Annotated in this window: 107 protein-coding genes, 3 pseudogenes and 1 riboswitch (1 of these 111 cut by a window edge); of the genes and pseudogenes, 51 read left to right on the forward strand and 59 right to left on the reverse strand. The window is 67.7% G+C overall.

Annotated features, from left to right (window positions below; all coding sequences use genetic code 11):
- The 5 genes from BLT03_RS11165 to BLT03_RS11185 all read right to left on the reverse strand — a co-directional run.
- A partial coding sequence (locus BLT03_RS11165) for a transposase (RefSeq protein WP_491907765.1) occupies positions 1 to 222 on the reverse strand: 222 nt, incomplete at its 3' end.
- Positions 223 to 378: 156 nt separating this feature from the next.
- Complete coding sequence (locus BLT03_RS11170; RefSeq protein WP_092743612.1) at positions 379 to 696, reverse strand: helix-turn-helix domain-containing protein; 318 nt, start codon at positions 694 to 696, stop codon at positions 379 to 381.
- A 12-nt stretch (positions 697 to 708) separates the two neighbouring features.
- Entirely contained in the window at positions 709 to 1029 is a 321-nt protein-coding gene (locus BLT03_RS11175; RefSeq protein WP_139160375.1) for a hypothetical protein, read from the reverse strand.
- 91 nt (positions 1030 to 1120) lie between these two features.
- Positions 1121 to 2410 carry a M20/M25/M40 family metallo-hydrolase gene (locus BLT03_RS11180; RefSeq protein ID WP_092743616.1) on the reverse strand — a complete coding sequence of 430 codons (1290 nt, stop codon included), beginning with the start codon at positions 2408 to 2410 and terminating at the stop codon, positions 1121 to 1123.
- A gap of 89 nt (positions 2411 to 2499) precedes the next feature.
- On the reverse strand, positions 2500 to 3387 hold the full coding sequence (locus tag BLT03_RS11185) for a LysR family transcriptional regulator (protein ID WP_092743618.1): 888 nt from the start codon (positions 3385 to 3387) through the stop codon (positions 2500 to 2502).
- 101 nt (positions 3388 to 3488) lie between these two features.
- Here BLT03_RS11185 and BLT03_RS11190 point away from each other — a divergent pair, with 101 nt between their 5' ends.
- On the forward strand, positions 3489 to 3914 hold the full coding sequence (locus tag BLT03_RS11190; protein ID WP_092743620.1) for a nuclear transport factor 2 family protein: 426 nt from the start codon (positions 3489 to 3491) through the stop codon (positions 3912 to 3914).
- 16 nt (positions 3915 to 3930) lie between these two features.
- Here BLT03_RS11190 and BLT03_RS11195 read toward each other — a convergent pair whose 3' ends face one another.
- Positions 3931 to 4857: a LysR family transcriptional regulator gene (locus tag BLT03_RS11195; protein WP_092743622.1), complete on the reverse strand. Its 927-nt coding sequence runs from the start codon at positions 4855 to 4857 to the stop codon at positions 3931 to 3933.
- Positions 4858 to 4976: 119 nt separating this feature from the next.
- On the opposite strand from BLT03_RS11195, the gene metE reads away from it, so the two are divergent.
- Positions 4977 to 7361: a 5-methyltetrahydropteroyltriglutamate--homocysteine S-methyltransferase gene (gene metE, locus BLT03_RS11200; RefSeq protein WP_092743624.1), complete on the forward strand. Its 2385-nt coding sequence runs from the start codon at positions 4977 to 4979 to the stop codon at positions 7359 to 7361.
- Positions 7362 to 7377: 16 nt separating this feature from the next.
- Here metE and BLT03_RS11205 read toward each other — a convergent pair whose 3' ends face one another.
- The gene (locus BLT03_RS11205; RefSeq protein ID WP_139160376.1) at positions 7378 to 8337 is read right to left on the reverse strand and encodes a hypothetical protein; all 960 of its coding nucleotides are present in this window, start codon (positions 8335 to 8337) and stop codon (positions 7378 to 7380) included.
- A gap of 218 nt (positions 8338 to 8555) precedes the next feature.
- On the opposite strand from BLT03_RS11205, the gene BLT03_RS11210 reads away from it, so the two are divergent.
- From BLT03_RS11210 to BLT03_RS11225, 5 genes and pseudogenes are all read left to right on the forward strand, one after another.
- Positions 8556 to 8714 carry a DUF3309 family protein gene (locus tag BLT03_RS11210; protein ID WP_092743628.1) on the forward strand — a complete coding sequence of 53 codons (159 nt, stop codon included), beginning with the start codon at positions 8556 to 8558 and terminating at the stop codon, positions 8712 to 8714.
- Positions 8715 to 8861: 147 nt separating this feature from the next.
- Positions 8862 to 9467, forward strand: a complete 606-nt coding sequence (locus BLT03_RS11215) for a TetR/AcrR family transcriptional regulator (RefSeq protein ID WP_092743630.1) — start codon at positions 8862 to 8864, stop codon at positions 9465 to 9467.
- Positions 9468 to 9638: 171 nt separating this feature from the next.
- Positions 9639 to 10630, forward strand: a pseudogene (locus BLT03_RS11220) (NADP-dependent oxidoreductase).
- Positions 10631 to 10698: 68 nt separating this feature from the next.
- A pseudogene (locus BLT03_RS24820) lies at positions 10699 to 10821 on the forward strand (short-chain dehydrogenase); the annotation flags it as partial.
- 95 nt (positions 10822 to 10916) lie between these two features.
- The gene (locus tag BLT03_RS11225; RefSeq protein WP_245711336.1) at positions 10917 to 11843 is read left to right on the forward strand and encodes an alpha/beta fold hydrolase; all 927 of its coding nucleotides are present in this window, start codon (positions 10917 to 10919) and stop codon (positions 11841 to 11843) included.
- A 62-nt stretch (positions 11844 to 11905) separates the two neighbouring features.
- Here BLT03_RS11225 and BLT03_RS11230 read toward each other — a convergent pair whose 3' ends face one another.
- From BLT03_RS11230 to BLT03_RS11240, 3 genes are all read right to left on the reverse strand, one after another.
- Positions 11906 to 12169: a hypothetical protein gene (locus BLT03_RS11230; protein ID WP_092743634.1), complete on the reverse strand. Its 264-nt coding sequence runs from the start codon at positions 12167 to 12169 to the stop codon at positions 11906 to 11908.
- A 72-nt stretch (positions 12170 to 12241) separates the two neighbouring features.
- Positions 12242 to 12772, reverse strand: coding sequence for an EF-hand domain-containing protein (locus BLT03_RS11235; protein WP_092743637.1), 531 nt, complete (start codon positions 12770 to 12772; stop codon positions 12242 to 12244).
- A gap of 202 nt (positions 12773 to 12974) precedes the next feature.
- Positions 12975 to 13898 carry a LysR family transcriptional regulator gene (locus BLT03_RS11240; RefSeq protein ID WP_092743639.1) on the reverse strand — a complete coding sequence of 308 codons (924 nt, stop codon included), beginning with the start codon at positions 13896 to 13898 and terminating at the stop codon, positions 12975 to 12977.
- A gap of 280 nt (positions 13899 to 14178) precedes the next feature.
- Between BLT03_RS11240 and BLT03_RS11245 the strand changes: the two genes are divergently transcribed.
- The 4 genes from BLT03_RS11245 to mmsB all read left to right on the forward strand — a co-directional run bounded on the left by BLT03_RS11245 (position 14179) and on the right by mmsB (position 18472).
- A complete protein-coding gene (locus BLT03_RS11245; RefSeq protein WP_092743641.1) occupies positions 14179 to 15708 on the forward strand; it encodes a CoA-acylating methylmalonate-semialdehyde dehydrogenase in 1530 nt (509 codons plus the stop codon).
- A gap of 87 nt (positions 15709 to 15795) precedes the next feature.
- Positions 15796 to 16245 carry a lysozyme inhibitor LprI family protein gene (locus BLT03_RS11250; RefSeq protein WP_092743643.1) on the forward strand — a complete coding sequence of 150 codons (450 nt, stop codon included), beginning with the start codon at positions 15796 to 15798 and terminating at the stop codon, positions 16243 to 16245.
- Between the two features lie 73 nt (positions 16246 to 16318).
- Entirely contained in the window at positions 16319 to 17485 is a 1167-nt protein-coding gene (locus BLT03_RS11255) for an acyl-CoA dehydrogenase family protein (protein ID WP_092743645.1), read from the forward strand.
- A gap of 90 nt (positions 17486 to 17575) precedes the next feature.
- Positions 17576 to 18472 carry a 3-hydroxyisobutyrate dehydrogenase gene (gene mmsB / locus BLT03_RS11260; RefSeq protein WP_092743647.1) on the forward strand — a complete coding sequence of 299 codons (897 nt, stop codon included), beginning with the start codon at positions 17576 to 17578 and terminating at the stop codon, positions 18470 to 18472.
- Between the two features lie 53 nt (positions 18473 to 18525).
- Here mmsB and BLT03_RS11265 read toward each other — a convergent pair whose 3' ends face one another.
- Complete coding sequence (locus tag BLT03_RS11265; protein WP_092743649.1) at positions 18526 to 19119, reverse strand: retropepsin-like aspartic protease family protein; 594 nt, start codon at positions 19117 to 19119, stop codon at positions 18526 to 18528.
- A gap of 362 nt (positions 19120 to 19481) precedes the next feature.
- Here BLT03_RS11265 and BLT03_RS11270 point away from each other — a divergent pair, with 362 nt between their 5' ends.
- Positions 19482 to 20195 carry a superoxide dismutase family protein gene (locus tag BLT03_RS11270; protein ID WP_092743651.1) on the forward strand — a complete coding sequence of 238 codons (714 nt, stop codon included), beginning with the start codon at positions 19482 to 19484 and terminating at the stop codon, positions 20193 to 20195.
- A gap of 104 nt (positions 20196 to 20299) precedes the next feature.
- Entirely contained in the window at positions 20300 to 22414 is a 2115-nt protein-coding gene (locus BLT03_RS11275; protein WP_092743653.1) for a TonB-dependent receptor family protein, read from the forward strand.
- Positions 22415 to 22480: 66 nt separating this feature from the next.
- Here the strand turns inward: BLT03_RS11275 and BLT03_RS11280 are convergent, their stop codons facing one another.
- Positions 22481 to 23323: a fumarylacetoacetate hydrolase family protein gene (locus BLT03_RS11280; RefSeq protein WP_092743655.1), complete on the reverse strand. Its 843-nt coding sequence runs from the start codon at positions 23321 to 23323 to the stop codon at positions 22481 to 22483.
- 297 nt (positions 23324 to 23620) lie between these two features.
- Between BLT03_RS11280 and BLT03_RS11285 the strand changes: the two genes are divergently transcribed.
- The 3 genes from BLT03_RS11285 (at position 23621) to BLT03_RS11295 (ending at position 26007) form a co-directional block, all read left to right on the forward strand.
- Complete coding sequence (locus tag BLT03_RS11285; protein ID WP_092743657.1) at positions 23621 to 24229, forward strand: chromate transporter; 609 nt, start codon at positions 23621 to 23623, stop codon at positions 24227 to 24229.
- Complete coding sequence (locus BLT03_RS11290) at positions 24226 to 24825, forward strand: chromate transporter (RefSeq protein ID WP_092743659.1); 600 nt, start codon at positions 24226 to 24228, stop codon at positions 24823 to 24825. The genes BLT03_RS11285 and BLT03_RS11290 overlap by 4 nt, the downstream gene beginning before the upstream one ends.
- Positions 24826 to 25041: 216 nt before the next feature.
- A complete protein-coding gene (locus BLT03_RS11295) occupies positions 25042 to 26007 on the forward strand; it encodes an aldo/keto reductase (protein ID WP_092743660.1) in 966 nt (321 codons plus the stop codon).
- Positions 26008 to 26064: 57 nt separating this feature from the next.
- On the opposite strand, the gene ribB is transcribed toward BLT03_RS11295, so the two are convergent.
- From ribB to BLT03_RS11315, 4 genes are all read right to left on the reverse strand, one after another.
- Positions 26065 to 26820 carry a 3,4-dihydroxy-2-butanone-4-phosphate synthase gene (ribB, locus tag BLT03_RS11300; protein WP_092743662.1) on the reverse strand — a complete coding sequence of 252 codons (756 nt, stop codon included), beginning with the start codon at positions 26818 to 26820 and terminating at the stop codon, positions 26065 to 26067.
- Positions 26821 to 26932: 112 nt separating this feature from the next.
- Positions 26933 to 27134, reverse strand: a riboswitch (FMN riboswitch).
- Between the two features lie 3 nt (positions 27135 to 27137).
- On the reverse strand, positions 27138 to 27986 hold the full coding sequence (locus BLT03_RS11305; protein WP_092743664.1) for an SIR2 family NAD-dependent protein deacylase: 849 nt from the start codon (positions 27984 to 27986) through the stop codon (positions 27138 to 27140).
- Between the two features lie 6 nt (positions 27987 to 27992).
- Entirely contained in the window at positions 27993 to 28742 is a 750-nt protein-coding gene (gene rlmB, locus BLT03_RS11310; protein ID WP_092743666.1) for a 23S rRNA (guanosine(2251)-2'-O)-methyltransferase RlmB, read from the reverse strand.
- A 132-nt stretch (positions 28743 to 28874) separates the two neighbouring features.
- A complete protein-coding gene (locus tag BLT03_RS11315) occupies positions 28875 to 29573 on the reverse strand; it encodes an ABC transporter ATP-binding protein (protein WP_092743668.1) in 699 nt (232 codons plus the stop codon).
- Positions 29574 to 29588: 15 nt separating this feature from the next.
- On the opposite strand from BLT03_RS11315, the gene BLT03_RS11320 reads away from it, so the two are divergent.
- Entirely contained in the window at positions 29589 to 30248 is a 660-nt protein-coding gene (locus BLT03_RS11320; RefSeq protein ID WP_434802350.1) for an arylesterase, read from the forward strand.
- 116 nt (positions 30249 to 30364) lie between these two features.
- Here BLT03_RS11320 and BLT03_RS11325 read toward each other — a convergent pair whose 3' ends face one another.
- From BLT03_RS11325 to BLT03_RS11335, 3 genes are all read right to left on the reverse strand, one after another.
- On the reverse strand, positions 30365 to 30550 hold the full coding sequence (locus BLT03_RS11325; protein ID WP_092743672.1) for a hypothetical protein: 186 nt from the start codon (positions 30548 to 30550) through the stop codon (positions 30365 to 30367).
- 108 nt (positions 30551 to 30658) lie between these two features.
- Positions 30659 to 31882 (reverse strand): PLP-dependent transferase, encoded by a 1224-nt coding sequence (locus BLT03_RS11330; protein WP_092743674.1) that lies wholly within the window; start codon positions 31880 to 31882, stop codon positions 30659 to 30661.
- A 91-nt stretch (positions 31883 to 31973) separates the two neighbouring features.
- On the reverse strand, positions 31974 to 32432 hold the full coding sequence (locus tag BLT03_RS11335; protein WP_092743676.1) for a BON domain-containing protein: 459 nt from the start codon (positions 32430 to 32432) through the stop codon (positions 31974 to 31976).
- A gap of 145 nt (positions 32433 to 32577) precedes the next feature.
- Between BLT03_RS11335 and BLT03_RS11340 the strand changes: the two genes are divergently transcribed.
- From BLT03_RS11340 to BLT03_RS11355, 4 genes are read left to right on the forward strand one after another with little or no spacing between them, the layout of a single operon-like run.
- Complete coding sequence (locus BLT03_RS11340; protein WP_092743678.1) at positions 32578 to 34248, forward strand: SulP family inorganic anion transporter; 1671 nt, start codon at positions 32578 to 32580, stop codon at positions 34246 to 34248.
- A 54-nt stretch (positions 34249 to 34302) separates the two neighbouring features.
- Positions 34303 to 35085: a GGDEF domain-containing protein gene (locus BLT03_RS11345; protein ID WP_289623715.1), complete on the forward strand. Its 783-nt coding sequence runs from the start codon at positions 34303 to 34305 to the stop codon at positions 35083 to 35085.
- Between the two features lie 10 nt (positions 35086 to 35095).
- Positions 35096 to 35950: a MinD/ParA family protein gene (locus BLT03_RS11350; protein WP_092743682.1), complete on the forward strand. Its 855-nt coding sequence runs from the start codon at positions 35096 to 35098 to the stop codon at positions 35948 to 35950.
- A gap of 44 nt (positions 35951 to 35994) precedes the next feature.
- A complete protein-coding gene (locus BLT03_RS11355; protein WP_092743684.1) occupies positions 35995 to 36768 on the forward strand; it encodes a sulfurtransferase in 774 nt (257 codons plus the stop codon).
- A 57-nt stretch (positions 36769 to 36825) separates the two neighbouring features.
- On the opposite strand, the gene BLT03_RS11360 is transcribed toward BLT03_RS11355, so the two are convergent.
- From BLT03_RS11360 to BLT03_RS11375, 4 genes are all read right to left on the reverse strand, one after another.
- The gene (locus tag BLT03_RS11360) at positions 36826 to 37710 is read right to left on the reverse strand and encodes a pirin family protein (RefSeq protein ID WP_092743686.1); all 885 of its coding nucleotides are present in this window, start codon (positions 37708 to 37710) and stop codon (positions 36826 to 36828) included.
- On the reverse strand, positions 37707 to 38114 hold the full coding sequence (locus tag BLT03_RS11365) for an OsmC family protein (protein ID WP_092743688.1): 408 nt from the start codon (positions 38112 to 38114) through the stop codon (positions 37707 to 37709). Before BLT03_RS11365 ends, BLT03_RS11360 begins: the two co-directional genes overlap by 4 nt.
- Before the next feature lie 51 nt (positions 38115 to 38165).
- Positions 38166 to 38720: a flavodoxin family protein gene (locus BLT03_RS11370; protein ID WP_092743690.1), complete on the reverse strand. Its 555-nt coding sequence runs from the start codon at positions 38718 to 38720 to the stop codon at positions 38166 to 38168.
- A gap of 79 nt (positions 38721 to 38799) precedes the next feature.
- A complete protein-coding gene (locus tag BLT03_RS11375) occupies positions 38800 to 39501 on the reverse strand; it encodes a pirin family protein (RefSeq protein WP_092743692.1) in 702 nt (233 codons plus the stop codon).
- A gap of 106 nt (positions 39502 to 39607) precedes the next feature.
- On the opposite strand from BLT03_RS11375, the gene BLT03_RS11380 reads away from it, so the two are divergent.
- The 5 genes from BLT03_RS11380 (at position 39608) to BLT03_RS11400 (ending at position 44600) form a co-directional block, all read left to right on the forward strand.
- Entirely contained in the window at positions 39608 to 40546 is a 939-nt protein-coding gene (locus tag BLT03_RS11380) for a LysR family transcriptional regulator (RefSeq protein ID WP_092743984.1), read from the forward strand.
- 87 nt (positions 40547 to 40633) lie between these two features.
- Positions 40634 to 41770 (forward strand): NAD(P)/FAD-dependent oxidoreductase, encoded by a 1137-nt coding sequence (locus BLT03_RS11385; RefSeq protein ID WP_092743694.1) that lies wholly within the window; start codon positions 40634 to 40636, stop codon positions 41768 to 41770.
- On the forward strand, positions 41767 to 42750 hold the full coding sequence (gluQRS, locus tag BLT03_RS11390; protein ID WP_092743696.1) for a tRNA glutamyl-Q(34) synthetase GluQRS: 984 nt from the start codon (positions 41767 to 41769) through the stop codon (positions 42748 to 42750). The genes BLT03_RS11385 and gluQRS overlap by 4 nt, the downstream gene beginning before the upstream one ends.
- Positions 42751 to 42767: 17 nt before the next feature.
- On the forward strand, positions 42768 to 43514 hold the full coding sequence (gene trmB / locus BLT03_RS11395) for a tRNA (guanosine(46)-N7)-methyltransferase TrmB (protein WP_092743986.1): 747 nt from the start codon (positions 42768 to 42770) through the stop codon (positions 43512 to 43514).
- Between the two features lie 36 nt (positions 43515 to 43550).
- Positions 43551 to 44600 (forward strand): GGDEF domain-containing protein, encoded by a 1050-nt coding sequence (locus BLT03_RS11400; protein ID WP_092743698.1) that lies wholly within the window; start codon positions 43551 to 43553, stop codon positions 44598 to 44600.
- A 145-nt stretch (positions 44601 to 44745) separates the two neighbouring features.
- On the opposite strand, the gene alaS is transcribed toward BLT03_RS11400, so the two are convergent.
- The 4 genes from alaS to BLT03_RS11420 all read right to left on the reverse strand — a co-directional run bounded on the left by alaS (position 44746) and on the right by BLT03_RS11420 (position 51186).
- Positions 44746 to 47370 carry an alanine--tRNA ligase gene (gene alaS / locus BLT03_RS11405; protein WP_092743700.1) on the reverse strand — a complete coding sequence of 875 codons (2625 nt, stop codon included), beginning with the start codon at positions 47368 to 47370 and terminating at the stop codon, positions 44746 to 44748.
- A gap of 233 nt (positions 47371 to 47603) precedes the next feature.
- Entirely contained in the window at positions 47604 to 48710 is a 1107-nt protein-coding gene (locus BLT03_RS11410) for an ROK family protein (protein ID WP_092743702.1), read from the reverse strand.
- 223 nt (positions 48711 to 48933) lie between these two features.
- Positions 48934 to 50160 (reverse strand): YeeE/YedE family protein, encoded by a 1227-nt coding sequence (locus tag BLT03_RS11415; protein ID WP_092743704.1) that lies wholly within the window; start codon positions 50158 to 50160, stop codon positions 48934 to 48936.
- A 108-nt stretch (positions 50161 to 50268) separates the two neighbouring features.
- Positions 50269 to 51186 carry a sulfurtransferase gene (locus tag BLT03_RS11420; RefSeq protein WP_175537736.1) on the reverse strand — a complete coding sequence of 306 codons (918 nt, stop codon included), beginning with the start codon at positions 51184 to 51186 and terminating at the stop codon, positions 50269 to 50271.
- Between the two features lie 231 nt (positions 51187 to 51417).
- On the opposite strand from BLT03_RS11420, the gene BLT03_RS11425 reads away from it, so the two are divergent.
- Complete coding sequence (locus BLT03_RS11425) at positions 51418 to 51843, forward strand: c-type cytochrome (RefSeq protein WP_139160377.1); 426 nt, start codon at positions 51418 to 51420, stop codon at positions 51841 to 51843.
- 39 nt (positions 51844 to 51882) lie between these two features.
- On the opposite strand, the gene BLT03_RS11430 is transcribed toward BLT03_RS11425, so the two are convergent.
- From BLT03_RS11430 to BLT03_RS11500, 16 genes and pseudogenes are all read right to left on the reverse strand, one after another.
- Positions 51883 to 52809, reverse strand: coding sequence for a CysB family HTH-type transcriptional regulator (locus BLT03_RS11430; protein ID WP_092743706.1), 927 nt, complete (start codon positions 52807 to 52809; stop codon positions 51883 to 51885).
- A 220-nt stretch (positions 52810 to 53029) separates the two neighbouring features.
- Complete coding sequence (locus BLT03_RS11435; protein ID WP_245711337.1) at positions 53030 to 54100, reverse strand: FecCD family ABC transporter permease; 1071 nt, start codon at positions 54098 to 54100, stop codon at positions 53030 to 53032.
- Entirely contained in the window at positions 54097 to 55113 is a 1017-nt protein-coding gene (locus BLT03_RS11440; protein WP_245711338.1) for an ABC transporter substrate-binding protein, read from the reverse strand. The genes BLT03_RS11435 and BLT03_RS11440 overlap by 4 nt, the downstream gene beginning before the upstream one ends.
- A 250-nt stretch (positions 55114 to 55363) precedes the next feature.
- A pseudogene (locus BLT03_RS11445) lies at positions 55364 to 55976 on the reverse strand (ABC transporter ATP-binding protein); the annotation flags it as partial.
- Complete coding sequence (locus tag BLT03_RS11450) at positions 55888 to 58086, reverse strand: TonB-dependent receptor (protein ID WP_092743996.1); 2199 nt, start codon at positions 58084 to 58086, stop codon at positions 55888 to 55890. The pseudogene BLT03_RS11445 and the gene BLT03_RS11450, both read right to left, overlap by 89 nt.
- 560 nt (positions 58087 to 58646) lie before the next feature.
- A complete protein-coding gene (locus tag BLT03_RS11455; protein WP_245711339.1) occupies positions 58647 to 58898 on the reverse strand; it encodes a hypothetical protein in 252 nt (83 codons plus the stop codon).
- A gap of 209 nt (positions 58899 to 59107) precedes the next feature.
- Positions 59108 to 59323, reverse strand: a complete 216-nt coding sequence (locus BLT03_RS11460; protein ID WP_092743710.1) for a TOBE domain-containing protein — start codon at positions 59321 to 59323, stop codon at positions 59108 to 59110.
- A 48-nt stretch (positions 59324 to 59371) separates the two neighbouring features.
- Positions 59372 to 60214, reverse strand: a complete 843-nt coding sequence (locus BLT03_RS11465; protein WP_092743712.1) for an ATP-binding cassette domain-containing protein — start codon at positions 60212 to 60214, stop codon at positions 59372 to 59374.
- 3 nt (positions 60215 to 60217) lie between these two features.
- Positions 60218 to 61192: an aliphatic sulfonate ABC transporter substrate-binding protein gene (locus BLT03_RS11470; protein ID WP_092743714.1), complete on the reverse strand. Its 975-nt coding sequence runs from the start codon at positions 61190 to 61192 to the stop codon at positions 60218 to 60220.
- A 50-nt stretch (positions 61193 to 61242) separates the two neighbouring features.
- Positions 61243 to 62106, reverse strand: a complete 864-nt coding sequence (ssuC, locus tag BLT03_RS11475) for an aliphatic sulfonate ABC transporter permease SsuC (protein WP_092743716.1) — start codon at positions 62104 to 62106, stop codon at positions 61243 to 61245.
- Positions 62103 to 62477 (reverse strand): VOC family protein, encoded by a 375-nt coding sequence (locus BLT03_RS11480; RefSeq protein ID WP_092743718.1) that lies wholly within the window; start codon positions 62475 to 62477, stop codon positions 62103 to 62105. Before BLT03_RS11480 ends, ssuC begins: the two co-directional genes overlap by 4 nt.
- 19 nt (positions 62478 to 62496) lie before the next feature.
- Positions 62497 to 63660, reverse strand: coding sequence for an FMNH2-dependent alkanesulfonate monooxygenase (gene ssuD / locus BLT03_RS11485; RefSeq protein WP_092743720.1), 1164 nt, complete (start codon positions 63658 to 63660; stop codon positions 62497 to 62499).
- A gap of 19 nt (positions 63661 to 63679) precedes the next feature.
- Positions 63680 to 63865, reverse strand: a complete 186-nt coding sequence (locus tag BLT03_RS23900) for a hypothetical protein (protein ID WP_139160378.1) — start codon at positions 63863 to 63865, stop codon at positions 63680 to 63682.
- Between the two features lie 10 nt (positions 63866 to 63875).
- On the reverse strand, positions 63876 to 64838 hold the full coding sequence (locus BLT03_RS11490; RefSeq protein WP_092743722.1) for a sulfonate ABC transporter substrate-binding protein: 963 nt from the start codon (positions 64836 to 64838) through the stop codon (positions 63876 to 63878).
- Between the two features lie 145 nt (positions 64839 to 64983).
- Positions 64984 to 65574 (reverse strand): NADPH-dependent FMN reductase, encoded by a 591-nt coding sequence (gene ssuE, locus BLT03_RS11495; RefSeq protein ID WP_092743724.1) that lies wholly within the window; start codon positions 65572 to 65574, stop codon positions 64984 to 64986.
- Positions 65575 to 65638: 64 nt separating this feature from the next.
- Positions 65639 to 66661, reverse strand: coding sequence for a sulfate ABC transporter substrate-binding protein (locus BLT03_RS11500; protein WP_092743726.1), 1023 nt, complete (start codon positions 66659 to 66661; stop codon positions 65639 to 65641).
- A gap of 145 nt (positions 66662 to 66806) precedes the next feature.
- On the opposite strand from BLT03_RS11500, the gene BLT03_RS11505 reads away from it, so the two are divergent.
- The 10 genes from BLT03_RS11505 (at position 66807) to BLT03_RS11550 (ending at position 77630) form a co-directional block, all read left to right on the forward strand.
- Complete coding sequence (locus BLT03_RS11505) at positions 66807 to 67079, forward strand: oxidative damage protection protein (RefSeq protein ID WP_092743728.1); 273 nt, start codon at positions 66807 to 66809, stop codon at positions 67077 to 67079.
- A gap of 14 nt (positions 67080 to 67093) precedes the next feature.
- Positions 67094 to 69034, forward strand: a complete 1941-nt coding sequence (mnmC, locus tag BLT03_RS11510; protein ID WP_092743730.1) for a bifunctional tRNA (5-methylaminomethyl-2-thiouridine)(34)-methyltransferase MnmC2/FAD-dependent 5-carboxymethylaminomethyl-2-thiouridine(34) oxidoreductase MnmC1 — start codon at positions 67094 to 67096, stop codon at positions 69032 to 69034.
- Positions 69035 to 69155: 121 nt separating this feature from the next.
- The gene (locus BLT03_RS11515) at positions 69156 to 69959 is read left to right on the forward strand and encodes a sulfite exporter TauE/SafE family protein (protein WP_092743732.1); all 804 of its coding nucleotides are present in this window, start codon (positions 69156 to 69158) and stop codon (positions 69957 to 69959) included.
- Positions 69960 to 69969: 10 nt separating this feature from the next.
- Entirely contained in the window at positions 69970 to 71808 is a 1839-nt protein-coding gene (locus BLT03_RS11520; RefSeq protein WP_092743734.1) for a nitrite/sulfite reductase, read from the forward strand.
- 33 nt (positions 71809 to 71841) lie between these two features.
- Positions 71842 to 72222, forward strand: coding sequence for a DUF934 domain-containing protein (locus tag BLT03_RS11525; RefSeq protein WP_092743736.1), 381 nt, complete (start codon positions 71842 to 71844; stop codon positions 72220 to 72222).
- Positions 72223 to 72285: 63 nt separating this feature from the next.
- Positions 72286 to 73218 (forward strand): sulfate adenylyltransferase subunit CysD, encoded by a 933-nt coding sequence (gene cysD, locus BLT03_RS11530; RefSeq protein ID WP_092744000.1) that lies wholly within the window; start codon positions 72286 to 72288, stop codon positions 73216 to 73218.
- Positions 73218 to 74597 carry a sulfate adenylyltransferase subunit 1 gene (locus BLT03_RS11535; protein WP_092743738.1) on the forward strand — a complete coding sequence of 460 codons (1380 nt, stop codon included), beginning with the start codon at positions 73218 to 73220 and terminating at the stop codon, positions 74595 to 74597. Before cysD ends, BLT03_RS11535 begins: the two co-directional genes overlap by 1 nt.
- Before the next feature lie 101 nt (positions 74598 to 74698).
- The gene (gene fdxA / locus BLT03_RS11540) at positions 74699 to 75022 is read left to right on the forward strand and encodes a ferredoxin FdxA (RefSeq protein ID WP_092743740.1); all 324 of its coding nucleotides are present in this window, start codon (positions 74699 to 74701) and stop codon (positions 75020 to 75022) included.
- Between the two features lie 47 nt (positions 75023 to 75069).
- Complete coding sequence (locus BLT03_RS11545; protein ID WP_092743742.1) at positions 75070 to 76137, forward strand: NAD(P)/FAD-dependent oxidoreductase; 1068 nt, start codon at positions 75070 to 75072, stop codon at positions 76135 to 76137.
- 188 nt (positions 76138 to 76325) lie between these two features.
- A complete protein-coding gene (locus BLT03_RS11550) occupies positions 76326 to 77630 on the forward strand; it encodes a purine-cytosine permease family protein (RefSeq protein ID WP_092743744.1) in 1305 nt (434 codons plus the stop codon).
- A gap of 182 nt (positions 77631 to 77812) precedes the next feature.
- On the opposite strand, the gene thiD is transcribed toward BLT03_RS11550, so the two are convergent.
- Positions 77813 to 78667: a bifunctional hydroxymethylpyrimidine kinase/phosphomethylpyrimidine kinase gene (gene thiD, locus BLT03_RS11555; RefSeq protein WP_092743746.1), complete on the reverse strand. Its 855-nt coding sequence runs from the start codon at positions 78665 to 78667 to the stop codon at positions 77813 to 77815.
- A 246-nt stretch (positions 78668 to 78913) separates the two neighbouring features.
- Here thiD and BLT03_RS11560 point away from each other — a divergent pair, with 246 nt between their 5' ends.
- Genes BLT03_RS11560 through thiE form a run of 4 tightly spaced genes read left to right on the forward strand, consistent with a single transcriptional unit; the run spans position 78914 to position 81981 of the window.
- The gene (locus tag BLT03_RS11560) at positions 78914 to 80038 is read left to right on the forward strand and encodes an FAD-dependent oxidoreductase (protein ID WP_092743748.1); all 1125 of its coding nucleotides are present in this window, start codon (positions 78914 to 78916) and stop codon (positions 80036 to 80038) included.
- Complete coding sequence (gene thiS, locus BLT03_RS11565; protein ID WP_092743750.1) at positions 80035 to 80232, forward strand: sulfur carrier protein ThiS; 198 nt, start codon at positions 80035 to 80037, stop codon at positions 80230 to 80232. Before BLT03_RS11560 ends, thiS begins: the two co-directional genes overlap by 4 nt.
- Positions 80233 to 80237: 5 nt before the next feature.
- Positions 80238 to 81065 (forward strand): thiazole synthase, encoded by an 828-nt coding sequence (locus BLT03_RS11570; protein ID WP_092743752.1) that lies wholly within the window; start codon positions 80238 to 80240, stop codon positions 81063 to 81065.
- A complete protein-coding gene (gene thiE, locus BLT03_RS11575; protein WP_245711340.1) occupies positions 81058 to 81981 on the forward strand; it encodes a thiamine phosphate synthase in 924 nt (307 codons plus the stop codon). Before BLT03_RS11570 ends, thiE begins: the two co-directional genes overlap by 8 nt.
- 159 nt (positions 81982 to 82140) lie before the next feature.
- Here the strand turns inward: thiE and BLT03_RS24460 are convergent, their stop codons facing one another.
- The gene (locus BLT03_RS24460) at positions 82141 to 83760 is read right to left on the reverse strand and encodes a hypothetical protein (RefSeq protein ID WP_245711341.1); all 1620 of its coding nucleotides are present in this window, start codon (positions 83758 to 83760) and stop codon (positions 82141 to 82143) included.
- Between the two features lie 751 nt (positions 83761 to 84511).
- Between BLT03_RS24460 and BLT03_RS11585 the strand changes: the two genes are divergently transcribed.
- The 5 genes from BLT03_RS11585 (at position 84512) to BLT03_RS11605 (ending at position 90275) form a co-directional block, all read left to right on the forward strand.
- Positions 84512 to 86035: a 3-hydroxyacyl-CoA dehydrogenase gene (locus BLT03_RS11585; protein WP_092743758.1), complete on the forward strand. Its 1524-nt coding sequence runs from the start codon at positions 84512 to 84514 to the stop codon at positions 86033 to 86035.
- 87 nt (positions 86036 to 86122) lie between these two features.
- A complete protein-coding gene (locus BLT03_RS11590; protein ID WP_092743760.1) occupies positions 86123 to 86902 on the forward strand; it encodes an oxepin-CoA hydrolase, alternative type in 780 nt (259 codons plus the stop codon).
- 199 nt (positions 86903 to 87101) lie between these two features.
- The gene (locus tag BLT03_RS11595; RefSeq protein ID WP_092743762.1) at positions 87102 to 87821 is read left to right on the forward strand and encodes a Crp/Fnr family transcriptional regulator; all 720 of its coding nucleotides are present in this window, start codon (positions 87102 to 87104) and stop codon (positions 87819 to 87821) included.
- A 31-nt stretch (positions 87822 to 87852) separates the two neighbouring features.
- Positions 87853 to 88938: a phosphotransferase gene (locus BLT03_RS11600; RefSeq protein WP_092743764.1), complete on the forward strand. Its 1086-nt coding sequence runs from the start codon at positions 87853 to 87855 to the stop codon at positions 88936 to 88938.
- Positions 88939 to 89000: 62 nt separating this feature from the next.
- Positions 89001 to 90275 carry an acyl-CoA dehydrogenase family protein gene (locus tag BLT03_RS11605; protein ID WP_092743766.1) on the forward strand — a complete coding sequence of 425 codons (1275 nt, stop codon included), beginning with the start codon at positions 89001 to 89003 and terminating at the stop codon, positions 90273 to 90275.
- A 139-nt stretch (positions 90276 to 90414) separates the two neighbouring features.
- On the opposite strand, the gene BLT03_RS11610 is transcribed toward BLT03_RS11605, so the two are convergent.
- Complete coding sequence (locus tag BLT03_RS11610; protein ID WP_092743768.1) at positions 90415 to 91140, reverse strand: hypothetical protein; 726 nt, start codon at positions 91138 to 91140, stop codon at positions 90415 to 90417.
- Positions 91141 to 91271: 131 nt separating this feature from the next.
- Between BLT03_RS11610 and BLT03_RS11615 the strand changes: the two genes are divergently transcribed.
- Positions 91272 to 91934, forward strand: a complete 663-nt coding sequence (locus BLT03_RS11615) for a hypothetical protein (RefSeq protein WP_245711342.1) — start codon at positions 91272 to 91274, stop codon at positions 91932 to 91934.
- Between the two features lie 21 nt (positions 91935 to 91955).
- On the opposite strand, the gene BLT03_RS11620 is transcribed toward BLT03_RS11615, so the two are convergent.
- The 6 genes from BLT03_RS11620 to BLT03_RS11645 all read right to left on the reverse strand — a co-directional run bounded on the left by BLT03_RS11620 (position 91956) and on the right by BLT03_RS11645 (position 98353).
- Positions 91956 to 92972, reverse strand: a complete 1017-nt coding sequence (locus tag BLT03_RS11620) for an asparaginase (RefSeq protein WP_092743770.1) — start codon at positions 92970 to 92972, stop codon at positions 91956 to 91958.
- 70 nt (positions 92973 to 93042) lie between these two features.
- Positions 93043 to 93984: an adenylate/guanylate cyclase domain-containing protein gene (locus BLT03_RS11625; RefSeq protein WP_092743772.1), complete on the reverse strand. Its 942-nt coding sequence runs from the start codon at positions 93982 to 93984 to the stop codon at positions 93043 to 93045.
- A gap of 217 nt (positions 93985 to 94201) precedes the next feature.
- Positions 94202 to 95185 (reverse strand): LD-carboxypeptidase, encoded by a 984-nt coding sequence (locus BLT03_RS11630; protein WP_092743774.1) that lies wholly within the window; start codon positions 95183 to 95185, stop codon positions 94202 to 94204.
- 65 nt (positions 95186 to 95250) lie between these two features.
- A complete protein-coding gene (gene tadA / locus BLT03_RS11635) occupies positions 95251 to 96660 on the reverse strand; it encodes a tRNA adenosine(34) deaminase TadA (protein WP_092743776.1) in 1410 nt (469 codons plus the stop codon).
- 55 nt (positions 96661 to 96715) lie between these two features.
- A complete protein-coding gene (locus tag BLT03_RS11640; protein ID WP_092743778.1) occupies positions 96716 to 96967 on the reverse strand; it encodes a hypothetical protein in 252 nt (83 codons plus the stop codon).
- A 312-nt stretch (positions 96968 to 97279) separates the two neighbouring features.
- A complete protein-coding gene (locus BLT03_RS11645; protein WP_434802388.1) occupies positions 97280 to 98353 on the reverse strand; it encodes a branched-chain amino acid ABC transporter substrate-binding protein in 1074 nt (357 codons plus the stop codon).
- A gap of 291 nt (positions 98354 to 98644) precedes the next feature.
- On the opposite strand from BLT03_RS11645, the gene BLT03_RS11650 reads away from it, so the two are divergent.
- The gene (locus tag BLT03_RS11650; protein ID WP_092743780.1) at positions 98645 to 100651 is read left to right on the forward strand and encodes a peptidase U32 family protein; all 2007 of its coding nucleotides are present in this window, start codon (positions 98645 to 98647) and stop codon (positions 100649 to 100651) included.
- A gap of 117 nt (positions 100652 to 100768) precedes the next feature.
- Here BLT03_RS11650 and BLT03_RS11655 read toward each other — a convergent pair whose 3' ends face one another.
- Together BLT03_RS11655 and BLT03_RS11660 are read right to left on the reverse strand one after the other, a co-directional pair.
- Positions 100769 to 101509 (reverse strand): ferritin-like domain-containing protein, encoded by a 741-nt coding sequence (locus BLT03_RS11655; protein WP_092743782.1) that lies wholly within the window; start codon positions 101507 to 101509, stop codon positions 100769 to 100771.
- A gap of 55 nt (positions 101510 to 101564) precedes the next feature.
- Positions 101565 to 101807, reverse strand: coding sequence for a hypothetical protein (locus tag BLT03_RS11660; protein ID WP_092743784.1), 243 nt, complete (start codon positions 101805 to 101807; stop codon positions 101565 to 101567).
- A 401-nt stretch (positions 101808 to 102208) separates the two neighbouring features.
- Between BLT03_RS11660 and BLT03_RS11665 the strand changes: the two genes are divergently transcribed.
- A complete protein-coding gene (locus BLT03_RS11665) occupies positions 102209 to 103492 on the forward strand; it encodes an O-acetylhomoserine aminocarboxypropyltransferase/cysteine synthase family protein (RefSeq protein ID WP_092743786.1) in 1284 nt (427 codons plus the stop codon).
- A 144-nt stretch (positions 103493 to 103636) separates the two neighbouring features.
- Here the strand turns inward: BLT03_RS11665 and egtB are convergent, their stop codons facing one another.
- Positions 103637 to 104944, reverse strand: a complete 1308-nt coding sequence (gene egtB, locus BLT03_RS11670) for an ergothioneine biosynthesis protein EgtB (protein WP_092743788.1) — start codon at positions 104942 to 104944, stop codon at positions 103637 to 103639.
- Complete coding sequence (egtD, locus tag BLT03_RS11675; protein WP_092743790.1) at positions 104941 to 105858, reverse strand: L-histidine N(alpha)-methyltransferase; 918 nt, start codon at positions 105856 to 105858, stop codon at positions 104941 to 104943. The genes egtB and egtD overlap by 4 nt, the downstream gene beginning before the upstream one ends.
- Before the next feature lie 323 nt (positions 105859 to 106181).
- On the opposite strand from egtD, the gene BLT03_RS11680 reads away from it, so the two are divergent.
- A complete protein-coding gene (locus BLT03_RS11680) occupies positions 106182 to 107225 on the forward strand; it encodes a metal-dependent hydrolase (RefSeq protein WP_092743792.1) in 1044 nt (347 codons plus the stop codon).
- Between the two features lie 132 nt (positions 107226 to 107357).
- On the opposite strand, the gene BLT03_RS11685 is transcribed toward BLT03_RS11680, so the two are convergent.
- Both BLT03_RS11685 and BLT03_RS11690 read right to left on the reverse strand, forming a co-directional pair.
- A complete protein-coding gene (locus BLT03_RS11685) occupies positions 107358 to 107954 on the reverse strand; it encodes an OmpW/AlkL family protein (RefSeq protein WP_092743794.1) in 597 nt (198 codons plus the stop codon).
- Between the two features lie 135 nt (positions 107955 to 108089).
- Entirely contained in the window at positions 108090 to 109082 is a 993-nt protein-coding gene (locus BLT03_RS11690) for a DUF808 domain-containing protein (RefSeq protein WP_092743796.1), read from the reverse strand.
- A 204-nt stretch (positions 109083 to 109286) separates the two neighbouring features.
- On the opposite strand from BLT03_RS11690, the gene BLT03_RS11695 reads away from it, so the two are divergent.
- Entirely contained in the window at positions 109287 to 110042 is a 756-nt protein-coding gene (locus BLT03_RS11695; protein WP_092743798.1) for a class I SAM-dependent methyltransferase, read from the forward strand.
- A 97-nt stretch (positions 110043 to 110139) separates the two neighbouring features.
- Here the strand turns inward: BLT03_RS11695 and purL are convergent, their stop codons facing one another.
- Positions 110140 to 111535, reverse strand: partial view of a phosphoribosylformylglycinamidine synthase gene (purL, locus tag BLT03_RS11700; RefSeq protein ID WP_271466376.1) — the 3' end only. It continues 2627 nt past the right edge of the window; the window shows 1396 of its 4023 coding nt (coding positions 2628-4023); the start codon falls outside the window, past its right edge — the gene reads right to left on this strand; its stop codon occupies positions 110140 to 110142.

Below are 111535 nucleotides of genomic sequence, written 5' to 3' on the forward strand. Positions count from 1 at the left end.
GGCATCGAAGGTGTGCTGCAGGTACAGCAACCCGGCGATCAGACGAGGTGGCAATGCGGGCCGGCCCCGCCAGGAAGTGAACGAGACCACGAACGTGCGCTCGATCTCGGCCCAGTCGATCAGCGCAGCCAAACGGACCAGCGGGTGCTTCATGTTGAGCTGCTCGTCCAGCCGTGGGCGAAACAACTCACCGGACTGAGGCAGCGAAGGCTTCGGACCCATGGAACTCCTCGGAGAAATTTGCAAGAAAACAGGTACTGGAACAACCATACCTTGCAAATCCTGCGCCCATCCATCAGCAGAACTACGTGTCAGATCAAGGGCTTGCAGATTGTTCAGGGCGGACTAAATAGCATCCGCATCTTCCCCACCGCCATGCTATTGCTCTGGCGAGGCACCTACCCCATCGTCCGCCACGGGCGCACGCACCACGCCCAGCCGCAGGCCGAGCACGCCCAGGACGCGGTTCATGGTCTGCACCGTGCCGGGGCTTCTGCCTTGCTCGATGTCTTGCAACGCCCGGTGCGAGATGCCCGCCAGGCGCGCCAGTTCGGCCGACGTCAGGCGCAGCGTGCTGCGCAGGTGGCGGATCGATTCGCGCAGCGTCCACTCCGGGTGGTCCAGCAAATCCTGCACGGCCTGGCGGCGCAGCAGCAGCTGCTGCGCCAGCGGGAGGGGGGTGTAGCGCTTGTCCATGGCGGTGTGCGATCAGAGGGCCTGCAGTGCCTGCAGCTGTGCGGTGATGGCGGGTTGCAGGAAGCGGTGAACGTCGTCTTCCAGGCCGAAGCCGCCGCCGTCGCGCAATACGTCTTCCATGGGAGCGATCAGCGCCTGCAAGCCCGCGGCGAGCCGGGCGCGGGGCAGTCCGCCCTCGGCGGCAACGGCGTCGACCACCCGGCGCCAGCCAGCATCTGCATCATCCTGCAGCGTGACGCTGGCAGCGTCATGCCATTGGCCGTTCGCATGGATCTGAGGCGTGGGTTGCGGCTGCATATGCACAGATATATATCGATATTGCAGGCTCACCATCGTGCAATCTGTATATTTTTCCGTGCTTATGGAAGGTGTGACAACCTCAGGTCGCGTTGCCACCCTTTGCCACTTGAACGCCGCGTCGGACTTACTTCAGCACACCGCGCGAGATGTCCATGACCATGCGCGTGGCCAGGTACAGCCGGGGCACGATGGTGTCGATCTGCACGTATTCGGCATTGTTGGAATGCGCCCCGTAGCCCGACAGCCCCATGCCTTCCACGACAGCGCCGCGCGTCTTGAGCGCCGCGAAGGCGGCGTCGGTGCCGCCGCCCGTGGCCTTGTCGACCACGTTGAGCGGCAGGCCCAGTTCCTGATAGATCACCTTGCCGTAGCCGGCCACGCGGCGCGATGCCTCGGTGGCTTCCAGCGGAGGGCGGCGCACTTCGAACTTCATCGACACCTTGGAGTCGGGCAGCAGCTTGGTCTGCACCTTCTCCTGCAGGTCTTTTTCCAGCGCCTCGAAATCGGCCACGCGCAGGGCGCGGGCATCCGCCTGGGCCGTGGCCTCGGCGGGAATCACGTTGCGGTTGGTGCCTGCCTGGGACACGGTCCAGTTCAGCTTCAGGCCCTGCTCGGGCTTGGACAGGTCTTTGAGTTGCAGCAACTGATGCGACAGCTCGTAAAGCGCATTCGCGCCCTTCTCGGGTGCCGCTCCAGCATGCGAAGCCCGGCCCTGCACCGTGAGGTACGCCGCGCCGATGCCGCTGGTGGCCAGCCGCAGGCTGCCGTCGGTGCCGCCGCCTTCGAACGAGAACACCGCGTCCTGATCGGCCGCGATGCGGGTTATGGTGCTGCGTGCGCCGGGCGAGCTGATTTCTTCGTCGCCGTTGATCAGCACGGTGAGCGTGCCGTATTCCTTGAAGCCCAGTTTCTGCAGCATGCCGACGGTGTGAAGAATGGTCGCCACGCCCTGCTTGTCGTCCGCGATGCCGAGGCCATACGCCTTGCCGCCGTCGATGCGAAACGGCTGATCTTTCAGCATGCCCTTCAGGTAGACGGTGTCCATGTGGGCGATGAAAAGGATCTTTTTGGTGCCGGTGCCTTTGAACTCGGCATGCACCACCGGCCCGACCTTCACGGGGGTGTCGTCCAGGCGATAGATCTCGGTGGGCTGCAGGATTTGGACTTGGCCGCCCTGCGCCTTCAACTGCTGGGCGATCCGCTCGGCGATCTGGTTCAAGCCTTCGATGTCCTTGCTGCCCGACTCGATGTGCACCAGATCACGCAATGTATCGAGCAACGGTTGCTGCTCCTTCTGCGCCAGGGCGTGGACATCGGCCACCGGTGCGGCCTGGGCCAGCGTGGCGGCGAAAACCAAAGACAGGGATGCGATCAAAGGACGCACGAAAGACGGAGCGGTCTGCGAAGAATGCATGGTGAAGCGAGTGGCTAGGAAGATGGAAAAAGCATTATGGGCTGCTGCAACGGCGATTTCAAACGCCGCGATTTTCTGCAATGTCTGAATCATCCGAGGGCCTGCTCCAACGATGGATCCCGAGCAATCCAGTTCAGATCGATGCGAGATCGGTGGCTGCGCAGTTCGAAAAACGACATGCCATAACGCGGCAAGGCCTCGGCCAATCGAAGGTCTGTGACGTGTGCCGCCGCCGCGCCGAGCAAGGCCGGATGGGGCACGACGGCCAGCAGATCGGATTGGCCCACCAGATGGAGCATGCTGGCGAAATCAGGACAGCGCACCGCGATCCGGGGCAGCGGCATGCGGCGCACGCGATGCGCCTCGGTCAGCACATCGACCGGGCCTTTGACACTGGGCCCGACGCAAGTCCACGCGGCGCCTTCCAGTTCTGCCAGCGTGCGGGCTCGTTCAAGGGGGTGGCCTCGGCGGGCATAGATTTGCGGCTGAAGTTCGTAAAGCAGGCGCTCGACCACGTCGGGGTGCGTGAATTTGCGCGGCCTGGGTGCGATGACGGCATCGAACCGCCCTTGCAGCAGTCCCGTGAGCAGCGTGCCTTCGTCCGCCGTCGCCATGTCGAGACTGCGCCCTGGATTCGGCAGGCACCAGTGCGCATACAGCGCCGGACCCCAGACCAACGCCGCGGAGGGTGTCAGGCCGATCCGCAGCAATTTGCGGTTCGGCGGGCGTGGGGTCTTCAAAGCCAGTGCGTCCATGCGCTCGCCCAGCGAAGACGACTGCGCCGCCACCGATCGCGCCAGTTCGGTGGGCACGTACCGGCGCCCCACACGGGTCATCAGAGGCGCGGCGAAGTGCAGTTGCAACGATTTCATGCCCTGGCTGATCGCGGGCTGCGAGACGCCACAGGCCCGCGCCGCAAGGGCGAAAGACCCGTGCTCTATGACCGATTGAAGGTATAGCAGATGCCGTAGATACATAAGCCGCCTTTATGTATGGGCAGCCATTGTCGCTTGCCGGACTGCGCCGGTGCCTCCAAGCTAGGGGCAATTCCTGAACCGCTCCTAGCTGAGGACATTGCATGACCACGCGCCCACTCGACACCGTCAAAACCTACCTGCGCCACCTTCACGCCAGCGATACCGAGGGGTTGATCGCCTGCTTCGAAGACGACGGACTCGTGCATTCGCCGTTTCTCGGAACCATGGTGGCCCGCGACTTTTTCAAGAAGCTCTCGCAAGCGTCGAACGGCAGCGTGATCACGGTGCTGGACCTTTTCACTTCGGTCGCCCCGGGAGGCAGCGACACGACGCGCGTCGCAGCCTATTTCCGGTACGACTGGACCTTGAGCGATGGCCGGGAAGTGACCTTCACCTGCGTCGACGTGTTCAGCTTCGACCCAGGCAGCGCCCGCATCCGGGACATGCACATCGTTTACGACACGCACCCGCTGCGAGAACAGGTGGGCGACAAATACGCACCGACTCCCGTCGCACCCACCGCGTAGCCGCTGCAATCCTTCCTTAGAGCAGCGTGACCGCCTTGAGGCTCACGAAGCTCGTCTCCCGCACCACGCCGACGAAGTCGCGCAAATACGGCCTGCCCGACAGCGCGGGCACGCAGGCGGCATGCAACTGGCCCGCCAGCCCCTGGGGGCCGATGGGCCGCGCCGTGACATAACCGCGATCCAGATAACCCTGCACGGCCCAGAGCGGCAGGGCCGCCACGCCCCGGCCGCTGGCCACCAGTTGCAGCATGGCCACGGTGAGCTCGGTGGTGCGCCGGGGCGGCTGGATGCCAGCCGGCTGCAGCACCTGGCGCACGATGTCCAGCATTTCGTCGGGCACCGGGTAGGTGATGAGGGTCTGGTCGGCAAAGTCCTGCGCGCTCAGCCAGGGCTTGCCGGTCAGCGGGTGCCCGTTGGCCAGGAGCGCACGAATTTCAAAGCCGAAGAGCGCGTGGTAATCCACACCGGCTTCGTCCGCATCGACCTCGGACACGATGGCCAGGTCCGCGCGGTCCTGGTGCAACAGGCCCACCGGATCGGCATGAAAGCCGCTGACGATGTCCATTTCCACCTCGGGCCAACGGCTTCGGAAAGCGTCCATTGCGGGCATGAGCCAATCGAAACAGGTGTGGCATTCCACTGCGATGCGCAACTGGCCGGCGGAACCCATGGCCAGACGCGCCACGTCGCGCTCGGCGGCCTCGACCTGGGGCAGCAACGCATCGGCCAGCGCCAGAAGCCGCGTGCCGGTGGCGCTGAACTGCGGCGGCACCGATTTGCGTTCGAACAAAGGAGCGTCGTAACGGTCTTCCAGCAGCTTGATCTGGTGGGACAGCGCCGACTGCGTGAGATTCAGCAGCTGCGCGGCACGCACCAGGCTGCCGCTGTCGCGCAACGCGGCCAGGGTGCGCAGATGGCGAATCTCCAGAATCGATTGGTTCATTAAAAATTCTCAAGATGAATTCATAAAACTTTCGTTTGAATAATAAAGGCAATCCCCGGACCATGGCGCCCTGCCCTTGAAGGCACCACAACACCTATCGCTCAAAGAGGATTTGCACCATGGCCCGACTTCCTGTCTCCACCCACACGCTCGGGTTCCCACGCATGGGTGCCCACCGTGAACTCAAGACCGCGCTGGAAAGGCATTGGCGCGGCGAACTCGACGCCACCGCGCTGGAGGCCGTGGGCGCCGAACTGCGTGCCCGCCACTGGCAGGCCCAGCGTGACGCGGGCCTGGCCGTCGTGACGGTGGGCGACTTCGCCTACTACGACCACGTGGCGAACCACATCCAGCTGCTGGGCGCGGAGCCCGCGCGGTTTGGCTTTAGCGGCGACGAGGCCGAGTTGGCCCGCTATTTCAAGATGGCGCGCGGTCAGTCCGGCGCTGTCCCACACGCCGGCCACTGCGGCGCTGACCCCGCCCCGCAGGCCAGCGCTGGCAGCCATTCCAGCCAGTTCGCGCTGGAGATGACGAAGTGGTTCGACACCAATTACCACTACTTGGTACCCGAGTTCACCCCCTCCACCACCTTTCAGCTCGGCAGCGAGCGCCTGCTCAACGAAGTTGCCGAAGCACAGGCTCTGGGCCATCCCGTCAAGGCGGTGCTGCTGGGCCCGTTGAGCTTTCTGTACCTGGGCAAGGAGAAGGCCGAGGGCTTCGACCGCCTGTCGCTGTTGCCCGCATTGCTGGACGTTTATGAACAGATCCTTGCACGGCTCAAACGCCAAGGTTTGGCGTGGGTGCAGATCGACGAACCCATCCTGGGCCTGGACCTGCCCGACGCCTGGCGGCACGCCTTCGAGCCCGCTTACTGGCAATTGAACCGGGCCGGCGCGCAGACGCTGCTCGCTACGTATTTCTCGCCCTTGCAAGAGAACACGCGGCTGGCGTGCCAACTGCCGGTGGCCGGACTGCACGTGGATGCGGTGCGCGCCCCGGAAGATCTGGTGGCGGTCACCGACTGGCTGCCCAGCCACAAGGTGCTGTCGGTCGGCATCGTCGATGGCCGCAACATCTGGCGCACGGACCTGGACGACGCACTGGAGCGCCTGGCCGCCATCGCTGCGAAGCACCAGGGGCCGCTGTGGATCGCGCCCTCGTGCTCGCTGCTGCACGTGCCCATCCGCCTTGAAGCGGAAACCACGCTGGATGCCGAGGTGAAATCCTGGCTGGCCTTCGCCCTCGAAAAGCTTGTCGAACTGCAGACATTGCAAGGCGCGCTCAACGGCCAGCCCGATGCCAGCGCGCTGGCTGCAACGCGCGCCGCCATCGCGAGCCGCCGCGCCAGTCCGCGCGTGCACAGCCCTGCCGTCGCACAGCGCCTGGCCGAAGCCCCGGCCCATGCCGACCGGCGTGCGGCGCCCTTCCCCATCCGGCAAGCGGCGCAGCGCGCGCGGCTGCAACTGCCCCTGCTGCCAACGACCACCATCGGCTCATTTCCGCAGACGCCGGAAATCCGCGCCGCACGAGCTGCCTTCAAGCGGGGCCAAGGCTGTGGCGACACCTACCGCGCCGCCATGCAAGCGGAAATCGAACGCGCCGTTCGTGCACAGGAAGCGCTGGGCCTGGACGTGCTGGTGCACGGCGAAGCCGAGCGCAACGACATGGTCGAATACTTCGGCGAGCAGCTCGACGGATTCGCCTTCACCGCGAACGGCTGGGTGCAAAGCTACGGCTCACGCTGCGTGAAGCCACCCATCCTGTTCGGCGACGTCGCCCGGCCTCGCCCGATGACGGTGGACTGGACCACCTACGCCCAAAGCCTAACGCCACGCCCCATGAAAGGCATGCTGACCGGGCCCATCACGATCTTGCAATGGTCTTTCGTGCGCGACGACCAGCCGCGCAGCCGCACGGCCGAACAGATCGCCTGGGCGATCCGCGACGAGGTGAACGAACTGGAAGGCGCAGGCATCGGCATCATCCAGATCGACGAACCCGCCATCCGCGAAGGCCTGCCGCTTCGCCACGCGGGCTGGAAGCCCTACCTGCACTGGGCAACGCGGGCATTCCGCATCAGCGCGTCCGGCGTGCGGGCCGAAACGCAGATCCACACCCACATGTGCTACAGCGAGTTCAACGACATCCTGCCCGAGATCGCAGCGATGGATGCGGACGTGATCACCATCGAAACCAGCCGGTCCGACATGGAACTGCTGCGGGGGTTCGGCGATTTTCAGTACCCCAATGAAATCGGCCCCGGCGTGTACGACATCCATTCGCCGCGCGTGCCCGGCGTGCAGGAAATGCGCCGGCTTCTGGAAAAAGCCGCGCAAGTGGTGCCGGTGCAAAACCTCTGGGTGAACCCAGATTGCGGCCTGAAGACGCGCGCGTGGCCGGAAACGGAAGCGGCTTTGCGGAACATGGTGGCTGCCACCAGCGCGTTGCGCCGCGAGTGGACCCCCATAAACGCGGCAGAACCCGAAGAGGCCGCCGAAGCCTGAGAAGCTTTTTGCTGGCTTATTTGGGTGCCGCGTCGACCATCGCTTTGGCAGCGGCCTCGATGGTCTTGCGGTTCGCTTCTGCCATTTTCGTAATCACATCGCGAATGGCCGCTTGTTCCTGAATCCTGACATTCAGCTCGGTGAGCGCATTCGAGTTGGCCTCCTGCTGTTCTTGCATTCGGATCAGCCGCTGCGTCTTCTCGTCAGCCTGGAGTTCTTCATGGACGCCATGATTTCCTCCTGGTCCGCCATGGATGTGCACGTCGACATCCAAGTCGCGCTCGTTGTCGGAACCGCTCTCCGAAGGAGGCGGCCCATCCATGTACACCTCGATTTGTTCTTGAATGCCGTGATCTGCTGGTGCGATGTTGATGTGCGCATCGATATCCAGTTCGAGCTCGGCATCGCTATCGGAATCCGAAAGAGGCGGCGCGTCCACGTCCGACTTGATGACTTCCTGGGAGGTCTTGCCAGGCTTGAAAGGCAACGGTGGCGGCGGAGGAGGTGTCGGTGGACCGTTCGGAGGCACCTCTTTTCCCTCGGTAGGAAGCTGTTCTCCGGAAGGGGGCGCAGTCGTAATGATCGCGTCTTCGTTGCCGCTGTTTGTCTCCTTCATTTTGTTGAACAGCGGGCTGCCGTTGAGCGCGTTCAGGAAAGACGTTTTTTCCTCGGCCGAAACTTTTCCATCCCGCGACCTGGTGCTGTTGTTACGTGCAGCTGCCGCTTCGGCAGTTTGCTCCTGCTTGTGCTGTTTGATCAGCGCGTTCTTTCGCAGGTCATTGATGTTGGAGCGCGGACGAAGGCTTCCGTCCAACTGCTGTTTCGATTGGCTGTTCCCCTGCAGGCCATCAGGTCCGCTCAGGCTCTTCTGCGAGTCTGACCTTTTAAGGGCCGGCTCCTTGACGGGCCCGGTATCCGTTTTAAGAGGAATTCCTCCCAGCTTATTGGAAGAGAGGTTGTTGACAGAGGTAGTCATGGCAGGCGCCTGGGCGTGGATCGTTGGTGTCCAAAGTGTGCACAGCGTGGCCCTTTCATTCATGGACAGCGGCGAAGACATCGCTGTGAAACCGAACAGAGTTTGCGCAGGCCCATCGGAGCCCTCCTACGTGGGCTGGGGTTGCGGTCCTGCCGGAACGGCTCTGTCAGCCTCCAACAATCAACCCATCTTTTACCAACGCTAACAAAGGACGCCAAATGTCTATCTCGCTCATTCTGCTCATCATCCTGATCCTGATCTTGGTCGGCGTGCTTCCTACCTGGGGCCACAGCCGGTCGTGGGGATATGGACCCAGCGGCGGTATCGGGCTGGTGGTCGTCATCTTGCTCGTCCTGTTGCTGATGGGACGGATTTAGTCCCACCAGTGATCGATGCCCCCGATTGACGGTTGACATCGATCCAGGAAAGCGGCCTTTCGAGGCCGCTTTTTTTCGCCTGCGATAGTCCAAACCATCGAACTCTCATAGCCATTGAACAGCTTGGCCCGCTTCTCTCAGATGGATATGATGCGCATCATGCGAAAAACGCAACCCAGTCTCAGAAGCGCGGCCAAGGAGGCCTCCCATGAACGTATCGTCAGCGCGGCAGCCCGCGCGATACGGCGCAGCGGATATGCCGGCACGGGCGTAGCCGACATCATGAAAGAAGCAGGCCTCACCCACGGCGCCTTCTACGCCCACTTCGAGTCGCGCGAGGCCATGCTGGCCGAAGCCGCAGACCGAGCAGGCGCGGAATCCAACGCGGCGGCAGCGAACGTGATTGCCGCCGTACCGCCCGAGCAGGCACTCAACGCCCTCATACAGACTTACTTGTCCAAGCTTCACCTCGACAGCGTCGAACTGGGCTGTCCCATCTCCGCGCTGGGTTCCGAGATGCCGCGCCAGTCTCCCGAGGTGCGCCGTGCAGCCACGCGCCGGATCAAGGAAATGATCGACCTCATCGCCCGCCAGTCGCCGGACTGGGGGCAGCCGAGTGCGCATGAACGCGCGCTGGTCATGGCAGCCACCATGGTCGGCACGCTGATATTGGCCCGCGCCGTGGACGACCCGGCACTGTCGGATGCGCTGCGCGAAGCGGCAATCGCCGACCTCACCGCTGCGCAGTCCTGAACGCCAAGGGTCATCTTTTCGTTTTTTGCTCGCCAAAAAATATGATGAACGTCATACGAAAATGAAGCAACAAATGAGTTGCCGCTGGTCGCAGAGACGTATTAATTTTTTATCAGAAGCTTTTTAATCACCCGCCAACCGATCTCACAAGATCAACCCCAAGGAAAAATCATGAAGGCATATGTCGTCGAACGCTATGGCAAAAAAGAAAAGCTGAATCTCAGGGAAATTCCTGAGCCAGACATCAACGACGATGAAGTCTTGGTGCAGGTGCATGCCACCGCTGTCAACCTTTTGGATTCAAAGATCAAAGGGGGCGAATTCAAAATCCTGCTGCCCTATAAAACACCTTTCGTTTTAGGACACGATGTAGCTGGCACCGTCGTGCGGGTGGGCTCGAAAGTCCGCCAGTTCAAACCGGGTGATGCGGTCTATTCAAGACCGGATGATTTTCGAATCGGCACGTTCGCAGAATACGTGGCCGTCAAAGAAGCTTCCCTTGCCATCAAGCCCGACAACATCACCATGGAAGAAGCGGCCTCCCTCCCGCTGGTGGGGCTGACCGCCTGGCAAGCGCTGGTAGAAAAGGCAAAGCTGAAGAAAGGCCAGAAGGTCTTCATCCAAGCGGGTTCGGGAGGCGTCGGAACCTTTGCCATCCAGTTGGCCAAGCATCTGGGGGGCACGGTGGCCACCACCACCAGTGCGACCAACACTGCGATGGTGAAAAGCTTGGGCGCCGACGTCGTCATCGACTACAAAAAGGATGATTTCGAGAAGGCCATTCGCGATTACGACGTCGTCTTGAACAGCCAGGATGCGGCCACCCTGAAAATGTGCTCAGGCCCCAGGGAAGGCTCATTTCCATTTCAGGTCCACCCGACCCTGCTTTTGCCGCGGAGATCAAGGCGCCTTGGATCGTGAAACAGATCATTCGCGCGCTCAGCTTCAGCACGAGAAAAGCCGCAACGCGGATGAATATCGATTACGCCTTTTTGTTCATGAAGGCCAGCGGAAACCAACTGCGCCAGATTACCGCCTTGGTCGAATCGGGTGCCATTCTTCCGGTCGTCGACAAGATCTTTCCGTTCGATCAAACCAACGAAGCCTTGGCTTATGTGGAAAGCGGGCGAGCAAAAGGCAAGGTCGTCATCAAGGTGCGCTGAGTCCACTGAGATTCAGCGTCTTTTTTTAACCCTTCATATGACGAACATCATATTCATCAACCTGAAATCAGCGTGCACTCGATGGCCTGGAAGCGGGCGAGGACGAAGTGCTGGCCGACGCGCTGACCCAGCAAGTCTGGCAAGGGCTGACGGCGCCCCGCCCGGTTTACCTGCCCCCGATGGCGCAATGAGCGAACACTGCTCCAGCCTGAAAGACCCCATGCATTTCCCCCGTCCTCCCGCGCCCATGCGCGGTGCCTTGCGATCCACCCTCTTCTCACTCATCATGTCCATCGCACTCCATTCGACAGCGACGGTTGCAGCAGAAACACCCGTGGCGACCGCGGCCCAAAGCCCAACTGCCTCCGCGCAAAACCTGCAGCATTCCTGGAAAACGGTGCCGACCCAGACCATCGAAGCGACCGGCGTGACGTTTGCCTACCGCGAATTGGGCCAGCACCAGGGCGGCACGCCCGTGGTGTTCCTTACCCACCTGGCGGCGGTGCTGGACAACTGGGACCCGCGGGTCGTGGAGGGTATTGCCGCCAAGCACCGCGTCATCACCTTCGACAACCGCGGCGTCGGCGCCTCGACCGGATCCCCTTCCAATTCGATCGAACAGATGGCGGACGATGCCATCGCCTTCATCAGGGCCATGGGATTCGAGCAGGTCGATCTCGTGGGCTTTTCCATGGGCGGAATGATTGCCCAGGAGATCGTCCTCAAGGAGCCGCAGCTGGTCCGCAAGATGGTGCTCGCGGGCACCGGGCCGGCAGGCGGGGAAGGCATCAGCAAGGTGGCGGGGGTCGCCAATTACGACCTGCTGCGCGGCCTGTTGACCCATCAGGACCCGAAGCAGTTCCTGTTCTTCACGCGCACGCCAGCGGGGATCGAAGCGGGCAAGGCCTTCCTGGAACGGCTCAAGGAGCGATCGGAAAACCGTGACGAGGAAATTTCCATGGCGGCCTACATGGCGCAGTTGTGGGCGCTGTACGCCTGGGGAAATAAAAAGCCTGCCGATCTATCGGTCGTCCAGCAGCCGGTGCTGGTCGTGAACGGCGACGACGACCGGATGGTCCCGACGGTCAACACCTATGACCTGGCGCGGCGGCTGCCCCACAGCGAAATCGTCATCTACCCGGACGCGGGCCATGCCGCGGCGTTTCAGTTCCATGACGACTTCGTCTTGAAATCGTTGGCTTTCCTGCAGTAAAGGCGCGCAGTGCGGCGGTGCCGACCTCGGCGCCGAAGCGGAATGGCGCCGCTGCAGCGCAATCAGGCAAGGTGCCAAAGCAAGGCAAGCGCGATCAGGGCATAAAACGAAATGCCGGCAACCAGCAGTCCGTTGAAAGTGATGACGCGCTGCCCGTCCCGCTTGAAAGAAAACGCCCCCGCAGGACCATGCACCCGGCTTTCTTTGCGGTCCGATTTTTCTCCGCGCCAGCGACCCAGGCTCGCGATGCTGACCACGCACTTGCCGGTGAAAATCAAAACGAGTTCAACGACGCTGTACAGCGCCACACCAAGAATGTCTTCCACACGCAGCCTTCATAAGCGCCCGTGAGCGGTGTGACAGTGTAGGTTCACACGGTGTTCACCAGACCACGCCCATCAGACCGTGCGCTTTTCCTTCGCAACGAAAGCCATCGAGAACTTGGCGAATTCCTTGCCGTCCACCACGCCGTTGGCGTTGCCGCCCTGGTCCATGAGTTGCAGGATGGTCTGGGACAGTTCGCTGCTGCCTTTGGCGCCGGAGGTATCGCCCAACCCCTTCATGAACTCATCCTGAGAGATCTTGCCGTCGTGGTTGGCGTCGAACCCTGCCGTCAGTTGCTCTTTCTGGGCTTCGGTCGCGCCGAACTGGGTGAGCAGTTCTCCGAAATTCTGGGCCGAGACCGAACCGCCGGAACTCGCCAGCGCCGACCGGCCGCCCATCGCCCGCGCCGACGAAGCGCTCACGCTTTGATTCGCGACACCGGACAGCGTCTCGGCTTCTTTGCTCAGGGTGATGAGCGCGGACGGCTCGGGCAGAGCGGATGAACCGCTGCCCCGCCCGGAGGCGGAGGGTTTCGCCGCTCCGGAAGACGACGCGTTGAACAGCAGGGATGCGACCGATGCGAGGCCGGAAATAAGGGGTGTCATCGCCAAAGTACTCCTGTCGATGGCGAAGCAATCCACACAGAAAAACGCCCTTCGCCCGGCCCTTGCAGGGTAGGCCTTGGCAAAAACGGCGATGCGGCGAAAAAGCCTCGATGTCCGTGCCTTTCCCGGCTCTAGCGGGCCTTGGGCAGCGCAAGCACCGTACCGTGGCTCCGAACTGCAGTTGGTTTTTTTGCTTGGGAAATCAGTTCGACACCGAAACTTCCGATGTCGCCATGGCCGGAACGATCTTCAGCGTTTTCTCGGTACCCACGTTTTTCAGCCAAGTCCAGACCGCCTGGATGCGCGCCTGGTGCTTCGCCTCGGCGGGCATGCTCATCCAGAAGGTTCGGGTGAACTGCGCCTGCTCGGGCAGCACCCGGGCCAGCACCGGATCGCGGTCGGCCAGAAACGCCGGGAGCACGGCCAGTCCCGCGCCGGCGCGCACGGCTTCGTACTGCGCGGTGATGCTGGTGCTGCGAAACGCGAAGCGCTCCGGCCGGTGCAGGGCGTCCAGGAACTGGAGTTCCTTGGTGAACAGCAGATCGTCCACGTAGCTGACGAACGCATGGTGGCGCAGATCTTCCCGCGTCGAGATCAACGGCCGGCGTGCCAGGTACTCGCGCTGGCCGTACAGGTGCAGGGTGTAATCCGCCAGCTTGGCGACGATGACCGAGCCGCGCGTGGGGCGCTCCAGGGAGATGACGATGTCGGCCTCGCGGCGGGACAGATGCAGCATGCGCGGCAAGGCCAGCAGGTCGATGGTGAGGCCGGGGTTCTTCTGCGTGAGCCGGGCCAGGTGCGGCGCAAGGATGAGCGTGCCGAACCCTTCCGTGGCACCGACGCGCACCACGCCCGACAGGCCCGCCGCCGCATTCGCCGGAGCAGCGCGCTCCAGACCGAGCACCGCGGTCTCCATGGCCTCGACGGCAGGCAGCAACTGCCGGCCCGCCTCCGTCAGGCGATGGCCGCCCGCTTCCCTGGCGAACAGCGGTGCGCCCATCTGCTTTTCCAGCGACTGGATGCGGCGCGCCACCGTGGTGTGCTCCACGCCCGAGCGGCGCGCGGCGCCGGCCAGCGTGCCGGACCGTGCCAGTTCCAGAAAGTAGCGCAGGTTGTCCCAATCCATGGCGTTCGTTCCCCTCTCGTCCTCTGTGTTTCGACTTCGCAGGCCGGCGGCATGCGCCCCGAAGCAGCCTCAAGCCCGTGCAAATTTGCAAACCCAAGATGCATTTGTGCGCCTTGCCTCCGCAATTTCGCACAGCTAGGATGCGCAAGCCACCGGATTTGCCCCAAGGTGCGGCCCAGCGCCGCCGATGGGAACGGCGCCCTGCCCTCTGTTTGCGACAGTCCAGGCGCCCCGCATTGTTCCGGTGCCACATGACAGAACTCACAGGAGACACAGCACCATGGACGCATCCGTCACCACGCAACAGGCCGTGAAGGCCCCCACCGTCAAGCTGCTCATCGGCGGCCAGTTCGTCGAATCGAAGACCACGCAGTGGCGCGACGTGGTGAACCCCGCCACGCAGGAGGTGCTGGCCCGCGTGCCTTTCGCGACGCCTGAAGAAATCAATGCGGCCGTCGCGTCGGGCAAGGAAGCGTTCAAGACCTGGAAGAAGACGGCCATCGGCGCGCGCGCCCGCATTTTCCTGAAGTACCAGCAACTGATCCGCGAAAACATGGCCGAGCTGGCCGCGATCCTGACGGCCGAGCAAGGCAAGACGCTGCCCGATGCCGAAGGCGACGTGTTCCGCGGCCTGGAAGTGGTCGAACACGCCAGCGCCATCGGCAACCTGCAACTGGGCGAGCTGGCCAACAACGTCGCCGGCGGGGTGGACACCTACACGCTGATGCAGCCGCTGGGCGTGTGCGCGGGCATCACGCCGTTCAACTTCCCGGCCATGATTCCGCTGTGGATGTTCCCCATGGCCATCGCTACGGGCAATACCTTCGTGCTGAAGCCGTCCGAGCAGGATCCCATGGTGACCATGCGCCTTTGCGAACTGGCGCTGGAAGCCGGCGTGCCGCCGGGCGTGCTGAACGTGGTGCACGGCGGCGAAGACGCGGTGAATGCCATCTGCGACCACCCGGACATCAAGGCGATCAGCTTCGTCGGCTCCACCAAGGTGGGCACGCATGTGTACAACCGCGCCAGCCTGAACGGCAAGCGCGTGCAATGCATGATGGGCGCGAAGAACCACGCCATCGTCATGCCCGACGCCAACAAGGAGCAGACGCTCAACGCCCTGGCCGGTGCGGCCTTCGGCGCGGCCGGCCAGCGCTGCATGGCGCTGTCGGTGGTGGTGCTGGTGGGCGAGGCCCAGCAGTGGATTCCCGACCTGGTCGCCAAGGCCAAGACGCTCAAGGTGAGCGGCGGCACCGACAAGGGCACCGACGTGGGCCCGCTGGTCTCGTGCGCCGCGAAGGACCGCGTGGAAAGCCTGATCGAGCGCGGCATTGCCGACGGCGCCAAGCTGGAACTGGACGGCCGCAAGCCGCAGGTGGCCGGCTACGAAAAGGGCAACTTCGTCGGCCCCACGGTGTTCAGCGGCGTAAAGCCCGGCATGAGCATCTACGAGCAGGAAGTCTTCGGCCCCGTGCTGTGCCTGGCCTCGGCGTCGGACATCGACGAAGCCATTGCCTTCATCAACGACAACCCGAACGGCAACGGTACCGCCATCTTCACGCAGTCGGGCGCGGCCGCGCGCAAGTTCCAGGAAGAGATCGACGTGGGCCAGGTCGGCATCAACGTGCCGATTCCCGTGCCGGTGCCGCTGTTCTCGTTCTCGGGCTCGCGCGCTTCCAAGCTGGGCGACCTGGGGCCCTACGGCAAGCAGGTCGTGCTGTTCTACACGCAGACCAAGACGGTCACGGCGCGCTGGTTCGACGACAGCACCATCTCGCACGGCGTGAACACCACCATCAGCCTGAAGTAGCCGCCCGCTGCCGCTGCGCTGCGTCCTGGCTTTTCAGAAAGACGCAGCGCGCGGATCGGTGCAGGCCGCGCAGTGCTACAAGTGGGGATGCAAATTCCGAAGATCACGACGATCGCAAAGATCACATCCCGCACGAATCGATGGGCGGCATTGGCCTGGGGCGGCAGCGTCGCCTGTGCGGCGCTGTTCAGCACTGGCGTCCAGGCCCAGGCGGGCGCTGCGTGCCGGCCCGAAGGCACGGTGGCCGAAACCAATGCCTGCGCCGTGCAGACGTTCCAGGCGGCGGACACGGCCATTTCGATTCTGTACAGCGACGTGATGCGCGCCCTGTCCGCCCATGAGCGGCCGCAACTGCGGCAGGAGCAGACCGCCTGGCAGCGCCAGCGCACGATGCTGTGCAAGCAGGGCACCCAGTCCACCGAAGGCCAGCCCGAATGGCCGCGCCTGTACCACGCCTGCCTGACCGCCGAGACCGAAGCGCGCCGCCAGGGCCTGATGCGCTGGCTCACGCTGGACCACCCGTCCGCCAAACCCTGAGCAGCCCCGGTCCACCGGCCCCGAGAAGCGCACCACGATAACGACAACGACAACCGCCAGCGAGACACGATCCATGGACTTTGAACTGACCGAAGACCAGCGCGCCTTCGCCGAGACCGCCCGCGATTTCGCGCGGGCCGAGCTCGCGCCGCATGCCGCCCACTGGGACGCCGAGGGCATCTTCCCGCGCGAGGCGATCGCCAAGGCCGGCGCCCTCGGCTTTTGCGGGCTGTACGCCCCCGAAAGGGCCGGCGGCCTCGGCCTGCCGCGGCTCGACGCCACCATGGTGTTCGAGGAAATGGCCGCGGTGGACCCTTCCACCACTGCCTTCATCACGATCCACAACATGGCGACCTGGATGCTGGGCACCTGGGCCACCGATGCCGTGCGCGACCACTGGGGGCCGCTGCTGACCAGCGGCGAAAAGCTCGCCTCGTATTGCCTGACCGAACCGGGCGCGGGGTCGGACGCGGCGTCGCTCAAGACCCGGGCCGAGTTCGTGGGCGACGAATACATCATCAACGGCGCCAAGGCCTTCATCAGCGGTGCGGGCAGCACCGACGTGCTGGTGCTCATGGCGCGCACAGGCGATGCCGCATCGGGCGCGGGCGGCATCACCGCCTTTGCCGTGCCGGCCGATGCGCCCGGCATCAGCTACGGCAAGAAGGAAGAAAAGATGGGCTGGAACAGCCAGCCCACCCGCACCATCAGCTTCGACAACGTGCGCATTCCGGCCGACCACCGGCTGGGCGCCGAGGGCGAGGGTTTCAAGATCGCCATGAAAGGGCTGGACGGCGGGCGCATCAACATCGCCACCTGCTCGGTGGGCGCGGCGCAAGGCGCGCTGGCCCAGGCGCAGCAGTACATGCACGACCGCAAGCAGTTCGGCAAGCCCATCGCAAGCTTTCAGGCGCTGCAGTTCAAGCTGGCCGACATGGCGACCGAGCTGGTCGCGGCGCGCCAGATGGTGCGGCTGGCGGCCGCCAAGCTCGACGCCGGAGCCCGCGATGCCAGCACCTATTGCGCCATGGCCAAGCGCTTCGCCACCGACGCGGGCTTCAACGTGTGCAACGAGGCGCTGCAACTGCACGGCGGCTACGGCTACATCCGCGAATACCCGCTGGAGCGGCTGATGCGCGATGCCCGCGTCCACCAGATCCTGGAGGGCACGAACGAGATCATGCGGGTGATCATCGCCCGCCGCATGCTCGAAGGCGACGCGCCCGATGCGATCCGCTGAATCGGCGTTACTATTATTTTCATAGCATAACCCCCTAGTGCTGATTGCGCTGGAGGCCTATTTCATTCAAAACCAACAGGAGACAATTCCATGAAGATCGCATTCATCGGCCTGGGCAACATGGGCGGCCCGATGGCGCTCAACCTGCACAAGGCGGGGCATGACGTCAGCGCGTTCGATCTGTCCCAGCCCGCCCGCGACAAGCTCGCCGAAGGCGGCGTGGCCATTGCCGCCGACGCGGCGGCCTGCGTGCAGGGGGCGGAAGTCGTCATCAGCATGCTGCCGGCCAGCCAGCACGTGGAGTCGCTGTACCTTGGCAACGCGCAGCAGCCCGGCCTGCTGCCGCTGCTGGCGGCGGGCACGCTGGTGATCGACTGCTCGACCATCGCCGCCGCCACGTCGCGCAAGGTGGCCGAGGCCGCACAGGCGCGCGGCATGGCCTTCATCGACGCGCCCGTGTCGGGCGGCACGAACGGCGCCGTGGCCGGCACGTTGACCTTCATGATCGGCGGGAGCACGGCCGACCTGGAGCGCGCCCGTCCACTGCTGGAGAAGATGGGCGCCAACCTGTTCCACGCGGGCGCCGTGGGCGCAGGGCAGACGGCCAAGATCTGCAACAACATGCTGCTCGGCATCCTGATGGCCGGCACCAGCGAAGCCATCGCCCTGGGCGTGGCCAACGGGCTGGACCCGAAGGTGCTGTCCGAAATCATGCGCCGCAGTTCGGGCGGCAACTGGGCGCTGGAAAAGTACAACCCCTACCCCGGCGTGATGGACACCGCGCCGGCTAGCAAAAGCTACGCCGGCGGCTTCGGCACGGATCTGATGCTGAAAGACCTGGGCCTGGCCCAGGAAAACGCCATGGCCGTGAAGGCGGCCACGCCGCTGGGCGGACTGGCACGCAGCCTGTACGCCGCGCACAGCCTGGCCGGCCACGGTGCGCTGGACTTCTCCAGCATCATCCAGGCGGTGCAGAAAAAGGGCTGACCTGGGTTTGTTGGCCTGGCCTGGCCTAGCCTGGCCTTGCCGGCCTGCTTTTTTCAGCCCCGCGGCCGCAGCACCATGCGATCGCGGCCGATCTCCACGTCGAAGTGCTGCAGAAAGTTCTGGCCCAGCAGCGCGTCTTCCTCGTCGTCGCCCGTGTAGCCCGTGCCCACACGCAGGCCCGACACGGCCAGCGACCGCACGGTGACCGAATCGGCCGCTACCACGCGGCCTTCTCGCGTGCCATTGGCGGTGCGAAACTGCGTGCGCTCGCCGCCTGACAGGCCGGCCTTGCTGGCGAGCGCGTCGGTCACGCTGACCAGGCTGGCGCCGGTGTCCACCATGAACATCACCGGCTGGCCGTTCACCGTGCCGGCCACGCGAAAGTGGCCGTCGCGGTGGCGCGGGATGACCAGCGCGCCCTCGGCCGTCACGCTGGCGCCGCGCGGCTTGAGGAAATGGTCCATCGCCACGTAGAGCACGCCCATCACCGCCAGCCAGAACGCCAGAATGCCCCACAGCCCGCGCCGCGCCAACGAGCGCGTGCGCCGCTCGCCGGGCAGGTGCGCGTCTTCCACATCGACGATTTCGCTCGCGCCTTTCACGCCGCTGCGGTGTGCGTGCCCGCGGTCTTCGCTGTCCGATCCCATGGCCTGGCTCCTCTTCGATGGCTGTGCTGGCTGCGTGTCCGAGCGGACGAGTATGGCCCATGCATCCGGCGCATCGCCGCCCTTGTCCTACGCCCGGCGCGAACGCATGAGTCCATCCTCGGGCCTTCGCCCGCGGCGGCCTCGGACCGGCTTTTTTGCCGGCGCTGCCAGCGGCGTTTCGCCGGGGCGAGCGCAGTGCGCCCTCCCACCACGGCAGTCCGGACAAAAGGCAGGCTGGCGATGCCTTCGTACCCCGGCCGGCAACGCTTCACACCGTGTGCCGGCCCCGCTCTTTGTCAGCTTCCGTCCGCTCTTTTTTCATCGTTTTGACCTTGTCCCGTCGCTTCATTTCAGGAGAAACCATGGCCCGTCTTCCCAACACGCTCCGCACCCCTACCCCGCGCCATCGCAGCCGTGCAGGCCTTGCGGCCGGCGGTGCCGCCCTGGCGGCCATGCTGTTCCTCGCAGGTTGCGCGGGCGGCACCAGCAGCGCCGACAACTCCCGCTCCGCCGTGGCGAAAACCCCGGTGCCCGGCCCCGAGCGCGCCATGGCGACGGCCCGGCTGGTCACGCCCCAAAGCGCGCCTGCCGGCAATGCCGTGCTGACCGACACCGCAGCAGGCGTGGAAGTCGCCATCCAGGTGCAGGGCCTGGCACCCGGCCAGCACGGCTTTCACATCCACGCCAACGGCGCCTGCGCCCCCGGGCCGGACGCCGCCACGGGCCAGACGGTCGCCTTCGGCGCGGCAGGCGGGCACTTCGACCCCGGCATGTCCAAGAAGCACGGCCGCCCAGGCCAATCGGCGCACGAGGCGCATGCGGGCGAGCTGCCCAACATTCCGGTGGGCGACGACGGCCGCGGCAGCGTGCGCTACGTGAACTCCAACATCACGCTCACGCCGGGCAAGGCCTCGGTGGTCGGCCGGGCGCTGGTGGTGCATGAAAAGGAAGACGACTACACCACCAACCCCGCCGGCAATTCCGGCGGCCGGCTGCTGTGCGGCGTGATCGAACCTGCGCTCGCCAGCACCGTGGTGGGCGACAAGGCCGCCGTCCCGTCGCTGCTGGTGCGTTGATGGCCGGCGCACAGCCTGCGCCCGATGGGTTCGGCGCAGGCCGGGCAGCATCCTTGGCGATGCGTTCGCTGGGTTCGATCGCACGCCGGCTCGGGCCGGGGCCAATGCCCCCTTTCGCGCGCCGCGTGAGCCCGCAGGCCGCCTTGCTGTGCTGCGCGCTGGCGTCCTTCGGCCCGGCCCTGGCACAGGCCAGTGCCGATACGCCCACTTCCACTTCCGCGCCCACCGCCACCCTGCCCGCGGTGAAGGTCGAAGGCCACGCCGAGGCGCAGCGGCGCTTCGACGCTGCCGCCAGCCACACCAGCGTGGCGGTCGATGCGTTCACCACGCCCAGCCCGCTCGTCAACCTGTCCGAACTGCTCTCGGCTCAGGCAGGCGTCGTGGCGCTGGACCGGCAGAACTACGCGCAGGACCTGCAGATCGCGGTGCGCGGCTTCGGCGCACGCTCCACCTTCGGGGTGCGGGGCGTGCGCATTCTGGTGGACGGCATTCCGGCCACCATGCCGGACGGGCAAGGCCAGGCGGCCACGGCGCAACTGCAGTCGGCCTCGCAGGTCGAGGTGCTGCGCGGGCCGCTGGCGCAGCTGTATGGCAACGCGGCCGGCGGCGTGCTGCAGGTCACCACGCGCGAGCCGCGCGAAGGCGGCGGTGCGGCGGCCTCGGTGGCGGCGGGATCGTTCGGACAGCGGCTGGTGGATGCCTCGCTCGACTTCGGCGACCGCACGCTGGGCGGGTTGGTCGATGTCTCGCACTTCGAGACCGACGGCTGGCGGGACCACAGCGCCGCGCGGCGCACGCACCTGAACGGCAAGCTGGTGGCACGGCCCGACGCCGACACCAAGATCACCGCGCTGCTCAATCTGTATGACCAGCCCTTGGCGCAAGACCCGCTGGGCCTGACACGGGCGCAGGTCAACGCCAATCCGCGGCAGGCGCCGTCGGTGGCGGGCGACTTCGACACGCGCAAATCGGTGGCGCAGAACCAGTTCGGCGTGGTGCTGGAGCGGCAGTTGAACGAGGCGGACAGCGTGCGCGTGCGCGCCTACGGCGGCACACGGTCGCTCACCCAGTTTCTGTCGTTCAGCGGCGCAGCAGCCAACAGCGCTGGCGGCGTGGTGGACCTGGACCGCGACTATTACGGCCTGGGCGTGGCGTGGACGCACACCGTGCGCCGTGCCTCGGGCCTGCCGTTGACCTGGACGCTGGGCCTGGATGCCGACCGGCTCTCCGAGCACCGGCAGGGCTTCGTCAACAACAACGGCACCCCCGGAGCGCTGCGCCGCGATGAGCAGGACCGCGCGGGCAACACCGACCTCTTCGCCCAGGTGGACGCCTGGCTGTCGCCCACGTGGCGGGCGGTGGCCGGCCTGCGGGCCAGCCGCGTGCGCGCCGATGTGGCCGACCGGTTCGTCAACGCCGCCAACCCGGACGACAGCGGCCAGCGCACCTGGCGCCAGACCAGCCCGGTGCTGGGCCTGGTATGGACCGCGACCGACCAGCTCAACCTGTACGCCAACCTGGGCCGCGGTTTCGAAACGCCCACGCTGGCTGAAATGGCCTACAGCCCCGGCAACACCGGCCCCAACTACGGCCTGAATGCCTCGCGCAGCCGGCAGATGGAGATCGGTGCCAAGTGGCAGGGAGCGGTGCACCGCATCGAAACGGCGTGGTTCGACGCCCAAAGTCGCGGCGAGATCGTGCCCGCCGCCACGGTGAACGGCCGCACGGTCTACCAGAACGCCGACCGGGTGCGCCGGCGCGGGCTGGAGGTGGCGTGGAGCGCCCAGGCCGGCGCCTTCAAGCCGCGGGCCGCGTACACGTACCTGGATGCGTTCTTCGACAGCCCGTACGCCGTGGCAGGCGGGGCCACGGTGCCCTCTGGCAACCGGTTGCCCGGCACCGCGCGCCATGTGGTGCAGCTGGCGCTGGACCATGCCCTTTCACCCGCCTGGCAATGGGGCGCGACGCTCGATGTGTCGGGCAAGGTCTACTCCAACGACGTGAACACCGAGGCCGCCAGCGGCTTCGCGGTCGCCGGGCTGCGCGCGGGCTATGCCTTCCGCACGGGCGACACCCGCTGGCAGGCGTGGGCACGGCTCGACAACCTGTTCGACCGACGCTATGCCGGATCGCTCATCGTGAACGACGGCAACGGCCGGTTCTTCGAGCCCGCAGCGGGCCGCCGCATCATGGTGGGGCTGCGCGCGCAGTTCCTTTAAGCGCCTGTGCAGGCAAGGCGCAGCACGAAGGCGGCGCCGTCCCGCGCGTGCGTCGGGCCTGCGCGGTCAGCCGCCCTCGCACACCACGCGCTGCTCGCCCAGGCCGGTCGCGCCCAGGCGCATCACGTCGCCGGGCTGCAGAAAGCGCGGCGGTTTCTGCCCCAGGCCGACGCCGGCGGGCGTGCCGGTGAGCACGATGTCGCCCGGCTCCAGCGTCATGAACTGGCTGATGTACGACAGCACCCTCGGCACCCCGAAGATGAAGTTGCGCGTGTTCCCGTCCTGCATGCGCTGGCCGTTCACCTCCAGCCAGAGGGCGATGGCGTGCGGGTCGGGCACCTCGTCGGCCGTCACCAGCCATGGGCCGATGGGCGCGAAGGTGTCGTAGGCCTTGCCCTTGTCCCACTGCCCGCCCCGCTCCATCTGGTAGCTGCGCTCGGAGACATCGTTGGCCAGCACGTAGCCGGCCACATGCTCCAGCGCCGCCGCTTCGGACACGTGCTGCGCGCGCGTGCCGATGACGATGCCCAGCTCCACCTCCCAGTCGGCCTTCTGCGCGCCGGGCGGGATGCGCACCGGGTCGGTCGGCCCGCTCAGCGCGGTGGTGGCTTTCATGAACAGCACCGGTTCGGCCGGCGCGGGCAGACCGGCCTCGGCGGCGTGGTCGGCGTAGTTCAGCCCCACGCAGACGATCTTGCCCACGCCCGCCACCGGGCAGCCCAGGCGCACCGCACCGGCCACGACCGGCAGGCGGGCGGTGTCCAGCGCCGCGAGTGCGGACAGCGTGCGGGGCGACAACTGCGCCGGGCCGATGTCGGGCAGCAGCATGGACAGGTCGCGCAGCACCCCTTGCGCATCGACCAGCCCGGCACGCTCTGCGCCCGGCTGGCCGTATCGGATCAATTTCATGGCAACTCCTTCGCGGCGCCTGCCGCCAGCGCATCTTAGGGGCAGACATGAATGCTATTATTTTCATAGCGCAACACCGTTGATTTGATTGCGCTGGAGGCCATTTTCATTCAAACCCATCCGTCGGGTTGCGTCACGGCCGCCGCTGCGGCAGGCGATGGTTGCGCACCCGCCGCAGGCTGCGGCCGGGCGTAACATCGGCGCGCTGGCCGTGCCCGCCAGCGGACGGCGGCGCCCGCTGCGCCGTCCGGCGCGGTGGCACGGCGATCGCCCCCTTACGCCCGCCCTGAAGCCGCCATGCCCGAACCCCTGCCGCCCCCTGCCCCCGTCGCCCCGCCCCGTGCTGCCGAAAGCCGGCCGCAGCCGAAGCACCTGACCGATCTCTTCTGGTCGTTCACCCTCCTGGCGCTGCAGGGCTTCGGCGGCGTGCTGGCCGTGGTGCAGCGCGAACTGGTGGAACGCAAGGGCTGGCTCACCAACGAGGAGTTTCTCGAAGACTGGGCCGTGGCGCAGATCCTGCCGGGTCCCAACGTGGTCAACCTGGCCGTGGTGATCGGCGACCGCTACTTCGGCCTGCGGGGCGCGCTGGTGGCGCTGGCCGGCATGCTGCTTTTCCCGCTGCTGCTGGTGCTGGCCCTCGCGGTGGTCTATGCCCGGTTCGCCGAGCATGCCGCGGTGGGCGGCGCCCTGCGCGGCATGGGCGCGGTGGCGGCCGGCCTGGTGGCGGGCGTGGCGCTGCGCATGGCCGGAGCGTTGCGCACCCATCCGCTGGGGCCATGGGTGGGCGCGGTCCTCGTGGCGGCGACCTTCGGCACCATGGCGCTGCTGCGCTGGCCGCTGGCCTGGGTGCTGCCCTTGGTGGGCGGCGCGGCCTGCGCGCTCACCTGGCGAAAGCTGGCGCCATGACGCCCGCCGCCACCATCGCCATGCAGCCGCTGGACTGGCTGAACCTGTTTCTTTACTACCTGTCGATCTCGCTGCTCGCGGTGGGCGGCGCCATCGCCGCGGCGCCCGACATGCACCGCTTTCTGGTCGAACGCCAGGGCTGGATTACCGACCTGCAGTTCAACGCGTCCGTCGCCATCGCGCAGGCCGCGCCGGGGCCCAACGTGCTGTTCGTCGGCCTGCTGGGCTGGAACGTGGGCCTCAACGCCGGCGGCCCGGGGGCCGCCGGCTGGACTGCTGCCACGCTGGGCATGGTGCTCTGCCTGGTCGGCATCATGCTGCCCAGCACCGTGCTGACCTGGCTGGCCACGCGCTGGGGCCACCGCAACAAGCACCGGCGCAGCGTGCGCGCCTTCAAGCAGGGCATGGCGCCGGTGGTGATCGGGCTGCTGCTGGCCACCGCGTGGCTGCTGGGCAGCGCCCACCACGGCGCCGGCACCGACCCGCGCCTGTGGCTGCTGAGCGGGGCCTGCGCGCTGGTGGTTTGGCGCACGCGGCTGCACCTGCTATGGCTGCTCGGCGCGGGCGCGCTGCTGGGGGCCTTGGGCGTGGTTTGACGGGGCGCCGCCCCGCGTGCAGCAAAGCTTGTTTGTCCGACCCGGCCGTGCAGGTTTAGCCGCTGTCTTACCGGGCCGGCCGTCGCGCGCCGCAACAATGGGCCCGGCGCATCCGCATCAGGCGGGGCCGGCCCCCGGCCGGAGCGTCGACATCCGGTTCCTCGCGGCCCGTGCCTTTTCGGCGGGCCTGTCTTGTTCGCAATCCAAGGAGACTCCATGCAATTTCGCCCCCTCGGCCGCTCGGGCCTGCAGGTTTCGCCGCTGTGCTTCGGCGGCAACGTGTTCGGCTGGACGGTGGACGAGCCCACCACGTTCTCCCTGCTCGACGCCTGGGTGGACGCGGGCTTCAACTTCATCGACACGGCGGACGTGTATTCGCGCTGGGCGCCGGGCCACATGGGTGGTGAGTCCGAAGCCATGATCGGCCAGTGGCTCAAACGCAGCGGCAAACGGGATCGCATCGTGCTGGCCACCAAGGTCGGCAAGGACATGGGCGACGGCAAGGTCGGCCTCGGCGGCGACTACATCCGCCGCGCGGTGGACGATTCGCTGCGCCGCCTGCACACCGACGTGATCGACCTGTACCAGTCCCACGACGACGACGCCAGCACGCCGCTGGAAGAAACCCTGGGCACCTATGCCGACCTGATCCGCGAGGGCAAGGTGCGCGCGATCGGGGCCTCCAACCACACCGCGCAGCGCCTGGGCGAAGCCCTGGCCACCAGCGAGCGCCTGGGCCTGCCGCGCTACGAAAGCCTGCAGCCGCTGTACAACCTGTACGACCGTGCGGTGTTCGAGAAAGAGCTGCGCCCGCTGTGCCTGGAAAAGGGCGTGGGCGTGATCAACTTCTACGCCCTGGCTGCCGGCTTCCTCACCGGCAAATACCGCACGGCAGACGACGTGGACAAAAGCCCGCGCGGCGCCAAGGTGGTGCAGACCTACCTGAACGACCGGGGCCTGCGCATCCTGGCCGAATTGGACCAGGTCGCTGAGCGCTATGAGGTGACGCCCGGCCAGGTGGCGATCGCCTGGCAGATGGCGCAGCCCGGCATCACCGCGCCGATCGCCAGCGCGTCGTCGCTGGAGCAACTGCAGGAACTGGTGCAGGCCGCCAGCCTGAAGCTGGACGCGGATGCGCTCGAATCGCTGAGCCAGGCCAGCACGGAACCGGAAACGCTCTGACACCGCGGCCGCCAGCGGCTCTTTAAGTAAGGCCGCCGGCTGCCTGCGATGCCGTTTTCAGGCGGGCTCGCCGAGCGCTTGCGCTGTCGCTGCCTTAGCCACTTCCTGGCGGGCAGAGTCTTCGAGGCCCCGCCGGTGCGCAACCAGCGCCTGCACGGTCGTGCACAGCAGGCCGTGCAGCGCGGCGAACCGCGCCACGTCGGCACCGCGGGCCATGCTGCCGTCCGGATTCATCAACTCGCACAGCACGCCGGCCGGTGCGCGGCCGGCAAGCCGCGCCAGGTCCACGGCCGATTCGGTGTGACCGGTGCGCTCCAGCACGCCGCCAGCGCGCGCCACCAGGGGGAACACATGGCCCGGGCTGACGATCTGCGGCGACTCGCCCGGTGCGGGCACCTGCAGGGCGCAGCGGATGGTCTGCACCCGGTCGGCGGCCGACACGCCGGTGCTGACGCCGTGCGCCGCCTCGATGGACTGGGTGAATGCGGTGGCGAACGACGAGCGGTTCACCTCCACCATGGGCCGCAAGCCCAGCGCGCCCGCATGGCCGGGCGTGAGGCACAGGCACACGATGCCGCTGCCCTCGCGGATCATCAGGGCCATGGTGGCCTCGGTCAGGTTGTCGGCCGCGCAGATGAGGTCGGCCTCGTTCTCGCGGTCGGCATCGTCCATGACCAGCACGGGTCGGCCGGCGGCGATCGCGGCGATCACCTCGGCCATGGGTGCCAGTTGCACGCCGTGATCGACGGCCTGCGGCGCTGGCGCAAGGGATTCGGGAAAAGACGGGGAAACGGAAAAAACAGCGGTGTTCATGAAACGCTCCTGGGGGATAAGGAAACGCCTCAAGGCATGCATGCAAGAAGCACCCGCGCACGGCACCGGCTGACCGGGCGCACGCAGGCACGAGGCCCCGCCTGGCGGAGGGGCCCATCTTCTTTCATCCGGACTGTGACCGTCGGCCCCAGACTGAACGGGCTGAAAACGGTTTGCTTTCGGCCGCGTCGCACTGGGTCTGCTGACCTCCGCATCCCAGAGGGAATGCGGAGCGCTCGCGGGCTCGCAGCGCGGGGAGACCTCCCGCACCGCCTACCGCCGGTGGGGAATTCCACCCCGCCCTGAAGACCGCGCGATTATCGCGGTGCTGCCGCGGCGCCGGTGTCGCCTGCGGACCGATCCCCGTCCAGCAGCAGGGGCAAGATTCGGGCCGAAGGACCGCGCAGCACCGCATGTGCAATGCCATCCAGTTCGCTGGGCGACGGGTTGACCACAACCACCCGCGCCCCCACCCGCCGCGCCATATGCGCCAGGCCTGCGGCCGGGTACACGGCACCCGCCGTGCCCACCACCAGCATGAGATCGCAGGCGCTGGCGGCCTCCTCGGCCTGGGCGAGTACATCCATAGGAAGCGATTCGCCAAACCACACCACGGCAGGACGCACCAGGTTGCCGCACGTGGCGCAGCGCGGTGGCGAGCCGGGCGTGGCCGCGCTCAGATCGCAGCAGGCACGCGACTCGTCCAGCCACTGGTTGCCCTGCAGGTCGCCATGCAGGCACAGCACGCCTTCGCTGCCGGCCAGCCGATGCAGCCCGTCCACGTTCTGCGTGATGAGCGTGAGGCGGCCAGGGTGGCGCCGGGCAAAGTCGGCCAGCGCCCGGTGGCCGGCGTTGGGCTGCACGCCATGGAGCAGCGCGCGGCGGTGTTCATACCAATCCCAGACGCGGCCCGGGTGGGCGCGAAAGCCCGCTTCGTTGGCCATGTCCTCGGGCCGGTATTGCGCCCACAGCCCGGTCTGCGCATCGCGGAACGTGGGCACGCCCGATTCGGCGCTCACCCCTGCACCGGTCAGCACCGCAATGCGCTGCGCAGCGGCGACCCACGCGGTGGCGATCTGGAGGGCGGCCTGCGCCGCCGTGCCCGGCGGCACACTCTGCGGCGCAGGGTTGGGAGCGTCCTTGGGCCTATGCGGATCGCCCGGCATGGTGGTTTAGAGGCTGCGCTGGCGCAATGCCTCGTACAGGCACACGCCGCTGGCCACGGAGACGTTCAGGCTCTCCACCCCGCCCTTCATGGGAATGGACACCAGTTCGTCGCAGGTTTTGCGGGTCAACTGCCGCATGCCGTCGCCTTCGGCGCCCAGCACCAGGGCCACGGGGCCTTTCAGGTCGACCTGGTAGATGGTCTTGGGCGCATCGTCGCTGGTGCCGATGCACCAGATGTTGCGCTCCTTCAATTCGTTCAACGTGCGCGCCAGGTTGGTCACCATGAAGTACGGCACGGTCTCTGCGGCACCGCTGGCCACCTTGGCCACGGTGGCGTTCAGGCCCACGGCATGGTCCTTGGGCGCGATGACGGCTTGTGCGCCGGCACCGTCGGCCACCCGCAGGCAGGCGCCCAGGTTGTGCGGATCGGTCACGCCGTCCAGCACGAGGATCAGAGGCTGGGCGACGCCGGAGGCTTCCAGGTCTTCGAGCAACTCGTCGAGCGACGTGGCAAGGGCGATGGGTTCGACCCGCGCCGCCACACCCTGGTGGCCCTGGCTGCCGGCCAGCTTGGCGATGCGGGCGCTGTCGGCTTCGATGAGGCGCGCGCCGGCGGCGTTGGCGCGGTCGAGAAACTGGCGCATGCGCGCGTCGCGCCGCGTGACCTCGTAATAGATCTCGATGATGGATTGCGGCGCGGTCTTCAGGCGCACGCCCACGGCGTGAAAGCCGAAGAGGACTTTGGGGCTGGACATGCGGGGATTATCGGCGCCCAGCAGCCATCATCGATTTGCTACTAATTCAATAGCAATGAAGGCAATGAATACGGCGGTGCAAGCCTGAAAAGGCATTGAAGCGCCTCCCCGACACTGCCCATCAAGCGTCAGTCAGCCCTCGGAAACGCGCCCCGCGTCGATGGTGATGCGCCGCTCGCACTGGGCAGCGATGCCGCGGTCGTGCGTGACGAGCACGAGCGTGGTGCCCTGCTCGCGGTTCAACTCGAACATCAGTTGCATGATGGTTTCGCCCGTGGCGAAGTCCAGGCTGCCCGTGGGCTCATCGGCCAGCAGCACGGCCGGCTCCACCACGAAGGCCCGCGCCAGCGCCACCCGCTGCTGCTCGCCGCCCGACAGCACTTTGGGGTAATGCGACAGGCGCTGCCCCAGCCCCACGCGCCCCAGCATGTCCGCGGCCAGCTTGCGCGCATCGCGGCGGTTGGCCAGCTCCAGCGGCAGCATCACGTTTTCCAGCGCGGTGAGGTTGCCCATGAGCTGAAAGCTCTGGAACACGAAGCCGACCTTTTGCGCCCGCAGCGCGGCGCGATCGTCTTCATCGATGGCGAAAAGGTCCTGCCCGTCCAGCCGAACGGTGCCGCGCGTGGGGGTGTCCAGCCCGGCGATGATCGACAGCAGCGTGCTCTTGCCCGAGCCCGAAGCACCCACGATGGCGGCGGTTTCCCTGGCGGCCAGGCGGAAATCGATATCCCGCAGAATGTCGAGGGTGCCGGTCGAATCCGTCACCGACTTGTGCACGTGCTCCACGGCGATGATGGTGGGGTGGGCTGGCAGGGAAGAAGTTTCCGACATGAAAGGTGCTTTGCTGTGAATCGAAATCTGTGGGTCCGGCGTGACTTTATCTCGGCCATCGCGGCCGTCGCGGCAGCAGGGCTTTGCGCCCCGGCCGCCATGGCCGCATCGGCCCGCAAGCCGGTCATTCTCGTGGTGGGCGATTCGCTGAGCGCCGAGTACGGCCTGGCCCGCGGCAAGGGCTGGGTGGCGCTGCTGGAAAAACAGCTGGCCGAAGAAAAGATCGACGCTACGGTCGTGAACGCCAGCGTGAGCGGCGACACCACCTCGGGGGGCCGCTCCAGGCTGCCCGCCCTGCTCACTCAGCACAAACCCAGCCATGTCGTGATCGAACTGGGCGGCAACGATGCCCTGCGCGGGCTGCCGTTGAAGAACACGGCCGACAATTTGAAGGCGATGGCACAGGCGGCCAAGCAGTCGGGGGCGAAGGTTTTGATCGTGGGCATGCAGGTGCCCCCCAATTACGGCGCCGACTATTCGAAGCGGTTTGCCGACACTTTCGACAGCGTGGCCAAAGACACCCAATCGGCGCTGGTGCCCTTCCTGCTCAAGGGCGTGGCCGATGTGCCAGACCCTACCGCACTGTTCCAGGCCGACCGCATCCACCCGAAGGCCGAAGCCCACCCGACCATGCTGGCCAACGTGTGGCCCGAACTGCGCAAGCTGCTGCGCTGACGGCTGGCGAAGCGATGGGCCGGCAAGGCCCAAGGCCCTGGCTCGCGGTGCAAGCGGCCTGGGCTGGCAGTGAGGCCTGAGCGGTCTTCCTGGCGAGGGCTTCTAGACCAAAGCGATCAAGCCGCAGGACCGGGGCCGCCGTTGCCGTCGGCTAGGGGAGCGCCGGGCTGGCCGTTGTCCTGGCTGAAGCCTTCCCGCGGGTCGTCCTTGCGGTGCGTCTTGGCTTGTGCCTTTTCTTCCTTTTTCTTCTTCTTGGCGAGCTCGCGCTGGCGCTTTTCGTATCCGTAGTTGGGTGTTGCCAAGGTAGTACCTTCCTGAATTGAAGCGGTCAATGTAACAGCATGCCCCTGCGGCGCACGGTATCCGGGCCAGCGCGCCGAATGGGGCGCGTGGCAGGAACCAGCGAACCGTCAGGCATCGGGAAAGGCATGCGCCAGAGCCTGGGCGAGATCGCGGCGAAGATCGGCTTCGGCTTCCAGCCCGATCGAGAACCGGACGACGGTGCCCGGCACCAGGTGCGGTGTCGCACGGCTGCGCATGCTGGACAGCTCGTAGGGCACCACCAGGCTCATCGGACCGCCCCAGCTGTAGCCCAGCTTGAAATACTGCAGGCGGTCGCAAAACGCATCCACTTGCACCTGCGAGTGGCGCGCGTCGATCACCACGCTGAGCAATCCTGCCGCCGCGCCCTCCCCGCCGTCCGCCGCGCACAGCGCGCGCCAGTGCGCGTGGCCGGGCGATTCGGCCAGCGCCGGGTGCAGCACCTGGGCTACCGCAGGCTGCGTGCCCAGCCACTGCGCCAGCGCACGCGCCGTGACATCGTGCGCGCGGTAGCGCAGTTCGATGCTCGGCAGCGAGCGCAGCACCGATTCGACGTCGTTCGCCCCTACACCCAGGCCCAGCCGCATGTGGCACAGCTTGATGCGCAGGTGCAGGCCCTGGTCGCGCGTGACGATGCTGCCCATCAGCACGTCGCCTCCGCCACTGGGGTACTTGGTGAGGGCATGCACGGAAATGTCCACGCCGCACTGCCCGTCGCCCAGCAAATCGAACGGCTTGAAGGCCAACCCTGCGCCCCAGGTGTTGTCCAGGGCGCAAAGTACGCCCCGGGCACGGCACAGACGCACCTGCTCCACCAGGTCGGGAAACTCCAGCGTCACGGAACCCGGCGCCTCCAGCCACACAAGGCGCGTGGCCGGGGTGATCTTGGCGGCGAGGTCGGCGGGATCCATGGGGTCGTACAGCACATGGCGGATGCCGAACTGCGCCAGTTCGGCCTCGGCCAGCGCCTTGTTGGGGCCATAGGCGTTGTCGGGAATCAGCACCTCATCGCCCGAGCGCAGCACGGCCAGCGCCACGTTGGCGATCGCGGCCAATCCGCTCGGCACCAGCAGGCATTGCTTGCCGCCTTCGAGCTCGCAAAGGCGCTCTTCCAACTGGTAGGTGGTGGGCGTGCCGTGCAGGCCGTAGGTGTAGCTGGTCTTGTCCTTCCACTCGCGCGCGCGCATGGCGGCCACGTTGGGGAAGATCACCGTAGAAGCTTTGTACACCGCCGGCTGCGGTGCGACGAAGCCTGCAGGCGGAGCGTAGTCGTGGTGAACGAGTCGGGTAACGAGATCGGCAGGTGAAGTCATGCCGCCATGGTAGCGCCCGATAGCATCGGCCTGCAGGCCGCGGAGACCGGGCGATTGCGCTCTATCGGGCGATATCGGGCGCTGTCAGGCGTTATCCAGCGCTGGAAACCATAAGCTGGTTGACGACAGAGTTGACGCCCTGCACACCCTGCGCGATCTGCGTGGCGCGCTCGCTGGCCTGCTTGGTCTTGACCGGGCCGTTCAGCGTGACGATGCCGTTGCGGGTGTCCACGTCGATCTTGACGGCGCTGAGTTCAGAATCCTGGGCCAGTCCGGCGGAAACCTTGGCGGTGATGCCGGCATCGTCCATGACCGCAGCGGCGCGCTCGGCTGCCTGGCGGGTGGCGTCGCCGGCTTCGTTCGCGGCGGCTTCCATCTTGCGCTGGGCGTCGGAGGCGACCTGCCCGCTCTTGGCAACGGCGGAGTCGAGCTGCTGACCCACCGTGCGGTCATCGGATTTGTCGCAGGCCGCCAAGCCGAGCGCCAGCACCGTGGCGGAGAGGATGCCCAGCAGGCGATGGGAGGGAGTGGTTGGGTTCAGATCGCTCATGGGGTACCTCCTTGCGGGAATGTGGGATATGAACAGCACTCTAAATTTGCGCTCGCGCGGGCCCGGTGGGAACGCGCCGAAGCTCGCGTAGGACAACGCAGCCGCAAACGCGCTTGCCCTGCCCTCGCCGCGCGACAATCGCGGGATGCGCCTGCAGTCTCTATCCCGATGGTTTCCCTTTTTGGCCTGGCCCCGGCCAGACCGCCATTTGCTCAAGGGGGAGTTCTGGGCAGGGATGACGGTCGGGCTCATGCTGGTTCCGCAAGGCGTCGCCTATGCCGCGCTGGCGGGCATGCCCGTCATCACCGGCATCTACGCCTCGCTGATCCCGGCGCTGATCGCGGTGCTCTGGAGTTCGTCCACGCGCCTGGGCGTCGGGCCGACCGCCTTGACCAGCCTGCTCATCGGCGCCTCGCTCACCGGTCTCGCCGAACCCGGCAGCGCGCACTGGGTGGCGCTGGCCGCCTGGATGGCGCTGCTGTCGGGTTTGCTGCAGATGATGCTGGGGGTCGTTCGCTTCGGCTGGCTGCTCAATCTGGTCACCTCGCCCGTGCTCAATGGATTCACCCAGGCGGCGGCCCTGCTGATCCTGGCGTCGCAATTGCCGGATTTGCTGGGGTTGCGCACCACTTGGAACGCGTTGGCCGTATCGCCGTCGCTGCACCATTTCGACCTGACGGCGGCCGGCTTCGGCCTGGGCAGCCTGGCCCTGCTGATGGCGGCGCGGCGCTGGCGGGCGACCTTTCCGGCGGCCATCGTCATCGTCGGGCTGGCAGCCCTGTTGAGCTGGACCATCGGCTACGCCGATCGCGATGGCGCGGTGGTCGGGCATCTGCCCGCCGGCCTGCCCCAGCCGTACTGGCCCGGCTGGCTGTCGTGGGACGAGTTCGGCGCACTCGTGCTGCCCGTGCTGGTCGTCACCCTGGTGAGCTTTCTAGAGACGGCTTCCAGCGCCAAGGTCGAGCACCAGCAGGGCGGCACGCGCTGGAACGAAAACCAGGACCTCATCGCGCACGGCCTGGCCAAGATGAGTTCCGGCCTGTGCGGCAGCTTCGCCACCAGCGCGTCGTTCTCGCGCTCGGCCATCAACCTCTATGCGGGCGCCAAGAGCGGATGGGCCACCATCTTTGCGCTGGCCCTCGTCCTGGCGGTGCTGCTGTGGCTGACCCCGGCGCTGTACCACGTGCCCCATTCGGTGCTGGCCGCCGTGGTGGTGACGGCCGTCACCAGCCTGATCAAGCCGGGCACGTTGCTGCGGCTGTGGCGCGTGTCGAAGGTCGAGGCGGTGATCGGCGGAGTCACCTTCGCCCTCACCCTGGCGACGGCGCCGCGCATGTACTGGGGCGTGCTGGTTGGCCTGGTGCTAAACCTGGGTCATTTTCTTTACCAGCGGCTGCATCCGCGCATCATCGAAGTCGCCCCGCACCCGGATGGCAGCCTGCGCGACCGCCACCTGTGGCTGCTGCCGCCGATCGCCCCCGGACTGTTCGCGCTGCGCATGGATGCCGAGCTGGACTTCGCCTCGGCCGCGGCGCTGGAGCGCCGCATCGCCGAGCACTGGGCCGCGCACCCGGAGATTCGGCACCTGTGCCTGTTCGCCCAGCCCATCAACCGCATCGACGTGACGGGCGTGGAAACCTTCGCCCGGCTGCGCACGCTGGCGGCCTCGCGCGGAGGCAAGCTGCACGTGAGCGGCATCAAGTTGCCGGTGGAGCAGGTGCTCCGCCGCGCCGGGCTGCTGGAAGAAGGGCCGGACCTTGCGCTGTACCGCACCGACGCGCAAACGCTGGCAGTGTTGCAACAATTAACGGAATGAACCGGATAGCAAGCCTTAAAACCGGCCCCCGCTGCTACACTCGGTGAACACTGTTTGTTGCATTTTGTGACTGAATCTGCGACCCCTCAATTCGTGAACCTGCGCGACCTGCGCCTGACCACGGCGCATGCGCTGGTGGCCCAGGCCGCCGGCTCCGAAGCCGCTTTGCCCTCCGACACGCCGCTGCACTACCTGCAGGGCTTGATCGACGGCCTGTGCGAGCTGTCGCTCAAGGACCCCCTCACCGGGCTGGCCAACCGCCGCCACTTCCGCACTGTGCTGGAGCGCGAGATCGACCGCGTCACCCGCGCCGGCGAAGCTGCGCTGCTGCTCATGCTCGACATCGACAACTTCAAGCGGGTCAACGACACCTACGGCCACCTGGCCGGCGACATCGTGCTGCAGTCGGTGGCGCGCACCCTGAACGGCTGCGTGCGCCCCATGGACACCTTGGCGCGCTACGGCGGCGAAGAGTTCGCGGTGGTGCTTCCGGCCTGCCAAGCGGGCTTCGGCCGCGTGGTGGCGGAGCGCATCCGCCGCGCCATCGAGCGCACGCCGGTGCGCATTTCGCCCTCGGTGGAATTGAACGTCACGGTCAGCGTGGGCGGCGCCTTCGCCCTGCAATGGATCCGCAGCACCACGCTGCTCTGGAGCGAGCGCGCCGACAGCCAGCTCTACAAAGCCAAAATGGCCGGCCGCAACCGCGTCAGCATCGAAGAGCAACCCGACAGCACCGTGAGCGCCGAAGAGAAGAGCCTGCTTTTCGGCCCGCTATACACTCCGTCGGGATGGGGCGATCTGCCCCCGCCCATGGATTCCACAGGCAGCGCCTATTGAAAGCCCAGAGATGACCGACGCGCTGTCCCCGCAACCCACTACTCCCGCCGGCCCGAACATGCCTGCGCGCCCTACCAGTCCGACGCCGCCTGGCGCACGCATCATCGCCATCACCAGCGGCAAAGGCGGCGTGGGCAAGACTTTCGTTTCCGCCAATCTGGCGGCCGCCCTCACCCGCCGCGGCCACCGCGTGCTCGTGCTGGACGCCGACCTGGGCCTGGCCAACCTGGATGTGGTGCTCAACCTGCACCCCAAGGTCACGCTGCACGACGTGTTCACCGGCAAGGCCGACCTGGACGACGCCGTGATCGATGCGCCCGGCGGCTTTTCGGTCGTGCTGGCCGGCTCCGGCATGGTCGAATATTCGCGACTCACCCCCGAGGTGCGCAGCGAATTCCTGAACGTCATCCAGACGCTGGCCCCCCGCTTCGACGTGATCCTGCTCGACACGGGCGCCGGCATTTCCGATGTGGTGCTGTTCTCGGTGTCGCTGGCGTCCGAAGTGCTGATCGTCGCCACGCCGGAACCCACCTCCCTCACCGACGCCTACGCGGCGATCAAGGTGCTGGCCACCCAGCAAAAACGCCAGCACGTGCGCATGGTGGTCAACCAGGCCGCGCGGCCCGGTGACGGCCGCGCCATCACCAGCCAGCTGCAGCAGGTGCTGGACCGCTTCGTGAGCACCGAATCCGGCCGCTCGATGCGGCTGCTGCACATGGGCGACATTCCAGCCGACACGTCGGTGCGCGATGCCGTCATGCGCCGCCAGTTGCTGCTGATGCAGATGCCCGGCTGCCCCGCGGCGCTGGCCATTGCCCAGTTGGCCAACAAGATCGATACCGCGCTGCTCACGCCCGCCAGTTAGCCGAACGCCGGGGCCACACCGCTGGCCAGCCGGCCTGCCACGCCATGCCCGACTCCACCGTGAACGACGTCCTGAACATTTCCTGCTACCTGTTCGTCCCGCTGCCGGACGCCAGCGACCTGCGCGATCTGCTGCACGCGCGCGCCGAGGCCGCGCAGCTCAAAGGCACCATTCTTCTGGCCGAAGAAGGCATCAACCTGTTCCTGGCAGGCCCGGCGCCGGCCGTGCGCGGCTTCATCGCCGAGTTGAAGGCAGACTCGCGATTCGAGGCCCTGACGCCCAAGGAAAGCTGGTCGGCCACGCAGCCGTTTCGCAAGATGCTGGTGAAGGTCAAGCGCGAGATCATCCGCATGGACCACCCCACCATCCGCCCGTCCAGCGGCCGCGCGCCAGCGGTCGATGCGCCCACGCTGCGCCGGTGGCTGGCCCAGGGACACGACGACGCGGGCCGCCCGGTCGTCACGCTCGACACGCGCAACGCCTTCGAGGTGGACGAAGGCACGTTCGACAACGCCATCGACTGGCGCATCGACAAGTTCACCGAATTTCCTCCCGCACTGCGCGAACACAAGGCCGAGCTGGCGGGCAAGACGGTGGTGAGCTTCTGCACCGGCGGCATCCGCTGCGAAAAGGCCGCCATCCTGATGCGTGAGGAAGGCATCGAAAACGTCTACCAGCTGGAAGGCGGCATCCTCAAATACTTCGAGGAAACCGACGGTGCGCATTACCACGGCGGCTGCTTCGTCTTCGACGAGCGCCGGGTGTTGTCCAGCGACCTGGCGACCACACCCATGGCCGCAGACGCTATTAAAAAGTGAGCTGCCAGCGCTTGATTCCCTAGGGCGCAAGGCAGATTTCGCTCAATATCCGGTCTTTCAGGATTTGAAGCGCCGCTCCGGCAGCGGAATCCACTCGGTCTCGCCGGGAACGTGTCCCATGCGCTGGGCTTCCCAAGCGTCGGCCGCCTGCACGATGCGCTCCTTGCGGCTGGAAATAAAGTTCCACCACATGTGGCGCGGTGCATCCAGCACGTCGCCGCCGATCACCATCAGCCGCACCGCCCGGTGCGTCGCGCGCAGCACGGCGCCAGCGCCCGCCTCCAGCGCGGCCAGGGTATGGGCCGCGAATGGTTCGCCATCCAGAAGCAGGTCGCCGTCCACGGCATAGACCGCGATCTCTTGCGCCAGCGCCGGCAGCACCAGCTCCGCGCCCGCTTCCAACTGGACGTCCAGATACAGCGTGGGCGACAGCGTCGCGACCGGCGACGTGTGGCCGAACGCCTCGCCGATCAGCACCCGCACCGTGGCGCCGTCCCGCGAAAACTCGGGAATGTCGGCGGCAGGCGTGTGCACGAAGCTGGGCTCGTCTTCTTCGTGGGCGAGGGGCAATGCTGCCCACAACTGGATGCCGTGGTTGACATAGCTGCGCTCGCGCAGGGTTTCCGGCCGCCGTTCGGAATGCACGATGCCGCGGCCGGACGTCATCCAGTTGATGGCGCCGGGCGCGATCTCTTGCAGCGAACCCAGGCTGTCCCGGTGCAGGATGGCCCCGTCGAACAGGTAGGTGACCGTGGCCAGCCCGATGTGCGGATGTGGCCGCACGTCGTATTCCGAAGCTGGCTCCACCGTCACGGGACCGAAATGGTCGAAGAACAGAAACGGTCCGATCGAGCGCCGCTGCAGCGAGGGCAGCAAACGCCGCACCGTGAACCCGCCGCCCAGGTCCTTGTCGTGGCCTTTGAGGATCAGCAGCCCGCTCATGGCATGCGCTCCACGGCGGTCGTGATTTCGGTGGTGACGCTGGTCATCAGCTTGTGCACCGGGCACTTGGCGGCCACGGCCTCCAGCTCTTCGATCTGCGCGTCGGTGAGGTCGCCGCTCACCTGCAGCCGGGCCGCCAGGCGATAGGTGCCGGCGCGCTCGGCCGAGGCATCGCGGTCGATCACCGTGCGCACGTCGTCCACCGCCATGCCCTTGCGGCGCGCGTACCAGAGCACGGTGAGCGCCTTGCAGGCGCCGAGCGCGGCGTCGTACAGGTCGTGCGGATTGGGGCCGGTGTCGTCCCCGCCTTCGGCAGCCGTTCCATCCACGACCATCTGATGGTCGCGCACCGACAAGGTGTGTGCGAGCGGGGCGCCGGCAATGCGCCGCAGTTCCAGGGTCATGGGGAAGGCTCCAGTCAAAGGGAAGGGGTCAAGGAATGGCCGGCCAATCTATCAGCCGCGCAGGCGCTTCGCAATCTCGGCCACGCGGGCGCCGTACGAACGGCCGGTGTCCAGGTCGCCCTGGAGCATTTCCTGCACGCTGGCATCGGAGGGGGACTGGGCCAGTGCGCCGACCGAGCCACCCAGATTGTTGAGGTCGTTGCGCGTGGCGGCCTTGGAGTTGCTGGGCAGCAGGCCCAGGCTCACCCAGATGCCGCCGTGCTGCGAAGCCAGCGTCTGCAGATAGATCAGCGTGACCTGCTTGTCGCCGTTCAGGCTGGCGCTGTTGGTGAAGCCGCCGAACACCTTGTCCTGCCAGCCGCGGCCGAACCAGGCCTTGGACGAGGCATCGGCGAATTTCTTGAACTGCCAGCTCGGGCCGCCCATGTACGTGGGAGTGCCGAACAGGATGGCATCGGCCTCTTGCAGGGTTTCCCAGCCGCCTTCGGGCAGGTTGCCGTCCGCGTCGATCGCGACGAGCTGGGCGTTGGCGCCTTCGGCCACGGCCTGGGCCAGGCGCTGGGTGTGGCCGTAACCGGAATGAAAGACGACTGCAATTTTGGTCATGGAGAACTCCTCGAGATTCAGGGTTGGACGGAACGAAAAAATGGAAATAACGCCAGGAAAAATGGGGCCGCTAAACCGGTCAGGCCGCCAGATCGAACACCAGCACCTCGGCCTGCGTGCCGCGCTCGAAAGCCAGCAGGGGTTCCTGTTCGGCGAATGCCGCATCGCCCGTGGCCAGCGCGCGGTGATTGACCTCGATGGCGCCCCGCACCACGTGCACATAGGCTTTGCGGTCGGCCGGCAGGGCCAGCGTCGCGGCTTCTGCGCCGTCGAACAGGCCGGCGTAAAGCCGGGCATCCGCATGCACGGTGAGCGAGCCGCACTCGCCGCAGGGCGAAGCCAGCAGCCGCAGCACGCCACGCTTTTCGGATTCGGAAAAAGTCTTCTGCTCGTACTCGGGGGCGATGCCCCGGGTGTCGGGCTGCAGCCAGATCTGCAGGAAGTGCGTGCATTGCCCTTCGGCATGGTTGAACTCGCTGTGCGTCACGCCGGTACCGGCACTCATGCGCTGCACGTCGCCGGGCGGAATGCCCTGCGTGTTGCCCAGGCTGTCCTTGTGCCCCAGTTCGCCAGAGAGCACGTAGCTCAGGATTTCCATGTCGCGATGGCTGTGGGAGCCGAAACCGGTGCCTGGGGCGATGCGGTCTTCGTTGATGACGCGCAGGCTGCCGTAGCCCATGTAGCGGGGGTCGTAATAGCCGGCGAAGGAAAAGCTGTGGTTCGACTGCAGCCAGCCATGGTCGGCATGGCCACGGTCTTGTGATTTACGGACGGTCAGCATGGGGGCTCGCTCCTTCGATGGAAGGACTGTAGAAGCAGTGCTGCGCTTGCGTAGCCAATCCGATTGAAGGCATCATTCAAAACGTTTGAACTCTCAGCCCTTCATCATGCAAAACGCCCGCGATGCGCTCACTCCAGACAGCCTGGACATGCTGCAGGTGATCGCCGACACCGGCAGCTTCGCCGCGGCAGCGCGGCGGCTGGGGCTGGTGCCCAGCGCCCTTACCTACCGGGTGCGCCAGATCGAGGACGCGCTCGACGTACTGCTGTTCGACCGCAGCGCACGCCAGGCGCGCCCGACCGAGGCCGGCTCCGAACTGCTGCGCGAAGGCGCCCGGCTTCTGGAAGAGGTGGACGCCGTGGCGAACCGGGTGCGCCGTGTCGCGACCGGCTGGGAGCCACAGCTGACCCTCAGCGTAGACGGCATCATCTCCCCCACCACCTTGCTCGAACTGACCGAGGCGTTCTACGCACTGCAGCCGCCCACGCGGCTCAAGCTGCGCACCGGCATTCTGTCGGGCACGCTGGAAATGCTCACCTCCGGCCGGGCGGACCTTGCGATCGGCGTGGCCGTGAACGGCTCCAACGTGTCGGGGCTGCAGCAGATCGAGATGGGACACCTGGATTTTCTGTACGCCATCGCGCCCCACCATCCACTGGCCGAAGCGCCAGAGCCCATCACCGATTCCGTGCTGCGCGCGCACCGTGCGGTGGCCGTGGCCGACTCCGCCCAGCGCGGCAGCGTCACCATGGGCCTGCTCGGCGGCCAGGATGTGTTCACTGTGGACAGCATGCAGGCCAAGCTGCAGGCGCAGTTGAGGGGCCTGGGCGGCGGTTTTCTCCCCGAGCCCATGGCGCGCCCGTATCTGGAGGCCGGGCGGCTGGTGACCCGCAAAGTGGCACGGGCCGCGCGCAGCGTGCCGGTGCACTACGTCTGGGGAGGCCCGGGCCACAGCGCACCGGGGCGAGCGCTGCAATGGTGGCTTTCGCAGCTGCAAAGCCCTGCCACCCGCAAGGCACTGCTCGAAAACCATCATCATTTCTAGCCGCTGGAGCCACGCGGCGAACGGCCGCGCGTGTAGAGTGGGCCTTGTTTTCCTGCTCCTGAACTTCGCTTCCGAAAGGCCCGGCCCATGCCATCACCTGCCCAACGATCCAAGCAACGGCTGCGACGCAGCTCCTCCGCCGAAAACCCTTCCCCTGCCCCAGCCCCTCTCCCGCCGCCGTCCACGCGCCGCTTCGCCGTCATCGGCGCCGGCATGGCGGGCATCGTGTGCGCCCGCACCCTGGTCCAGGCGGGCCATGAGGTCACCGTGTTCGAGAAGTCGCCGCATGCCGGCGGGCGCACGACCACGCTGGACACGGCCTTCGGCAGCTTCGATGCCGGCGCCCAATATTTCACGGTGCGCGACGCGCGCTTCACCAAGGCGCTGGAGACCGTGCCCGGCCTGTGCCGGCCGTGGAGCGCCAACACCGTGCGCGTGCTGGACGCCGCAGGCCGCGTGGCCGCTGCAGCGCCCCCGCCGGGCGAGCCGCACTGGGTTGCCAGCCCGGGCATGCAATCGCTGGTGGATGCGTGGGCGCGCCCCCTTTCGCAGGCCGGCCGCCTGCACACCGGCCAGCGCGTCACCCGCATCGAGCGCGACGCCCTGGACGGCAGCCGCTGGCAATTGCGCACCGAATCCTCCGACGGCGGCACGCAAGTGCATGCCGGCTTCGATGCCGTGCTGCTGGCCCAGCCTTCGGTACCCGCGCTGGCGCTGCTGCAAGCTTCGGGCACCGACGCGGCCCCATCGCTGCACAAGCCGCTGGCCGGCGTGACCATCGCGCCCTGCTGGACCCTCATGCTGGCGTTTCCGCAGGCCGTGCGCCCAGGCCTGACCACCTTGGGCCCTCAGTGGAACGCCGCCCGCAGCACGCACCACCGCATCGCCTGGTTGGCGCGCGAATCCTCCAAACCCGGCCGCGGCCCGGTCGAGCGCTGGACGGTGCAGGCCAGCCCAACTTGGTCGCAGGAACATCTGGAAGACGACGAAGCGCGCGTGCAGGCCAAGCTCATGAAGGCGTTCTCCGAAGTGACCGGCATTCGCGCCGAGCCCGCCCACGCGCAGGTCTGCCGCTGGCGTTACGCGCAGACCCTGGCCCCCCTGGGCCGCACGCACCTGTGGGATGCCGCCGCCGGCATCGGCCTGTGCGGCGACTGGTGCCTGGGCCATCGGCTGGAAGACGCCTTCGTGTCCGGACTGGAACTCGCGCTCGCGGTGGCATGACACCTGGCTCGCCGCCCCGCTACGTCGGCCGTTTCGCGCCGTCGCCCACGGGCCCGCTGCATGCGGGCTCGCTGGTCGCGGCGCTGGCCAGCTGGCTGGACGCGCGCTCGGCGCCCGGTGCGAACGGCGGACAGTGGCTGGTGCGCATCGAAGACGTCGATACACCGCGCTGCGCGCCCGGTGCCGACGCGGTGATTCTTTCGCAATTGGCCGATTGCGGCCTGGTGCCGGACGGCGACGTGCAATGGCAGTCGCGGCGCGGGGGGCTGTACCAGCAGGCGCTGGACGGGCTGTTGGCACAGGACCAGGCCTATCCCTGCGCCTGTTCCCGCAGCGATATCGCACAGGCCCAAGCCCGGCTGGGCCATGTGCGCCAACCCAACGTCGAGCTGCCCTACCCCGGCACCTGCCGCGCCGGACTGCAGGGCCGGATGGCCCGATCTTGGCGATTCCGTTCATCGGAAATTCAGAAAAAATTGCCGGCGTGTGGTGCCCCTCGCGCACGTGGCGCAGCCCCTTCGGCATCGCCAGAAGGCGTGGTGTGGGAGGACCGCCGGCTGGGCCTTCAGGCGCAGGACGTAGACCGTGCCGTCGGTGACTTCGTTCTGCGTCGGGCCGACGGTCTGTGGGCCTACCAGCTGGCTGTCGTCGTGGACGATGCAGACCAGGGCGTGACCGACGTGGTACGAGGGGAAGACCTCGCCGACAACACGCCGCGCCAGATCCTGCTGCAGCACGCGCTGGGGGTGCCCACCCCGCGCTACCTGCACACGCCGCTCGTGTACGCGGCCGATGGCGCCAAGCTCTCCAAGCAGCATGGCGCGCCGGCGCTGGACACGCGCGAGCCGGTCAAGGCGCTGGCGGCTGCGGCACACACTCTGGGACTGCCGCCACTGGTGCGGCCAAACGACACCCCCATCGGCGATGCGCTGGCGCTGTGGGCGCAAGCGTGGTCCCGAATCTACAATCGCTCACCGTGACAGAAACGCACTTCCCCCTGGCCGATGCCGGCCCTACGAATCTTCCCGAGCTGCGCGCCGCGCGCACGGGCGGCGGAGCCCCCGCCGACGTTCCCTATCCCAAGACCATCAAGAGCTACGTGCGCCGCGCTGGCCGCACCACCACCGGGCAGGCCAAGGCCTTCGAAGAGCTGGGTCCCCGCTTCGTGCTGGACTACGCACCCCAGCCCATCGACGCCCCTGCCGTGTTCGGCCGCACCGCGCCCCTGGTGCTGGAGATCGGTTTCGGCATGGGCGAAGCGACGGCCCACATCGCCAGCGTGCGCCCCCAGGACGACTTCCTGTGCTGCGAAGTACACGAGCCCGGTGTGGGGGCGCTGCTCAAACGCATCGGCGAGCAGGGTCTGACCAACATCCGCATCCTGCAGCACGACGCGGTCGAGGTGATCGACCACATGGTGCCGCCCGGCACGCTGGACGGCGTGCACATCTTCTTTCCCGATCCCTGGCACAAGACCAAGCACAACAAGCGCCGGCTGATCCAGCCGCCGCTGGTGGCCAAGCTGGCCGCGCGGCTCAAGCCCGGCGGCTACCTGCATTGCGCGACCGACTGGCAGCCCTATGCCGAGCAGATGCTCGAAGTGCTGTCGGCCGAGCCGCAACTGGCCAACACCGCCGACGGCTACGCACCGCAGCCGGAATACCGCCCCCTCACCAAGTTCGAAAACCGCGGCCTGCGCCTGGGGCACGGCGTGTGGGACGTGGTGTTCGTGCGCCGAAGTTGATCGCATTGATCGCATGACCGCAGAACCGACGCCTCCATGAAGCCCATTCTCGACAACCTGGTCGAAATGACCGGCCACCGCGACCACTTGCGTTTGGAGGTGTCGGTGCTCTCCACGCTGCAGAAACTGCCTTCGATCAAGGCGGTGCGCGCGCTGGAAATTTTCAGCGACAACGGCGTGGCTTATGTGCGGCCACGCACCTGGTGCGACCAGGGCCAGATGGTTTCGACCAATTCCGAAGCCGCCGCCGACCCGAGGCGTGAACTCCTCACAGAATATGCCGCGTTGAACGCGTGCATCGTTCAAAAGGAGCGCAGCGCCCTGCAATCGCGACGCAAGGGCGAGCACACGCTGTGGATGCCCGTCTGGATGCACGACGAGGTGCACGCGTGCATCGAAGTCACGCAGACGCGCGCATTCTCGGCCCACAAGCTGGACGTGATCCAGAGCGTTTTCTACGTCTACCAAAATTACCAGAGCCTGCTCGATTACAGCGAGCGCGATGCGCTCACGGGGCTGTTCAACCGCAAGACCTTCGACGAGCAGTTCGCCCGCCGCGCCGGCGTGTCGGGCAGCGTGCGCATCGCCGCTGCGGCCGAGATGCTGGCGGAGGGCGAAAGCGCCGACACGAGCGAGCCGCTGCAGCAGTGGCTGGCGGTGGTGGACATCGACCATTTCAAGCAGGTCAACGACCGGTTCGGGCACCTGTACGGCGACGAAGTGCTGATCCTGATCGCCAACATCCTGCGCTCGTCGTTCCGCAGCCATGACCGCATCTTCCGTTTCGGCGGCGAAGAGTTCGTGGTGCTGCTGCGTTCGACCACCCTTTCCACCGCGCACAAGGTGTTCAACCGGTTCCGCCTGGCCGTGCAGGAATATGACTTTCCCCAGGTGGGCCAGGTGACCGTGAGCCTGGGCTTCGTGTGCACCGAGCGCGGCGCGCCGGTCGAAATCCTGGGCCAGGCCGATCAGGCGCTGTACTTCGCCAAGGAAAACGGCCGCAACCGCGTCTGCTACTACGACGAATTGATTGACCAGGGCCATCTGCACACCAAGGTCGCCAACGACGACGTGGAACTGTTCTAGGCTCCAGTAGCGAGCAATCAGCCAGGCAGGCGGCAGGGTGCAAGCCGGGCTGCTTGTGCGGTAGCAAACAACGCGCGCACCCAACAAAAAGGCCGGTCAACCCCCATGGGCTGACCGGCCTTTCTGCGAACCGGGTGAACTCAGGTCAGAGGCGTTCAGCCACCCACGCTTGCACCGAAGCGAGCGCCACAGGCAGCGCCGCCGCATTGGTGCCGCCGGCCATGGCCATGTCGGCCTTGCCGCCGCCCTTGCCGCCGACCTGCTGGGCCACGAAGTTGACCAGCTCGCCGGCCTTGACCTTGCCTACGCTGTCCGCAGTGACGCCTGCGGCCAATTGCACCTTGTCGCCATCTGCGGCGGCCAGCACGATCACGGCGGACTTGAGCTTGTCCTTGAGCTTGTCCATGGTGTCGCGCAGCGTCTTGGCGTCCGCGCCCGGCAGCTGGGCCGCGAGCAGCTTCACGCCCTTGATGTCCACGGCCTGGGACAGCATTTCGTCGCCCTGCGCGGATGCGAGCTTGCCCTTGAGGGCCGCCACTTCACGCTCCAGCACCTTCACCTGGTCCAGCGCCTGGCCGATGCGGCCGGTCAGCTCGGTCACCGGCGCCTTGAGCACGCTGGCCGCGCGGGTGACGGTGTCTTCCAGTTGCTGCAGGTAGGCCAGCGCATTGCTGCCGGTCACGGCTTCAATGCGGCGCACCCCCGCCGCCACGCCGCCTTCGGCCACGACCTTGAACAGGCCGATGTCGCCGGTGCGCGCCACGTGCGTGCCGCCGCACAGTTCGCGACTGGAGCCGATGTCCAGCACCCGCACGTTTTCGCCGTACTTTTCGCCGAACAGCATCATGGCGCCGGTCTTCTGGGCCGATTCGATGTCCATCACCTTCGCACCGGTCGCGGTGTTGGCGAGGATCTCTTCGTTCACGCGGCGCTCGATCTCGCGGATCTGCGCATCGGTCACCGGGGCGCCATGCGCGAAGTCGAAACGCGTGCGCTCTGCGTTCACCAGCGAGCCCTTTTGCTGCACATGGCTGCCCAGCACTTCGCGCAGGGCCTTGTGCATCAGGTGAGTGACCGAATGGTTGCGCATGGTGGCGGCGCGCAGGGCCGTGTCCACTTCGGCCGTGACGGTATCGCCCACGTTCAGCGTACCGGCGTCCAGACGGCCGTGGTGGCCGTACACGTCGGCCCGGATCTTGAGCGTGTCGTCCACCGCGAAGCGGGCCGAGCCGCTGCTGATCAGGCCCTGATCGCCCACCTGGCCGCCGCTTTCGGCATAGAAAGGCGTGGTGTCCAGCACCACGACGCCTTCTTGCCCCGTGCGCAGGGCTGCGGCGCTCACGCCGTCCACATAGATGGCGGTGATCTTGGCGCTTTCCGCCAGTTGCTCATAGCCGGTGAAGCGGTTCACATCGCCCGTGTAGTCGAGCGCCCGGTCCATCTTGAACTTGCCCGCCGCGCGGGCCTGGGCTTTCTGCTTGTCCATGGCGGCGGCGAAGCCCGCCTCATCGACGGTCACACCGCGCTCTCGGCACACGTCGGCCGAGAGGTCGAGCGGAAAGCCGTAGGTGTCGTGCAGCTTGAAGGCCACGTCGCCGGGCAGCACGGTGGCACCGCCGGACAGGGAGGCATCCAGAATTTCCATGCCGTTGGCCAGCGTCTCGAAGAAGCGCTCTTCCTCGGCTTTCAGCACTTCGGTGATGCGCTGTTCCTGCTCGCGCAGCTTGGGATAGGCGTCGCCCATCTGCTCCGCCAGGTCCTTGACCAGCTTGTGGAAGAACGGCGTCTTCTGGCCCAGCTTGTAGCCGTGGCGGATGGCGCGGCGCACGATGCGGCGCTCGACATAGCCGCGGCCTTCGTTGCTCGGCAGCACGCCATCGACGATCAGGAACGAGGTCGCGCGGATGTGGTCGGCGATCACCTTGAGCGACGGGTTGTTCAGGTCGGCCGTGTGCGTCTCGCGGCCAGCGGCCTTGATGAGGGCATCGAACAGATCGATCTGGTAGTTGCTGTGCACGTGCTGCAGGATGGCGGCCAGCCGCTCCAGGCCCATGCCGGTGTCCACGCACGGTGCAGGCAGCGGCTTGACGGAGCCGTCCTCGGCCATGTCGAACTGCATGAACACGTTGTTCCAGATTTCGATGAACCGGTCGCCGTCCTCGTCCGGGCTGCCGGGCGGGCCGCCCGGGATTTCAGGACCGTGGTCGTAGAAGATTTCGCTGCAGGGGCCGCAGGGGCCGGTATCGGCCATCATCCAGAAGTTGTCGGACTTGTAGCGGCCACCCTTGTTGTCGCCGATGCGGATCACGCGCTCGGGCGGCAGGCCGATTTCCTTGGTCCAGATGTCGTAGGCCTCGTCGTCCTCTTCATAGACGGTGGCCAACAGGCGGTCTGCGGGCAGCTTGTAGACCTCGGTGAGCAGTTCCCAGGCCCACTTCAGCGATTCGCGCTTGAAGTAGTCGCCGAAGCTCCAGTTGCCCAGCATTTCGAAGAACGTGTGGTGGCGTGCGGTGTAGCCCACGTTTTCCAGGTCGTTGTGCTTGCCGCCGGCCCGCAGGCAGGCCTGGACGGAGGTGGCGCGCTGGTAGGGCCGCTTGTCGGTGCCCAGGAACACGTCCTTGAACTGCACCATGCCCGAGTTCGTGAACATCAGCGTCGGGTCGTTGCCCGGCACGAGCGGGCTCGACGGAACGACGGTGTGGCCCTTCGATGCAAAGAAGTCGAGGAAGGTCTTGCGAATGTCTGCGACGCTGGAAGTGGGCTGGCTCATCTTGGGATCTGGTGGGGTGCCGAGGTGCCTCAACGCAAGTGAACGCACGTGAAGGCACGTGTGGGCCGGCGAGGCTGGGGACGTCGATTATAGGTTTCGGGGCATGCCGGGGCGCGGCGTGCGCCATTGGACGGCCCGGCGTCTCCACCGGGGCCGCGCTGCCCGCCCGGCACAGCGCGGTGGCATCTGCCCCTCAACCCGCGAAGTGAGGCCGGCAGGCCCCCACAAGGCCGTCAGGCGCCCTGGCGATTGGTGTAACTGGCGTTGCCGAGGCCCGTGCCCACGGTGAGCACGGCCCAGTGCTTCACGTCGGTGGTGAAAGGCAACTCCGACAGCCCCTGGACCACCGCATCGTTGTGCAGGCAGACCTGCGTGCGGCCCTGGCCGATGTAGGGCAGGCGCTCGCACAGGTCGCGCGGCAGGTGAAAGCGGATGCTCTCCCAGTTGCCCGGCAGGTTCTGCGTGCCGCCCGCCAGCGAGCCGTCTTCGCAGACCAGGCCCGGGCAGGCCACGCCCACGTAGGGTGCGAGGCGGATGTTCTTCTTCTCGGCATAACCGAGCAGGTCTTCCAGCATTTCCGCGATGCCCTCGACCAGTTCGTCGCGCTTCGGGGCGTCGTCGGCATGGCCCCATTTCTCGCGGATCACCACCTCGGCCTTGGACATGTCTGGGGCGCTGTGCAGGTGGGTTTGCACGATGCCGCAGCGCACGTTGGTGCCGCCGATGTCCACTGCCAGGATCGCGTCGTAGCTTTGCAGCAGCGCGGGCGGCGCCAGATGCACCCAGCCGATCAAACCACCCTCGTCCGCATGGTGGTGCAGCGTGCGCAGTTCGATGGATGTCTTTTCTTTCTTGAGGATTTCGGCCGCGCGGGCAATGGCGCGTTCGCCGACCTCGCTCTGGTGGAAGCCCCCGCCGATGATCACGCGCTTCACGCCGCGCCAGGTCTTGTGCTTGAGAAAGCACTGCACCACGTGGGCCAGTTGCAGCGCGTAGTCTTCCGAGGCGGCCTCGATGGCGCGGGCGGCAGAGCCGTCTTTTTCCAGCAGTTCGTCCAGCCGCTGCTTGCTGATTTCGCGCGTGGGCTTGGTGCCCAAAGGGTCCTTGCCCGCCATTTCGGTGAAGAGCTTGCGCCATGCATCGAGCATTTCGCGAAATGCGGTGCGGCTGGCGTTGTCGCCGACGAAACCGTCGCCATCGCGCAGTTCCAGGCTGTAGCCGTCGATGGTGACGGACGCCAGCTCCAGATCGCCATGCGGCCCCAGCACGCACAGCTCGCGCTGCGCCTTTTCTTCCTTCTCACTCACGGCCACGTCGGCGGCTTTGTCTTTGGATGCCATGGGCTCCCTGGTCCTGGTTCGGGCCCGCGGCGCGGGCGACCCAGCGATGGTGGCTCGACCGCAGGCGCGACTCCGTCAGCCAAGACGCTCTCTGGTGTCGGACGGCGCCGCAACGCACCGGTGGCGCTTACCCCGACTCATCGCCACCCTTTCCAGTTTGCTATCAATTTAATAGTCCTCTCCCTAGTGAACATTGCGCTGGCGGCCGAAAAGGCTTGAAAACTCAGCGAACGGCACGGGCAACCCGCCAAGCCTGCAACCTGACCCCCGCCCATACCGCCACAAACACCGCCGCTCCGAACACCCAGCCCGACAACGCCCCGGCCATGCCGCCGGACAGCAGCGTGCCGATGGTGCACCCGAGCCCGGTCATCGCCCCCCATCCCAGCAGCACGCCCCCGCCCAGCCCACGCGCCGCGTCGCGCGCTGTGGGCCAGCGCGGTGCGAACTGCCGGCTGGCCAGCGCCGCGACGAAGGCACCGGCCACCAACCCGGCGATCAGCATCGCGTTCGGCGTGAGCCAGGCCGCCTGCACGGCAGTGGCACAGCCCGCCAGACCGTCCAGCCCATCGAGCCGATCGGGAATCCATCCCTGACCCTGCGCGAGGGAGCGCGCCGCGCTTCCCAACGTGGCCGTCACGCCCAGCGGGCGCATCCGCACGATCACGAAGGCGCCGATGAGCCCCACGGCCAGCCCGCCCGTCCAGTAAGGCCAGCGGCCGGTCCACAGTCGCCGCCATGCCTCGCGCAGGGTCGGAACACCTGGCGGTTTGGCGGCGGCATCGTTCCGCTGGCCAGCGTCTGCGCGTTCGTGGCTTTCGGCGGTCTCGCGCGCGAAGCCGCGCCAGAGCCACGCGGCGATGGCAGCGAGCACGACCAGTTGCAGCGCCAGCGCACCGCCATAGCCCAGGTGCGCGGGCAGCCACACGACCGGCGCGCCGGCCACACTGGCGCTGTAGAGCGGGTTCCAGGTGTGAAAGCCCAGAACGAATCCCAGCGCCGACCCCAGCAGCGCAAACGGCGCTACTGGCGAGCCCTCCGCCAGGCGGTACCAGTGCGCGCTGATGCAAGAGCCCGACACCGCCATCCCGGCGCCGAAGGCCAGGCCTGCCGCCACCAGCGCGCCACTCACCGGGCCGATGTGCATGTCCGCAGGCAACTGGCCCGCGACGGGCACCGGCATCCAGCTGCCCAGCACCACCGTGTAGCCCACGCTGCCAACGGCCAATGCGAGCAGCAGCGCCAGCAGGCCGCGCGGATTGCCACCGGCGAACCAGTCGCGGGCGTGGCAGTAGAAGCAAAAGCGCGAGCGCTGCAGCACCCCGCCGAGCACGCCGCCCACCACCAGCGCAAAACCCAGCGTGCGCCCGCCCGGCTGGGCATGCAGCGCATACGCGCCAGCGCCCAACGCGGCCAGCAGCAGCCATGAAACGATTCCTGCAACAGGCATGGGTCGGCACCTTTCTGGCGTTAGAACATTCCGGACAAAAAAAAGCCCGCACGCGGCGGGCTTGAAAAGAGACCCCCTACTGACAAACTGGCTCGCGTCGGCCCCGCCCTACTTGGCGGCCCACAAGGTGCCGGCCGGATTGGTGATGGGCACGCCCACGGCATTGCCGTATTCGGTCCACGACCCGTCGTAATTGCGCACCTCGTATCCCAAAATCTTGCTCAGCGCGAACCAGGTGTGGCTGGATCGCTCGCCGATGCGGCAGTACGTGATGACCGGCTTGCTGCCGTCGATGCCTGCGGCGGCATAGAGCTTTTTCAGTTCTTCGGCCGGCTTGAAGGTGCCGTCTTCCCGCACGGCCTGCCCCCATGGCACGTTGGCCGCGCCCGGAATGTGGCCGGCGCGCACCGACAGTTCTGGCACGCCTGCCGGCGCGAAAACCTTGCCGCTGTATTCGTCCGCCGAGCGGATGTCCACCAGACGCGCATCGCTGCGCCCTTCCGCCACGGCCAGCGCATCGGTCAAGCGGGCGCGCAGATGCGTGTTGACCGTGCCGACCCGGTAGGCGGTGGCGACCGGCTCGGGCACGCGGTTGTTCAGGGGCCGGTTTTCGGCCTCCCATTTCTTGCGGCCGCCGTCCAGCAGCTTCACATCCTTGACGCCATAGATGTCGAACACCCACGCGCCCCAAGCGGCGAACCAGTTGCTGGTGTCCCCGTAGAGCACCACCGTAGTGTCCGGCGCCACGCCAGCCTTGGACAGCAGCGCTTCGAAAGCCTCCTTGCCCACGATGTCGCGGCGCACCTTGTCGTTCAGGTCCGAGTGCCACGAGAAGTTGACCGCACCCGGCACGTGGCTGCGCTCGTACAGCCCGGGATTCACGCTGACCTCGATCACGCGGACCTTGGCGTTGTCCAGGTTCTGCGCCAGCCAGTCGGTGGACACGAGCGGGCCCTGCGGCACCGGCGTCGCGGCAAAGGCCGTGCCGCACAGCGCGACGGCGGCACCGAGCGCCAGGGCATACAAGCCGTCGCGCCATGTGGGAAGGTGGCGTTGAAATCGCAGTGCTGCAGTGATCCCTCGTCCTTTCGCTGGTTGCCCGCCTCGGTATGCGGTGGGCTTGGGAGTGAATCTATCGGGCGCCGCGGCCCTTCCCAAGCGACAAGAACGCGTTTGGTTATGCGCAAAACGGCACGGCACACCGCACCACAGCCGGTACGGCGTGCCCAGCCATTCGCCGCCGCTATGCTCGGCGGCATGACGAATGCCCCGTTGCCCGACGCCTGCGCCGCCCCCGCCCCCGCCACTTCGCCAGCGCACTGCTCCGCGGGCTCGGCCTCGGGTCGGCCGCCGGTTTGGCGCCGGGCCGCGGCCTGGGCGGTGGGCGCATGGCTGGCGTGCAGCGCGGCAGCAGGCCACGCTGCGGAAGAAATCCATTTGGGAAAAGAGCACGGCTGCATGGCCTGCCACGGCATGGTGCGCAAGCAGGTGGGCCCGGGCTTCGCTCAGATCGCCGAGCGCTACCGCAACGACCCCGAAGCACCAGAAAGACTGGCCGGCAAGATCCGCAACGGCAGCGTGGGCACGTGGGGCCGGGTGATCATGCCGCGCCAAAGCCGCATCACCGAGCCGCAGGCACGCGCCCTGGCGCAGTGGGTGCTTTCGCAGCCCTCTCCGCCCTGAGGCGGCACGGCGCCGGCCACCCGGCGGCGGCCTCTTTTCTTACGCGGCCTTCATGGCGGCTTCCACCACGTCACGCGTGAGGGTCGGCACGAAGCTTTCGATGAAACGGTAGGCATAGCCCCGCATCCAGCTGCCGCGCCGCAGGCCCAGGCGGGTGAGGTTGACCTCGAACAGGTGGCGAGCGTCCAGCATGCGCAGGTGCCTGTCGCGGTCGGGGTCCACCGCGATCGAGGCGACGATGCCCACGCCCATGCCCAGTTCCACATAGGTCTTGATCACATCGGCGTCCATGGCGGTCAGCACCACGTCGGGCTTCAGCCCTTCGCGGGCGAAGGCCTCGTCGATGTGCGCGCGGCCGGTGTAGCCCAGCTCGTAGGTCACGATGGGAAAGCGGGCGAGCTGCTGCAGCGTCACCGGTTCCGTCTGCCCCAACAACGGGTGCTCCGGCGGCACCACGATGCTGTGCGACCACCGATAGCACGGGAGCGTGACCAGGCTGTCGTAGCCGGCCAGCGCCTCGGTCGCCACGCCGATGTCGGCCTCGCCGGACAAGAGCATTTCGGCCACCTGGCGGGGCGAGCCCTGGTGCAGGTGGAGCGACACCTGCGGATACAGCGCCCTAAAGTCGCGCACCACCTGGGGCAGCGCGTAGCGCGCCTGCGAATGCGTGGCGGCCACGGACAGGCGCCCTTCTTCGCTGGCGCTGAAATCCAGGCCCGCACGCTTGAGGTTTTCGGACTCCAGCAGCAGCCGTTCGACGATGGGCAGCAACGTGGCGCCGGGCGGCGTAAGGCCGGTGAGGCGCTTGCCGGCCCGCACGAAAATTTCCAGGCCTAGCTCTTCTTCGAGTTCGCGGATCTGGCGGCTCACGCCGGGCTGCGAGGTGTAGAGCATGGCTGCCACCTCGGTCAGGTTGAAGCCGCATCGTACGGCCTCCCGCACCGAGCGCAATTGCTGAAAGTTCATGCGCCCCACCCTGCTCGCAGCGCTGTGGTGGAGGGAAGGCCGCAGAAAGAATCGAAAGCGAAGGCGATGGCAATGAAGAGCGGTCGGGTCACGGAACACACCTGTCTGGAGGGAAGCTGCCGTGATCTTAGAAACCGTTCTTTAAAACCAGAAAGAATATATTTCCATGACTTAAAGCTGAAACTATATAAGCCGCGTTTACGGGGGTTTACCGACGGACTCATGCGTTCACCGGGCGCCGCAGCAAGGCCATCACGAAGACAGCGCCGATCCCTGCGGTAACGATGCCCACCGGCAGTTCCTGCGAACCCAGCAGCGTGCGCGCCGCCAGGTCGCTCGCCAGCAGCAACGCCCCGCCGAGCACGGCCGCCACCGGCAGGAAAGCGGCATGCAGCGGGCCAGCCAACCGCCGGGCCAAGTGCGGCACCATCAGCCCAACGAAGCCGATCACGCCCGCCAACGCCACGCAGCAGGCCGTGGCCACGGCGGCCACCACGAACGCGCGGGTGCGCAGTTTTTCTGGAGCGATGCCCAGGCTGTGGGCCGTGTCGTCGCCCGCCAGCAAGGCGTCCAGCGCGCGGTGGCTGCGCCACACGAAAACGGCCGGCACGAGCAGGCCCAGGGCCGCCAGCCAAAGGTTGTCCCAGCGGGCCAGGCCCAGCCCGCCGAGGGACCAGAACACCACCGCATGGGCCGCACGCTGGTCCCCCGCGAAGACCAGCCCATGGGTCAGCGCGCCGAACAGGAACGACACCGCCAGCCCCGCCAGCACGGTTTGCGCCGGCCCCTGCCCGCCCGCGCGGCGCACCAGCACTAGCACCGCTGCAGCCGCGACCGCAGCGCCCGAGAACGTGGCGGCCGGCAAGGTCCAGGCGCCCAGCCAGTCGCCGGTCAAGGTGATGACGGCCACGGCCCCGGTGGAAGCGCCGGACGACAGCCCGAACAGAAACGGATCGGCCAGGTCATTGCGCGTGGTGCTCTGCAGCAGTCCGCCCACCAGGGCCAGCGCGGCGCCGACAAGCAGCGCCAGCAGCACGCGCGGCAACCGCAGGTCGAGCACGATCGCGTTGACCATGCTGCTCGAACCCGCGCTGCCCGCGTCGGCAGCCCATGGCGCAGCCAACGCGGCAGCGGCTTCGCGCCACGACACGGGCGCGCTGCCCGCTGTGAGCGAGAGCATGACGAGCAACGCCATCCCCAGCACCAGCGCCATCGGAAGAAGCCGGCGCAAGCCGTGGCGCCGCGAAGCGACTGCCGCTGTGGCGCCTTCGGTCGCTGACTGATTCTTCACGGCGGCTGCCTCAACGCGCGCGCGAGCTTTTCGATCGCCTCGATGTTGGCGGGGCCGGGGGTGAGTTCGGCATAGCGCAGCGTGATGAAGCGGCGGTGGCGCACGGCATCGGTCAGCCGCATTGCGGGGTGCGCCTGCAGGATCTGCTGCAAATGCTCCGGCCCCTGGCCGTTCTGGTAATCCAGCAGCACGATGAACTGCGGGTTGCTGGCCGCCACGGTTTCCCAGGCCGCATTGCCCCAGCTCATGGAAACATCGCCCAGCACATTGCGCCCGCCGGCGGCCTCAATCAAGGCGGTGGGCATGGCGGCGCGGCCGGCGGTGAAAGGCTTGTCTTCGCCCGAGTCATAGACGAACACGCGCGGCGGCACGGGCAACTCGGGCCGGGCTGCGGCACGGACCCGTTCGCGCCACTGGTCGACGAGGCGCTCGGCCTCGGCACGCCGGCCGAACACGGTGCCCAGGCGCAGCAGGTCGCCGTACAGCAGATCCATCGTGGCGCGTGGCTTGTCGCCGAGCGCATGGGCGCAGCTTTCGGTCAGCACCAGCGTCTGAATGCCATGCCGCGCCAGGGTGGCGGGCGTCACGTCGCCGCCGGGCTGCATGCCGTAGTACCAGCCCGCAAAGAACAGGTCCGGCTTGGCAGCCACCAGCGTTTCCAGCGTGGGGTACTTGGGGGCCAGCTCGGGAATGCTGCCCAGCCTGCGCAGAAAAGCGGCGTCGGTCTTGTACCAGCCGGTGATGCCGGTCACGCCCACCATCGAGGGCTGCAGGCCGAGCGCCATCGCCATTTCCACCATGTTCAGGTCATGCACGACCATGCGCTTCGGCGGCGCCGCGATGCGCAGCGTGTCGCCGCAATTGGGCACGGTCACGGGAAAGCCGGGCGGTGCGGCCGGTGCTGCCGCACCTTGGGCCATTGCGGTGCCAGCGCCGATGAACGCCCCCAACGCCAGGCCGATCACCAGGTTGATCGCACCCGCCACCGCCCGCTGCAAAAAAAGCCGATTCACGCTGCCGCCCCGCGCTCGAAAGACCACAGCGTTCCGCCATGGCGGGGATGCTGCGTGTGAACGAGCTCCATTCCAAAAACATCGGCCACGCGCCCGGCGCTCAAGGCTTGGGCGGGCGGGCCATCGGCCACCAGCGCGCCGGCCTGCAGCATCCACACCCGGTCGGCGAACGAAGGCACCAGGCCGAGTTCATGCAGCGCGGCGACCACGGCAATGCCCAGGCCACGCACCAACGCCAGCAAGTCGGCGCGGGCCGCGAGGTCGAGGTGATTGGTGGGCTCGTCCAGCAGCAGCAGCGCGGGCTGCTGGGCCAGGGCGCGCGCCAGGTGGACACGCTGGCGTTCGCCGCCCGACAGCGTGGACAGCGCGCGCTGCCCGAACCCCTCCACCGAGCAGGTCTGCATGGCTTCATCCACCACCCGCGCGTGCTCGGCGCGGCCGGCATGGGCCTGGTGCGGCAACCGGCCCAGCGCTACGTAGTCGCGCACCTTGAAGGCGAGGTCCACGCTTTCGGTCTGCGCCAGCACGGCGATGTGCCGCGCACGCTCCAGGGCGGGCCACCCCGCCAGGTCATGCCCGAGCACGCACACTCTGCCCTGCGTGGGCGCGGCGCGCGCACTCAGCAGTTTCAGCAACGTGCTTTTGCCCGCGCCGTTGGGGCCCACGAGGGCCACGCATTCGCCAGGCGCCACGCAGGCATCCACGCCGCGCACCAGCGGGCGGCCCTGGGGTGTGCTGAATCCCAGGTTTTCAGCCCGCAGCAGCGCCTGCATGTCACAGCACCCAGCGCAGGGCGAGTTCGAAGCTGCGCGGCGCGCCGAGCAGGATCTGGTCCGGGTAGAACGGATCGGCCCAGGCCGCATACACGCGGTTGGTCAGGTTGCGGCCGCGCAGCGTCAACTGCACGCCACGCGCCACGTCCACGGCTATTGCGGCATCGAGCGCGGTGTAAGCCGCAAGCCGCACGGTGTTGGCATCGCTGTGGAACCGCTCACCCACGTGCCGCAGCGAGGCCGATACCTGCACCGGCACGCCGGCGACGAAGCGGTAGCCCACGCCGGCGTTGGCCACCACGCGCGGCGCGTTGGGCGGCGTGTTGCCCGAGAGGGAGCCGCCACCGGCCAGTGCGTAGTCCTGGTAGCGCGCCCGGTTCAGCGCGAGGTTGGACCACACGCTCCAGTGCGCATCGGGCCGCAGCGCCAGCGAGGCCTCGGCCCCGCGCGACTGCAGCGCCCCCGCCACCGCCAGCGATTGCCCGCCTTGCGCGGCATACACATTGCGGCGCTCGCTGTCGTACAGCGCGAAAGTCCACTCGCCGCGGTCTTGCCAGAACGATTGCTTCACGCCCGCTTCCACATTGCGCGTGCGGGTCAGGTCCAGCGGCTGCGTGCCACGCAGCAGGAACAGGTTGTTGGCCGCCACGTCAGCGCCCGTGGCGTACTGGCCGTAAAGGGTGGTGCCCGGCGCCGGCACCCAGGTCACGCCCAGCCGCCCGGTGGTCGGGTGCCAGGTCTTGTCGAAAGGAAAGCCCGTGCGGGACACGCCCGCAGCATCGGTCGAAGTGCGCGACAACTCGATCGATTCATGCCGCAGCCCGCCGATCAGCGCCCAGCCCGGCGCTACCGAAAACCGGTCTTCCAGCGCCAGAACGGTGTTGCGCACGCCGCTCGTCTGCAACTGCCGGGTGAGCGGGCCGTAGGTGCCGCGCTGGGGGTCCACCAGGCTCACGCTGTCGCCCGGAAAGTTGGCGGCGCCCGGGCGGTTCAGGTCGAGATCGCTGGTCTCCAGCGCCGCCACCCAGCGGTTGTCGCGGCCTGCGATCTGCCCGTCCCACTGCAATTCGGTCTTCTGGCCGACCGACGTCTGGTCCTGCGCCACATAGAAGCGCTCGCGGTCCACCAGGCCGGTGCCCGCGTTGAAGGCGGCGATCTCGTTGTTGAACCACGTGCGCGTGGCCGTGTAGCGGTAGATCTGCGTGCGAAGGGTGAAAGCCTTGTCGATTTTCCAGTCCATGCCCGCGCGCAGCCAGGTTTCGCGCGCCTCGTTGCGGTTGTCGAGCACGTTGTAGTTGGTGCGCAGCGTGCGCCGGTCGATGGCGACCGGGCCGAGCGCGCTGCCGTTGAACCCCGACGTGTACGTGCCCGACACCACGCCGCCTTCGGGCTCGATGCCCGGTGCGGCGGCGGACACCAGCGGCGTGCCCCAGTAGCTGCTGCCGCGATCGCGCTTGATCTCCCCGGCCACGAAGAACTTCAGGCCCGGCTGGACATGCCAGTCCAGCCCGCCCGACAGGTGGCGGTTGTGCTGGTTCGTGCCCTGCACGGGGCCATCGCTTTCCGAACCGGTGAGGTCGATGCGGTAATCCAGGTCCTTCCAGGTGGTGGTGCCGCCCGAGCCCAGGCGCAGTCGCCGTTCGCCGAACGAGCCGGCGGCCGTCTCGACCTCGGTTTCCACCGGCCCGCGGTGCGGCGCGCGCGTGACGAAATTCACCGCCCCGCCCGATGCGCCCTCGCCCGACATGAGCGAGGCCGCGCCTTTCAGAAATTCGATCCGCTCCAGGTTGGCCGTGTCCATGACACGCGACGTCATGTTGGGCGGACCGATCTTGATGCCGTTGTAGAGCGTGTTGATCTGGCTGTTGGCAAAGCCGCGCATCGAAAACGCGGCGGGCTCGGCCGGAAAGTCCCCTGCCGTCACGCCCACTGCGGCTTGGGCCGCCTCGGTGACCGTGCGTAGCCCGCGTTCGGACAAGACCTGGCGCGACACCACGTCGATGGAGGCTGGGGTCTCGCGCACCGACAGGCCGAGGCGCGAGGCGCCGTCAGCAGGTTGCTCCAGCGCGCCGGGGACCGACAACTCCTTCACGACCACCGTGGGCAATGCCATCGCACCTTCCTGGGCTTGAACGCCCGGCGCGGAGAGCGCGAGCAGCGGAGTCAACCAAAGGGAAGTAGCGGGGCGAAACGGGTGCATGGTCGAGAAGAAACGGAGGGCGGGAGGAACGGTCGCCATTGGAACAACGGCACCCGTGTAGAACACGAAAACGCGGACCCCGGTGCGATCAGGCAACAAACCGATGGGCCGCCCCCGGGAGGGTGCCGCAGTTTAAAAGGGGAAGGAGACGCGCCGAGGTGAATTTATTTACTACTGCAACTGAGTTGCGATAAAAAATTCTACGCGCAATAACGCAACTCGAATGCGTTATCGAGAGCCCGCGAACTTTGCGGCGACGCCCCGCTCCACCGGCTTTCGACTTTGACTTTCGATTTTCGCCTCGGCAAACACGGCACTGGCCGACTCACCTTTCGACTCACATTTGACCAAGGTGGGATGGGAGGGCTTGGCGACCAATGCCATCGCCGAGCGGGCGGGCGTGAACATCGGCTCGCTGTACTGCTGGGTGACCCGAACTTCGTGCTTGAACGGGTTACCTTGCTGAAGAACTATCTGAGACGGCCCCAGGCTCTAAAGGATGCATCAGGCCCACACAAAGGCGGACGAAACACCCGGCGCCGGGGCCGTTCAGCGACCTGTCACCAGCGCTTGCCGATGGGCAGATACTGCAGAACCCGCGCCAGGCCCTGGCGGCCGCTGGCAGCGCGCATGAGCATGGCGCTGCCCACCGCCGAACCGACGGTGCGCGTATGCGCCGAGGGGCTGCGGCGGGAGGCCAGCAGCAAGGCAACGCCGGCGCCCAGCACCAGCCAGTGCTCGCCCTTGAAACCGGGCCGGTTATCGTCGTATCGCTTGAGTTGCTTGAATGATTCGATCGGGGAAGATGGCATGGGAGTGCTCCTGAAAACAGGGCCTCAAGATACCGAGCACCCGCGCGCGGCTTTGTCGGACAGCGCCCGCACGCACGAAGGTGGAAACGCCAATGCGAAGAAGGCGATCCGGGGATCGCCTTCCGCAATTGCTATTAATTCAATAGCACACTGCCCTAGATACTATTGCGCTGGAGCCATTTTTGGCTTATATCGCGCACGCTTGGCGTTCACAGCTTGGCGATCGACACCTCGGTGGACTTCACGAGGGCGACGACGTCGGAGCCCACGACCAGGCTCAGCTCGTCCACCGAGCGCGTCGTGATGACGGAGGTGACGATGCCCCACGGCGTTTCGACATCGACTTCGGAGACGACGTCTCCGCGGACGATCTCGCGCACTTTGCCCTTGAACTGGTTGCGTACGTTGATGGCTTGGATGGACATGGTTTTCTCCTTGAAAAGTCCGGGAACGAAAAAGCAGAAACGGTGTTGTCAGACGGCCCAGCGCAGGCCGTGCGCGGGAATGCCGGGCCATGCCGGGTCGGCCGGCGGATCGGCCTCGGGCTTATGCAGCACGCGGTCGAGGATGCGTTTTTCGATGGCGGCGAAGGCGGCGTCGCCCTGCGAGCGTGGGCGTGCTAGGTCGATGCGCTCGTCCAGCGCGATGCGGCCGTCTTCGATCAGCACCACGCGGTCGGCCAGGGCCACGGCTTCCTGCACGTCGTGGGTGACGAGCAGCGCGGTGAAGCGGTGGCGCTGCCACAGCCCTTCGATGAGGCGGTGCATTTCGATGCGCGTGAGCGCGTCGAGTGCGCCCAGCGGCTCGTCCAGCAGCAGCAGGCGCGGCTGGTGCACCAGCGCCCGGGCCAGGGCCACGCGCTGGCGCTGGCCGCCGGACAGCCGCGCGGGCCATTCGCCCTCGCGGTCGGCCAGTCCCACCTGCGCCAGCACTTCGCGTCCGCGCGCCTGGGCCGCCTTGGGCAGGCCGATGGTCACGTTGTCGAGCACCCGGCGCCAGGGCAGCAGGCGCGCCTCCTGGAACATGATGCGTGTGTCGTTGTGCAGGCCGGCGACCGCGTGGCCATCGGTGGTGAGCGTGCCGCTGCTGGCGGCCTCCAGCCCGGCCACCAGCCGCAGCAAGGTGCTCTTGCCGCAGCCGCTTCGGCCCACGATGGCGATGAACTCGCCGGGCTCGATCTCCAGTTGCGTATTGCGCAGCACTTCGCGCTGGCCGTAGCGCTTGGACAGGCCGCGGGCGTGCAGGCGCACGCCGCCAGCGCCGGGCTTGGAGGCCGCGGAGGATGCGGAGGACGAAGAGGTTTGGGCTTCAGGCATGGGTCACGCTCCGGGCTTGAACAGGGGAAGGGCCAGGGCATCCACCCGGCGCGGGATCAGTTTTTCGGCGAAGAAGGCATCGGCAATGCGCTGCTGCTCGGCCAGCCCATCGGGCACCACGGGCCGCACGCTGTAGCTGCGGCGGCTGTTGGCCTGCTCGATGACCGCGGCGTCCAGGCCCCAGACCGGCGCCAGCAGCGCGGCGGCCTCCTTCGGGCGGGCCTTGGCCCAGCGGCCAGCCTTCTCCAGTTCGGTGTACAGGGTGAGCAGCACCTCGGGCCGCGCCTGGGCGTACCGGGTGCTGGCCAGGTAATAGCGCTGGTACGACGCGAGGCCCGTTCCGTCCACCAGCACGCGGGCGCCCGACTGCTGCCGCGCGGCGGCCAGGAACGGGTCCCACACCACCCAGGCATCGATGGCGCCGCGTTCGAAGGCGGCCCGGCCATCGGCGGGTGTGAGGTAGGCGGGCTCGATGTCCTTGAACGACAGGCCGGCCTTGTCCAGCGCGGCGATCAGCAGGTAATGCGCGCCGGCCGCCTTGGCGAAGCCGACCTTCTTGCCTTTGAGCTCGGCCACGGTCTTGAGCGGCGAATCCGCCCGCACCAAAATGGCCTGCGCGGTGGGCGAAGGCGCCTCTTGCGCCACGAAGGTGACCTGTGCCCCCGCAGCCTGCGCAAACACCGGCACGGTGTCGGCCACGTCGGCGCTGAAGTCCAGGTTGTCGAGGTTCAGCGCTTCCAGCAGCGGCAGGCCGCTGGTGAATTCGTGCCACGACGGCTGCACGCCCAGCGGTGCCAATTGCTTTTCCAGCGTGCCCTGTGCCTTGAGCAGCACGGTCAGCGTGGACGATTTCTGGTAGCCGATGCGCACCACGGACGGCGCACTGCCCTGCGCTGCGGCCACGCCGGTGCCGGCCAGGGAGGCGCCGGCCAGCGCGGCCAGCACGGTGCGGCGTCGGAGCGAGATTTCAGCGGTCATGGAAGCGGGCCGGCTTGATGAGGTCGATGGCTTTGGCATGGCGAACCCTTTCAAGCCTTGGCCTGGTAGCCGGGGTGCCAGCGCAGCCACCAGTGCTCCAGCCCGCGGGCGAACACGTCGGCCAGTTTGCCCAGCAGCGCATACAGCAGGATGCCGACCAGCACGATGTCGGTCTGCAGGAACTCGCGGGCATTCATGGTCAGGTAGCCGATGCCGGCCTGGGCCGAAATGGTTTCCGCCACGATCAGGATCACCCACATCAGCCCGAGCGAGAACCGCAGGCCCACGAGGATGGACGACAGCGCGCCGGGCAGGATGATTTCGCGATACAGCTGCCAGCGCGACAGGCCGTACGTGCGCCCCATCTCGATCAGGCCCGGGTCCACGTTGCGGATGCCGTGGAAGGTGTTCAGGTAGATCGGAAAGAACACCGACACGCTGATGAGGAACAGCTTGGCCGACTCGTCGATGCCGAACCACAGAATCACCAGCGGAATGAGCGCCAGCGCGGGAATGTTGCGCACCATCTGGATGGTGGAATCGAGCAGCGTTTCGGCCAGCCGCAGCGAGCCCGTCAGCAGCCCCAGCACCAGGCCCAGGCCACCGCCGATCGCGAGGCCCACCAGCGCCCGGCTGGCGCTCACCTTCACGTGGGTCCACAACTCGCCGGACTCGGTGAGCGTCCACGCGGCCTTGATCACGTCGAGCGGCGCGGGCAGCACGCGGGTGGACAGCCAGCCCAGCGCCGATGCCACCTGCCACAGCGCGATCAGCGCCACCGGAACCAGCCAGGGCAGCAGTCGGCGCCACACGGCGGCGGCCAGTTGCACCAGCGGCGGGGCCCACGTGCCGGCGGGGCCATCGGGCGATTCGGGCAGGGGCGAAACCTGCAGTTCTCGGACGGTATCGGTCATGCGTCGTACCTCGGGTCGGTGTCGGGCTCCAGAAACTCCAGCTGGTTGCCCGCCGGGTCCTTCACGTAAAAGCGCAGGTAGCCGGGCAGCGCACGGTTTTCCACCAACGGCAGCTCGGCCTGCAGCAGCCGGCCGCGCAACTCGGGCAGGTTCTCCACCTCGAAGGCCAGGTGGGAGACGGCGGGCACCGGCTGCCAGCGGTCGGTGGGCACCAGCTCGATGCGCTGCGCGCCGGCGGCGAAGCGCAGCGTGTTGCCGGCGGGGTGGACCAGTTCAGGCAGCCCCAGCAGCGTGCTGTAGAAGTTGCGGATCTGTCCCTCGGCACCGGCCGGAAAGGCCAGTTGCACGTGGTTGATGGAATGGATCGCCATGGCGGTGCCCTCCCCTCGCTCAGCTTTGCGACGCGCGCGGCGCGTACTGGTTGCCGACGACTTCGCCGAACGGGCCGCCGGGCGAGCCGCCCGCCAGCTTTTCCTGCACCGCCAGCGGCAGCAGCGGGAACACCAGTTCGGCGAACCGGTAGGCCTCTTCGAGGTGCGGGTAGCCCGACATCACGAAGGTGTCGATGCCCAACGCGGCGTATTCCTTGATGCGTTCGGCCACGGTCTGCGGGTCGCCCACCAGCGCCGTGCCGGCACCGCCGCGCACCAGGCCCACGCCGGCCCACAGGTTGGGGCTGATCTCCAGATCGGCCCGCCCGCGCTTGGCGCCGCCGGCGTGCAGCGCGGCCATGCGGCGCTGCCCTTCGGAATCCATGCGGGCGAACACGGCCTGCGCCTGCACCACGGTCTCGTCCTTCACGCGGCTGATGAGGCTTTCGGCCGCGGCCCAGGCCTCGGCATCGGTCTCGCGGACGATCACGTGCAGGCGGATGCCGAACTTCACTGTACGGCCCAGGCGTGCGGCTTTCTCGCGCACGTCGGCCACCTTCTTGGCGACCTCGGCAGGGGGCTCGCCCCAGGTCAGGTACGCCTCGACCTGTTCGGCCGCCAGGTCGTGCGCCGCGGCCGACGAGCCACCGAAGTACACCGGTGGATACGGCTTTTGCAGCGGCGGGAACAGCAGCTTGGCGCCCTTGACCGACAGATGCTTGCCCTCGTAGTCGAACGTGCCACCGTCGTGGCTGCGGGTGAGGATCTCGCGCCAGATGCGAATGAACTCGGCCGACTGTTCGTAGCGCGCCGCGTGGTCCAGGAACACGCCGTCGCCCTCCAGCTCAACCTGATCGCCGCCGGTGACGAGGTTGATCAGCAGCCGCCCGCCCGAGAGCCGGTCGAACGTGGCCGCCATGCGCGCGGCCAGGCTGGGCTGGTGCAGCCCGGGCCGCACCGCTACGAGAAATTTGAGCCGGCGCGTGACCGCGACCAGGCTGGAGGCGACCACCCACGGGTCTTCGCACGACCGCCCGGTGGGAATCAGCACGCCTTCGTAGCCCAGGCTGTCGGCCGCGACGGCCACCTGCTTCACATAGTCGTGGCTGAGCTGGCGCGCGCCTTCGGTGGTGCCCAGGTAGCGGCTGTCGCCATGGGTGGGAATGAACCAGAAAACTTGCATGCGATGACCTCATCGTCGTTCAGTAGGAGATGGCGAAAAAGGGCGCGCGGGCCATGGCCCTGCGCCGCCGCGGCACCGGGGGCGCGAGCGTGAGCGGCACCACGCGGGCGCTTTCGCGCGGCGCGGCCAGGCCCCAGGCCTGGGCGGTCACGCCCAGCACCCGGCGCACGCGCACCTGCAAATGGGTTGGAAAAGGAGCGGACATGCGCGCCCTTTCAGAGCAGGTCCACCGGAGCGGCGTCCTGCAGGTTGAGCTTGCGGGGGATGAGCTTCAGATCGAAGAAGGTGTCGGCAATCACCTGCTGCTCGGCCAGGATGTCGCGCGACACCAGCGACGTGCCGTAGCCGGCCCGGCCCACGAACAGCTCTGTGACGGAGCGGTCCAGGCCCAGCACGCTGGACAGCTCCACCGCGGCATCGGCCTTGTTCGCCGAGATCCATTTATCGACGTTGTCCACCTCCTGGATGGCGATGCGCAGCACGTCGGCGTTCTTGGCGGAATAGTCGCGCGACGAGAAGTAGTAGGCGCGGTTGTTCGCCACCCCGGTGGCGTCGGCCAGCACGCGCGCCTGCAGCGTCTTCTGCGCCGAGGCGAGGAACGGGTCCCAGATCACCCAGGCGTCCACGGCGCCTTTCTCGAAGGCTGCCCGCGCGTCGGGCGGTGCGAGGAACACCGGCTGCACGTCGCGGTAGTGCAGGCCGTGCTTTTCCAGCACCTTGACCAGCAGGTAATGCACGTTCGAGCCCTTGTTGAGCGCGATGCGCAGGCCTTTCAGCTCGGCCACGCTCCGGATCGTGGAGCCCTTGGGCACGACGACCGCTTCCAGTTGCGGGCGCGGCACGGTGGCACCGACGTACACCAGCGGCGCGCCGGCGGCCTGGGCGAAGATGGGCGGCGCTTCGCCCACATCGCCGAAGTCGATGGAGCCGACGTTCAGCGCCTCCAGCTGCACCGGACCGGCATTGAACTCGGTCCAGGTCACCTTCACGCCCAGCGGGGCCAGGCGCTTTTCGAGCGTGCCGCGCGCCTTGAGCAGCGACAGCCAGCCCTTTTGGTGGCCCACGCGCAGCGTGCGCTCGGGCTTCTGGGCAAAAGCGCTCGGCAGGCCGGTGGCCAGCGCGGCACCGAAGCCGGATGCCACGAGCTTGCGGCGCAGGGAAGAAAAATTCGAGGTCATGCGATCGGTCTTTCTGGCGAGGGCCAGCCGGTGCGGGCAGCAATGCGGCGGCCCACCCCGCGGCTGGCGGGTTCTCAAAACGGGAAGAAGGGAAGGAAATGGGGGGCGGTGCGGCCTGCATCGGCGGCCCCATCACCCGGGTGCGTCAGACGCTACATCGCACCTGAGAGAAATGGACCGGGGCGAACCGCGTGGCCTGGGCGGGTGCGGGCCGCAGGGTTTCGGTGATCAGCACGTTCACGGCATCGTCCAGGCGGTCGGACACGTCGTGCCCCACTTCGTAGGCGCCTTCTGGCGTGAGCGTGACCTGGGCATCGGTGGCGTAGATGCCCGGCAGGATGTGCTTGGCGCCCAGCGACTGCAGCACGGGCCGCAGCGCATAGTCGAGCGCCAGCATGTGGTGGGCGCTGCCGCCGGTCGCCAGCGGCAACACGGTCTTGCCCTTCAGCGCCGTCTGCGGCAGCAGGTCCAGAAAGACCTTCAGCACGCCGCTGTAGGCCGCCTTGTACACCGGCGTGGCGACCACCAGCACGCTGGCTTCGGCCACGCTTTCCACCGCATGGGCGATGGAGCGGTGCCCCGTGTCCGCCAGCAGCAGCGCCTGGGGCGACAGGTCGCGGATGTGCAGGCGCTGCACCAGCGCACCGCGCACCGACAGGCGCTGCGACACGGTGTCCAGCAAGGCGGCGGAGCGGGAACGCTCCGAAGGGCTGCCGGCGATCAGAAGAACGGACATGGAGGGCTTTCTGGCGTGAGCGACAGGGTCTGGCGACAGGATTCAGGCGTCGTCGTCCTGGTCGTCACTTCTTCGTGTAGATCTGGTCGAAGCTGCCGCCATCGGCAAAGTGCGCCTTGTCGGCCTTCGCCCAGCCGCCGAAAGCCTGGTCGATGGTGACCAGCGTGAGCTTGGGGAACTGCTTGTCGTACTTGGCCTTGGCCTTGTCGCCGGTGGGGCGGTAGAAGTTCTTTCCGGCGATGTCCTGGCCTTCGTCGGAGTACAGGTACTTGAGGTATTCCTCCGCCACGGCGCGGGTGCCCTTCTTGTCCACGTTCTTGTCGACCACGGCCACGCTCGGTTCGGCCAGGATGGAAATCGACGGCACGACGATCTCGAACTTCTCTGGACCGAATTCCTTCAGCGCCAGGAAGGCCTCGTTCTCCCACGCCAGCAGCACGTCGCCCACGCCGCGCTGCACGAAGGTGATGGTGGAGCCGCGCGCGCCGGTGTCCAGCACGGGCACGTTGCTGTACAGCTTGGCCACGAAGTCCTTGGCCTGGGCTTCGCCGCCGTATTTGCGCTTGGCGAATTCCCAGGCGGCCAGGTAGTTCCAGCGGGCGCCGCCGGAGGTCTTGGGGTTGGGGGTGATCACCTGCACGCCGGGCTTGGCGAGGTCGTCCCAGTCTTTCAGGCCCTTGGGGTTGCCCTTCTTCACCAGGAACACGATGGTCGAGGTGTAGGGCGCAGAGTTGCGCGGCAGCCGCTTTTGCCAATCGGCCTTGACGAGCCCGCCATGGGTGACCAGCGCGTCGATGTCGCCGCCCAGCGCGAGGGTGGCCACGTCGGCGTCGATGCCGTCGATGATCGAACGCGCCTGCTTGCCCGAGCCGCCATGCGACTGCTTGATGGCCAGGTCCTGCCCGCTCTTGGCCTTCCAGTATTTAGCGAACGCCTGGTTGTACTCGACGTACAGCTCGCGGGTGGGGTCGTACGACACGTTCAGGAACTGCACCGGCTGGGCAAACGACGGCAATGCCGTGAGGGCCAAACCGGCCCACAGGGCGGCAGCCAGAGGAAACTTGATAAAGTCGCGGCGAACGTTCATGAGAGGCTTTCTTGTGTGGATGCGATCCGGTGCGAATCACCGAAGCAACGCATTCTGAAAGTCCCTCTTCAAAACTGGAACTACTGAAATTTCAGTTTTAAATACCTAAAACATCTAACCCAACGATTTCCAGGACCCTTTTCCCATGGCACGTACCGTTCAATGCATCAAGCTCGGCAAAGAAGCCGAGGGCCTCGATTTTCCTCCCTACCCCGGCGATCTGGGCAAGCGCATCTGGGAAAGCGTCAGCAAGGAAGCCTGGGCGGCCTGGCTCAAGCACCAGACGATGCTGGTGAATGAAAACCGCCTGAACCTGGCCGACGCCCGCGCCCGCCAGTACCTGGCCCGCCAGATGGAGCAGCACTTCTTCGGCGAAGGCGCCGACGCCGCCCAAGGCTACGTGCCCCCCAGCGCCTGAGCCCTCCGCGGTCCATGACCGAGCCCATCGACTGGCTGGCCGACGGCACCCCCTACAGCCCGCGATTCGGCGACCGCTACCACAGTGAAAACGGTGGCCTGGACCAGGCCCACCGCGTATTCCTCCACGGCTGCGGCCTGCCACAAGCCTGGGCCGGACAAACCCGCTGGCGAATTCTGGAGACGGGCTTCGGCCTCGGCCTCAACTTCCTCGTGACTTGGGCAGCCTGGCGCGCCGACCCTGACCGCCCCGCCCTGCTGCACTTCGCCTCGTGCGAGGCGTTTCCCGTGGCGGCGGCCGATCTGCTGCGCGCTGGCGTCACCCACCCAGAACTGGCACCGCTCGCGCAGCAGTTGCACGACCAGTTCTGGGGCCTGCTTCCCGGTGTGCACCGCCTGTCGTTCGAACAAGGCCGCGTGCTGCTCACGCTCTATGTGGGCGACGCGCAGGCCATGCTGCGCCAGCAGATGCCCGTGGCCGACTCGGTGTACCTGGACGGATTCAGCCCGCAGCGCAACCCCGAAATCTGGAATGAACACACCCTGAAGGCTGTGGCGCGCTGCTGCCGCCGCGGTACGCGCCTGGCCACTTGGACGATCGCGCGGGCGGTGCGCGACACCCTGGCCCAGTGCGGCTTTTTGGTGGCGAAGGTGCCCGGCGTGCCGCCCAAGCGCGACAACCTGCAGGCCACGTTCGACCCCGCGTGGGAGCCGCGCGCCGCACGCAACGCCCCGCCACCCGTCGAAGTGGCTGCGCCTTCCGAATGCCTGGTGATCGGCGCGGGCCTGGCAGGCGCTTCGGTGGCCGCCAGCCTGGCGCGGCGCGGGTGGAAGGTGCGGGTGCTGGACCGCGCGGCTGCCCCAGCCAGCGGCGCTTCCGGCCTGCCCGCCGGCCTGTTCGCTCCCCACGTCTCGCCCGACGACAGCGTGCTTTCGCGCCTGTCGCGCAGCGGCGTTCGCACCACCCTGCAGGCGCTGTCGGCCTTGCCTCACGGCGAGGCCTGGAACCCCTGCGGGGTGCTGGAGCATCGCGTGGACGGCAGCCCGGGCGTGCCGGCCGCCTGGGCCGATGGCGCAGGCGGCGACTGGAGCCGCCCGGCCGATGCGGAAACGTTGCGCCAGGCCGGCTTGCCGAAGGGCGCTGTCGCCTGCTGGCATGCACGGGCCGGCTGGGTTCGCCCGGCGCAATGGATCGGGGCGATGCTCGATCACCCGGCCATCGCATGGCAAGGCGACGCGCTGGTGGAGCGACTGCGGCGCGGCCCCGCAAGCCAGGATGGCACGGTGAACTGGCAGGCGATCGACGCGCACGGCGCGGTGCTGGCCCAGGCACCGTTCGTCTTCGTCGCCGCCGGGCCGCAAAGCATGCCGCTGCTGGACGACCCCTGGGTGCTGCAGCCTTTGCGCGGCCAGGTGTCCTGGGCAGAGCACGGCGCCGCAGACGCTGCACCCGGGGTATGGCCGCCGTTTCCGGTCAATGGCAGCGGCAATCTGGTGCCCCACATTCCGGAAGCGAACGGCGCCCGGCGCTGGTACGCCGGATCCACCTTCGAACGCGACGTGACTCAGCTTCCGCTGAGCGGCTTTGAGACCGCCGCCTCCCATGCCGCCAACTGGAAGAAACTGCAAACCCTTCTGCCTGAGGTGGCAGGCCGACTGGCACCGGCATTTGAGCAAGCCTTCGCCGCGCCGGCTGATGTGGCGGGCACTGCAGCGCATGACCAGCCATCCGTTCAAGCCTGGGCAGGCGTGCGATGCACCTCGCCCGACCGCCTGCCGATCGCTGGCCCGGTGGACCCGCAGGCCTTTCCCGGCCTGTGGGTGTGTACGGCGATGGGCGCCCGCGGGCTCACGCTGGCGCCGCTGTGCGGCGAATTGATCGCAGCGCGGCTGCACGGCGAGCCGCTGCCGCTGGACGCACGCTTGGCGCGAGCGCTGGGCAGCGAGCGGCTTTAAGCCGTCCGGCGCTTAAAACCCTCCGCAAACCCGCGCCAACACTGCGGAATAAGCTTATCCGCATAACGGCAGGAAAAAACAATCGTTTGTTTCCATAAGGACTGCGCCTACATTCGCCCGCATGCATGATTTGGCGTTCGTTTTCGCGGGCTTCGCGGTGGGCTTGATCGTCGGCCTCACCGGGGTCGGTGGCGGCTCGCTGATGACGCCCATCCTGATCTTTTTCTTCGGCGTCAAGCCGCACCTGGCGATCGGCACTGATCTGCTCTTTGCCGCCTTCACCAAGATGCGTGGCACCGTCAGCCTGGCGCGCCAGCGGCTGGTGCCCTGGCGCGTGGTGGGCCTGCTGTGCGCGGGCAGCGTGCCGGCGGCGCTGCTGTCGCTGTGGGCACTGAAGGTGATGGGTCCCAGCAGCAGCACCGCTCAGCGCATCATGACCACCACGCTTGGCGTCGCCCTGCTGCTGACGGCCGCGGCCATGCTCTACAAGGCGTTCGTTTTCTCCCCGGCGCGGCAGGCGGCCGACCGGGAAGCCCGCGCCGAGGCCGGCGAAGCCGCCGCCCGCCCCCGCCATTGGAGCCTGCCGGTGCTGCTGGGCGCGGTGATCGGCACGCTGGTCACTTTCACGTCGGTGGGTGCCGGCGCCATCGGCGTGACCGTGCTGCTGATGGTGTTTCCGCTGCTGCCGTTGCCGCGCATCATCGCCGCCGACATCGCCTACGCCGTGCCGCTCACGCTGGTGGCCGGCCTGGGGCATGCCTCGCTCGGCTCCGTGGACTGGCCGCTTCTGGTCCAATTGCTGGCGGGATCGCTGCCCGGCATCTGGCTGGGCTCGCGCCTTGTTTCCCGCGCGCCGGAGCGGTTGATCCGCTCGGCCCTTTCCGTGCTGCTCGCCTGGGCGGGCGCCAAACTGGTTTTGATCTGAGTGACCCACGATGTACCAATACACAGACTTCGACCGTGAATTCATCCGGCTGCGCGCCGAGCAGTACCGCGACCAACTCGAACGCTTCCAGACGGGCAAGCTCTCGGGCGACGAGTTCAAGCCCCTGCGCCTGCAAAACGGCTGGTACGTGCAGCGTTATGCGCCCATGTTGCGCGTTGCCGTGCCCTACGGCGAGCTGTCCAGCGCCCAGTTGCGCGTGCTGGCCAAGGTCGCCCGCGAATACGACCAGCCCGATGCCGCGCTGCTGGCCGAGGCCCAGGCCACGCAGGAAAAGCTGGGCGACATTCCCCTGCACGACGGCCGGCGCATCGGCACCCAGCTGAAGTACGGCTACGGCCACTTCACCACGCGCACCAACGTGCAGTACAACTGGATTCCGCTGGACAAGAGCGCCGACGTGATGGACCTGCTGGCCACCGTGCAGTTGCATGGCATCCAGACCAGCGGCAACTGCATCCGCAACATCACCAGCGACGCGCTGGCCGGCATCGCCGCCGACGAGATCGCCGACCCACGGCCTTTCTGCGAAATCCTGCGCCAGTGGAGCACGCTGCACCCCGAGTTCGCCTTCCTGCCGCGCAAATTCAAGATCTCGCTCAACGGCGCCCTCGAAGACCGCGCCGCCCTGGGCTGGTACGACGTGGGCCTGCAGTTGCACAAGAACGACGCGGGCGAGCTGGGCTTTCGCGTGCGCGCCGGTGGCGGCATGGGCCGCACGCCGGTCATCAGCCCGGTGCTGCGCGAGTTCCTGCCGTGGAACCAGCTCATGAACTACCTGGAAGCGGTGATTCGCGTCTACAACCGCTACGGCCGCCGCGACAACGCCTGGAAGGCGCGCATCAAGATCCTCGTCAAGTCCGAAGGCCAGACCTACATCGACCAGGTGGAGGAAGAGTTCCGGCAGATCGTCGAGGTCGAAGGCGGCCCGCACACCATCACCCAGGCCGAGCTGGACCGTGTGACCGCATCGTTCCGCGAGCCCGATCTGGACCTGCGCCCGGCCGATGCCGAAGCCGAAACCGTGGCCCTGCTGCGCACCGCCGCCGAGAACGACCAGGACTTCGGCCGCTGGCTGGTGCGCAACGTGATGCCGCACCGCCACCCGCAACTGCGCGCCGTCGTGCTGTCGTTCAAGCGCCTGGGCTACGCCCCGGGCGACGCCACCGCCGAACAGCTGGAAGCCGCCGCCGACCTGGCCGACCGCTTCTCCGGTGGCGAGGCCCGCGTGACGCACGAACAGAACCTGCTGCTGCCCTGGGTGCGCCGCGACCAGTTGCCCGAGCTGTACAAGGCCGCGAAGGCACTGGGCCTGGCCAAGCCCAACATCGGCCTGCTGACCGACATGATCGCCTGCCCCGGCGGCGACTTCTGCTCGCTGGCCAACGCCCGTTCGCTGCCCATCGCCGAAGCCATCACCGAGCGCTACCAGGACCTGGACGAGCTGTGGGACCTGGGCGAGATCGACCTGCACATCAGCGGCTGCATCAACAGCTGCGGCCATCACCACAGCGGCCACATCGGCATCCTGGGCGTCGACAAGGACGGCAAGGAGTGGTACCAGATCACCCTGGGCGGCGCCGACGGCACGACCCTCTCCGGCCCGGCCATCCCCGGCAAGATCATCGGCCCGTCGTTCAGCGCCAGCGAAGTGCCCGGCGTGATCGAAGCGCTGCTGGCCACCTACCGCACCGAGCGGCTGCCGGTCACCGACGCCGTCAACGGCCCACGGCACGAGAACTTCATCGACACGGTGCGCCGCGTCGGCATCGAGCCCTTCAAGGCCGCCGCCAACGCCGCGCGGCATCCCGCCGAAGCCCTTTCCGCCTGAGCCCCGCCGCAGACCCACGACCCCAAAATCACTATGAAAATAATAGCTGCCAGCGCACACAGCACCAGCGCGGAAGGCCAAAACGTTCTTGAACTGGCCAACGACGCCGACCCGCTCGCGCAAGACCTTGCCGGCGTGACGCGCATCGACCTGCACTTCCCGAAATTCACCGACGGCCGGGCGTTCAGCCAGGCCCGGCTGCTGCGCCAGCGCCTGAAGTTCGCGGGCGAGATCCGCGCGACGGGCGACGTGCTCATCGACCAGCTGGTGCAGATGGCCCGCTGCGGCTTCGACGTGGCCGTGCTGCGCGAAGGCGTGGACATGGCCGATGCGCAGCGCCAGCTCGACCGCTTCCACGCCTTCTACCAAGGCGACGTGACGCACCCGCTGCCGCACTTTCGCGACGCTGCCTGACCCACGACGCCATCGATGCCGAGCCCCGCGCCGCACGCCGACACCCCCACCGAGATCCACCGCATGAATGCCCGCACCGAACCCCATGTGCTGAGCCACCTCAGCAACCGCCACCTGGACGCGCTGGAAGAAGAAACCATCTTCATCCTGCGCGAAGTGGCCGCCGCCTTCGAGCGGCCCGCCCTGCTGTTTTCGGGCGGCAAGGACTCGCTGGTGATGCTCAAGTGCGCTGAAAAGGCCTTTGGCGCGGGCCGCATTCCGTACCCGCTGCTGATGATCGACACGGGCCACAATTTCCCGGAAGTGACCGACTTCCGCGACTTCCGGGCCAAGGAACTGGGCGCCGAGCTCATCGTGCGCAGCGTGGAAGACTCCATGGCGCGCGGCACCGTGCGGCTGGCGCACCCCGGCGAAAGCCGCAACGTGCACCAGTCGGTCACGCTGCTGGAGGCCATCGACGAATTCCGCTTCGATGCGCTGATCGGCGGCGCCCGCCGCGACGAGGAAAAGGCCCGCGCCAAAGAGCGCATCTTTTCGCACCGCGACAGCTTCGGCCAATGGCAGCCCAAGGCCCAGCGCCCCGAGCTGTGGACGCTGTTCAACACGCGCCTGGCGCCCGGCGAGCACTTTCGCGTCTTTCCGATCAGCAACTGGACCGAGCTCGATGTGTGGCAGTACATCGACCGCGAGCAGATCGCGCTGCCTTCGCTGTACTACACCCACAAGCGCCAGGTGGTGGAGCGCAAGGGCCTGCTCGTGCCGGTGACCGACCTCACCCCGCCCCGCGACGGCGAAACGGTGGAAACGCGCGACGTGCGCTTTCGCACCGTGGGCGACATCACCTGCACCTGCCCGGTGGAGAGCCCGGCCGCCACAGCCGCCGACATCGTGATCGAGACCCTGGCGGCCGACGTGAGCGAGCGCGGCGCGACGCGCATGGACGACAAAACCTCCGACGCCTCGATGGAAAAGCGCAAGAAAGACGGGTACTTCTGATGACCACCACTACCAATTCGATAGCAGCACAGGCAAGCAATCCGGTGGCAGCGGGCCAAAACGAACCCGTATCGGCGCTGAAGTTCATCACCTGCGGCTCGGTGGACGACGGCAAGAGCACGCTCATCGGCCGCCTGCTGGTGGACAGCAAGGCCGTGCTGCAGGACCACCTGGCCGGTGTGCAGCGCCAGGGCGAGACCGATCTGGCCTTGCTGACCGACGGCCTTTCGGCCGAGCGCGAACAGGGCATCACCATCGACGTGGCCTACCGCTACTTCGCCACCGAAGCGCGCAAATTCATCATCGGCGACGCTCCGGGCCATGAGCAGTACACCCGCAACATGGTCACCGCCGCGAGCAGCGCCGATGCCGCCGTGGTGCTGGTCGATGCGACCAAGCTCGACTGGAAGAACCCCGCCCTTGAACTGCTCGCGCAGACGCGCCGCCATTCGCTGCTGGTGCACCTGCTGCGCGTGCATTCGCTGGTGTTCGCGGTGAACAAGCTCGACGCGGTGGAAGACCCCGCGCTCGCCTTCCGCCACATCCGCGACGCGCTCGGCGCCTTCGCGCAGGCCGCGGGCATCGCCGCGCGGGCGACGGTGCCGGTGTCCGCGCTCAAGGGCTGGAACGTGGTCGATGCGAACCCCGGCTGGTGCGGCTACGAAGGCCCGAGCCTGCTGCAGATCCTGGAGCAATTGCCCAACACGCCTACCGATGTCGGCCTGCCGCTGGCCTTTCCCGTGCAGTGGGTCGAGAAGTTCTCGTCCTCAGCCGATACCTCGCAGGGCCGCCGCGTGTTCTGGGGCCGCGTGGCCGCCGGCAGCGTTGCGCCCGGCACCGCCGTGCAGGTGTTCCCGAGCGGTCAGCAGGCGACCGTGGCCCAGGTCCTGGACCACGCCCGCCGCCCCGTCGGCGTGCCTGCCGGCCAGAGCGCGGGCATCGTGCTCGACCGCGAGGTGGACGTGTCGCGCGGCGACTGGATCATCGCCGCGCCGCAACCTGCCGCCGTGGCCGCCGACGATTTCGACACCCCGGCATCGACGCCGTCCTGGCCCGGCCGGCGCGACCTGCGCGCCACCGTTGCGTGGATGGATGACGAGCCGCTCGTCGCCGGCCGCGTTTACTGGGCCTTGCACGGCCACCGCTGGGTGAAGGCGAAGGTGCAGCGCGTGGTGCACAAGCTCAACATCCACACCCTGGCCGAGGAAGACGCCACCCAGCTCGATCCCAACGCCATCGGTCACGTGGACCTGCTGCTACAAGAGCCCCTGCCTGCTGCGCCGTTCACCCAGGCGCGCGTTCTGGGCTCGCTGATCCTCGTCGACACGGCCAGCCACAAGACGGCCGGCGCGGTGCTCGTGAACGTTCCGGTGGTCTGACTGCCGGCGCACCATCCCTTGCCGTTGCAGGGGCGGCCCCGGCCGCTTCCTGAAACGCCCTAAAATCGCGGGTTACCCCCGATCCAACGACAACTCCTCCCATGACTCACGTCGTCTCCGAAAACTGCATCAAGTGCAAGTACACCGACTGTGTGGACGTGTGCCCCGTGGACTGCTTCCGCGAAGGCCCCAACTTCCTCGTGATCGACCCCGATGAGTGCATCGACTGCGCCGTGTGCATTCCCGAGTGCCCCGCCAACGCGATCTTTGCCGAAGAAGACCTGCCGCCCGACCAGATCGCGTTCATCAAGATCAACGCCGACCTGTCGCCGCAGTTCAAGAGCATCACCAAACGCAAGGCGCCGCTGCCCGATGCCGACGAGTGGAACGGCAAGCCCGGCAAGGTGGCCGACCTGATCCGCTGAGCCCGCGGCTGCTGGCTCGACCGATCCCGCACACGACGCTGCCGACCGTGACCCCTGCTGCACCCAGCCCCATCGAAACCAATGCCGTCGTCATCGGCGCCGGGCCGGTCGGGCTGTTCCAGGTGTTCCAGCTCGGGCTGCAGGGCATCGCGGCCCATGTGGTTGACGCTTTGCCCCACGTGGGCGGCCAGTGCGCCGAGCTGTACGGCGACAAGCCGATCTACGACATTCCCGGCATTCCCGTCTGCACCGGGCGCGAACTCGTCGCGCTGCTGCAGCGACAGATCGCTCCCTTCCAGCCCACCCTGCACCTGGGCCAGCGCGTGGCCACGCTGGCACCGCAGGCCGACGGGCGGCTTTTGCTCCAGACCACCGCGGGCACGCCACTGCTGGCCCGCACCGTCTTCATCGCGGCAGGCGTCGGCGCTTTCGTGCCGCGGGCCGTGAAGGCCGAGGGCATCGAGCGCTTCGAAGGCACGCAACTGCATTACCAGGACGATGCGGCAGACACTGCCGGCCGGCATGTGGTCGTGCATGGCGGCGAAGACACCGCGGTCGCACGCGCCATCGCCTGCGCACAGCCCGGCCCGCAGGCAGCCGCCAGCGTGACCCTGCTGCACCGGCGCGACGCCTTTCAGGCAGCGCCCGAAGCCCTTCAGCAATTGCAGGCCCTGCGCGACGCTGGCCGCATCACCGTCGTGGCCGGGCAGATCACCGGCATAGAGGTGCAGAGCGACCGCTTGGCCGCGCTGCAGCTCATCGGCGCGGACGGCGAGCCCCTGCGACTTGCGCTCGACGTGCTGATCGCCTGCCTGGGCATTTCTCCGCGCCTGGGCGCCATCGCCGACTGGGGCCTGGCCATGGAACGCAAGCAGCTCGTGGTCGATACCGCGGCGTTTCGCACCGCCATCCAGGGCATCCACGCCGTGGGCGACATCAACACCTACCCTGGCAAGCGCAAGCTGATCCTGTGCGGCTTCCACGAGGCCACGCTGGCGGCCTTCGGCGCCGCCGAGTATCTGTCCGGCGCGCCCGTGGCGCTCCAATACACCACCACCAGTGCCCGGCTGCACCAGCGGCTGGGAGTGGCCGCGCCGGCGGCTTCCGCGCCCTAGAATCGCGGCTTCGCTAGGGGTGCCGCCGCCCGTGACAAGGCAGCGGCTGAGAAAGTCCCTTTGAACCTGTTGAGGTCATCCTCGCGCAGGGAAGCAGCCTCCCGTCGCCACGCCCCTTGCGCTGCTCTTTGCGCGCCAACGGGCCAGCCAGCGGCCCGCGCCCCTGCTCTGCCATTCACGGAGCATCCATGCCACCTTCGCCCTCCGCTGCTGCCGCAGCCTCGCCTGCGCCGGCCAATGCCAACGACGCTTTGATTCCGGTCAGCGCCGACCGCCGCGTCTTCCGCTTCGGCGACCATGCCTCGCTGTGGTTCAGCCTCGGCGTCGGGTTGCTGGTGATGCAGGTGGGCGCGTACCTGATGCCGGCCCTGGGCACGCGCGAGGCGCTGGCCGCCATCGTGGCGGGCTCGTTGATCGGTGCCGGCTTGCTCGGCTGGGTCGCCAAGATCGGCTGCGACAGCGGCCTGGCGAGCGCGGGGCTCATGCATGCGGTGTACGGCCGGGCGTTCGCGGGCCTGCCCATAGTGCTCAACATCGTGCAACTGGCGGGCTGGGGCGCGTTCGAACTGGTGGTGATGCGCGACGCCACCGTGGCCATCGGCCGGCAAGCCGGCGCCATGGCAGGCGCGCACTGGCCGGTGCTGGGCACGCTGCTGTGGGGCGGCGTGGTGATGCTGCTCATCAGCGGGTCCATGGTGCAACTGGTGCGCCGGCTGATCGCGCGCATCGCGCTGCCACTGGTCGTGCTGTCGCTGCTCTGGCTGAGCTGGCAGTTCGTGTCGCTGGCTCAGGCCCAAGGCTTCGCCACCTTATGGAATCGGCCCGGCGAAGGCGGCATGGGCGTGCTGCCGGCGCTGGACCTGGTGATCGCCATGCCGATCTCCTGGCTGCCGCTGGTGGCGGACTACGCACGCCACGGCACGAACGGTCGTTCGGCCCTGCGCGGTACGTGGCTGGGGTACGCGCTGGCCAATCTATGGTGCTACGCGCTCGGCGTGCTGGTGGCGCTGACGCTGCCCAGCCAGGACCTGGTGACGGCGTTGCTGCTGGCCCAGGGCGGGCTGATCGCGCTGTCGCTCATCCTCATCGACGAGGTGGACAACGCCTATGGCGATGCGTATTCGGGTGCCGTATCGGCCCACAGCCTGCTGCCGCGATGGGGCGTGCGCCGCTGGGGCCTGGCGGTGGCGGCGCTGTGCACGGCGCTGGCGCTGGTGCTGCCCATGCACAGCCTGGAGCCATTCCTGCTGCTGCTCAGCTCGGTGTTCGTGCCGCTCTTCGGCGTGATCCTCGGCCGGCTGGCGTTCGGCGCACCGGTGCAGCAGGCGCTGGCTACGGCGCGGCAGGTGGAGTGGCTCCCGGTCGGGATCTGGCTCGCGGGGATCGCCTGCTACCACGGACTGCCGCGCGTGGCGCCGATGCTGGGCGCGGCCCTGCCGACGCTGTGCCTGTGCTTCATCCTGGCGTTCATGACCCGGCCGGGCCGGCGCTGAAACGGCCTGGGTTGTGCGCCCCACGCAGGGAAATGACCATTGGTCAAATTGGCCTCCAGCGCAATGAATACGCCGGTATATAGCTATTATTTTTATAGCAAATCCCGCTGAAGGCTTCCCCTTTGGCGGGGGCGTGACAAGCGCCTGAAAGCCGCCGCGTTGCACGCGCCAGCCGCCGCCCTTCAGCCCGTCAGGATGTGCTGCGCCACCGGGCTGTGCCCATGGTTCAGCGGCCCGTGGCCCCGGCCGGTGTGCACGTCGGCCCCGGCTGCGATGGCGGCCAGGATGTAGGCACGCGCCTGCTCCACGGCCTGTATCAAAGGGTGGCCGAGCGCCAGGTGCGCCGCGATGGCGGACGACAGCGTGCACCCCGTTCCGTGCCCGTTGTGCGTGGCGATGCGCGCGGACTGCAGCCGGTGCTGCAACCCGTTCGGCCCGGCCAGCACGTCGATCACCCAGTCACCGGGCAGGTGCCCGCCCTTGAGCAGCACGGCGGGTGCGCCCAGCGCCAGCAGGTCCTGCGCCGCGCGGTCGAGTGCCTCGGCACCGTCCACCGGCCGGCGCAGCAGCAGCGCGGCTTCGTCGAGGTTGGGGGTGATCAGCGCGGCCAGGGGAAACAGCTCGTCCACCAGCACGCCCACGGTCTCGGGCGCGATGAGCCGGTCGCCGCTGGTGGCGACCATCACGGGGTCGAGCACCACGTGCGGCAGGCGGTGGCGGCGCAGGGCGTCGGCCACCACCCGCACGGTTTCGGGCGAATGCAGCATGCCGATCTTGACGGCATCGACACCGATGTCTTCCACCACGGCGTCGATCTGCTGGCGCAGCATGTCCGGGGGCACGCCGTGGATGGCGCGCACGCCTTGCGTGTTCTGCGCCGTCAGCGCGGTGATGGCGGTCATGCCGTAGCAGCCCAGCGCGCTGAAGGTTTTGAGGTCGGCCTGGATGCCCGCTCCGCCGCCGCTGTCCGATCCGGCGATCGACAGCACGCGTGCGTAGCGGCGCACGGCCGATGGCGAAGGGGTCTCTGTGTTCATGGGCAAAAATTATGGCCCATGCGCCAGGTCAAAACGGCGGGTGCGGGCTCTGTGCTGTAATCCCGGGACGGACGAAACAGGGGTGTCCCGCCCATGGCGCGCGACTGAGAACATACCCTGGGGCCGGCGGACCACACCCCGCCCAGCAGGCCCCGCGACCCGATCCAGATCATGCTGGCGTGGGGAGTTTCATCGGCGGAGCCTTCCCGTTTTGTCCCCCTGTTGGCTTGCAGACAGACGGATCCGATGCGCCCCCTCCTCTCTTCTTCTTCCCCCTCTTCCATCGCCATTCTGGGCGCGGGCCTCATGGGCCGGCTGCTCGCGGTGGAGCTGGCCCGCCAGGGCCATGCCGTCTCGATCTACGAGGCCGCCGGCCCCGACGCGCAGGGCGCCGCAGCGCGTGTCGCGGCCGCCATGCTGGCACCACTGGCCGAATCGGCCGTGACCGAGCCCGGCGTGGTGCGCATGGGCCACCACGCGCTCACCCGCTGGCCCCAGTTGCTGGCCCGGCTGGAAGCGCCTGTCTTCTTTCAGCAGGAAGGCACGCTGATCCTCTGGCACCGCCAGGATGCGCCCGACGCCGCGCGGCTGCGCGGCCAGCTCGAACGCACCAACGCCGCGCTGCCCGAGCTGCCCGCATTGCAGGTGCTGGACGCCGCCGGCGTGCAGGCGCACGAACCCGCCGTGGGCCAGCGCTTCGCCCAGGGCCTGTATCTGCCGGGCGAAGGCCAACTGGACAATCGGCAGCTGTTGGCAGCGCTGCAGGCCAGCTTCGCCAGCCTGGGCGTACAGGCGCACTGGAACAGCCCGCGCGCACCCACCGATTTCTCGCCCGGCACGCCCGGCCAGCCCGACTGGGTGATCGACTGCCGGGGCCTGGGCGCGCGCACACAGTGGAGCGCGCTGCGCGGCGTGCGCGGCGAGGTCGTGCGCGTGCATGCGCCCGAGGTGACGCTGCGGCGCCCCACGCGCCTGGTGCACCCGCGCTACCCGATCTACATCGCGCCCAAGGAAGACCACCTGTTCGTGATCGGCGCGACCGAGATCGAATCGGACGACCTGTCGCCCGCCAGCGTGCGCTCCACCCTGGAGCTGCTGAGCGCGGCCTACGCGGTGCACTCGGGCTTTGCCGAAGCCCGCATTCTGGAAGTCGCCACCCAGTGCCGCCCCACCCTGCCCGACAACCTGCCCGCCGTCCGCCAGGTGCGCCCGCGCGTGCTGGAGGTGAACGGCCTGTACCGCCATGGCTTCATGATCGCCCCGGCCATCCTTGACGTGGTGATGGAATTGCTGAACGAAGGACAATCGGCGCTGGCCCCCCGTTTCGATCTGGCCCTGCACCTCGCCGAAGAGGCTGCCCTTTCTCCATGAACATCACCATCAACCAGACCGCCACCACCCTGCCGGAGACCGCCACGGTCGCCGACGCGCTGGCCGCCATCGCCGCGCGCCCGCCCTACGCCGTGGCCGTGAACACCGTTTTCGTTCCCAATACCCAATACCACCTGCGCCAGCTCGCCTCCGGCGACCGGGTGGAAGTGATCTCGCCCGTGACGGGCGGCTGAGCGCCATGCCATCCCTCTCCCCTTCCGACACCGACAAAACCGACGACGCGCTGGTCCTGTACGGCCAGCGCTTTTCCAGCCGCCTGCTGCTGGGCACGGCCCGCTACCCCTCGCCCAGCGTGCTCGAAGCCGCCGTGCAGCGCGCCCGGCCCGCCATGGTGACCGCCTCGCTGCGCCGCCAGGGCAGCAACGCGGCCGAGACCGGCAGCGGCTTCTGGGACCTGCTCAAGCGCCTGAACGTGCCCGTGCTGCCCAACACCGCCGGCTGCCACAGCGTGCAGGAAGCCATCACCACTGCGCAGATGGCCCGCGAAGTGTTCGGCACGCCATGGATCAAGCTCGAACTGATCGGAGACGACTACACCCTGCAGCCGGACACGCTGAACCTCGTCGATGCCGCCTCGCAATTGATTCGCGACGGGTTCCAGGTGCTGCCGTACTGCACCGAAGACCTCGTGCTGTGCCAGCGCCTCGTCGATGTGGGCTGCCAGGCCGTCATGCCCTGGGCCGCGCCCATCGGCACCGGCCGCGGCCCCGTCAACCCGTATGCGCTGCAACTGTTGCGCGAGCGGCTCGACGTACCCATGCTCGTGGACGCCGGACTGGGCCTGCCCTCGCATGCCTGCCAGGTCATGGAATGGGGCTACGACGGCGTGCTGCTGAACACCGCCGTCGCCCTGGCGCAAGACCCCGTGGCCATGGCCGGCGCCTTCGCCGACGCAGTGCAGGCCGGCCACACCGCCCGCCTTGCGGGCGCCATGGCCGCGCAAGAGGCCGCCCAGCCCAGCACCCCCGTGCTGGGCACCCCTTTCTGGCACCACGACCATGGCTGAAATGCTGCACGGAAGCGCTTCGGGGCACGCTGCATCGGTGCGCGCCATCGTGGCCGCGCATGGCGCCGCCTTTGCCGACTTCCCGTCCCAGCCGGCTCCCGTGCCGCTATCGGGCGCCCCGGTATACCGAGCGGCGCTGGAGGCTTGCAGCGCATTGGGCTTTATCGCCAGCGATGCCGAGTGCCTCGCCCGGGCCTGGCAGGCGCAAACGGACCGCAGCGACGGCTTCGATGCCGCACAGTGGCCCGATGCCCCTGAAGACTTCGGACTGCAGCCGCTGCCGCACCGCCAGCCTTTTCCCGCCTGCCCCCAGCAACTCGGCCTCTATGCCGTGCTGCCCGACGCCCAATGGGTGGGCCGCATGGCCCGCGCCGGCGTACCGACCGTTCAGCTGCGCTACAAGACCACAGAAACCGATTCCATCGCGCGTGAAGTCAGGGCTGCCGTCGAAGCCGTGCGCGGCACGCCCGCGCTGCTGTTCATCAATGACCACTGGCAGGCCGCCATCGATGCGGGCGCTTACGGCGTGCACCTGGGCCAGGAGGACCTGGACGCCCTGCAGCCCGAGCAACTCCAGGCCATTCGCGACGCGGGCCTGCGTCTGGGCGTCAGCACCCACGGCTACGCGGAAATGGTGCGTGCCGATGCCGCATCGCCCAGCTACGTGGCCATGGGCGCGGTGTTTCCCACCACGCTCAAGAAGATGGCCACCGTGCCACAAGGCGTGGCACGGTTGGCTGGCTATGCACGGCTGATGCGCCACTACCCGATGGTTGCCATCGGCGGCATCGGCGCGGACCAGTTCGAAGAGGTACTGGCGACCGGCGTGGGATCGATCGCCGTGGTGCGGGCCCTGGTGAACGCGGCGGACCCAGAGGGGGCCGCGCAAAACCTGATGGCGCGCATGGCGGGCTGACCCGGTCCCCTCGGACGACCCAACGCCCAAATCGACCGAACGCTTGAAGCCGTGCTCGATGCGCCGCTGAAGGCGTAAAAGAAAGCGGAAAAAGGAAAAGGCCCCGCGGGGCCTTTTCCTTTTTCTGCTTTTGCCGTCTTGGGCTTATCAGCCACCAGCCTACTTGTCGGTGCGCTTGCGCTCCAACTCTTCCAGTTCCAGCCGCAGTTCCAGCTTGTCGTTCTCCATGCCGAACCCGATCGGCTGGCCGGCCGGTGGCGGCGCGGTGACCGGCACGGGTGGCAGGTCGCTTTGCGTGAGGGGCGGCGGATCGGTCAGGTCGATGTCCAGCATGGCCTCGGAGATCGGCTTGGGCGCCAGCGGTGCGGGGATCGACTCCCAGGAGAACCCGGCCGAGAGCGAGTCGAGCGACTGCAGTTCCTGCTCGCGGCTATCGAGTGCCGGCTCACGCGGTGAGGCAACGAGCGTGGGCAACACGAAGTCGTCGGGCGGCGGCGTGAGCGGCGTGGTGCGGGTGCGCGGCGGCGGTGCGCCACGGGCGCTGGCCGGCGTGGTCTGGGCGATGGCCAGCAACAGCAGCAGGTCGTCGTAGGCAGCCAGATCGAACGGCGAGGCGATCGCGTCTTCACCGCGCCGGAACAGGCAGCCTTCCAGCGTGTCGAGCACGTCGGGCGACGACCATTCGGCCTCGATGGCCGCCAGCGCTTCGGTGTAGCTCTCCAGCGTGTGGCCGGTGCGGTGGAACGAAGAAAACTCCGGCACGTTCGCATTGAACTGCGCCTGGAACTGGGCGCGCAACTGGTTGAAGCTCTCCACCCGGCTCAGCGTGTGATACAGGCGCAGCAGCTCCAGATACGCGAAGGGCGAGGTTTCTCCGTGCTCGGCGATGTGACGCTTGAGCACCCCGATGGCCTGGTCGTGCTCGCCCACCGAAACGAAGAAGTCGGCCTGCTGCTGGATGTCGAACAGGTCTTCCGGATGCACGATGGGCAAGGCCCGCAGCACGGATGCCAAAGGCGCCGGAGACGCCGGAGATGGGATCGACACCGGTGAAGGCTTTGGCGCCTGGACCGGGGAGGGGGCCGTCGGTGCCAGCGGCGCGGGCGCGCTGCGCATCGAAGGCTCGGTACGTCGCACCACCGGCGGTGGCGTGCGCTCGGGCAGCGTCGCCGAGCGGACCGGGGGTTTGGCCGGTGCGGGCGCCGGCGTGGGGACCGGAACAGGCACGGGAACGGGCACCGCCATCGGCACGGGGGCCGAAACCGGAGCGGGTGCCGGCACGCTGGTCCAATCGTCGGCAGGCTGGGGAGCGGTCTGAATGGATTCACGCCCCGCAGGGCCGTCCACCACCACCACACCGCCCACCGTCCCCAGGCCACCGCTGGCTGCCACGGCGTGGTCCCAGGCGAGTTCGGACTGGCGACGTGCGCGCATCCACATCCAGGCGGCCAGGCCCAGGGCCAATGCCAGCAGCGCCAGAAGCCCGTACACCACCATGGACGAAAAACGCTCGGATTCAGCGGCCTCGAGCTGCTGCTTCAATTCGGCCGCAGTGGTGCGGTCCGACGCGGCCTGGGCGCGCTGGGCCGCCACTTCGGCTTCCAGCTTGCCGGTGCGTGCTGCGGACTGCTGCAGTTCTTCCACCGGCGTGTTCAGCGCCTTCCACAATGCAGCGGCTTCTGTGCGCTGGGGGCTGGCATCGGCAACGGTCGGCGCGGCCATTTCGGGCGCCGCGCGCAGTGGCAGAGGCGCATCGAGCCATACATCCAGCGGTTCCATCACCAGACGGGGGCGTTCGGCAGGTGCGGGCTCCGGGGCACGGGGGATGGCGGCCCGGCCTGGTGCCGGGGCGGTGCTGGCACGGGGAGCCGCCGCAACGGCTGGAGGGCGCGATTCCGCCCGGGGTGGACGAGGAGCGGCGGCTGGCCTGCGGGGGGTGTTTTCAGTGCCAGCGCCAGTGGCGCCAGTACCAGTTGCGGCGCCTTGGCTGGCCAAGCCTCCAGCGTTGGTAGCAGCTGCATTCGCGCCAGGACGGGGCCGGGCCAGTTGGCCGATGTCCACGGGACGCGAAGCACCGGCCGCCGACTCGGGCAGCTGGGCAAAAAATGTGTAGTTTCGTGTAACACCGCCGCGGCATCCGGCAGTGAGGGTAGCGGTCAGAATGGGTTCGTCGGCGGAGATATTGGCCTGCACGCGCACTGCAGCGGAACGGCCACCGGCTGCCGGCAGCGGCGTGATTCGCACCTTGGAATCAGGAACGGGGGTTTCGCCGGAAACGAGCCGGGCGGCCACGCAGGACGCATCCACATCGGTTCCCGGATCAGGCTGGATCTCGAAGACCAGATCCACCGGTGCCCCCAGAACGACAGCCCCGCGGCTCGCGCCCAGCGAAAGTGCCGTGGCGCTGCAAGCAACCATCGACAAGCTGGCACCAAGAATCGCGTTACTTATTTTCACAACAGTTTCTTTTTTGTTCGGCCCATTCTGGCACATAAGTCCTCCCCAATAAGCCGCCGCCATAATGCGCCCCATGACCAGCAACCCATTCTCATTCGTGGGCATCATAGGCACCGGTGCCATGGGCCAGGGCATTGCCCAGATGGCGGCACAGGCCGGCAGCAATGTTCTTCTATTTGACGCGCGTCCCGATTCTGCGGGCGAAGCGATTCACCATATCAAGCAGCAATGGCTGCGCCTTGTAGGCAAGGGCCGCGTGTCCGAGAGCCAGGCCTCCGACTGGCAATCACGGGTGACGGCGGTGTCCTCCCTGGAAGATCTGGCGCAGTGCGACCTGATCGTGGAGGCCATTGTGGAGCGCCTCGACGCCAAGCAGTCGCTTTTTGCGCAGATGGAGCGCATTGTCGCCACAGATACCGTGCTGGCAAGCAACACCTCCTCCCTTTCGGTGACGGCCATCGGGGCAGCGCTCAAACACCCCCAGCGATTGGCGGGTTTTCATTTCTTCAATCCCGTGCCGTTGATGAAGGTCGTGGAGGTCATCGCCGGCCTGCGCACCGACCCCGCCGTGTGCGAGCGGCTCGCAGCGCACGCACGCTGCATGGGGCACACGCCCGTGCGCGCGCAGGACACGCCCGGCTTCATCGTCAACCACGCGGGCCGCGGCTTCGGCACCGAGGCGCTGCGGATCGTGAACGAGGGCATCACCGATTTCGCCACGGTGGACCGCATCCTGCGCGACCAGGTCGGCTTCAAGCTGGGGCCTTTCGAGCTGATGGACCTGACCGCGCTCGACGTGTCGCACCCGGTGATGGAGTCGATCTACCACCAGTATTTCGAAGAGCCCCGCTACCGCCCAAGCGTGATCACCGCCCAGCGCCTGGCCGGCGGCATGCTCGGCAAGAAAACCGGCGAAGGCTTCTATCGCTATGCCGACGGGGCTGCGCAAGTGCCGGCTGAGCCGCCTGCGCCGGTGGTGGACACGGTGCCGCCGGTCTGGGTGTCGCCCCGCGCTGCACGGCGGGCCGAGCTGTACCAGTTGCTGAAAGACCTGGGCGCGCAGATCGAAACCGGCACATCGCCCTCGCCCACCGCCATCACATTGGTGGCGCCCCTAGGCTTCGACATCACCACAGTGGCCGTGGTCGAACGACTCGACCCCGCACGCACCATCGGCATCGACATGCTGGTGGAAGACGGCGCCACGCGCCGCCGCGTGCTGGCCACGAACCCCGCCACGCGCGTGGACATCCGCAATGCGGCCCACGCGCTCTTTGCCCGCGACGGCAAGCCGGTGAGCGTGATCCGCGACAGCGGCGGCTTCGTCACGCAGCGTGTGGTGGCCACCATCGTGAACATCGCCAGCGACATCTGCCAGCAAGGCATCTGCAGCCCTGCCGACCTGGAAACCGCGGTCACGCTGGGCCTGGGGTACCCGCTCGGGCCACTGGCCATGGGCAATCGCTGGGGGCCGACCAATATCCTGGAAGTGCTGTTCAACATGCAGACGGTATACGGCGACACGCGCTACCGCCCCAGCCCCTGGCTGCGCCGGCGCGGTGCGATCGGGCTCAGCCTGCTGCACGAAGAAGAGTAAACAGCGTAGACAGCAAGCGCCCCTGGCACTCTCCACAGCCGGACCGGTGTCCGGCACCCTTTCGTCGTTCCTTCACCTTAGGCGCCCATGCCCGCACAGCTTCAGAGCACCACCCACGGCCAGACCCTCGTGCTGACCATTCGCCACCCGGAGATGCGCAACGCGCTCGATCCGGCCATCTATGCGGCGGGCATCGAAGCATTGAACGGCACCGACCGCAGCACGGATGTGCGCTGCGTGGTGATCACCGGTGCCGACGGCACCTTCTGCGCGGGCGGCAACCTGCAGCGGCTGCTGGAACGGCGCCAGGAAAACGCCGAAGCGCAGGCGCAAGGCGTGGAGGCGCTGCACCACTGGATCGAAACCATCCGCGCCTATCCCAAACCGGTGATCGCCGCTGTCGAAGGTGCGGCAGCGGGCGCCGGTTTTTCGCTGGCGCTGGCCTGCGATCTGATCGTGGCCGCACGCAATGCGACGTTCAGCACGTCGTACAGCAACATCGGCCTGTCACCCGACGGTGGCGCGAGCTGGAGCCTCGCGCACGCCGTGCCGCGCCAACTGGCCACCGAGATGCTGATGGCCGGCGGCAAGGTGGAGGCGGAGCGGCTGCATGCGCTGGGCGTGGTCAACCGGCTTTCGCAGGCCGGCTCGGCACTGGCTTGCGCGCTCGAACTGGCCGCCACATTGAACGACCGCGCGCCCAATGCACTGGCCAGCATGAAGGAGCTGATCGGCGACGCACCGCAGAACACGCTCACCGCGCAACTGGCCCAGGAGCGCCAGCATTTCGTGCGAAACCTGCAGCACCCCAATGCCGGCGAGGGCATTGCCGCGTTTCTGGAAAAACGCGGCGCTCGCTATCAATAAGATAGCTAACGAACCATAGATAGCGGCGGTACGGGGCCTTTGACCCTCAACCTCAGCGCCTGCCCGAGACGGCAGTGGGCGCTGCGCCGCTGCGCGTGCCCGCCAGACGCACAGGCGACAGCCTCGGGACAACGAGAGGCAGTGGCGCCGGTCCCGCGCGCGACAATGAAAGCGCTACCAGTCACCCAAAAGACAGACCATGGACGACCCCATTCTTACCATCGAAGAACGTGAAGCGATCAACACCGGTCGCTGGTTCTCTTCCCTTTCTCCCTCTCTGCGGCACGACATTCTCCGATGCGCGTACGTCAAACGTTTCAAGGACGGCGGCCTGATCGCCGCCCGCGGCGACCCGCCCGAGGAGTGGATCGCTTGCGCCCGCGGTGCGGTGCGGGTGAGCTCCACGTCGATCTCGGGCAAGCAGATCACGCTCACCTATGTGGAGCCGGGCATCTGGTTTGGCGATGTGGCGATCTTCGACGGGGACCGGCGCACGCACGATGCCTACGCGCATGGCGACACGACCATCCTGTGCGTGGCGAAGGCGGACTTCCGCAAGATCCTCAGCGCGCACGTGGAGTTCTACGAAGCCATGCTGCGCCTGCATGCACGGCGCATCCGCCAGCTCTACGGCCTGGTGGAAGACCTCAACACCCTGCCCCTGCGCGCGCGCCTGGCCAAGCAGTTGCTGCACCTGGTGCGCAGCTACGGCATTCCCAGCCTGTCGGACGGGCGCGAAATGCGCATCGGCCTGCAGCTGGCCCAGGAAGAACTGGCCCAGTTGCTGGGCGCTTCACGCCAGCGCGTGAACCAGGAACTGAAATCGATGGAGCGCGAGGACGCCATCCGCATAGAACCCGGCGGCCTCGTGGTGCGTGACCGCGAAGCCCTGATGCGCATCGCAGAAACCGACAACTGACCGCCGCCCCCATCTCCATCCCTCGCACTCCATGAGCAACTACGACCACTTCATCGGCACCCGGCCCGTCTCTGACCAGCATGCGTTCGACACCCAGGCCCTGAGCGACTGGCTGGGCCGGCACCTGGACGGTTTCGAAGGCCCGTTGACGGTGGAGATGTTCAAGGGCGGCCAGTCCAACCCGACCTACAAGCTCGTCACGCCCGGGCGCAGCTACGTGATGCGCGCCAAGCCCGGGCCGGTCGCGAAACTGCTGCCATCGGCGCATGCGATCGAGCGCGAGTTCGCCGTGATGAGCGGACTGGCCGGCACCGACGTGCCCGTGCCCCGGATGCACGTGCTGTGCGAGGACGAATCGGTCATCGGCCGCGCGTTCTACGTGATGGAGTTCATGGAAGGCCGCGTGCTTTGGGACCAATCGCTGCCCGGCCTGCAGCCGGCCGAGCGCGGCGCCATCTACGACGAAATGAACCGCGTGATCTCGGCGCTGCACAGCGTGCGTTTCGCCGAAAGGGGCCTGGCGAGCTACGGCAAGCCGGGCAACTATTTCGACCGGCAGATCGGCCGCTGGAGCAAGCAGTACGTCGCCTCCATCACCCAGCCCATCGAGGAGATGGACCGGCTCATGGAATGGCTGCCCGCGCACATTCCGGCCAGCGCGCGCGACGAAAACCGCGTGTCCATCGTGCATGGCGATTTCCGGCTCGACAACCTCATGTTCCACCCCACCGAGAACCGCGTGATCGCGGTGCTCGACTGGGAGCTGTCCACCCTGGGCCATCCGCTGGCCGATTTCAGCTACCACTGCATGGCCTGGCACATTCCGCCGGGCATGTTCCGCGGCATCGCGGGGCTGGACATCGCCGCGCTGGGCATTCCGGACGAGGCCGAGTACATCCGCCGCTATTGCGAACGCACCGGCTTCACCACGCCCGAGGCGCTGCGCGCCGACTGGAACTTCTACCTGGCCTACAACCTGTTCCGGCTCGCCTCGATCCTGCAAGGGATCGCCAAGCGGGTCGAAGCCGGCACCGCCTCCAGCGCCCAGGCCCGCACATCGGGCGAAGGGGCGCGGCCCCTGGCCCAGATGGCCTGGGGATTCGCCCAGCGCATGTGATCTACGGTGGGCGCGCCACGACCGCGCCCGCCTGCACCCAGCCTTTCAAACGGAGGAACACGATGGATTTTGATTACTCCCCCAAGACCCAGGACCTGCAGGCCCGCCTGCGCCGGTTCATGGACGAACACATCTACCCCTCGGAGCCCGCCTATGCCGCCGAACTGGCGGCAAACACCGCCGCCGGCAAGCGCTGGACCGCGCTCGACACCATCGAGCAGCTCAAGCCCAAGGCCCGCGCGGCGGGGTTGTGGAACCTGTTCCTGCCGGTGGACAGCGCGGCGGCTTCGGGCTACGACGGTGCGGGGCTGACCAACCAGGAATACGCGCCCCTGGCCGAAATCATGGGCCGCGTGCCATGGGCCAGCGAGGTGTTCAACTGCTCGGCACCCGACACCGGCAACATGGAAACCATCGCCCGCTACGGCAGCGAAGAGAACAAGGCACGCTGGCTCAAGCCGCTGCTGGAAGGCAAGATCCGCTCGGCCTTCGCGATGACCGAGCCCGACGTCGCTTCGAGCGATGCGACCAACATAGAAACGCGCATCGAACGCGACGGCGACGAATACGTCATCAACGGCCGCAAGTGGTGGATTTCCGGCGCGGCGGACCCACGATGCTCGGTGTTCATCACCATGGGCAAAAGCGACCCCGAGGCGGCCCGCCATTCGCAGCAGAGCATGGTGCTGGTGCCTGCCGATGCGCCCGGCATCCGCATCCTGCGCCCGCTGAACGTGTTCGGCTACGACGACGCGCCCCACGGCCACGTCGAAATGGTGTTCGAGAACGTGCGCGTGCCGGCCTCCAACATCCTGCTGGGTGAGGGGCGTGGCTTCGAGATCGCCCAGGGCCGCCTGGGCCCAGGCCGCATCCACCACTGCATGCGGCTCATCGGCCTGGCCGAACGCGCGCTCGAACTGATGTGCCGCCGCGCCAGCAGCCGCACCGCCTTCGGCAAGCCCGTGGCGCAGCAGACCGTGACGCAGGAACGCATCGCCGAAGCGCGCTGCAAGATCGACATGGCCCGCCTGCTCACGCTGAAAGCCGCCTGGCTGATGGACGTGGCCGGCAACAAGGTGGCCCGCACCGAGATCGCCATGATCAAGGTGGTGGCGCCCAGCATGGCGTGCCAGGTGATCGACTGGGCCATGCAGGTGCACGGCGGCGGCGGCATGTGCGACGACTTCCCGCTCGCCTATGCCTACGCCAATGCACGCACGCTGCGCTTCGCCGACGGCCCGGACGAAGTGCACCGCAATGCCATCGCCAAGTGGGAGCTGGGCAAGTACGCGCCCTACGGCAGCACGGTGGAGCCACCCGTCACACGCGGTTGTTGAGAGGGCGATGGGCTCGCGAGCAATCCGCCAGCCCTTCAGCCTTTAGCGAACCAGCCAGCGGCAAACCTGCCGCGTGGCAACTGCAAGCCCACAAAAATCCAAGGTGCCGAGCGCGTCCAGCGCTTGCCGGCGGCGGCGCTCAGCCCTCGTCGGCCGTGCCCTGCGGCAGGTGCTGCACGGCGCTGCGGGCCGCTTCGTGCAGCAGCACCACCGCGTCGGCCAGCGCATGCAGGTGATCGCCCGGGTATTCCATGCGCAGCGAGACCTTGCCGCGCGCCACCATCAGCATGAGCGGCGGGGCTTTCGGCGGCCGCACGCCCGAGTCTTCGGGCTCGCCCTGGCTGGGGAGCAGCATCTCCAGCAGATGGGCAATCATCGTTTCCTGAACCCAGCGCTTGGCATGGCCGCCACCCTCGCCCACCACGGCGAAGTGCTGCCAGAAAGCGAGCGGCACGCCGGGCCAGGCCATCTCCTCGAACATGGCCAGCCAGCGCACTTCCTCGGGCAGGTCGCCGGTGAGGGAGGTCTGAAGCGTGTCGGTGAAGGCGCCGTAGGCCTCGCCCTCCAGCGCTTCCTTGAGCGGGCGGGACACCAGCATCAACGCCAGATCGGGCCGCACGCCGACGTCGATGCGGGCACGCAGTTCGGTGCCCCGCAGGTAGTGGCGCTGGGGCGCGCCGCACTCCAGCCGCCAGGTGCGGCCTTCGTACTGGCCCAGCAGCAGGAATCCGCCGGGCTCAGCCGTGCGGGAGAACGCCAGCCCTTGCGCGGCCGCCCACTGCTCGGTGTCTTCCAGCGACACAGGGCGCGGAGGATCGTCGGGGCGAATGCCCAGGGCGAAGGCTTTGCGAAAGCGCTCGAACATGGCGTGAAAATCCGGAGAACGAAAAAGAAGCGCCCATTATTCGCCCAAACCCGCGAATGCTGCTCTCAAGGGCTAGCATGCACCGCACTTTCCACGCCTCGGCAATGCCGCCCCTGCCGCCCTACCCTCGCATGACGACCGCCCCTGCGCACGCCGCCCTCCATCGCCGCACGTTCATTGCCGCCGTCGCGGCGTCGGCCCTGCTGCCCAGCGCCGGCGCCCGGGCCGCCGGCGCCACGTGGCCCCCCGAGGGGACTTCGGCGCAGGCCCTGCAACTGGTGCGCTGGGTGCAGGGCACGGCGGACAACGGCGACCTGCCGTTCGCCGTGATCGACAAGCTCCACGCGCGCATGCATGTGTTCGCGCCCGATGGGCGGTGGCGCGGCAGCGCGGCGGTGCTGCTGGGGTCGGCGCGTGGGGACGCCACGGTGCCGGGCATCGGCGACAAGCCGCTGTCGCAAATCCGCCCTGAAGAGCGCACCACCCCGGCCGGCCGCTTTCTGACCGAGCCCGGCCTGAACCTGGGGGGCGATGACATCGTCTGGATCGACTACGACGCCGCCGTGTCCCTGCACCGGCTGCGCAGCGTGAGCCCTGCGGAGCGCCGCCGCGAGCGGCTGACCCGCGGCAGCGCAGAGGACAAGCGCATCTCTTATGGCTGCGTGAATGTGGACGCGGCGTTCTACGACCGGCTCGTCGCGCCGGTGTTCGGCCAGTCGGCCGGCGTGGCCTACATCCTGCCGGATACCTGGCCGTTTGCTACCGTTTTTGTAGCTGCCAGCGCTTATCCTTAAAGCGCTGGAGGCCTTTTTTACTTAAACCGCCGGGCGCTCCAGCCGGAACACCGGCCGGCGTTCGCCCACGGGCACGCCGCGCGCGCTCAGCAGCGGTGCCGATCGCCAGGGCTGCAACGCCTCGCGCTGCGCTGCGCTCAGCCAGCCGAGCTGGTCCAGCACTTCGACGCTCGCGGCGACCTGCGCCGTCATGTTGCCGTCCATGACCTTGAGCGCGAAGGCCTCGCCCCGGCTGCGGCTGCCCAGCACCTGCACGCCATCCGCGCCCGTCTTGGACACCCAGTCGCCGCCGCCGATGCGCATGAAGTCGGCGTCGTGCCGCCCAGTGCCCGACCCCAGCGCCGGGAAGGCCACCATGGCATCGGCCAGCGGCGCCAGGTATTGCCCCAGTTCGCCATCGGCCGGCGCTTCGCCGGCCAGCCGGGCGTAGCCCCGCGCCAGGTGAGCGAGCGGCACGGCGTAGTTGGGCGCCGAGCAGCCGTCGATGCCTATCGCCATGTCGTCGGGCGACAACCCCACCGCAGCCGCCACCTCGTTTCGCACCTCGGTCTGCAGCGGGTGCGCGGGATCGGTGTAATCGGCGAGCGGCAGGCCCTGCTGCACGCAATAGGCCACGAAACCCGCGTGCTTTCCGCTGCAGTTGTGATGGCGCTCGTCGGGCACGAAACCCGGCGCCAGCGTGCCAAGGCCGAGCGCCGCGAACATCGGCACATGACAGCCGCAGCGCAGCACGGTATGGCTCTGGCCCACGCTGCCCAGCATGCCCTGCACCACCTCCACATGCTGCGCCTCGCCGTTGTGGCTGGCGCATAGCAGGGCCAGTTCACGCTCGCCCCAGCCCAGGGCCTCGATGCCGCCAGAGCGCAGCAGCGGCAGCGCCTGAAACGCCTTGATGGTCGAGCGCGTGAACACCCGCGACAACGGGTCGCCCACCTGCGCCAGCAGCCGGCCGTGACGGTCGGTCACGGCGACCGAGCCGGCATGCAGGCTTTCGGGGATTCCGCCGCGGGTGAGTTCGATCAATGGGGCATGGCGCATGGGTTCTCGCTTCTCGATGGAACGGACGGCCGCTGGTGCTTGGGGCTGCCGGCAAAAAACAGCTGCTGCTTCAGTGCGGCAGCACGATGCCGCCCGTCACGCGAAAGCCCACCGTCGGCCCGCCGGCCTTGCCCAGCGGCACGCCGAGTGCGATCAGCCCGGTGCCGTGCAACAGGCAGGCGTCGCGCCGCAGGTTGACGGAGGTGCTGCCGCCCCCGAAGTGCACCCAGGTGCCGAAGCTGCTGAGGTCGGTGAGCACAAAGGTACCGTTGCGCCAGTCGATGCGGGCGTGCAGGCGCGAAACGCGCGGGTCGGCCACATGCACCTGCGCCTGCGTGGCCCGGCCCAGGTGCACGGGCGCCTGTGTGGACAAAAAAGCGCGGTGCGCACTACCCCAGGACAACTCCAGGCACGCGCTGCCCGAATCGAGCGGCATCACGGCGCTGGGCAGCGCCGCCTGCATGGTGACCGAATCGCCCTCTTCGCCGTCGCGCCACTCGACCTGGTACATCACGATGGGTTCGGAGCGGCCGCGCAGGTCCATGGCGCCCAGCCGCACGAACCAGGTGCCTTCCACCGTGCCGGCTTGCTCGACGGTGGTTTCGGTGGCCCAGATTTCGCGCGGGCCGGCGCGCTCGGAAAGGCGTGCCGCCACGTTCACGGCGTCGCCATAGCAGTCGCCATCGACCTGCACGATCTCGCCGCTGGCCAGGCCCGCCCGCAGGTCCAGGCGCAGCTCGCGCGGCCAGGCGTGCATGCGGTGCCGGTGGCTGCGCATCATGGCCGCCATGGCGGCCACGCCGGAGGCTCCGTCTTCGAACACCCCCAGCACGCCGTCGCCCAGCGTCTTGACCACGCGGCCGCCGTGCGATGTGACGGTCTCGCCGATCCAGTCGGTCAATTGGGTGACCGCAGCGGTCGCGCGCTCGTTGCCGACGGCTTCGAACAGCGCGGTGCTGCCCGCGATGTCGGCGAAGACGACGGTGTGCAATGGATTGCCGGAGAGGGTCATGCCGCTGGCCTTTGGCCGATGCCGAAAATTGCCATTGGCATCACAGCGCGCCGAGGCTCAAAGGCGCAGGGACGGAAGAGGGTCGAGGGGGCGTGCACACACGCGAGGGGAGCTGGCACGTGAAGGAAAGAATGGCAACGGAATGCAAATTATGGGGCCGGCCCTGCCCCCGTGCGGCGTGCCGCACCGCCGGGCACGGGGCGGTGCCCCGGCCTCGTCAGTGGGTGTGTCCCCAGTACAACAGCGCGTCGCGCCCTTCGACCGACAACGACACCGAAGCGCCCACAGGCAGCAGCACCTTGGTCGCCACATGGCCGAAAGGCAGATTGGTGAGCACGGGCGCCTTGATCTGCGTGCGCAGCCAGTCCACCACACTTTGCAGCTTGAAGCCCTTGTCGTGCGGTGCCAGGCGGTAATCGGTGAACTGGCCCAGGATCACCGCCTTTTGCTGCGCGAGCACGCCAGCGTGCAGCAGCTGGGTGAGCAGGCGCTCAACGCGGTAAGGGTGCTCGTTCACATCTTCGATGAACAGAATGCCGCCGCGCACCGCCGGCAGGTAGGGCGTGCCAACCAGCGAGCCCAGCACGGCCAGATTGCCGCCCCACAGTTGCGCGCTTTTCACGTAGATGTCGCGCACGGCGGGCTGGCCGGCGGCGTTGGGCTTTTCGGTATTCATGCGCCAGCCGCTGCCTTCGCCGTGGCCGGTGAGCAGGTCGTCCAGGCAGGCCAGCATGATGTCGTCGGGCTCGCCCTCGGTGCCCAGGTCGCCCACCAGCGACGGGCCGGCCCAGGTGATGGCGCCGGTCTTGGCCAGCAGCGCGTTCTGGAACGCCGTGAAATCGCTCACGCCGACGAAGCGGGTGCCGCCCGCCACTGCCTTGGCGACCGCCTTGTAGCGGATGCCCGGCAGGATGCGGGTGAGGCCGTAGCCGCCGCGCGAGATCAACGCCAGATCGGCGCCGCTGGCGGCCGCGCGGTGGATGGCCGCGAGCCGGGTGGCGTCGTCGCCGGCGAATCGCGTGTGGGTCGCCAGCGCGTCGGCATCCACCTCGACCTCATGGCCCATGGCTTTCAAGCGGGCCACGCCGCGCTTGAAAGCCGCCTTGTCACGCACCGCGCTGGACGGCGAATAGATGTAGATGTGCCGGGGGCCGTGGTCGTGGCCGCAATGGGCGTGGTCGTCGTGGGAATCAAGAGACAAGGCATTCAGGCCGCGCGGGCCTGCTCCGGTGGATGCGGTGTGTGCGCCGGAGCCATGCCGGCGCGCTAGAGGCGGAAGTATTCCACAGCCCGCGCGGCGATCTCGGCGCCCTGCTCCGGCACGAAATGCCCGGCGCCGGCCAGTGCCAGGGGCGGCGGGCTGCCGCGCACCGCGGCGTGCAGCGCCTGCATGGCCTCAGGGCCCAGGGCGGCATCGGGCGTGCCCGCGACCAGCAGGCTGCGGCCAGCCCACTCGTTCTGCCAGAAGGCCGCCGCGTCGCGTGCGATCGCATCGCGTTCCGGCCCGTCCAGCGCGGACAGCCCCGTCAGTGGAAGCGCCCGCAGCGCGGCACGAAAGCCCACATCGGGAAACGGTGAGTCATAGGCCGCCTGCTCTTGGGCGGACAAGTGGGCGCAAGCCTGGGCCACCCAACGGCCCGCCCCGCCTTGGCTGCGGCCGGCGCGGGCGCAGTCGGCCTGCCACGCCGCCAGGCGGGCGGGCTGTGGCGCCTGTCCGCCGGCCAGCCATGTGTTCATGGCCAGCAGGCCGTCGAACCGGCCCGGCAAAGCCATGGGCAGCGTCAGCCCCAGCGCGCCGCCCCAGCCATGCACCACCAGCACGGTGTGGCGCAGGTCAAGCCGTTCGATGCACTCGATCAGCACCTGCCGGTGCCATTCGAAGCGGTGCGCGGCCTCTTTCTTGGGCTTGTCGCTGCGGCCGAAGCCGATCAGGTCCGGCACCACCACGCGGTCGCCCGCCGCAGCGAACACCGGCAGCATGTGCCGATACAGGTAGCTGCCCGTTGGCAGCCCGTGCAGGCACAGCCAGGTCCGGGCAGCATCGCGCGGGCCTTCGTCCAGGTAGTGCAGCCGCAGCCCGCCGAGCGCGGGCAGATCGCTCATGTAGTGCGGCGCCCAGGGGTAGCCCGGCAGGTCGGCGAACGCCGCGTCGGGCGTGCGCAGGGCGTCGTCGCGCAGCGGATGGGCGGCCAGGGCCTGCGCGCGCCGCTGGCCGCGCCGCTGGCGAAAGAAGTCGCTCAGCAGGGCACCGCACTCCTCGGCCAGCACACCGCGCTGCACCTGGGTGTGGTGGTTCAGCCGCGGCTCGGCGAACAGGTCCACGACCGAGCCGGCGGCGCCGGTCTTGGCGTCCGCCGCGCCGTACACCACGCGCGGCAGGCGGGCGTGCAGCATGGCGCCGCTGCACATGGCACAGGGCTCCAGGGTCACATAAAGCGTGCAGCCGTCGAGCCGGTAGTTGCCCAGGTGCGCAGCGGCGGCCCGCAGCGCGGCGATCTCGGCATGGGCCGTGGGGTCGTGACCGGCAATCGGGGCGTTGCGGCCTGTGGCGATCACCTCGCCGCCGCGCACTACCACCGCGCCCACGGGCACCTCACCGGCCTCGCCCGCAGCGCGGGCCTGGGCCAGGGCCAGGCGCATCCAGCGGGCATCGTCGTCCTTGGTCGCAAGGGTCATTTGCTATTACTTTTATAGCTGTCAGCGCATGATTCTCTAGGGTGGGAGGCCGATTTCACTTGGATTCGTCTTCCGGCATCGGCCGGGCCTGCTGCATGAGGGCCTCGACCTGCTGCTTGACCTGTTGCTGGACCTGCTGGCTTTGTTCGCGCACCGTCGCGGCGGACGCACCGCTGGCCGGCGGCTGCGCGCCCGGTACCGACACCACAGGCACGGCGACGCGGGTGGCGCCCATCTGCTTTTTCACCAGCACCGCCACAATCGCCAGGGCCACCAGCAGGCCCACCAATCCGAATCCCATGCGCATGGTCAGTTCTCCGTGTGCTGTGCGAACGGCACCGGCACGCTGCCGTGCCGGACGCCGATCAATCCCGCCGTGCCGCCGCCAGCGCCGGACGGGGCGGCACCCGCATGCAGCGCCAACGCCCGAAGGCCCCGTTCAGGGGCCTGAGCATCACAAGAAAATCGCGAAAGGGAGGGCATCGGCGGCGGCGCGGGGCGAAGCCGCCACTGTAACGAATAACCACCCTGCTACCACCCGCCACCGCCCGACCTCACGGCAGCCAGGCTGCGCGGAAAGGCGGAAAGGGGCAGCGACGGATGGGGGACCAGCCAGGCGTCAGTTCAGCGCCACCCGCGCGTTCGCGGGGTAGTGGTACAGCGTGACGGCCGGTGTCGTCAGCTCGCCCTTGGGCGTGAACGCGATGTTGGCCGTCACGCCCTTGTACTGGGTCTTGGCGAGGAACGGCGTGTACACCTTGGGATCCACGGAGTTGGCGCGCTTCATCGCATCCACCAGCACCATGGCCGCGTCGTAGGCGTACGGGCTGTAGATCTGGAACTGGCCGGGGAACTTGGCGTCGTAGCGCTGCTTCCAGTCGGCGCCGCCCTGCATCTTGGTGACCGAGGCGCCGCCGGTGGCGCAGGTCACGTTCTTGAGCGCGGCCGCCTTGGACGACAGGTCGGGCAGCTTTTCGGTGCACAGGGCGTCGCCGCCGAAATACTTCACCGATCCGAGGCCCAGCTGGTCCATCTGGCGCAGCATCGGGCCGGCCTGCGCGTCGAGGCCGCCGTAGAAGATGCCGTCGGGCTTCTTGGACTTGATGGACGTGAGGATGGCCATGAAGTCCGTGGCCTTGTCGTTGGTGAACTCTTCGGACACCACCGTCAGGCCCTTTTGCAGCGCCGTCGCCTTGAACACCGCCGCCACGCCCTGGCCGTAGGCCGTGCGGTCGTCGATGATGGCCACGGTCTTGAGCTTGAGGTGATCGGCGGCATACAGCGCCAGCGCGGCGCCCAGCGCGCTGTCGTTGGCGATCAGGCGGAAGGTGGTCCTGTAGCCGGGCTTGGTCAGGTCGGGGTTGGTGGCGGCCGCCGTGATGTGGGGCAGATCGCACTTGTCATAAATGGAGGATGCGGGGATCGACGTGCCGGATTGCAGGTGGCCGACCACGCCCGCAACCTTCAGGTCGCACAGCTTCTGGGCCACGCCCGTGGCCTGGCGCGGGTCGCCGGCGTCGTCTTCGGCCGCCAGTTCGAAGCGGATCTTCTTGCCGCCGATGACCAGGTTCTGTCCGTTGAGGTCGTCCACCGCCATGCGCACGCCGTTTTCGGTGTCCTTGCCGATGTGGGCGATGCCGCCCGAGAGCGGGCCGACGTGGCCGATCTTGACGGTCTGCACGTCCTGGGCCATTGCGGCGCCGCAGGCGGTGAGGGCCACGCAGGCCAGCGCGGTGGAGCGCAGGTTAAAACTCAGTCGGGAAGCGTTCAGCACGGTCAAAGTCTCCATCCTTGTGGTCGAAAAGCCGCCAGGGCCGGCGGCAAGGCGTGCGTATGCTAGCGGCGCCGCGCACCGTTTTTGGGAGAATCAGCACCAATTCAGTGCAGATTGCGAGCCATTCGAGGTGCTAATGCAAGGGCTCGCCACGTGGGGCGCAGCGGCGCTGGTAGGCAGCGCCGGCGCCCGCTGGGATAATCGCGCCCCATGTCTTTGCTGCCCCACCAGATCGAACTGCTTTCCCCGGCGCGTGACGCCGATATCGGCATCGAAGCCATCAACCACGGGGCCGACGCCGTGTACATCGGCGGCCCGGCCTTCGGGGCCCGCGCCGGTGCCGGCAACGAGCTGCACGACCTGGAGCGCCTGGTGCGCCACGCGCACCGTTTTCACAGCCGCATCTTCGTCACGCTCAATACCATCCTGCGCGACGACGAGCTGGAAGGCGCCCGGGAGATGGCCTGGCAGGTGTACAACGCGGGCGCCGACGCGCTCATCATTCAGGACATGGGCCTGCTGGAGCTGGACCTGCCGCCCATCCAGTTGCACGCCAGCACCCAGACCGACATCCGCACGCCCGAGAAAGCGCGCTTCCTGCAGGACGCAGGGCTGTCGCAGATCGTGCTGGCGCGCGAGCTCGATCTGCAGGAGATCGCCGCCGTGCGCGCCGCCACCGACCCGGCGCGCACCACCATCGAATTCTTCGTGCATGGCGCGCTGTGCGTGGCCTATTCGGGCCAGTGCTACATCACCCATGCGCACACCGGGCGCAGCGCCAACCGGGGCGACTGCAACCAGGCCTGCCGCCTGCCCTACGAGGTGCTGGACAGCAGCGGCCGCATCATCGCCCACGAAAAGCACGTGCTGTCGATGAAGGACAACAACCAGAGCGACAACCTGCGGGCGCTGATCGATGCGGGCGTGCGCAGCTTCGAGATCGAGGGCCGCTACAAGGACATGGGCTACGTGAAGAACATCACGGCGCACTACCGCAAGCTGCTGGACGAAATCATCGAGCAGCGCGAGTTCTCGGCCGAGCCGCTGGCGCGCTCGTCGTCCGGCCGCACGACCTTCACTTTCACGCCTGATCCGGACCAGAACTTCAACCGCGAGTTCACCGACTATTTCGTCAACGGCCGCAAGGACGACATCGGTGCGTTCGACACGCCCAAGACGCCTGGGCGGGCCATCGGCTGGGTGACCAAGGTGGGCGAGACCTTCGCCGAACTGGAACTGTCGAGCCCCGACACCGTGCTGCACAACGGCGATGGCCTTTGCTACTACGACCTGCAAAAGGAACTGGTCGGCCTGCAGATCAACCGCGCGGAAGCCGTCAATGCCAAGAAGGGCCTGTGGCGGGTGTTCCCCAAGGACCCCATCGCCGGCTTCAAGGACTTGCGCAAAGGCCTGGAGATCAACCGCAACCGCGACATGGACTGGGTGCGCACGCTGGACAAGAAGTCGAGCGACCGGCGCATCGGCCTGTGGGCGCAACTGTCCGAAACCCCCGACGGCTTCGACCTCACGCTGACCGACGAGGATGGCTTCGTCGGCAGCGCCACCACCGTTCACCCGCACCAGCGCGCCACCGATGCGGCCCAGGCGGAGGCCACCCTGCGCGAGCAGCTCGGCCGCTTCGGCGCCACGCTGTTTTCGGTGCACGACATCGCGCTGACCCTGTCGCAGCCGTGGTTCGTTCCAGCATCGGCGCTGAACCAGCTGCGCCGCGATGCGGTGGCCGCGCTCGAAGCCGCCCGCGCATCCGGCCTGGTGCGCCTTCCGCGCGCCGAGCCCGTGGAGCCGCCGGCGCCGTTCCCGGAAGACACGCTCACCTACCTGGCCAACGTGTTCAACCAGAAGGCGCACGACTTCTACATGAAGCATGGCGTCAAGGTGATCGACGCGGCCTACGAGTCGAAGGAAGAGGAAGGCGAGGTGAGCCTGATGATCACCAAGCACTGCGTGCGCTTTTCGATGAGCCTGTGCCCCAAGCAGGCCAAGGGCGTGATCGGCGTGAAAGGCACGATCAAGGCCGAGCCGCTGCAGCTCATCAACGGCAAGGAAAAGCTCACCCTGCGCTTCGACTGCAAGCCGTGCGAAATGCACGTGGTCGGCAAGATGAAGAAGTCGGTGATCAACCAGCACGCCAAGGACATGCAGGCCGTGCCCATGCAGTTCTATCGCACGCGGCCTGCGCCCAGCACTGCGGCCTGAAAAGCTCGCCCTGTCCTGCCCGCTCCTGCCCGGTGGCCGGTCCAGGCGCGGGCATTGATCGTTCTTCGGCGCAGGCTGCCCGGCCGACCGGCACCGATCGCCGTGGGCGGTGAGCCCTCAGCCCGGCGCGCGCAATAGGCTGGCGTCCTCCAGCGTGAGCCGCTCGACCAGCGCGCGCACATGCAACAGGTGGCGGTCTTCCTGCTCGGCGGCATGGCCGAATTCCGTCGCCAGGGTGTCGTGCCCTGCGGCACGCGCCAGGTCGATCAGCAGTTCCCACGCGGCGTTGTCGATCAGCTCGATGTTCAGCACCACGTTCAGTGCCTGGACCAGCGAGGTGCGCGGATCGTTCATCGCCTGCACCATGCCCATGCTCTCGACCGCCACCAGGTCCGCGCAAGGCGTCTGCGCGGTGGGGTCGGCGCCCAGGATCTCGATGGCGCGCTTGAGCAGGTGCATGTGCTCCAGCTCCTGGTCGCGGTGCAGGCGCAGGGCCTGGACCTCGTCCTCGCGCAGCAGGTCGGGCTGGGCGGCGCATTTCACCAAGGCGCTCTCATAAAGCCGCACGCCGCTGCGCTCGAACGCCAGGCGCTCGCCCAGCTTGTCCACCAGTACCTGCGGGCGGTTGCCCGTCATCATGTCCATGCCGGACTTCAGCATGCCCTTGACCGTTCCCGGCGGGGGCACCGTGCCCAGGCCCTCGGTGGCGTCGGCGTATTCCAGCCGCACGGCCGTGTCTTCGCGCTGGCCGGCCGTGGGCGGCGCGAATTCCTTCAATCCCGCTTCCATGTCGGCCGTGTCGAAGGGCGACCTCTGGATGCCGGTGCGGTTCATTCCGAGCGTCGTTTTGGATTCCATCGTGTTCGTCTCCTCGTGTTCAAGAAGCCAGGGCGGAGCCCAGCGGGCAGCGCCGTCAGCGCTTGGGCAGCGGTGCGGGCGACGGCGCGGAGGCACCCGGGTCGGCAGGGTCGGCCGCATCGGCCCCGAGCGAGGCAGCACGGCCAGCCGGTAACTGGCCGCGTGCCGCCAGGTGCTCGGTCGGGCTGGGCGCGACGTTGGGGCCGTCGGGCTGCCGCGCCTGGCCGCGCTCCAGGTCCTGCGCATCGGGCGCTGCGCGGTCGTTGAGGGATTCGTCGGGCGGGTTGGAAGCGTTCATGCAAGGGACCTTTCCGAAAGGGTTGCGATGGAAGAGGAAGGAAAGCGCGCCGCGGCCAGGCACGCCGGTGGACAGCCAGGGGCGGCAAGCTGTGTGCCCACGCCCTGCCCCGCTGCGGCGGGAATGCCCTTCGCAAGATTTACCGGCGCCTGCAAATCTTTCGCAAAAATCATCGCGGCAACGCGCGGTGCTGCGCGGCGCTGCACCCTACCGGCGCTGCAGGCGCTGCAGGCGCTGCAGGCGCACCGGTGCATAAGCACATAGCCAATGGGTCGTTCGGCCGCGGGCGGGGCGGTGCAAGAATGGCCCGGCCCGGGTTCACCGCCAAGCGGTGCTTGGCTCGTGCCCCGGCTTTGCGTTTTTGCGCCTTCCCCTTGTTGCCACCCAGAAAGAGACAGACCATGCGGATCGAAACCCTCGCCGTCCATGCCGGGCAGTCGCCCGACCCCACCACCAAGGCCGTGGCCGTGCCCATCTACCAGACGGTCGCCTATGCCTTCGACAGTGCCCAGCATGGCGCCGACCTGTTCGATCTGAAGGTGCAGGGCAACATCTACACGCGCATCATGAATCCGACCAACGACGTGCTGGAAAAGCGCGTCGCGGCACTGGAGGGCGGCATCGCCGCCCTGGCCGTGGCCTCGGGCATGGCCGCGATCACTTACGCGATCCAGACCATCGCCGAAGCCGGCGACAACATCGTGTCGGCCAGCACGCTCTACGGCGGCACCTACAACCTGTTCGCCCACACGCTGCCGCAGCAAGGCATCACCACCCGCTTCGCCGATGCGCGCGATCCGGCCAGCTTCGGCAAGCTGATCGACGCGAAGACGAAGGCGATCTTCGTCGAGTCCATCGGCAATCCGCTGGGCAACGTGACCGACATCGCCGCGCTGGCGAAGGTCGCGCACGAGCATGGCGTGCCGCTGATCGTGGACAACACGGTGCCCAGCCCTTACCTGCTGCGCCCCATCGAGCATGGCGCAGACATCGTGGTGCACTCGCTCACCAAGTACCTGGGCGGCCACGGCAACAGCGTGGGCGGCGCCATCGTGGACAGCGGCAAGTTTCCCTGGGCGCAGCACAAGGCGCGTTTTCCGCGCCTGAACGAGCCCGACGTGAGCTACCACGGCGTGGTCTACACCGAGGCGCTGGGCGAAGCGGCCTTCATCGGCCGCGCGCGCGTGGTGCCGCTGCGCAACACGGGCGCGGCGCTGGCGCCGCAGAACGCGTTCCTCATCCTGCAGGGCATCGAAACGCTCGCGCTGCGCATGGACCGCATCTGCGAGAACACGCTGGCCATCGCCCGCGCTCTGCAAAGCCATCCGGAAGTGGAATGGGTGCGCTACGCAGGCCTGCCGGACCACCCGGACCACGCGCTGGTGCAGCGCCAACTGGGGGGCCGGGCGTCGGGCATCCTCTCGTTCAGCCTGCGCACCGAGGGCACCGATCCGCGTGCGGCCGGCGCGCGCTTCCTGGATGCGCTGCAGCTCTTCACGCGGCTGGTGAACATCGGCGACGCACGCTCGCTGGCCACGCACCCTGCATCGACCACCCATCGCCAGCTGGATGCGGAAGAACTGGCCAAGGCCGGCGTGACGGAAGGCATGGTGCGGCTGTCCGTGGGCATCGAGCACATCGAAGACCTGCAGGCGGACCTGGCACAGGCACTGGACGCGGTGTAAGGCACGCCAGCAGGGCCATCACAGCCGCCACGCACCATGGATGCCGCCAGCCGCAGCGAACCAACGGGTTTGAGGTCTTTTTGGCCTCCCGCCCTAGGGAATCATGCGCTGGCAGCTATTAAAATAATAGCAAACCGATCCGCATCAAAGGTCGCGCGCCAGACGCAGGCCGGAGAACTGCCAGCGCGCCGTGGCCGGGAAGAAATTGCGGTATGTCGCCCGGACATGCCCAGGCGGCGTGGCGCACGAGCCGCCGCGCAACACGTATTGGTTGACCATGAACTTGCCGTTGTATTCGCCCACCGCGCCCTCGGCCACGTGGAACCCTGGATAGGCCGCGTAGCTGGACTGCGTCCATTCCCAGACATCGCCGAACATCTGGGCGAGGCCCCGGCTGGCGTCGGACGCGGCGGGCCGGGGGTGCAGTGCGCCGCTGTCGGCGAAGTGCCCGCTGGCGGGGTCGGCGCCCTGCAGGGTGGCGGCCGCTTCCCATTCGGCTTCGGTCGGCAGGCGGGCGCCCGCCCATCGTGCGTAGGCGTCGGCTTCGTAGTACGACAGGTGCACCGCAGGGGCATGGGGCTGCAGCGGACGGGGGCCGGCCAGGGTGAACTCATGCCACGCCGTGCCCTGGCGCTGCCAGTAGATGGGGTGCTCCAGCGCCTGCGCGCGGCACCAGTCCCAGCCTTCGGCCAGCCAGTGGGCGGGGTCGCGGTAGCCGCCGTCTTCCACGAAGGCGAGGTATTCCGCCGTGGTCACCGGGCGCGAGGCCAGTTCGAACGGCTGCAGGTACACGCGGTGGCGCGGGCTCTCGTTGTCGAACGCGAAGCCATCGTTGCCGGTGTTCCCGATCTCGCACACGCCGCCATTGAAGGCGTGCCACGCCAGCGGCGCGCCACCCGTCGGCGACAGCGCGGGCTGCGCGGCGGCATGGCCGGGCAAGCGGTATGCGGGCCACAGCGGGCTGCACGACAGCAGGTGCTTGACGTCGGTGAGGATCAGCTCCTGGTGCTGCTGCTCGTGCTGCAGGCCGAGTTCGACCAGCGCCGCCAGCGCGGCGTCGTCCGGCCGGTCCGCCATCAGGCGTGCCATGCGGCCATCCACATCGGCGCGGTAGGCCAGAACTTGCGGCAGCGCGGGGCGGGTCAACAGGCCGCGTTGCGGCCGGGGGTGCTTGTCGCCCACTCCGTTGTAATACGAGTTGAAGATCACCCGGAACGCCGGATGGAACGGCGCGAAGCCGGGCTCGTTCGGCTCCAGGATGAAGGTTTCGAAGAACCAGGTCGTGTGCGCCAGGTGCCATTTCACGGGGCTGGCATCGGGCATGGACTGCGCGCAGCAGTCTTCGTCGGACAGTGGCAGGGCCAGCGCCATGGAGGCGCGGCGCACTTCGGCGTAACGGGCGCCCAGGCTTCCGGGCGTTACGGCGTGGGTAAGGCGGGTGGCAAGGTTCATGGCTGTGCGTGCACCACGGCGAACCAGCCCCGGTCGTCGGTCCAGGCATGGGCGCGCGAAAAGCCCGCGCGCGCCAGCAGGTCCTGGAAGGCCGACAGGCTGTATTTGTAGCTGTTTTCGGTATGAATGCGCTCGCCCGCAGCGAAGTCGCGGCCACCGCCGGGCCATCGCACCTGGGCGCCATCGCGCGCCTCCAGATGCATCTCGATGCGCGACTGCTCACCGTTGAAGAACGCGCGGTGCTCCCAGGCCTCGGGCGCGAAGTCACTGCCGATCAGCCGGTTCACATGGGTCAGCACATTGCGGTTGAACGCGGCGGTGACACCGGCCGCATCGTCGTAGGCCGCCTCCAGCACCTGCACGTCCTTGGGCAGATCGATGCCGATCAGCAGCGCGCCGTCGTCGTCCACCAGCGCCCGCATGCGCGACAGCAATTCCAGCGCTTGCGGGGGGTCGAAGTTGCCGATCGAAGAGCCGGGGTAAAACACGACCCGGCGGGCGCGGGGCACCTCCGCCGGCAGCCGGATGGGGCGGGTCAGGTCGGCCGCCACGGCGTGCGCTTTGAGTTGCGGCAGGTCCTCACACAGGCGGGCGACGCCCTCGCGCAGGAAATCGGCCGAAATGTCCACGCCGACGAAACATGCCGGCTGCAGCAGCCGGCAGAGCGTGCGCGCCTTTTCGCAACTGCCCGCGCCCAGTTCGATGACCGTGCCGCCCTGCCCCACGGCCCGGGCGATGTCATTGCCGTGGGCGTGCATCACCTCGTATTCGGTGCGGGTGGGGTAGTACTCGGGCAGGCGGGTGATCTCTTCGAACAGCTGCGAGCCGCGCTGGTCGTAGAAGTATTTGGGTGAGATGCACGCGGGACGGCTGGCCAGCCCCTGGATGATGTCGTGGTGCGGTGTGTTCTGCATGGCGCTCGCGGCTGGGGGTCTGTGGGGATCGCAGCGCGCCTTGCGGCACCGTCGCGATGCATGGCCATTCTCGGGTCGCTCTGCGTCAACCTGGCGAACGCCATGTAACAGAGGATTGCAGACACCCTGACGGATGGGTGTAGGACACGTCCGCCAAGTATCTCGGGCGTCAGGAATCCGGCCCAGCCGATGCGGTCTCGCTCGACGGAAATCATCCCCGGCGGCGCACGGCCTTTTCGCACACGCCCGAAAGCGCCGCTCCGCCTGAGCCACACTCCGCCGATCGACCACATTGGCCGCCCCGCCGGCCTGCCACCGCCGCCATGGATTCCCTGACCCAGATCGCCCTCGGCTCCGCCGTTTCCCTCGCCGTGATGGGGCGACGCACCGCCCCCTGGAAAGCCGCGCTGTGGGGCGCGGTGGCCGGCACGCTGCCCGACCTGGACGCATTCATCGACCATGGCAATGCCATCGCCAACATGGTCCAGCACCGGGCGGAAAGCCATGCGCTGCTGTACCTCACGCTGTTCTCCGCGCCCCTTGGCTGGATCGTCGCGCGACTGCATGGCGAGCAGGCCGGCTGGCGCCGGTGGTGGCTGGCGATGTGGCTGGCGCTCATCACGCACCCGCTGCTGGACGCCATGACGGTGTACGGCACCCAGCTTTGGAAGCCGTTCACCAGCCACCCCTACGGCGTGGGCAGCATCTTCATCATCGACCCGCTGTACACCGTGCCGCTGATCGTCGGCGTGGTGGCGGCACTGGTCAGCGGCCCGCTGGTCGGCATGCGCTGGAACCGCTGGGGCCTCGTGCTCAGCACGCTCTACCTGGCCTGGAGCGCGGGTGCGCAGCAATACGTCACCGGCGTGGCGATGGCGTCGCTGCGCACGCAGGGGCTGCCCGTGCAGACGGTGCTCGTCACGCCGACCCCCTTCAACACCTTGCTGTGGCGCGTGGTGGCCGTCACGCCCACGCAGTATGCGGAAGGGTTCTACGCCCTCGCGGATGGCGGGCGGCCGATGCAATGGACGCTGCACGAGCGTGGCGCGCCGCTGATCGGCCGCTACCAGGCCGTGCCCGAGGTCGCCCAGATCGCCGACTTCAGCCACGGGTTCTATCGCATGCGGACGCGGGACGGCCATGTGTTCCTGACCGATCTGCGCATGGGGCAGGAGCCCGACTACACCTTCCACTTCGACCTGGGCACGCCGGGCCAACTCGATGCCGGTGCGCCGGAAGTCGCGCTGCGCAGCCAGCGTCCGGACATCCGCACGGCCCTGCCCGCGCTGTGGCGGCGCCTGCGGGGACACACCGATGGAACGGGACCGTTCGGCACCCGCCGCAGCCCGCCCGAGCCCACTCAGTGAAATGCTGCGATCCCCCGACCCTCTACCGGGCCACGCCGCTCGCTGGATCCACCACGAAAAAGCCGGCGCACTGCGCCGGCCCTGCCCCACCAGGCGATCAGCGGCCCGCCGCGAGCACGCGGCGGCCGGTGATCAGAACCGCCAGCCCAGGCCGATGCCGGCCAGCACGGGATCGATCTTGAGCGTGCCCAGCTTGGCGCCAGCGCCGAACACGTCGGTCTGGATGTAGACCTTCTTCACATCGAAGTTGAGCACCAGGTTCTTGGTGAGTGGAATGTCCACGCCGACCTGCAGCGCACCGCCCCAGCTGCTCTTGTCGATGCTCACGCCCGCAGGCAGGCGCACGCTGGAAAAGCGCGTGTAGTTCACGCCAGCGCCCACATAGGGGCGAAAGCCCGGCGCGTCGAAGTGGTACTGCAGCATCAGCGAAGGCGGCAGGTGCTTGAGGGTGCCGATCTGCGCGTTCAGCGCGCTGGAACGCACGTCCTGCTTCTGCGGCACGGTCAGCACCAGTTCGGCGGCGATGTTCCGGTTGAAGAAGTAGGAGATATCGACCTCGGGCAAGGTCTTATCATTGATCGACAGGCCCAGGCCGGTGCTGTCCTTGTTGGACGAATCCAGATTCACAGCACGCGCACGAACGAGCCAGGGGCCTTCCGTCGTTTGCGCGAAGGCAGTGCCGGAGGTCAATGCGCACAACACGGCCAGGGCCAGCAGGTTTTTTTTCATACGGAAACTCGATGCGTTGAACGGGGACGACCCCCGTGCATGCATTGGGCCGGCAAACCGCCAAGCCGGCCTTGCCGTGGATCAAACCGCCGGCACGTTGTGCCCAGCCGTGCCGCGATGCCGCAGAGAAGGCCCTCAGTGAGCGCCCTTGCCCCGCATGCGCTGCACCACCGTCACCACCGCCAGCACGATGGCGCCCGCGATGATGCCCACCACCGCGTTGAGCAGGTTGGGCACCAGCACACGCCAGAAGCCGCCCGCTGGCCACTGCGCAGCCGATGCCGCCAGGCCCTCGACCGCGTGGTGCACGAACGGCAGGCCGTGCACCAGAATGCCGCCGCCCACCAGGAACATGGCGGCCGTGCCCGCCACCGACAACACCTTCATCAGCCACGGCGCGGCCGCCACGATGCCGCGGCCCAGCGCCTGCGCGGCGCGACTGGTCTTGCGCGTGAGCCACAGGCCCAGGTCGTCCAGCTTGACGATGCCGGCCACCAGGCCATACACACCCACCGTCATGATCACCGCGATGCCGGCCAGCACCGCCACCTGCTGGCCGAACGGCGCATTCGCGACCGTGCCCAGCGTGATGGCGATGATTTCAGCCGACAGGATGAAGTCGGTGCGCACCGCGCCCTTGACCTTGTCTTTTTCGAACGCGGCGATGTCCACCGCCGGGTTGGCATTGGCCAGGGCGTGCGCCTCGCGGCCGGCTTCTTCCTTGGGCGCATCGTGGCTGTGCAGGAAGCGGTGGGCCAGTTTTTCAGCCCCTTCGAAGCACAGGAAGGCACCGCCCACCATCAGCAGCGGCGTCACCGCCCAGGGGATGAACGCACTGATCAGCAGCGCGGCCGGCACGAGGATCGCCTTGTTGACCAGCGAGCCCTTGGCGACCGCCCAGACCACGGGAATCTCGCGCTCGGCGCGCACGCCGGTGACCTGCTGGGCGTTCAGTGCCAGATCGTCGCCGAGCACGCCGGCGGTCTTTTGCGCCGCGACCTTGGTCATGACGGACACGTCATCGGCCATGGCAACGCTCTTCCTCGCGGCCACCTTGGTCATGAGCGCCACGTCGTCCAGAACGGTGGCGATATCGTCGAGCAGCGTCAAAAGGCTGGCACCGGCCATGGGAATCCTTAGAAAAATCGAGTGGGAAAGAGAAGGCTTGCGGGCCCGAAAAACAGCGCGCCGCACGCCACGCCTGAGCGCCGCGCAGGCCGGGCGGCGCCCACTATAGCAACGGCCCGCGAAGCGCCCGTGTCGGCGCAGGGCGCATACTGGCGGCCCTCCCACCGATATCGGGGTCCTTCACGCGGGCTCTTCGTGCGCCGCATGCCAGGCTACCTGACCAAGCAAGAATCCATCGCCATTGCCGGCGCGGACGACCTCATCATTCGCTCGCTGCTGGACCGCCAGCAGTTCTTCGACCCCTCCGGCGATGCCGAAACGCTGGGCATTTCCTCCGCCATGTGGCCGCTTTTCGGGCTGCTGTGGCCCTCCGGCGCGCAGCTGGCCGCGCGCATGGTGGCGAGGCCGATGCATGCCGGCGAACGCATTCTGGAACTGGGCTGCGGCCTGGCGCTGGCCAGCCTGGTGTGCCACCGTCGCGGCGCCGACGTCACCGCCAGCGACTGCCACCCGCTGGCTGGCAGCTTTCTGCGCGAAAACCTGCTGCTGAACGGCATGGCTCCCATGAAATACCGCCAGGGCCAATGGGGCAGCGGCGAAGCGCTCGGCCCGCCCGAAGCCCTGGAAAGCCCGCTGGCGCAGGCCCACGGCGGGCCCGTGCATGGGCTGTTCGACCTGATCATGGGCAGCGACCTGCTGTACGAGCGCGACGCGCGCGCCAGCCTGGCCCAGTTCATCGACCGGCACGCCAGCCCCCACGCGCAGATCTGGATCGTGGACCCCGACCGCGGCAACCGCGCGGCTTTCAGCAAGCAGATGGCCGCACAAGGCTTCGGGCTGCATGAAGAGCGGCTGGACCGCGCTGCGCTGCTCGACGTGCCGGCCTATAAAGGCCGCCTGCTGATCTACCAGCGCCCTCAGTCTGCAGAGGCTGCTGGCGCCCCGCCCGCCCAGGCCTGACCCGACCCCGGGCCTGCCAGGCCCACCAAGAAAAATCGGCACCCCAGCGAGCCAGGGTGCCGATGCCGTCAAGCCGGGCCGGTGCGGTTTACCCGCTTCAACCCACCCACTTGCGTGCGTTGCGCCAGATGCGCATCCACGGGCTCAGCGCGCTGCGATCGCCGCTGGTCCAGCTCATCTGCACGTTGCGGAACACGCGCTCGGCGTGCGGCATCATCGCTGTGAAGCGGCCGTCCGCGGTGGTCACGGCCGTCAGGCCGCCCGCGCTGCCGTTGGGGTTGAACGGGTACTGCTCGGTCGCGGCGCCGTGGTTATCCACGTAGCGCATGGCGGCAATGGCCTGTGCAGGGTTGCCGCGGTACTTGAAGTTGGCATAGCCCTCGCCGTGCGCCACGGCGATCGGCAGGCGGCTGCCCTCCATGCCGGCGAAGAACAGGCTCGGGGACTCCAGCACTTCCACCAGCGACAAGCGCGCCTCGAAGCGTTCGCTCTGGTTCGTGGTGAAGCGCGGCCAGGCCTCGGCGCCCGGAATGATGTCGGCCAGTTCGGCAAACATCTGGCAGCCGTTGCACACGCCCAGGCCGAACGTGTCCTTGCGGCCGAAGAAGCCCTGGAACTGCTCGGACAGCACGGAGTTGAACGTGATCGACCGTGCCCAGCCGATGCCCGCACCCAGCGTGTCGCCGTAGCTGAAGCCGCCGCAAGCCACCACGCCCGCGAAGTCCGACAACCGGGCGCGGCCCGATTGCAGGTCGGTCATGTGCACGTCATGGGCCTCGAAACCGGCTTCATTGAAGGCATAGGCCATTTCGATGTGCGAGTTGACCCCCTGCTCGCGCAGGATGGCGACCTTCGGCCGCGCGAGGTTCAAAAACGGCGCGGCCACATCCTCGGCCGGGTCGAACGTGAGCGCCACGTGCAGGCCCGGGTCGGCAGGCACGCCGGCTGCGGCGTGCTCGGCGTCGGCCGTGGCGGGGTTGTCGCGCTGCTGCGTGATCTTCCAGCTCACTGCGTCCCACACCTGGTGCAGGTCGGACAGGGTGGCACTGAACACGCTCTTGGCATCGCGCCACACCTGCAGTTCGCCCTTGCCGGCGTCCATGGTGGACGATGCGGGGCGCGTCTTGCCGATGAAGTGGCTGCACTTGGAAAGGCCATGCGCGCGCAGGGTCTGCATGACGTCGTTGCGCTCGGCGGTGCGCACCTGCAGCACCACGCCCAGCTCTTCGTTGAACAGCGCCTTGAGCGTCAGCTCTTCGCGGCGCGCGCTCACCTGGGACGCCCAGTTCTTCGCATCGCCCGTTTCCATGCGGCTGTCGCTGATGCCGTCGCCCTCGGTCACGAGCAGATCGACGTTCAGCGCCACGCCCACGTGGCCGGCAAAGGCCATCTCGGCCACGGTGGCCAGCAGGCCGCCGTCGCTGCGGTCGTGGTACGCCAGGATCTGGCCCTTGGCCCGCAACGCGTTCACCGCATCGACCAGCCGCACCAGG

The organism is Paracidovorax valerianellae (assembly GCF_900102625.1).
Lineage (GTDB): Bacteria > Pseudomonadota > Gammaproteobacteria > Burkholderiales > Burkholderiaceae_C > Paracidovorax > Paracidovorax valerianellae.

Excerpts from the sequence above, each read along its gene's own strand:
- BLT03_RS11170 (WP_092743612.1), bottom strand. The coding sequence starts at position 696 with ATGGACAAGCGCTACACCCCCCTCCCGCTGGCGCAGCAGCTGCTGCTG.
- BLT03_RS11175 (WP_139160375.1), bottom strand. The coding sequence starts at position 1,029 with ATGGTGAGCCTGCAATATCGATATATATCTGTGCATATGCAGCCGCAA.
- BLT03_RS11180 (WP_092743616.1), bottom strand. The coding sequence starts at position 2,410 with ATGCATTCTTCGCAGACCGCTCCGTCTTTCGTGCGTCCTTTGATCGCA.
- BLT03_RS11185 (WP_092743618.1), bottom strand. The coding sequence starts at position 3,387 with ATGTATCTACGGCATCTGCTATACCTTCAATCGGTCATAGAGCACGGG.
- BLT03_RS11190 (WP_092743620.1), top strand. The coding sequence starts at position 3,489 with ATGACCACGCGCCCACTCGACACCGTCAAAACCTACCTGCGCCACCTT.
- BLT03_RS11195 (WP_092743622.1), bottom strand. The coding sequence starts at position 4,857 with ATGAACCAATCGATTCTGGAGATTCGCCATCTGCGCACCCTGGCCGCG.
- metE (WP_092743624.1), top strand. The coding sequence starts at position 4,977 with ATGGCCCGACTTCCTGTCTCCACCCACACGCTCGGGTTCCCACGCATG.
- BLT03_RS11205 (WP_139160376.1), bottom strand. The coding sequence starts at position 8,337 with ATGACTACCTCTGTCAACAACCTCTCTTCCAATAAGCTGGGAGGAATT.
- BLT03_RS11210 (WP_092743628.1), top strand. The coding sequence starts at position 8,556 with ATGTCTATCTCGCTCATTCTGCTCATCATCCTGATCCTGATCTTGGTC.
- BLT03_RS11215 (WP_092743630.1), top strand. The coding sequence starts at position 8,862 with ATGATGCGCATCATGCGAAAAACGCAACCCAGTCTCAGAAGCGCGGCC.
- BLT03_RS11225 (WP_245711336.1), top strand. The coding sequence starts at position 10,917 with ATGTCCATCGCACTCCATTCGACAGCGACGGTTGCAGCAGAAACACCC.
- BLT03_RS11235 (WP_092743637.1), bottom strand. The coding sequence starts at position 12,772 with ATGACACCCCTTATTTCCGGCCTCGCATCGGTCGCATCCCTGCTGTTC.
- BLT03_RS11240 (WP_092743639.1), bottom strand. The coding sequence starts at position 13,898 with ATGGATTGGGACAACCTGCGCTACTTTCTGGAACTGGCACGGTCCGGC.
- BLT03_RS11245 (WP_092743641.1), top strand. The coding sequence starts at position 14,179 with ATGGACGCATCCGTCACCACGCAACAGGCCGTGAAGGCCCCCACCGTC.
- BLT03_RS11250 (WP_092743643.1), top strand. The coding sequence starts at position 15,796 with ATGCAAATTCCGAAGATCACGACGATCGCAAAGATCACATCCCGCACG.
- BLT03_RS11255 (WP_092743645.1), top strand. The coding sequence starts at position 16,319 with ATGGACTTTGAACTGACCGAAGACCAGCGCGCCTTCGCCGAGACCGCC.
- mmsB (WP_092743647.1), top strand. The coding sequence starts at position 17,576 with ATGAAGATCGCATTCATCGGCCTGGGCAACATGGGCGGCCCGATGGCG.
- BLT03_RS11265 (WP_092743649.1), bottom strand. The coding sequence starts at position 19,119 with ATGGGATCGGACAGCGAAGACCGCGGGCACGCACACCGCAGCGGCGTG.
- BLT03_RS11270 (WP_092743651.1), top strand. The coding sequence starts at position 19,482 with ATGGCCCGTCTTCCCAACACGCTCCGCACCCCTACCCCGCGCCATCGC.
- BLT03_RS11275 (WP_092743653.1), top strand. The coding sequence starts at position 20,300 with ATGCCCCCTTTCGCGCGCCGCGTGAGCCCGCAGGCCGCCTTGCTGTGC.
- BLT03_RS11280 (WP_092743655.1), bottom strand. The coding sequence starts at position 23,323 with ATGAAATTGATCCGATACGGCCAGCCGGGCGCAGAGCGTGCCGGGCTG.
- BLT03_RS11285 (WP_092743657.1), top strand. The coding sequence starts at position 23,621 with ATGCCCGAACCCCTGCCGCCCCCTGCCCCCGTCGCCCCGCCCCGTGCT.
- BLT03_RS11290 (WP_092743659.1), top strand. The coding sequence starts at position 24,226 with ATGACGCCCGCCGCCACCATCGCCATGCAGCCGCTGGACTGGCTGAAC.
- BLT03_RS11295 (WP_092743660.1), top strand. The coding sequence starts at position 25,042 with ATGCAATTTCGCCCCCTCGGCCGCTCGGGCCTGCAGGTTTCGCCGCTG.
- ribB (WP_092743662.1), bottom strand. The coding sequence starts at position 26,820 with ATGAACACCGCTGTTTTTTCCGTTTCCCCGTCTTTTCCCGAATCCCTT.
- BLT03_RS11305 (WP_092743664.1), bottom strand. The coding sequence starts at position 27,986 with ATGCCGGGCGATCCGCATAGGCCCAAGGACGCTCCCAACCCTGCGCCG.
- rlmB (WP_092743666.1), bottom strand. The coding sequence starts at position 28,742 with ATGTCCAGCCCCAAAGTCCTCTTCGGCTTTCACGCCGTGGGCGTGCGC.
- BLT03_RS11315 (WP_092743668.1), bottom strand. The coding sequence starts at position 29,573 with ATGTCGGAAACTTCTTCCCTGCCAGCCCACCCCACCATCATCGCCGTG.
- BLT03_RS11330 (WP_092743674.1), bottom strand. The coding sequence starts at position 31,882 with ATGACTTCACCTGCCGATCTCGTTACCCGACTCGTTCACCACGACTAC.
- BLT03_RS11335 (WP_092743676.1), bottom strand. The coding sequence starts at position 32,432 with ATGAGCGATCTGAACCCAACCACTCCCTCCCATCGCCTGCTGGGCATC.
- BLT03_RS11340 (WP_092743678.1), top strand. The coding sequence starts at position 32,578 with ATGCGCCTGCAGTCTCTATCCCGATGGTTTCCCTTTTTGGCCTGGCCC.
- BLT03_RS11350 (WP_092743682.1), top strand. The coding sequence starts at position 35,096 with ATGACCGACGCGCTGTCCCCGCAACCCACTACTCCCGCCGGCCCGAAC.
- BLT03_RS11355 (WP_092743684.1), top strand. The coding sequence starts at position 35,995 with ATGCCCGACTCCACCGTGAACGACGTCCTGAACATTTCCTGCTACCTG.
- BLT03_RS11360 (WP_092743686.1), bottom strand. The coding sequence starts at position 37,710 with ATGAGCGGGCTGCTGATCCTCAAAGGCCACGACAAGGACCTGGGCGGC.
- BLT03_RS11365 (WP_092743688.1), bottom strand. The coding sequence starts at position 38,114 with ATGACCCTGGAACTGCGGCGCATTGCCGGCGCCCCGCTCGCACACACC.
- BLT03_RS11370 (WP_092743690.1), bottom strand. The coding sequence starts at position 38,720 with ATGACCAAAATTGCAGTCGTCTTTCATTCCGGTTACGGCCACACCCAG.
- BLT03_RS11375 (WP_092743692.1), bottom strand. The coding sequence starts at position 39,501 with ATGCTGACCGTCCGTAAATCACAAGACCGTGGCCATGCCGACCATGGC.
- BLT03_RS11380 (WP_092743984.1), top strand. The coding sequence starts at position 39,608 with ATGCAAAACGCCCGCGATGCGCTCACTCCAGACAGCCTGGACATGCTG.
- BLT03_RS11385 (WP_092743694.1), top strand. The coding sequence starts at position 40,634 with ATGCCATCACCTGCCCAACGATCCAAGCAACGGCTGCGACGCAGCTCC.
- gluQRS (WP_092743696.1), top strand. The coding sequence starts at position 41,767 with ATGACACCTGGCTCGCCGCCCCGCTACGTCGGCCGTTTCGCGCCGTCG.
- BLT03_RS11400 (WP_092743698.1), top strand. The coding sequence starts at position 43,551 with ATGAAGCCCATTCTCGACAACCTGGTCGAAATGACCGGCCACCGCGAC.
- alaS (WP_092743700.1), bottom strand. The coding sequence starts at position 47,370 with ATGAGCCAGCCCACTTCCAGCGTCGCAGACATTCGCAAGACCTTCCTC.
- BLT03_RS11410 (WP_092743702.1), bottom strand. The coding sequence starts at position 48,710 with ATGGCATCCAAAGACAAAGCCGCCGACGTGGCCGTGAGTGAGAAGGAA.
- BLT03_RS11415 (WP_092743704.1), bottom strand. The coding sequence starts at position 50,160 with ATGCCTGTTGCAGGAATCGTTTCATGGCTGCTGCTGGCCGCGTTGGGC.
- BLT03_RS11425 (WP_139160377.1), top strand. The coding sequence starts at position 51,418 with ATGACGAATGCCCCGTTGCCCGACGCCTGCGCCGCCCCCGCCCCCGCC.
- BLT03_RS11430 (WP_092743706.1), bottom strand. The coding sequence starts at position 52,809 with ATGAACTTTCAGCAATTGCGCTCGGTGCGGGAGGCCGTACGATGCGGC.
- BLT03_RS11450 (WP_092743996.1), bottom strand. The coding sequence starts at position 58,086 with ATGCACCCGTTTCGCCCCGCTACTTCCCTTTGGTTGACTCCGCTGCTC.
- BLT03_RS11455 (WP_245711339.1), bottom strand. The coding sequence starts at position 58,898 with ATGCCATCTTCCCCGATCGAATCATTCAAGCAACTCAAGCGATACGAC.
- BLT03_RS11460 (WP_092743710.1), bottom strand. The coding sequence starts at position 59,323 with ATGTCCATCCAAGCCATCAACGTACGCAACCAGTTCAAGGGCAAAGTG.
- BLT03_RS11465 (WP_092743712.1), bottom strand. The coding sequence starts at position 60,214 with ATGCCTGAAGCCCAAACCTCTTCGTCCTCCGCATCCTCCGCGGCCTCC.
- BLT03_RS11470 (WP_092743714.1), bottom strand. The coding sequence starts at position 61,192 with ATGACCGCTGAAATCTCGCTCCGACGCCGCACCGTGCTGGCCGCGCTG.
- ssuC (WP_092743716.1), bottom strand. The coding sequence starts at position 62,106 with ATGACCGATACCGTCCGAGAACTGCAGGTTTCGCCCCTGCCCGAATCG.
- BLT03_RS11480 (WP_092743718.1), bottom strand. The coding sequence starts at position 62,477 with ATGGCGATCCATTCCATCAACCACGTGCAACTGGCCTTTCCGGCCGGT.
- ssuD (WP_092743720.1), bottom strand. The coding sequence starts at position 63,660 with ATGCAAGTTTTCTGGTTCATTCCCACCCATGGCGACAGCCGCTACCTG.
- BLT03_RS23900 (WP_139160378.1), bottom strand. The coding sequence starts at position 63,865 with ATGTCCGCTCCTTTTCCAACCCATTTGCAGGTGCGCGTGCGCCGGGTG.
- BLT03_RS11490 (WP_092743722.1), bottom strand. The coding sequence starts at position 64,838 with ATGACCTCGAATTTTTCTTCCCTGCGCCGCAAGCTCGTGGCATCCGGC.
- ssuE (WP_092743724.1), bottom strand. The coding sequence starts at position 65,574 with ATGTCCGTTCTTCTGATCGCCGGCAGCCCTTCGGAGCGTTCCCGCTCC.
- BLT03_RS11500 (WP_092743726.1), bottom strand. The coding sequence starts at position 66,661 with ATGAACGTTCGCCGCGACTTTATCAAGTTTCCTCTGGCTGCCGCCCTG.
- BLT03_RS11505 (WP_092743728.1), top strand. The coding sequence starts at position 66,807 with ATGGCACGTACCGTTCAATGCATCAAGCTCGGCAAAGAAGCCGAGGGC.
- mnmC (WP_092743730.1), top strand. The coding sequence starts at position 67,094 with ATGACCGAGCCCATCGACTGGCTGGCCGACGGCACCCCCTACAGCCCG.
- BLT03_RS11515 (WP_092743732.1), top strand. The coding sequence starts at position 69,156 with ATGCATGATTTGGCGTTCGTTTTCGCGGGCTTCGCGGTGGGCTTGATC.
- BLT03_RS11520 (WP_092743734.1), top strand. The coding sequence starts at position 69,970 with ATGTACCAATACACAGACTTCGACCGTGAATTCATCCGGCTGCGCGCC.
- BLT03_RS11525 (WP_092743736.1), top strand. The coding sequence starts at position 71,842 with ATGAAAATAATAGCTGCCAGCGCACACAGCACCAGCGCGGAAGGCCAA.
- cysD (WP_092744000.1), top strand. The coding sequence starts at position 72,286 with ATGAATGCCCGCACCGAACCCCATGTGCTGAGCCACCTCAGCAACCGC.
- BLT03_RS11535 (WP_092743738.1), top strand. The coding sequence starts at position 73,218 with ATGACCACCACTACCAATTCGATAGCAGCACAGGCAAGCAATCCGGTG.
- fdxA (WP_092743740.1), top strand. The coding sequence starts at position 74,699 with ATGACTCACGTCGTCTCCGAAAACTGCATCAAGTGCAAGTACACCGAC.
- BLT03_RS11550 (WP_092743744.1), top strand. The coding sequence starts at position 76,326 with ATGCCACCTTCGCCCTCCGCTGCTGCCGCAGCCTCGCCTGCGCCGGCC.
- thiD (WP_092743746.1), bottom strand. The coding sequence starts at position 78,667 with ATGAACACAGAGACCCCTTCGCCATCGGCCGTGCGCCGCTACGCACGC.
- BLT03_RS11560 (WP_092743748.1), top strand. The coding sequence starts at position 78,914 with ATGCGCCCCCTCCTCTCTTCTTCTTCCCCCTCTTCCATCGCCATTCTG.
- thiS (WP_092743750.1), top strand. The coding sequence starts at position 80,035 with ATGAACATCACCATCAACCAGACCGCCACCACCCTGCCGGAGACCGCC.
- BLT03_RS11570 (WP_092743752.1), top strand. The coding sequence starts at position 80,238 with ATGCCATCCCTCTCCCCTTCCGACACCGACAAAACCGACGACGCGCTG.
- thiE (WP_245711340.1), top strand. The coding sequence starts at position 81,058 with ATGGCTGAAATGCTGCACGGAAGCGCTTCGGGGCACGCTGCATCGGTG.
- BLT03_RS24460 (WP_245711341.1), bottom strand. The coding sequence starts at position 83,760 with ATGGAACCGCTGGATGTATGGCTCGATGCGCCTCTGCCACTGCGCGCG.
- BLT03_RS11585 (WP_092743758.1), top strand. The coding sequence starts at position 84,512 with ATGACCAGCAACCCATTCTCATTCGTGGGCATCATAGGCACCGGTGCC.
- BLT03_RS11590 (WP_092743760.1), top strand. The coding sequence starts at position 86,123 with ATGCCCGCACAGCTTCAGAGCACCACCCACGGCCAGACCCTCGTGCTG.
- BLT03_RS11595 (WP_092743762.1), top strand. The coding sequence starts at position 87,102 with ATGGACGACCCCATTCTTACCATCGAAGAACGTGAAGCGATCAACACC.
- BLT03_RS11600 (WP_092743764.1), top strand. The coding sequence starts at position 87,853 with ATGAGCAACTACGACCACTTCATCGGCACCCGGCCCGTCTCTGACCAG.
- BLT03_RS11605 (WP_092743766.1), top strand. The coding sequence starts at position 89,001 with ATGGATTTTGATTACTCCCCCAAGACCCAGGACCTGCAGGCCCGCCTG.
- BLT03_RS11610 (WP_092743768.1), bottom strand. The coding sequence starts at position 91,140 with ATGTTCGAGCGCTTTCGCAAAGCCTTCGCCCTGGGCATTCGCCCCGAC.
- BLT03_RS11615 (WP_245711342.1), top strand. The coding sequence starts at position 91,272 with ATGACGACCGCCCCTGCGCACGCCGCCCTCCATCGCCGCACGTTCATT.
- BLT03_RS11620 (WP_092743770.1), bottom strand. The coding sequence starts at position 92,972 with ATGCGCCATGCCCCATTGATCGAACTCACCCGCGGCGGAATCCCCGAA.
- BLT03_RS11625 (WP_092743772.1), bottom strand. The coding sequence starts at position 93,984 with ATGACCCTCTCCGGCAATCCATTGCACACCGTCGTCTTCGCCGACATC.
- tadA (WP_092743776.1), bottom strand. The coding sequence starts at position 96,660 with ATGACCCTTGCGACCAAGGACGACGATGCCCGCTGGATGCGCCTGGCC.
- BLT03_RS11640 (WP_092743778.1), bottom strand. The coding sequence starts at position 96,967 with ATGCGCATGGGATTCGGATTGGTGGGCCTGCTGGTGGCCCTGGCGATT.
- BLT03_RS11645 (WP_434802388.1), bottom strand. The coding sequence starts at position 98,353 with ATGGCCCAGGACGTGCAGACCGTCAAGATCGGCCACGTCGGCCCGCTC.
- BLT03_RS11650 (WP_092743780.1), top strand. The coding sequence starts at position 98,645 with ATGTCTTTGCTGCCCCACCAGATCGAACTGCTTTCCCCGGCGCGTGAC.
- BLT03_RS11655 (WP_092743782.1), bottom strand. The coding sequence starts at position 101,509 with ATGGAATCCAAAACGACGCTCGGAATGAACCGCACCGGCATCCAGAGG.
- BLT03_RS11660 (WP_092743784.1), bottom strand. The coding sequence starts at position 101,807 with ATGAACGCTTCCAACCCGCCCGACGAATCCCTCAACGACCGCGCAGCG.
- BLT03_RS11665 (WP_092743786.1), top strand. The coding sequence starts at position 102,209 with ATGCGGATCGAAACCCTCGCCGTCCATGCCGGGCAGTCGCCCGACCCC.
- egtB (WP_092743788.1), bottom strand. The coding sequence starts at position 104,944 with ATGAACCTTGCCACCCGCCTTACCCACGCCGTAACGCCCGGAAGCCTG.
- egtD (WP_092743790.1), bottom strand. The coding sequence starts at position 105,858 with ATGCAGAACACACCGCACCACGACATCATCCAGGGGCTGGCCAGCCGT.
- BLT03_RS11680 (WP_092743792.1), top strand. The coding sequence starts at position 106,182 with ATGGATTCCCTGACCCAGATCGCCCTCGGCTCCGCCGTTTCCCTCGCC.
- BLT03_RS11685 (WP_092743794.1), bottom strand. The coding sequence starts at position 107,954 with ATGAAAAAAAACCTGCTGGCCCTGGCCGTGTTGTGCGCATTGACCTCC.
- BLT03_RS11690 (WP_092743796.1), bottom strand. The coding sequence starts at position 109,082 with ATGGCCGGTGCCAGCCTTTTGACGCTGCTCGACGATATCGCCACCGTT.
- BLT03_RS11695 (WP_092743798.1), top strand. The coding sequence starts at position 109,287 with ATGCCAGGCTACCTGACCAAGCAAGAATCCATCGCCATTGCCGGCGCG.